Annotated in this window: 101 protein-coding genes (2 of these 101 only partly in view); 65 read left to right on the top strand and 36 right to left on the bottom strand. The window is 68.9% G+C overall.

Going from position 1 to position 115,343, the window contains the following annotated elements:
• Positions 1–53, top strand: the end of a protein-coding gene (locus ACW14X_RS09215) for a hypothetical protein (protein ID WP_160025139.1). It extends 238 nt beyond the left edge of the window; the window shows 53 of its 291 coding nt (coding positions 239–291); the start codon falls outside the window, past its left edge; the stop codon is at positions 51–53.
• Positions 54–62: 9 nt separating this feature from the next.
• Here ACW14X_RS09215 and helR read toward each other — a convergent pair whose 3' ends face one another.
• Together helR and pepN are read right to left on the bottom strand one after the other, a co-directional pair.
• Positions 63–2,291 (bottom strand): RNA polymerase recycling motor ATPase HelR, encoded by a 2,229-nt coding sequence (gene helR, locus ACW14X_RS09210; protein ID WP_457165403.1) that lies wholly within the window; start codon positions 2,289–2,291, stop codon positions 63–65.
• 198 nt (positions 2,292–2,489) lie between these two features.
• On the bottom strand, positions 2,490–5,033 hold the full coding sequence (gene pepN / locus ACW14X_RS09205; RefSeq protein ID WP_457165402.1) for an aminopeptidase N: 2,544 nt from the start codon (positions 5,031–5,033) through the stop codon (positions 2,490–2,492).
• 201 nt (positions 5,034–5,234) lie between these two features.
• Between pepN and ACW14X_RS09200 the strand changes: the two genes are divergently transcribed.
• Complete coding sequence (locus ACW14X_RS09200) at positions 5,235–6,893, top strand: CHAP domain-containing protein (RefSeq protein WP_457165401.1); 1,659 nt, start codon at positions 5,235–5,237, stop codon at positions 6,891–6,893.
• A gap of 62 nt (positions 6,894–6,955) precedes the next feature.
• Here the strand turns inward: ACW14X_RS09200 and ACW14X_RS09195 are convergent, their stop codons facing one another.
• A complete protein-coding gene (locus tag ACW14X_RS09195) occupies positions 6,956–7,687 on the bottom strand; it encodes a L,D-transpeptidase family protein (RefSeq protein WP_457165400.1) in 732 nt (243 codons plus the stop codon).
• 135 nt (positions 7,688–7,822) lie between these two features.
• Complete coding sequence (locus ACW14X_RS09190) at positions 7,823–8,077, bottom strand: LysR family transcriptional regulator (protein WP_457165399.1); 255 nt, start codon at positions 8,075–8,077, stop codon at positions 7,823–7,825.
• Positions 8,078–8,420: 343 nt separating this feature from the next.
• On the opposite strand from ACW14X_RS09190, the gene ACW14X_RS09185 reads away from it, so the two are divergent.
• The 12 genes from ACW14X_RS09185 to ACW14X_RS09130 all read left to right on the top strand — a co-directional run bounded on the left by ACW14X_RS09185 (position 8,421) and on the right by ACW14X_RS09130 (position 26,140).
• Positions 8,421–16,892 carry a DNRLRE domain-containing protein gene (locus ACW14X_RS09185; RefSeq protein ID WP_457165398.1) on the top strand — a complete coding sequence of 2,824 codons (8,472 nt, stop codon included), beginning with the start codon at positions 8,421–8,423 and terminating at the stop codon, positions 16,890–16,892.
• The gene (locus ACW14X_RS09180; protein ID WP_457165397.1) at positions 16,889–17,227 is read left to right on the top strand and encodes a hypothetical protein; all 339 of its coding nucleotides are present in this window, start codon (positions 16,889–16,891) and stop codon (positions 17,225–17,227) included. Before ACW14X_RS09185 ends, ACW14X_RS09180 begins: the two co-directional genes overlap by 4 nt.
• A 678-nt stretch (positions 17,228–17,905) precedes the next feature.
• Positions 17,906–18,094 (top strand): hypothetical protein, encoded by a 189-nt coding sequence (locus ACW14X_RS09175; protein WP_457165396.1) that lies wholly within the window; start codon positions 17,906–17,908, stop codon positions 18,092–18,094.
• A gap of 235 nt (positions 18,095–18,329) precedes the next feature.
• Complete coding sequence (locus tag ACW14X_RS09170) at positions 18,330–18,836, top strand: SMI1/KNR4 family protein (RefSeq protein WP_457165395.1); 507 nt, start codon at positions 18,330–18,332, stop codon at positions 18,834–18,836.
• Positions 18,837–18,941: 105 nt separating this feature from the next.
• The gene (locus ACW14X_RS09165) at positions 18,942–19,568 is read left to right on the top strand and encodes a mycothiol-dependent nitroreductase Rv2466c family protein (RefSeq protein WP_457165394.1); all 627 of its coding nucleotides are present in this window, start codon (positions 18,942–18,944) and stop codon (positions 19,566–19,568) included.
• 65 nt (positions 19,569–19,633) lie between these two features.
• Positions 19,634–20,368, top strand: a complete 735-nt coding sequence (locus ACW14X_RS09160) for a hypothetical protein (protein WP_457165393.1) — start codon at positions 19,634–19,636, stop codon at positions 20,366–20,368.
• A 49-nt stretch (positions 20,369–20,417) separates the two neighbouring features.
• Entirely contained in the window at positions 20,418–20,948 is a 531-nt protein-coding gene (locus tag ACW14X_RS09155) for a TIGR03086 family metal-binding protein (RefSeq protein ID WP_457165392.1), read from the top strand.
• A gap of 12 nt (positions 20,949–20,960) precedes the next feature.
• Positions 20,961–21,518 (top strand): maleylpyruvate isomerase family mycothiol-dependent enzyme, encoded by a 558-nt coding sequence (locus tag ACW14X_RS09150; RefSeq protein ID WP_457165391.1) that lies wholly within the window; start codon positions 20,961–20,963, stop codon positions 21,516–21,518.
• Between the two features lie 77 nt (positions 21,519–21,595).
• A complete protein-coding gene (locus ACW14X_RS09145; protein WP_457165390.1) occupies positions 21,596–22,810 on the top strand; it encodes a peptidoglycan recognition protein family protein in 1,215 nt (404 codons plus the stop codon).
• A 68-nt stretch (positions 22,811–22,878) separates the two neighbouring features.
• Positions 22,879–24,684, top strand: coding sequence for a methionine--tRNA ligase (metG, locus tag ACW14X_RS09140; protein ID WP_457165389.1), 1,806 nt, complete (start codon positions 22,879–22,881; stop codon positions 24,682–24,684).
• Positions 24,685–24,737: 53 nt separating this feature from the next.
• On the top strand, positions 24,738–25,400 hold the full coding sequence (locus ACW14X_RS09135; protein ID WP_457165388.1) for a glutamine amidotransferase-related protein: 663 nt from the start codon (positions 24,738–24,740) through the stop codon (positions 25,398–25,400).
• Complete coding sequence (locus tag ACW14X_RS09130; protein ID WP_457165387.1) at positions 25,397–26,140, top strand: DUF3626 domain-containing protein; 744 nt, start codon at positions 25,397–25,399, stop codon at positions 26,138–26,140. Before ACW14X_RS09135 ends, ACW14X_RS09130 begins: the two co-directional genes overlap by 4 nt.
• A gap of 115 nt (positions 26,141–26,255) precedes the next feature.
• Here ACW14X_RS09130 and ACW14X_RS09125 read toward each other — a convergent pair whose 3' ends face one another.
• Positions 26,256–26,954, bottom strand: a complete 699-nt coding sequence (locus ACW14X_RS09125; RefSeq protein ID WP_457165386.1) for a GOLPH3/VPS74 family protein — start codon at positions 26,952–26,954, stop codon at positions 26,256–26,258.
• Between the two features lie 7 nt (positions 26,955–26,961).
• The gene (locus ACW14X_RS09120) at positions 26,962–27,918 is read right to left on the bottom strand and encodes a helix-turn-helix transcriptional regulator (RefSeq protein ID WP_457165385.1); all 957 of its coding nucleotides are present in this window, start codon (positions 27,916–27,918) and stop codon (positions 26,962–26,964) included.
• Positions 27,919–28,031: 113 nt separating this feature from the next.
• Here ACW14X_RS09120 and ACW14X_RS09115 point away from each other — a divergent pair, with 113 nt between their 5' ends.
• The gene (locus ACW14X_RS09115) at positions 28,032–29,153 is read left to right on the top strand and encodes an epoxide hydrolase family protein (protein ID WP_457165384.1); all 1,122 of its coding nucleotides are present in this window, start codon (positions 28,032–28,034) and stop codon (positions 29,151–29,153) included.
• A gap of 58 nt (positions 29,154–29,211) precedes the next feature.
• On the opposite strand, the gene ACW14X_RS09110 is transcribed toward ACW14X_RS09115, so the two are convergent.
• From ACW14X_RS09110 to ACW14X_RS09100, 3 genes are all read right to left on the bottom strand, one after another.
• Complete coding sequence (locus tag ACW14X_RS09110; RefSeq protein ID WP_457165383.1) at positions 29,212–29,877, bottom strand: GOLPH3/VPS74 family protein; 666 nt, start codon at positions 29,875–29,877, stop codon at positions 29,212–29,214.
• A gap of 69 nt (positions 29,878–29,946) precedes the next feature.
• A complete protein-coding gene (locus tag ACW14X_RS09105; protein WP_350841756.1) occupies positions 29,947–30,396 on the bottom strand; it encodes a VOC family protein in 450 nt (149 codons plus the stop codon).
• Between the two features lie 110 nt (positions 30,397–30,506).
• Positions 30,507–31,598 carry a DNA glycosylase AlkZ-like family protein gene (locus tag ACW14X_RS09100; protein WP_457165382.1) on the bottom strand — a complete coding sequence of 364 codons (1,092 nt, stop codon included), beginning with the start codon at positions 31,596–31,598 and terminating at the stop codon, positions 30,507–30,509.
• A gap of 153 nt (positions 31,599–31,751) precedes the next feature.
• Here ACW14X_RS09100 and ACW14X_RS09095 point away from each other — a divergent pair, with 153 nt between their 5' ends.
• The 4 genes from ACW14X_RS09095 (at position 31,752) to yjfF (ending at position 36,501) form a co-directional block, all read left to right on the top strand.
• A complete protein-coding gene (locus ACW14X_RS09095; RefSeq protein WP_201451122.1) occupies positions 31,752–32,729 on the top strand; it encodes an ABC transporter substrate-binding protein in 978 nt (325 codons plus the stop codon).
• A gap of 133 nt (positions 32,730–32,862) precedes the next feature.
• Entirely contained in the window at positions 32,863–34,446 is a 1,584-nt protein-coding gene (locus tag ACW14X_RS09090; RefSeq protein ID WP_457165381.1) for a sugar ABC transporter ATP-binding protein, read from the top strand.
• Positions 34,439–35,500, top strand: a complete 1,062-nt coding sequence (locus tag ACW14X_RS09085) for an ABC transporter permease (RefSeq protein ID WP_160025121.1) — start codon at positions 34,439–34,441, stop codon at positions 35,498–35,500. Before ACW14X_RS09090 ends, ACW14X_RS09085 begins: the two co-directional genes overlap by 8 nt.
• Positions 35,497–36,501: a galactofuranose ABC transporter, permease protein YjfF gene (gene yjfF, locus ACW14X_RS09080; protein ID WP_350841763.1), complete on the top strand. Its 1,005-nt coding sequence runs from the start codon at positions 35,497–35,499 to the stop codon at positions 36,499–36,501. Before ACW14X_RS09085 ends, yjfF begins: the two co-directional genes overlap by 4 nt.
• Before the next feature lie 620 nt (positions 36,502–37,121).
• On the opposite strand, the gene ACW14X_RS09075 is transcribed toward yjfF, so the two are convergent.
• Genes ACW14X_RS09075 through ACW14X_RS09065 form a run of 3 tightly spaced genes read right to left on the bottom strand, consistent with a single transcriptional unit; the run spans position 37,122 to position 39,901 of the window.
• The gene (locus tag ACW14X_RS09075) at positions 37,122–38,186 is read right to left on the bottom strand and encodes a DUF885 domain-containing protein (protein WP_457165380.1); all 1,065 of its coding nucleotides are present in this window, start codon (positions 38,184–38,186) and stop codon (positions 37,122–37,124) included.
• Positions 38,107–39,072, bottom strand: coding sequence for an IS481 family transposase (locus ACW14X_RS09070; RefSeq protein ID WP_457162611.1), 966 nt, complete (start codon positions 39,070–39,072; stop codon positions 38,107–38,109). The genes ACW14X_RS09075 and ACW14X_RS09070 overlap by 80 nt, the downstream gene beginning before the upstream one ends.
• Positions 39,073–39,130: 58 nt before the next feature.
• Positions 39,131–39,901, bottom strand: a complete 771-nt coding sequence (locus ACW14X_RS09065) for a DUF885 family protein (protein ID WP_457165379.1) — start codon at positions 39,899–39,901, stop codon at positions 39,131–39,133.
• 111 nt (positions 39,902–40,012) lie between these two features.
• Between ACW14X_RS09065 and ACW14X_RS09060 the strand changes: the two genes are divergently transcribed.
• Together ACW14X_RS09060 and ACW14X_RS09055 are read left to right on the top strand one after the other, a co-directional pair.
• On the top strand, positions 40,013–40,552 hold the full coding sequence (locus ACW14X_RS09060; RefSeq protein WP_201451120.1) for a SigE family RNA polymerase sigma factor: 540 nt from the start codon (positions 40,013–40,015) through the stop codon (positions 40,550–40,552).
• Complete coding sequence (locus tag ACW14X_RS09055; RefSeq protein ID WP_457165378.1) at positions 40,545–41,846, top strand: hypothetical protein; 1,302 nt, start codon at positions 40,545–40,547, stop codon at positions 41,844–41,846. Before ACW14X_RS09060 ends, ACW14X_RS09055 begins: the two co-directional genes overlap by 8 nt.
• Here the strand turns inward: ACW14X_RS09055 and ACW14X_RS09050 are convergent.
• The 3 genes from ACW14X_RS09050 to ACW14X_RS09040 form a co-directional block, all read right to left on the bottom strand.
• Positions 41,813–43,159, bottom strand: coding sequence for a glycosyltransferase 87 family protein (locus ACW14X_RS09050; protein WP_457165377.1), 1,347 nt, complete (start codon positions 43,157–43,159; stop codon positions 41,813–41,815). The genes ACW14X_RS09055 and ACW14X_RS09050 overlap by 34 nt on opposite strands.
• Before the next feature lie 27 nt (positions 43,160–43,186).
• Positions 43,187–43,402 carry an acyl-CoA carboxylase subunit epsilon gene (locus tag ACW14X_RS09045; RefSeq protein ID WP_457165376.1) on the bottom strand — a complete coding sequence of 72 codons (216 nt, stop codon included), beginning with the start codon at positions 43,400–43,402 and terminating at the stop codon, positions 43,187–43,189.
• 168 nt (positions 43,403–43,570) lie between these two features.
• A complete protein-coding gene (locus tag ACW14X_RS09040) occupies positions 43,571–45,187 on the bottom strand; it encodes an acyl-CoA carboxylase subunit beta (protein ID WP_457165375.1) in 1,617 nt (538 codons plus the stop codon).
• 100 nt (positions 45,188–45,287) lie between these two features.
• On the opposite strand from ACW14X_RS09040, the gene ACW14X_RS09035 reads away from it, so the two are divergent.
• The 4 genes from ACW14X_RS09035 (at position 45,288) to ACW14X_RS09020 (ending at position 48,825) form a co-directional block, all read left to right on the top strand.
• On the top strand, positions 45,288–46,037 hold the full coding sequence (locus tag ACW14X_RS09035) for a biotin--[acetyl-CoA-carboxylase] ligase (protein ID WP_457165374.1): 750 nt from the start codon (positions 45,288–45,290) through the stop codon (positions 46,035–46,037).
• Positions 46,038–46,073: 36 nt separating this feature from the next.
• Positions 46,074–47,024, top strand: a complete 951-nt coding sequence (locus ACW14X_RS09030; RefSeq protein WP_160025114.1) for an adenylate/guanylate cyclase domain-containing protein — start codon at positions 46,074–46,076, stop codon at positions 47,022–47,024.
• Between the two features lie 249 nt (positions 47,025–47,273).
• Positions 47,274–47,573, top strand: coding sequence for a winged helix-turn-helix domain-containing protein (locus ACW14X_RS09025; RefSeq protein ID WP_229788189.1), 300 nt, complete (start codon positions 47,274–47,276; stop codon positions 47,571–47,573).
• Between the two features lie 94 nt (positions 47,574–47,667).
• On the top strand, positions 47,668–48,825 hold the full coding sequence (locus ACW14X_RS09020; RefSeq protein ID WP_457165373.1) for a 5-(carboxyamino)imidazole ribonucleotide synthase: 1,158 nt from the start codon (positions 47,668–47,670) through the stop codon (positions 48,823–48,825).
• Between the two features lie 164 nt (positions 48,826–48,989).
• Here the strand turns inward: ACW14X_RS09020 and ACW14X_RS09015 are convergent, their stop codons facing one another.
• The gene (locus ACW14X_RS09015; RefSeq protein ID WP_457165372.1) at positions 48,990–51,710 is read right to left on the bottom strand and encodes a DEAD/DEAH box helicase; all 2,721 of its coding nucleotides are present in this window, start codon (positions 51,708–51,710) and stop codon (positions 48,990–48,992) included.
• A gap of 132 nt (positions 51,711–51,842) precedes the next feature.
• Between ACW14X_RS09015 and purE the strand changes: the two genes are divergently transcribed.
• Positions 51,843–52,337, top strand: a complete 495-nt coding sequence (purE, locus tag ACW14X_RS09010) for a 5-(carboxyamino)imidazole ribonucleotide mutase (protein WP_141805921.1) — start codon at positions 51,843–51,845, stop codon at positions 52,335–52,337.
• 3 nt (positions 52,338–52,340) lie between these two features.
• Here purE and ACW14X_RS09005 read toward each other — a convergent pair whose 3' ends face one another.
• On the bottom strand, positions 52,341–52,823 hold the full coding sequence (locus tag ACW14X_RS09005; RefSeq protein WP_160025111.1) for a DUF2000 domain-containing protein: 483 nt from the start codon (positions 52,821–52,823) through the stop codon (positions 52,341–52,343).
• Between the two features lie 111 nt (positions 52,824–52,934).
• Between ACW14X_RS09005 and ACW14X_RS09000 the strand changes: the two genes are divergently transcribed.
• Positions 52,935–53,384: an Lrp/AsnC family transcriptional regulator gene (locus tag ACW14X_RS09000; RefSeq protein ID WP_160025110.1), complete on the top strand. Its 450-nt coding sequence runs from the start codon at positions 52,935–52,937 to the stop codon at positions 53,382–53,384.
• Positions 53,385–53,386: 2 nt separating this feature from the next.
• Here ACW14X_RS09000 and ACW14X_RS08995 read toward each other — a convergent pair whose 3' ends face one another.
• Complete coding sequence (locus ACW14X_RS08995) at positions 53,387–53,839, bottom strand: CoA-binding protein (RefSeq protein WP_160025109.1); 453 nt, start codon at positions 53,837–53,839, stop codon at positions 53,387–53,389.
• An 85-nt stretch (positions 53,840–53,924) separates the two neighbouring features.
• Here ACW14X_RS08995 and ACW14X_RS08990 point away from each other — a divergent pair, with 85 nt between their 5' ends.
• The gene (locus ACW14X_RS08990; RefSeq protein WP_160025108.1) at positions 53,925–55,097 is read left to right on the top strand and encodes an acyl-CoA dehydrogenase family protein; all 1,173 of its coding nucleotides are present in this window, start codon (positions 53,925–53,927) and stop codon (positions 55,095–55,097) included.
• The gene (locus ACW14X_RS08985) at positions 55,094–55,609 is read left to right on the top strand and encodes a GNAT family N-acetyltransferase (RefSeq protein ID WP_457165371.1); all 516 of its coding nucleotides are present in this window, start codon (positions 55,094–55,096) and stop codon (positions 55,607–55,609) included. The genes ACW14X_RS08990 and ACW14X_RS08985 overlap by 4 nt, the downstream gene beginning before the upstream one ends.
• Before the next feature lie 233 nt (positions 55,610–55,842).
• Here ACW14X_RS08985 and arfB read toward each other — a convergent pair whose 3' ends face one another.
• Together arfB and ACW14X_RS08975 are read right to left on the bottom strand one after the other, a co-directional pair.
• The gene (arfB, locus tag ACW14X_RS08980; protein ID WP_457165370.1) at positions 55,843–56,268 is read right to left on the bottom strand and encodes an alternative ribosome rescue aminoacyl-tRNA hydrolase ArfB; all 426 of its coding nucleotides are present in this window, start codon (positions 56,266–56,268) and stop codon (positions 55,843–55,845) included.
• A gap of 23 nt (positions 56,269–56,291) precedes the next feature.
• On the bottom strand, positions 56,292–57,323 hold the full coding sequence (locus ACW14X_RS08975) for a LacI family DNA-binding transcriptional regulator (protein WP_350843972.1): 1,032 nt from the start codon (positions 57,321–57,323) through the stop codon (positions 56,292–56,294).
• A 104-nt stretch (positions 57,324–57,427) separates the two neighbouring features.
• Here ACW14X_RS08975 and ACW14X_RS08970 point away from each other — a divergent pair, with 104 nt between their 5' ends.
• Genes ACW14X_RS08970 through ACW14X_RS08940 form a run of 7 tightly spaced genes read left to right on the top strand, consistent with a single transcriptional unit; the run spans position 57,428 to position 65,168 of the window.
• Positions 57,428–58,669, top strand: a complete 1,242-nt coding sequence (locus ACW14X_RS08970; RefSeq protein ID WP_350843974.1) for an amino acid ABC transporter substrate-binding protein — start codon at positions 57,428–57,430, stop codon at positions 58,667–58,669.
• Between the two features lie 4 nt (positions 58,670–58,673).
• On the top strand, positions 58,674–59,558 hold the full coding sequence (locus ACW14X_RS08965; RefSeq protein WP_160025104.1) for a branched-chain amino acid ABC transporter permease: 885 nt from the start codon (positions 58,674–58,676) through the stop codon (positions 59,556–59,558).
• Positions 59,559–59,598: 40 nt separating this feature from the next.
• The gene (locus tag ACW14X_RS08960; RefSeq protein WP_350719919.1) at positions 59,599–60,618 is read left to right on the top strand and encodes a branched-chain amino acid ABC transporter permease; all 1,020 of its coding nucleotides are present in this window, start codon (positions 59,599–59,601) and stop codon (positions 60,616–60,618) included.
• Positions 60,615–61,349, top strand: a complete 735-nt coding sequence (locus ACW14X_RS08955) for an ABC transporter ATP-binding protein (protein WP_457165369.1) — start codon at positions 60,615–60,617, stop codon at positions 61,347–61,349. Before ACW14X_RS08960 ends, ACW14X_RS08955 begins: the two co-directional genes overlap by 4 nt.
• Positions 61,342–62,100, top strand: coding sequence for an ABC transporter ATP-binding protein (locus ACW14X_RS08950; RefSeq protein ID WP_350843976.1), 759 nt, complete (start codon positions 61,342–61,344; stop codon positions 62,098–62,100). The genes ACW14X_RS08955 and ACW14X_RS08950 overlap by 8 nt, the downstream gene beginning before the upstream one ends.
• A gap of 16 nt (positions 62,101–62,116) precedes the next feature.
• Positions 62,117–62,827 carry a hypothetical protein gene (locus ACW14X_RS08945; RefSeq protein ID WP_457165368.1) on the top strand — a complete coding sequence of 237 codons (711 nt, stop codon included), beginning with the start codon at positions 62,117–62,119 and terminating at the stop codon, positions 62,825–62,827.
• Positions 62,828–62,852: 25 nt separating this feature from the next.
• Positions 62,853–65,168 carry a PQQ-dependent sugar dehydrogenase gene (locus ACW14X_RS08940; RefSeq protein ID WP_457165367.1) on the top strand — a complete coding sequence of 772 codons (2,316 nt, stop codon included), beginning with the start codon at positions 62,853–62,855 and terminating at the stop codon, positions 65,166–65,168.
• Positions 65,169–65,192: 24 nt separating this feature from the next.
• On the opposite strand, the gene ACW14X_RS08935 is transcribed toward ACW14X_RS08940, so the two are convergent.
• Complete coding sequence (locus ACW14X_RS08935; protein ID WP_160025099.1) at positions 65,193–65,864, bottom strand: GTP pyrophosphokinase; 672 nt, start codon at positions 65,862–65,864, stop codon at positions 65,193–65,195.
• A gap of 237 nt (positions 65,865–66,101) precedes the next feature.
• Here ACW14X_RS08935 and ACW14X_RS08930 point away from each other — a divergent pair, with 237 nt between their 5' ends.
• The 7 genes from ACW14X_RS08930 (at position 66,102) to ACW14X_RS08900 (ending at position 74,390) form a co-directional block, all read left to right on the top strand.
• Positions 66,102–67,757 carry an enoyl-CoA hydratase-related protein gene (locus ACW14X_RS08930; RefSeq protein ID WP_457165366.1) on the top strand — a complete coding sequence of 552 codons (1,656 nt, stop codon included), beginning with the start codon at positions 66,102–66,104 and terminating at the stop codon, positions 67,755–67,757.
• A gap of 75 nt (positions 67,758–67,832) precedes the next feature.
• Complete coding sequence (locus ACW14X_RS08925) at positions 67,833–68,996, top strand: phosphotransferase family protein (RefSeq protein ID WP_457165365.1); 1,164 nt, start codon at positions 67,833–67,835, stop codon at positions 68,994–68,996.
• Positions 68,993–70,141 (top strand): hypothetical protein, encoded by a 1,149-nt coding sequence (locus tag ACW14X_RS08920; protein ID WP_457165364.1) that lies wholly within the window; start codon positions 68,993–68,995, stop codon positions 70,139–70,141. The genes ACW14X_RS08925 and ACW14X_RS08920 overlap by 4 nt, the downstream gene beginning before the upstream one ends.
• Positions 70,142–70,343: 202 nt before the next feature.
• Positions 70,344–71,405, top strand: coding sequence for an ABC transporter substrate-binding protein (locus ACW14X_RS08915; RefSeq protein WP_160025095.1), 1,062 nt, complete (start codon positions 70,344–70,346; stop codon positions 71,403–71,405).
• Positions 71,405–72,256, top strand: a complete 852-nt coding sequence (locus tag ACW14X_RS08910) for an ABC transporter permease (protein ID WP_457165363.1) — start codon at positions 71,405–71,407, stop codon at positions 72,254–72,256. The genes ACW14X_RS08915 and ACW14X_RS08910 overlap by 1 nt, the downstream gene beginning before the upstream one ends.
• A complete protein-coding gene (locus tag ACW14X_RS08905) occupies positions 72,229–72,990 on the top strand; it encodes an ABC transporter ATP-binding protein (protein WP_160025093.1) in 762 nt (253 codons plus the stop codon). The genes ACW14X_RS08910 and ACW14X_RS08905 overlap by 28 nt, the downstream gene beginning before the upstream one ends.
• Positions 72,990–74,390, top strand: a complete 1,401-nt coding sequence (locus ACW14X_RS08900; protein WP_457165362.1) for an LLM class flavin-dependent oxidoreductase — start codon at positions 72,990–72,992, stop codon at positions 74,388–74,390. The genes ACW14X_RS08905 and ACW14X_RS08900 overlap by 1 nt, the downstream gene beginning before the upstream one ends.
• Before the next feature lie 20 nt (positions 74,391–74,410).
• Here the strand turns inward: ACW14X_RS08900 and ACW14X_RS08895 are convergent, their stop codons facing one another.
• Positions 74,411–75,475, bottom strand: coding sequence for an LCP family protein (locus ACW14X_RS08895; protein WP_457165361.1), 1,065 nt, complete (start codon positions 75,473–75,475; stop codon positions 74,411–74,413).
• Positions 75,476–75,751: 276 nt separating this feature from the next.
• Between ACW14X_RS08895 and ACW14X_RS08890 the strand changes: the two genes are divergently transcribed.
• A complete protein-coding gene (locus ACW14X_RS08890; RefSeq protein WP_457165360.1) occupies positions 75,752–76,501 on the top strand; it encodes a sensor histidine kinase in 750 nt (249 codons plus the stop codon).
• Positions 76,485–77,162 (top strand): LuxR C-terminal-related transcriptional regulator, encoded by a 678-nt coding sequence (locus tag ACW14X_RS08885; protein WP_457165359.1) that lies wholly within the window; start codon positions 76,485–76,487, stop codon positions 77,160–77,162. The genes ACW14X_RS08890 and ACW14X_RS08885 overlap by 17 nt, the downstream gene beginning before the upstream one ends.
• Before the next feature lie 19 nt (positions 77,163–77,181).
• Here ACW14X_RS08885 and ACW14X_RS08880 read toward each other — a convergent pair whose 3' ends face one another.
• Genes ACW14X_RS08880 through ACW14X_RS08865 form a run of 4 tightly spaced genes read right to left on the bottom strand, consistent with a single transcriptional unit; the run spans position 77,182 to position 80,799 of the window.
• The gene (locus ACW14X_RS08880) at positions 77,182–77,802 is read right to left on the bottom strand and encodes a DapH/DapD/GlmU-related protein (protein ID WP_457165358.1); all 621 of its coding nucleotides are present in this window, start codon (positions 77,800–77,802) and stop codon (positions 77,182–77,184) included.
• A 60-nt stretch (positions 77,803–77,862) separates the two neighbouring features.
• Positions 77,863–78,894: a hypothetical protein gene (locus ACW14X_RS08875; protein ID WP_457165357.1), complete on the bottom strand. Its 1,032-nt coding sequence runs from the start codon at positions 78,892–78,894 to the stop codon at positions 77,863–77,865.
• Positions 78,891–80,132, bottom strand: a complete 1,242-nt coding sequence (locus ACW14X_RS08870) for an MFS transporter (protein ID WP_457165356.1) — start codon at positions 80,130–80,132, stop codon at positions 78,891–78,893. Before ACW14X_RS08870 ends, ACW14X_RS08875 begins: the two co-directional genes overlap by 4 nt.
• Positions 80,133–80,136: 4 nt before the next feature.
• Positions 80,137–80,799, bottom strand: coding sequence for a hypothetical protein (locus ACW14X_RS08865; protein ID WP_457165355.1), 663 nt, complete (start codon positions 80,797–80,799; stop codon positions 80,137–80,139).
• A gap of 164 nt (positions 80,800–80,963) precedes the next feature.
• On the opposite strand from ACW14X_RS08865, the gene ACW14X_RS08860 reads away from it, so the two are divergent.
• From ACW14X_RS08860 to ACW14X_RS08840, 5 genes are all read left to right on the top strand, one after another.
• Positions 80,964–82,535: a class I adenylate-forming enzyme family protein gene (locus ACW14X_RS08860; protein ID WP_457165354.1), complete on the top strand. Its 1,572-nt coding sequence runs from the start codon at positions 80,964–80,966 to the stop codon at positions 82,533–82,535.
• 2 nt (positions 82,536–82,537) lie between these two features.
• Positions 82,538–83,413 carry an SGNH/GDSL hydrolase family protein gene (locus tag ACW14X_RS08855; RefSeq protein WP_457165353.1) on the top strand — a complete coding sequence of 292 codons (876 nt, stop codon included), beginning with the start codon at positions 82,538–82,540 and terminating at the stop codon, positions 83,411–83,413.
• A gap of 28 nt (positions 83,414–83,441) precedes the next feature.
• Entirely contained in the window at positions 83,442–83,849 is a 408-nt protein-coding gene (locus tag ACW14X_RS08850; RefSeq protein WP_350844008.1) for a holo-ACP synthase, read from the top strand.
• On the top strand, positions 83,842–84,243 hold the full coding sequence (locus ACW14X_RS08845; protein WP_350844010.1) for a VOC family protein: 402 nt from the start codon (positions 83,842–83,844) through the stop codon (positions 84,241–84,243). Before ACW14X_RS08850 ends, ACW14X_RS08845 begins: the two co-directional genes overlap by 8 nt.
• A gap of 369 nt (positions 84,244–84,612) precedes the next feature.
• Positions 84,613–85,887, top strand: a complete 1,275-nt coding sequence (locus tag ACW14X_RS08840; RefSeq protein WP_457165352.1) for an HNH endonuclease signature motif containing protein — start codon at positions 84,613–84,615, stop codon at positions 85,885–85,887.
• Positions 85,888–86,462: 575 nt separating this feature from the next.
• On the opposite strand, the gene ACW14X_RS08835 is transcribed toward ACW14X_RS08840, so the two are convergent.
• Genes ACW14X_RS08835 through asnB form a run of 4 tightly spaced genes read right to left on the bottom strand, consistent with a single transcriptional unit; the run spans position 86,463 to position 90,506 of the window.
• Positions 86,463–86,798: an ArsR/SmtB family transcription factor gene (locus ACW14X_RS08835; RefSeq protein WP_406023681.1), complete on the bottom strand. Its 336-nt coding sequence runs from the start codon at positions 86,796–86,798 to the stop codon at positions 86,463–86,465.
• 4 nt (positions 86,799–86,802) lie between these two features.
• Positions 86,803–87,444, bottom strand: a complete 642-nt coding sequence (locus ACW14X_RS08830) for an SRPBCC family protein (RefSeq protein WP_457165351.1) — start codon at positions 87,442–87,444, stop codon at positions 86,803–86,805.
• Positions 87,445–87,459: 15 nt separating this feature from the next.
• Positions 87,460–88,476 carry an NAD(+) synthase gene (gene nadE / locus ACW14X_RS08825; RefSeq protein ID WP_457165350.1) on the bottom strand — a complete coding sequence of 339 codons (1,017 nt, stop codon included), beginning with the start codon at positions 88,474–88,476 and terminating at the stop codon, positions 87,460–87,462.
• Complete coding sequence (gene asnB / locus ACW14X_RS08820) at positions 88,473–90,506, bottom strand: asparagine synthase (glutamine-hydrolyzing) (protein WP_457165349.1); 2,034 nt, start codon at positions 90,504–90,506, stop codon at positions 88,473–88,475. The genes nadE and asnB overlap by 4 nt, the downstream gene beginning before the upstream one ends.
• Positions 90,507–90,688: 182 nt before the next feature.
• Here asnB and ACW14X_RS08815 point away from each other — a divergent pair, with 182 nt between their 5' ends.
• The 11 genes from ACW14X_RS08815 (at position 90,689) to ACW14X_RS08765 (ending at position 104,569) form a co-directional block, all read left to right on the top strand.
• The gene (locus ACW14X_RS08815) at positions 90,689–90,964 is read left to right on the top strand and encodes an acyl carrier protein (RefSeq protein WP_160025076.1); all 276 of its coding nucleotides are present in this window, start codon (positions 90,689–90,691) and stop codon (positions 90,962–90,964) included.
• A gap of 10 nt (positions 90,965–90,974) precedes the next feature.
• Positions 90,975–91,583: a serine O-acetyltransferase gene (locus ACW14X_RS08810; protein ID WP_400460913.1), complete on the top strand. Its 609-nt coding sequence runs from the start codon at positions 90,975–90,977 to the stop codon at positions 91,581–91,583.
• The gene (locus ACW14X_RS08805) at positions 91,580–92,422 is read left to right on the top strand and encodes a glycosyltransferase (protein ID WP_457165348.1); all 843 of its coding nucleotides are present in this window, start codon (positions 91,580–91,582) and stop codon (positions 92,420–92,422) included. The genes ACW14X_RS08810 and ACW14X_RS08805 overlap by 4 nt, the downstream gene beginning before the upstream one ends.
• 19 nt (positions 92,423–92,441) lie before the next feature.
• Complete coding sequence (locus ACW14X_RS08800) at positions 92,442–97,196, top strand: DUF4082 domain-containing protein (protein ID WP_457165347.1); 4,755 nt, start codon at positions 92,442–92,444, stop codon at positions 97,194–97,196.
• Between the two features lie 81 nt (positions 97,197–97,277).
• Positions 97,278–98,348, top strand: a complete 1,071-nt coding sequence (locus ACW14X_RS08795; RefSeq protein ID WP_457165346.1) for a Gfo/Idh/MocA family protein — start codon at positions 97,278–97,280, stop codon at positions 98,346–98,348.
• Complete coding sequence (locus ACW14X_RS08790; protein ID WP_457165345.1) at positions 98,345–99,361, top strand: NAD-dependent epimerase/dehydratase family protein; 1,017 nt, start codon at positions 98,345–98,347, stop codon at positions 99,359–99,361. The genes ACW14X_RS08795 and ACW14X_RS08790 overlap by 4 nt, the downstream gene beginning before the upstream one ends.
• Positions 99,358–100,491 carry a DegT/DnrJ/EryC1/StrS family aminotransferase gene (locus tag ACW14X_RS08785; RefSeq protein WP_457165344.1) on the top strand — a complete coding sequence of 378 codons (1,134 nt, stop codon included), beginning with the start codon at positions 99,358–99,360 and terminating at the stop codon, positions 100,489–100,491. The genes ACW14X_RS08790 and ACW14X_RS08785 overlap by 4 nt, the downstream gene beginning before the upstream one ends.
• Complete coding sequence (locus ACW14X_RS08780; protein WP_457165343.1) at positions 100,488–101,141, top strand: acetyltransferase; 654 nt, start codon at positions 100,488–100,490, stop codon at positions 101,139–101,141. The genes ACW14X_RS08785 and ACW14X_RS08780 overlap by 4 nt, the downstream gene beginning before the upstream one ends.
• Positions 101,138–102,247, top strand: coding sequence for a DegT/DnrJ/EryC1/StrS family aminotransferase (locus ACW14X_RS08775; protein WP_457165342.1), 1,110 nt, complete (start codon positions 101,138–101,140; stop codon positions 102,245–102,247). The genes ACW14X_RS08780 and ACW14X_RS08775 overlap by 4 nt, the downstream gene beginning before the upstream one ends.
• The gene (locus ACW14X_RS08770) at positions 102,240–103,433 is read left to right on the top strand and encodes a glycosyltransferase (protein WP_457165341.1); all 1,194 of its coding nucleotides are present in this window, start codon (positions 102,240–102,242) and stop codon (positions 103,431–103,433) included. Before ACW14X_RS08775 ends, ACW14X_RS08770 begins: the two co-directional genes overlap by 8 nt.
• A gap of 74 nt (positions 103,434–103,507) precedes the next feature.
• Positions 103,508–104,569 (top strand): hypothetical protein, encoded by a 1,062-nt coding sequence (locus tag ACW14X_RS08765; RefSeq protein ID WP_457165340.1) that lies wholly within the window; start codon positions 103,508–103,510, stop codon positions 104,567–104,569.
• A 118-nt stretch (positions 104,570–104,687) separates the two neighbouring features.
• Here the strand turns inward: ACW14X_RS08765 and ACW14X_RS08760 are convergent, their stop codons facing one another.
• The 3 genes from ACW14X_RS08760 to ACW14X_RS08750 are packed head-to-tail and all read right to left on the bottom strand — an operon-like array spanning position 104,688 to position 108,379.
• Positions 104,688–106,250 carry a hypothetical protein gene (locus tag ACW14X_RS08760; RefSeq protein ID WP_457165339.1) on the bottom strand — a complete coding sequence of 521 codons (1,563 nt, stop codon included), beginning with the start codon at positions 106,248–106,250 and terminating at the stop codon, positions 104,688–104,690.
• Positions 106,243–107,712: an oligosaccharide flippase family protein gene (locus tag ACW14X_RS08755; RefSeq protein ID WP_457165338.1), complete on the bottom strand. Its 1,470-nt coding sequence runs from the start codon at positions 107,710–107,712 to the stop codon at positions 106,243–106,245. Before ACW14X_RS08755 ends, ACW14X_RS08760 begins: the two co-directional genes overlap by 8 nt.
• Entirely contained in the window at positions 107,705–108,379 is a 675-nt protein-coding gene (locus tag ACW14X_RS08750) for a hypothetical protein (RefSeq protein WP_160025065.1), read from the bottom strand. The genes ACW14X_RS08755 and ACW14X_RS08750 overlap by 8 nt, the downstream gene beginning before the upstream one ends.
• 120 nt (positions 108,380–108,499) lie before the next feature.
• Between ACW14X_RS08750 and ACW14X_RS08745 the strand changes: the two genes are divergently transcribed.
• On the top strand, positions 108,500–109,255 hold the full coding sequence (locus ACW14X_RS08745) for a hypothetical protein (RefSeq protein WP_160025064.1): 756 nt from the start codon (positions 108,500–108,502) through the stop codon (positions 109,253–109,255).
• 10 nt (positions 109,256–109,265) lie between these two features.
• Positions 109,266–110,591, top strand: coding sequence for an O-antigen ligase family protein (locus ACW14X_RS08740; RefSeq protein ID WP_457165337.1), 1,326 nt, complete (start codon positions 109,266–109,268; stop codon positions 110,589–110,591).
• Here the strand turns inward: ACW14X_RS08740 and ACW14X_RS08735 are convergent.
• The 3 genes from ACW14X_RS08735 to ACW14X_RS08725 form a co-directional block, all read right to left on the bottom strand.
• Entirely contained in the window at positions 110,526–112,103 is a 1,578-nt protein-coding gene (locus ACW14X_RS08735) for a DUF4082 domain-containing protein (RefSeq protein WP_457165336.1), read from the bottom strand. The genes ACW14X_RS08740 and ACW14X_RS08735 overlap by 66 nt on opposite strands.
• Before the next feature lie 113 nt (positions 112,104–112,216).
• Positions 112,217–113,275, bottom strand: coding sequence for a hypothetical protein (locus ACW14X_RS08730; RefSeq protein ID WP_457165335.1), 1,059 nt, complete (start codon positions 113,273–113,275; stop codon positions 112,217–112,219).
• A gap of 123 nt (positions 113,276–113,398) precedes the next feature.
• The gene (locus ACW14X_RS08725; protein WP_350844596.1) at positions 113,399–114,064 is read right to left on the bottom strand and encodes a polysaccharide deacetylase family protein; all 666 of its coding nucleotides are present in this window, start codon (positions 114,062–114,064) and stop codon (positions 113,399–113,401) included.
• A gap of 122 nt (positions 114,065–114,186) precedes the next feature.
• Between ACW14X_RS08725 and ACW14X_RS08720 the strand changes: the two genes are divergently transcribed.
• Entirely contained in the window at positions 114,187–115,125 is a 939-nt protein-coding gene (locus tag ACW14X_RS08720) for a glycosyltransferase family 2 protein (RefSeq protein ID WP_457165334.1), read from the top strand.
• Positions 115,122–115,343, top strand: partial view of an N-acetyltransferase family protein gene (locus ACW14X_RS08715; RefSeq protein ID WP_457165333.1) — the 5' portion only. Its footprint extends 630 nt past the window's final position; 222 of the gene's 852 nt are visible here — the first part of the coding sequence; its start codon is at positions 115,122–115,124; its stop codon lies off the right edge, out of view. Before ACW14X_RS08720 ends, ACW14X_RS08715 begins: the two co-directional genes overlap by 4 nt.

Genomic DNA, 115,343 nt, shown 5'->3' with positions numbered 1-115,343 from the left:
TGCCCAAGCCCCACAAGGCCGAGGACGACAACCTCCCCGCCGCGACGCACTGACCGGTTCGGTCAGCTGAGAATGGCCAGCTGCTGGGTCGCCCGCGTCATCGCGACGTAGCGGTCCACGGCACCCTCGATCCCGGTCCCGTACGTCTCGGGGTCGATGAGGACGACCAGGTCGAACTCGAGCCCCTTGGCGTGCTCGGGGCTCAGGCGGCGTACCCGGCCTTCGTTCAGGTCCTGTGAATCAGCCGCGATGACGCAGGCGATGCCCTCCTCGTGCTCGACCAGCCAGGTGTCCAGGATCACATCGAGCTCGTCGACCGTGCCGTGGTGCACCGGGATCCCGGAGGCACGGATCGACGTGGGCACGTTCGCGTCGGGAAGTGCGGCGCGGATGACCGGCTCGGCCTCGGTCATCACCTCCTCGGGCGTGCGGTAGTTGATGCTCAGGCCGGCCATCTCGATCCGGTCCAGGCCGACGCGCTCGAGCCGCTCCTGCCACGACTCGGTGAACCCGTGCCGCGCCTGGGCGCGGTCGCCGACGATCGTGAAGCTGCGTGAGGGGCAGCGGCTGATCAGCATCTGCCACTCGGCGTCGGTCAGCTCCTGCGCCTCGTCGACGACGATGTGCGCGAACGGCCCGGCGTACGGGTCGAGCTCCTCCGGCTCCCGCACCGAGTCGTCGAGGAGGGCGGTGCGCAGGTCCTGTCCGCGCAGCATCGACATCACCTTCATGTCGGAGTCGTCGTGGCTGATCAGGTCCGAGACGACCGCCGCCTTCGCCTTCCGGTCGGCGGCCGCCGCTGCCTTCTGCGCGCTCCGGCGCCGCGAGGCGTCGGGGTCGCCGAGTCGGCGGTGGGCGGCATCGAGCAGCGGCAGGTCAGCCTCGGTCCAGGCCTTCGGGTCCTCGCGCTGCAGCGTCTTCACCTCCTCCGGAGTGAGCCAGGGCGCGCACATCCGCAGGAACGCCGGCACCTCCCACAGATCCCCGACGATGTCGGCCGGCCGCAGCCGCGGCCAGACCTCGCCGAAGACGTCGAGCAGACCGGCGTTGGTCTCCAGCGATGCACGCAGGGCGTCGGTCGCGTCCTCGTCGACGAGGCCGTACGCGTCGAACTCGTCCTCCTCCTGGTCCGCGTCGCCCCAGTCGTCGAGATCGGCGTCATAGTCGCGGTCGGGGTCGGCTCCGGTGTTCTCCTGGATCCTCTCGGTCACGATCTTCAGCAGCGCCTCCCAGACCTGGTCGCGGGCGTCGTTGTGCGGCGTACCCTGCTCGGCCGCGGCGATCGCCTCGGCCCAGTCGCCGGTGCTGATCACCGCGTCGCCGTAAGGCGTCTCGACCAGCGTGGGCTTCGACGGTGGCTTCTCGTAGAGCGCCACCGCCGGCTCGATCGCCGCGACCATCCGGGCGTCGGCCTTGAGCCGGGCGACCTCCTTGTCCGTCTCCGGCGCCAGCGAGGCACCCTCGGGCACCATCCGGCGCAGCGTGGTGGTGCGTACGCCCTCCTCGCCCAGGCTTGGCAGCACGTCCGCGACATAGGAGAGGTAGGGCTCGTGCGGCCCCACGAACAGCACCCCACCCTTGCCCTCGCCCAGGCGCGGGTCGGAGTAGAGGAGGTACGCCGTGCGGTGCAGCGCCACGACGGTCTTGCCCGTCCCCGGACCGCCGTCGACCACCAGAGCGCCGCGCGAGGACGCTCGGACGATGGCGTCCTGGTCGGCCTGGATGGTGCCGAGCACATCGCGCATCCGCGGGGAGCGGCTGCTGCCGAGCGTGGCGATGAAGGCCGACTGGTCATCGAGGGCCGCGTGCCCCTCGAGCCCTTCGGCGGTGAAGACCTCGTCCCAGTAGTCGGTGATCCGCCCGTTGGTCCAGCGGTAGCGGCGCCGGCTCAGCAGCCCGCGGGGGTCGGCGTGCGTGGCTGCGAAGAACGGCTCCGCGGCCGGCGACCGCCAGTCGACCAGCAGCCTCTTCCCGTTGTTGGCCGTCAGACCGAGCCGCCCGATGTAGATCGTGGTGCCGGCGTCCGTGACGATCCGCCCCAGGCACAGGTCCAGGCTGAACCTGCGCAGCATCCGCAGCTGCCCACCGATCCGGTGCACCTCCAGGTCGCGATCCATCGCCTCCTGCCCGTGCCCGCCCGGGCGGCGGCGTACGTCATCCAGCCGTTCGTTCAGCTCGGAGATCTGCTCCTCGAGACTCTCCGCGATGGCAGCGAAGTGCTGCTCGTCCTCAGCGATCAATGCCGGGTCCGCCTTGGCGTCGTGACGGCCCGCGAGATCGAATGCTTGCAACGTTGAATCCCCTGTCTGATCAGGCCTTTTACCTGTTCGAGGAGGAGATTCTGCCCCAAGCCGGGGGCCTTGCGGCAAGCCCCTATGTGCGCTATAAAGTTGTTAGTGGAAGGGGGGATCTCCCTTCCATTCGTGGTTTTCGAGCAGATACCGAAGGGCCCCGGAAGCAGGTGCTTCCGGGGCCCTTCGGGTGTGGTGCTACTGAGCGTCGCGCTCCTGAGCGGCGAGGGCGCGGGCGACCTCGTCACGTCCCTCGCGGACGTACCGCTTCGCGGCCGGCTCGGCGGGGGAGGTCTCGAGCCACTTGTCGGCCTTCTCCAGAAGCTCCGGGGAGGCGGCCGGCTTCGGGAAGATGAACTCCAGCACCGTCGAGGCGCGGTGGGTGCCGAGGTGCTCCCAGAGAGTGTCGGCGGCCTCGAAGTAGCGGTCGACGAAGGGCGCCAGCACCTCGTCCTGCCCGCCACGCTGGAACGAGAGCACGATCGAGCGGGCGGTCTCGTTGGCTACGTCGGTGCGGACGACGACCGACTCCCAGGCAGCCTCCTTGGCCTCGGCGGTCGGCTGCGCGGCGCGGGCGGCGGCAGCCTTCTCCTGGCCGGAGATGGTGTTGTCGCGCTCGAGCTCGGCAGCGATCTCGGCCTCACCGAAGGTGCCCGAGGCGGCCAGGCCGGTGACGAGCGCCCAGCGCAGGTCCTGGTCGATGTCGAGACCGTCGAAGGCCAGGTCGCCGGAGAGCAGGCCCTTGAGGTCGGCGATCGCGGCCTCGGAGCGGGCGGCTGCGGCGTACGTCCGGGCGAAGGTCAGCTGGTGGTCGCTGCTCGGCGCGGCGGCCTCCAGCAGCTCCCTCAGGCCGGTCTCCCAGCGCGCCTTGAGGGCGTCGCGGTTGGCCGGAGCCGAGAAGGAGCCCACCGCCTGGGCGGCGAAGACCGGGATCCGGGTGACGCCCCAGGCGTCGGTCTCCTGGCCGATGTTGGCGAGCACGAGCTCGACGAAGTCGCTCGCCCGCATCTCCGCGTCGCGGGTCATGTCCCATGCCGCGCCCCAGATCAGCGCGCGCGAGAGCGAGTCGCCCAGCGCGGACAGCGACGACAGCGCGGTGGCCAGCGAGCGCTCGTCGAGCCGGATCTTGGCGTACGTCAGGTCGCCCTCGTTCAGCAGCAGCAGGTCGGGCTGCTTGACCCCGGCCAGCTGCGGAACCTCGGTCAGCTCGCCGGTGACGTCGATCTCGAACGCGTCGCGACGCACGAGCGCGCCGTCGACGAGGTCGTAGAGGCCGAGGCCGATGCGGTGACGGCGGAGCGTCGGGTAGTCGGCGGCGGCCGACTGGCGCACGGCGAAGGCGGCGTACGAGCCGTCCTCGGCGAGGGTGAACTCCGGTGCGAGGGTGTTGACGCCGGCGGTCTGCAGCCACTCCTGGGCCCAGCCCTGGAGCTCACGCCCGGAGGCGGCCTCGAGGTGGCGCAGCAGGTCCTTGAACTCGGAGTTCCCGTAGGCGAACTCCTTGAAGTAGGCCTTCAGGCCCTCCAGGAACGGCTCCAGCCCGACCCACGCCACGAGCTGCTTCAGGACGGAGGCGCCCTTGGCGTAGGTGATCATGTCGAAGTTGACCTCGACGGCCTGCAGGTCGTAGTTGTCCGCCGCGATCGGGTGCGTCGTGGGCAGCTGGTCCTGGCGGTAGCCGGTCTGCTTGCGGGCATTGGTGAAGCCGGTCCAGGCGTCGGTGAACTCGGTCGCGTTGGCCTGGGCGTGGTAGCAGGCCCACTCGGCGAAGGACTCGTTGAGCCAGAGGTCGTCCCACCACTTCATGGTGACCAGGTCGCCGAACCACATGTGAGCCATCTCGTGCAGGATCACCGAGGCGCGGAAGTCGTAGAAGGAGCGCGGCTGCTTGGAGCGCGGCAGGTACTCGTCGCGCAGCGTCACGGCGCCGGCGTTCTCCATCGCGCCCATGTTGTACTCCGGCACGTAGAGCTGGTCGTACTTCCCGAAGGGGTAGGGGAAGTCGAAGGCGTCCTCGAAGAACTCGAAGCCCTGCTTGGTGATCTTCACGACCTCGTCGCGGTCGAGGTGGGGGACCAGCGACTGGCGGCAGTAGTGACCCAGCGGGATGGTGCCGAACTTGCCCTCGTAGACGTCCTGGACCTCGTGGTACTCACCGGCGATCAGCGCGGTGATGTAGGTCGACATCTTCTTGGTGGGCTCGAAGTCCCAGGTCGCGCGGCCGTCGCCGAGCGGCTTCGGCTCGGGGGTGACGGCGTTGGAGACGACCTTCCAGCCCTCGGGAGCGGTCACGTGGAAGGTGAAGACGGACTTGAGGTCGGGCTGCTCGAAGGTGGTGTAGACGCGGCGGGCGTCGGGGACCTCGAACTGGGAGTAGAGGTAGACGCGGTCGTCGGCGGGGTCGACGAAGCGGTGCAGGCCCTCGCCGGTGTGGGAGTAGGTGCAGTCGGCCTTGACCACGAGCACGTTCTCGGCCGCCAGGCCGTCGAGGAGGATCCGGGAGTCCTGGTACGCCACCGCGGGGTCGAGCGCCACGCCGTTGAGCGTGATCTCGTGGACCGTCGCGCCGACCAGGTCGGCGAACGTCGAGGCTCCGGCCTCGGTGGAGGTGAAGGTGATCGTCGTCGTCGAACCGAAGGTCTCAGCACCCGTGGTGAGGTCGAGTTCGATGTCGTACGAGAGGACGTCGAGGAGTGCGGCCCTAGCGGTGGCTTCGGCGCGCGTCAGATTGGTTCCAGGCATGGCTGGATCCTCTCACTGCGCCCGGAATTCGAGACATTTATATCGCCGTTGTTGCCCGTTCTTGGGAGTCGCTGAGCGTGAAAAGTAAAAATACAGTGTTGTAATTCCGACACACCGGTATCAATGGTTGACAACTTTCTCTAGGGTGCTCATGTGCCCCTCAAGTCACAGAAACACCAGTATTCACAGGAGTCGCGCCAGGTGGGGAAGCCTGGCGGGGCGCTGCGCCGGGCCTTGGTCACCGGCGCGGTTCTGCTGCTCGTCGGCCTCGGTGTGCAAGTCATCCCCAAGTTGGCATCACCGGCGCACGCGGGCTCGATCACGCTCTGCTCCGGCTTCTCGGACTGCCGCAGCAAGGGCTACTCCACCGGCGGGTACGAGAGTGCGTGGGGGAGCATGTACTGGCGGATGTACGCCGGTCGGAACTGCACCAACTACGTCGCGTACAAGCTGATCCAGACCGGCTTGCCGAACGCTCGCCCCTGGTCGGGCGAGGGCAACGCCACCAACTGGGGCGTCGCGCTGAGCAGGCTGACGAACCGGACGCCGACCGTCGGCTCGGTCGCCTGGTGGCACTCCTCGCACCCGAGCGCGAGCCGCTTCGGGCACGTCGCGATCGTCGAGAAGGTCGGCGCGGACACGATCACGATCTCGGAGTCGAACTACGGCAGCGACATCAGCTGGCGCCGGATCGGCAAGGACTCGGTGAACTACCCGACCGGGTTCATCCACTTCAACGACCAGCGCCTCTCGGTCACCAAGCGGCCCACGGTCGAGGGCACGGCACAGGTCGGCAAGGCGGTCACCGTCAACACCGGCTCGTGGAGCCCGAACCCGAACAAGATCCGCTACCAGTGGATCGTGAACAAGAAGCCGATCCCGGGTGCGACCAACAAGACCTTCCGTATCCCCGGCCACCTCGCCGGCAAGCAGATCGCGGCAGTGCTCACCGGCACCCGCCGGGACTACAGCGAGGCCAGGACGATGAGCGAGATCCTGCCGCCGATCAAGCAGGGCACGTTCAAGGTGCTGGCACAGCCGAAGATCAGCGGCACCCAGAAGGTCGGCTCGACGATCTCCGTCGGCGGCGCCGACTACGAGCCGTCGGCCAAGATCGGCGAGGTCAGGTGGTACGCCGACAAGCAGCTGATCACGCGCACCAAGTCCCGTTTCCTGAAGGTGCCCGCAACGGCCTCCGGGAAGAGGATCGGCGCGGTCGTCGTCGGTGTCCAGGAGGGCTACCGTCCGAAGCACTCGTACGCCTTCGCCGACACGCTCGTCGGCGGTGGCAAGGCTCCGCAGCAGCCGGCAGAGCCGCCGAGCGGCGGCGAGCTGACGCAGACCGAGGCCGGCTTCGTGAAGGGCGGCACTCGTCTCGGCGGCCTGATGCAGGTCGACCCGGGCGGCTTCAGCGAGACGGTCGACGTCTCCTACCAGTGGACGCGTGAAGGCACGCCGATCTCCGGAGCGACGACCGAGAAGTACCGTCCGACCGAGGCCGACGTGAGCCACCGTCTCAGCGTCACCGTGGTCGCCCGTTCCAGCAGCGGCCAGACGCTGACCAAGACGTACGGCCCCAGCGGCCGGGTCCGCGTCAAGCCGAGCGTCAAGGTCACCGCGACCGGCGGCTCCCGGGAGGCGAAGGTGGCGGTCGAAGTCATCGCGCCGGGCTACCTGCCCACCGGGACGGTCAAGATCACGACCAACGGCGGACGTACGGTCACGAAGACGCTCAGCGGTGGGGAAGCCGGCGTCACCTTCGTCAAGCTCCCCGCGGGCGAGTACGCCGTCACCGCCGCCTACAGCGGCGACGAGGTCGCCTACTGGGCCAGCGGCGGTGACTTCACCACCGTCAACTGATCACATGGCTGTGGGCCGGAGCGATCCTCGCTCCGGCCCACGGTGCTGTCTTCACGGCTAGGTCAGGCGCCGATGGCGATGACGGGCTTCTTGGTGGGGTCGAGAAGGCTGAAGTACTCCTTCATCATCCAGCGCGGGACGCTCACGCATCCGCCGGTCGCACCCGAGCCGTTGACGTGCAGGAAGATCCCGGCGCCGCGGTAGCGAACCGGGTTGTCGTAGTTGTACTTGATGACGACCGCGTACTCGTACTGCGTCGGGTAGGCCGCGAGCCGCTCGGAGCTGTTCACGTCGCTGGCCGGGAGCGAGTAGCGGAAGCCGCCCTGGGACTTGAGGCGGTAGCGGTTGTAGTAGGCCGAGTTGTTGTCCTGGACCCAGTAGGACTCGCTGGTGATCTTGGTGTGAGCCAGCTTCTGCGTGGTCGCCTTGGCGTGGGTGCCGAAGGTGGACATCAGACTGAAGGTGCCCATCGGGGTCGTGCTGGTGCCCTGCTTGCGCTGGTCGCGCGCCACGAGCCCGCCGGAGCCGATCCGCCCGTTGGCCGTCATGAACTTCTGGGTCCACTTCCCGTCGGCCTTCACCCAGAATCGGACATTGGCGTACGTCCCTGAGGTCCGGTTCACGGTGACGACCTGCGTGCCACCGTAAGGAACGGCCACCGAGACGCCGTCGAGGACCACCGTCGTCGCGGCGCCGGCGTTGGAGGGCAGAAGGGAGAACATGGCAGCGGCGGTCGCAACGACAGCGACGACACCGCCGACCAGACCTGTTCTCCGGTCGATCGAGAGTCTCACGAGACTTTTTCCTTGCGCATGGGGGATGGTCCGATCCGAGCGATCGGACCGCGGAAGCCTACTGGGGTATGAAAGGGCTTACCTGTCGGTAGCGGTAACGAGTCCGGAACAAATCGCTCCGGCCGCCGTCGTGGGTCAGGCGGCCTGCTCGAGGTTGAGCACCTCATCCGTGGTGGCGAGGATCTGCCGGAATTTCTGGATTCGCTTCTCGCCGGCCCTGGTGAGCGTCCCGCGAGCATCGCTGGCGAGGAGCTTGACCCCGGTCGCGGTCTCGAGGTTGGAGATGCGCTTGCGCAGCCCCTGCCGGGTCATGTTCTGGGCTCGCGCGGCGGCTTCGACGCTACCGAGCTCGACTGCCGCGACGAGCGCCTTGATCCAGATGGTGTGCATTGGTGGTGGTCCTCCCTGAGTGGACGCCGAGATCCCCGCCGAGTGTGGGGCGGGGGTATCTAAGCCGATTCCGGAGACATTCGGAAGTTTGGTGCGATTGTCGGCCGGTAGGTGGCACGAAGCAGTCGCTGAGAAGGTCAAAGCGCAACAGTTTGTTGTCGAAAGTGGCGCCGTCGCGACCCGAACGTAAAGATCCGACTCTGCACATGTGCGTACCGGGACGGGCATAGGCATCCCCCACTTGTTGAGCCTGCAGGAGTGCGTCATGGGCCGTCTCGGTCGCCTTGGTCGTCTGTTCACTTCGTTTGATTTCGTACGCCGCGCTGTTCGACAAGCCGCGCTGGTGGCGGTCACGGCGGTGGCGCTGGTGCTGGGCGTGCTTGCGCCGATCTCGCCAGCCTCGGCGAAGGACAACGTCTCGGAGGCGGACGCCGCGGCGGCCCGTGAGGCAGCCTCCGCACCTGAGCAAGACGATGACGACGGTGGCTGGTTCGGCGGACTGTTCGGTGGCGACGATGACGAACCGGCGGACGAACGCGCCGATGACGACGACCTCGATCCGGCGCCGGTGACCAAGGGCTCGTCGGTCAAGGACCGCAAGCACAAGTCCACCTTTGGGCATGCGCCCAAGTACGACCCGAAGGCGAAGCGGGTCAAGGAGCTGACGTCGAAGCGCAGCGAGAGCGCCCGGTACTGGCGCCTCAGCGACGGCCGCACTCAGGCCGAGCTCTCGGCCGAGCCGACGTCGTACAAGGCGGGTTCCGGGAAGGACGCAGACTGGAAGGCCATCGACACGACGGTCGGCACCTCGGCTGACAAGGCGTTCGTGTTTGCGAACACGACCAACAGCGGTCGTTCGTGGTTCTCGGACCGGCCCGAGGACCTGGTGAAGTTCGCCGCCCCTGAAGGTCAGACCGCAACCCTGGGGCTCGACGGGATCGAGGCGAAGAGCCTGAAGCCAACGGCGAAGGGGTCGAAGGTCGCCTATGCGGATGCGTTCGGCGAGGGCACCGACCTGGAGTACGTCACCGGCCCAGGTCGTGTCCAGGAGTTCATCGTCCTGGACAAGGCCCCGGCCAAGGGCACCAAGCAGCTGGTCTACACCTTCACCCTGGACGTCTCGAAGGACCTCTACCCGGTCGAGCACAAGGATGGGTCGATCGGCATCTACGGCGAGCTCGCGCACTCCCCGGTGATGGTCATCCCGGCCGCGTACATGACCGACGAGAAGAAGGACGCTTCCTCGCCGTACGGCACTTCCTACTCGGGCAAGGTGAAGCAGCGTCTCCTGGACGAGGACGGCACGTGGAAGGTCGAGCTCAAGCCCGACATGGAGTGGCTGACCTCGGCGGAGCGTGAGGGCGAGATCCGAATCGACCCGACGATCACGATCACCCCGAATGCGTCGGCGTCCCAGGACGCGATGGTGATCTCGACGACGCCGGACACGAACTACAACACCACCTGGAAGCTGTCGGTCGGTGCCGGGTCAGGCGGGTTGAAGGCGCGGTCGCTGATCAAGTTCCCGCTGACGGAGATCCCGGCGAACACGACGATCACGTCGGCAACGATGGAGCTCTACTTCGACCAGGCGCACGAGACGAACAGCAATGCGGTCGATGTCCAGGTGCGTCGGGCGCTGAGCGCCTGGACCGAGTCGGCGGCGACCTGGAACAACACCATGAGTCTGGTCTCGACCTTCGTGAACGACACGGTGACCAAGCCGGTTAATCAGTTCAACACCTGGCACAAGTTCAACCTCAAGCAGCCGGTTCAGAACATTCTGAACGGGAGCGTCGAGAATCACGGGTTCGTGCTGCGGGCGGCCGACGAGTCGAGCACGGCGCCGTTGGGCGGTCCGCGGTATGAGGCGGGCGACGGCGACTACGGCGGGGAGACCTCGACGCTGCCGCGGTTGACGGTGACGTACGGCAAGGTCGGCACCGCACTCGACTCGCCGCAGGTAGTTCATGGCACGGGCCCAGAACTGACTTGGCCGGTGTATGTGAACAGCACGGGTTCGAGCAGTGACGACATCGTCGAGTACCAGTTGCACCGATCGACGAAGCAGGCGTTCAACCCGTCCGCGGCGACACTGGTCGCGCCGATCAGTGCGTCGGCGACGTCGTTCACGGACACGACCGCGACCCCGACAGCGGATTCTTCTGAGAGCGAGATCGGCCGCAGCTACTACTACCAGATCGTCGTCAAGACCAAGGCGAACGAGCTGATCGGTTCACCGACGCGTCTGGTCGGTGTGCCGAAGGCGGGTCGGACGATGCGTCTGATCCAGGGCCCGAGCCAGGTCACCGACACCACGTTGTCGTCAGCGAAGCCGACCACGAATCTGGACACGCTCAACCTGTACGGTCCCCAAGCGTGGCTTTCGGTCGGCAACTCGTCGCCGACCTATGGCGACGCGCGCGCCCTGATGAAGTTCAACACGACACCGATTCCGACCACGGCGACGGTGTTGGAGTCGCGGTTGTTCATGTGGGGCGCGGAGACGACCACTGGCACCGACGGCGCGACCTATCAGTTGCGTCGAATGACCGCAGGGGCGTGGACCGAGACCGGCGCGACCTGGAACACGACGAACGGCACGACGGCGTGGACGACGCCGGGCGGTGATTTCGGTCCGAACCCAGCCGACACCGTGGGCTCGGTGGCCGAGGTCGGCCGCCACTGGTGGGACGCCACGCTCATGACCCAGAACTGGGTGACCACCCCTTCCGGCAACCGGGGCGCATTGGTCAAGCTCGCCGACGAGACCAGCACCGGCCCGCAGGAGCGAACGCAGTGGCTCTCCGCGGAGGCCCCGGACTGGCAGCTCGGACCGCTCCTTCGGGTCATCTATGTCGACGCAACACCCGAGGACACCTACTACGCCCCGTCGACCCCGACCCGCGTCGCCGCCGGCACCACCGCCACGGTGCCGGTGACGGTCACGAACACGACCGCGGCCAGCTGGCCGGCTGGCACGGGCACGAGCGGCAAGGTGCTCACCTACTCGTGGCAACTGCCTGACGGGACCGATGTCACCGGAACCACGAAGCTGAAGACGACCCTGCCCGCCGCGCTGGCGCCGGGCCAGTCCCAGACCGTGTCGGCGAAGGTCAAGGCCCCCGCCGACTCCGACACCGACAACGTACGCACCGACTACACGCTGACCTGGAAGGCCGAAGACGCCGCCACGGGCGCTGTCGCGACGCCGGGGTTGAAGCAGGAGGTTGCGGTCGAGGAGCCGACCTCCGATCAGCTGGGTCTGGAGTCGTTCTACTCCTATGTCGGGAAGAACACCGGTGCTGGCGGCACCTTGATGGGCAACGTCGCCTCTGGCAACGCGGTCTGGTCCTATGACGCGTTCTCGAACCCGGGTCGTGGCCTGTCGACGTTTGCCCGGTTCGCGTACAACTCTCAGGACACCTCCGACACGGTCCTCGGTTTCGGCTGGTCCGGTCAGATTGCCGGGATCACGCGCCTGGGTGCTCCGTTGGACTTCCACCCGAATCCGAACCCGACCGAGATCCGTCTCCCGGACGGTGACGGTACTACGCATCTGTTCAAGAAGGACTCCACGACGGGTGCGTGGGTCGCGCCGAAAGGCGTGAACTACCGCCTCACTCCGAAGGCCGGCCTGGATTGCACCCCGGAGAAGGACCCGATACCGGACGCCTGGACGCTGCTGCGCCCCGACGGCACGCGCTTCATCTTCGGTTGTGACGGCTACATGACCAGCTCGGTGGACAAGAACGGGAACACGCAGACGTTCACCTACGCCGAGCGCAAGTCCAACAACCAGCCGCGGAAGTTCCTGACCTACATAACCGACCCCGCAGGCCGTCGCTCGCTGAATGTTGAGTACTGGGAGAAGGGTCAGACCGGTTACACCTACGTCGACGCCGCGACCGGCAACCTGGTCACCGACGCCGGGAAGCTGTCGAACTCGAAGATCTATGACCACGTCAAGGCGATCACCGACATCTCGGGTCGCCGGGTCGAGTTCTACTACACGACCCAGGGTCTGATGGGCCGGATGATCGACGGTGCCGGCGCGAAGGACGCCTCTGGGGCATCGATTGCGAAGACGTTCAAGTTCACCTACGACGCCGACCAGGGCAACAAGAACGTCAAGCTCACCAAGATCACCGACCCGCGCGGCAACTCCACATCGATGGACTACTACGCCCCGTCGCAGGGCGATGACCCGAAGGACCACTGGTCCCTGCAGACGATCACCGATCGTCTGAGTCACGCCACGACCTTCGACTACGTCACCAACGCGACCACCAACACCTGGGTCGACACCACGGTCACCGATTCCGAGACTCACGCGACGAAGTACGTCTCCGACGACCTCGGCCGACCCCGGAGCGTGACGAACGCGAAGGACCAGAAGGTCGAGCTGACCTGGGACGGCGACAACAACACCCGGACCCTGACGGAGGCCAACGGCGCGGTCACGGCCTACTGCTACGACCCGAAGACCGGCTACCCGATCTGGCAGCGTGACCCGGAGCAGAACAAGGCCCACGGCGGTGCCCCCGCCGCCTCCGAGTGTGCCGCGGGTCAGACCGCAGCGACCGCCCCCGCCGGCTCGAGCGTGTATGAGTACGCCACTCGTGCCGACGGCTACGCGGCCGACATCTTCCGCACCACCAGCCCCGCCGGCCGAAAGAACCAGTTCTCGTACGACTCCTACGGCAACCTGCTCACCGTCACCGATGGCAAGGGCTTGGCCACCACCACCGCTGGCGACTACACCTCGACCTACACGTACGACTCGTTCGGGCAGTTGCTGACGGCCACCGACGCGAACGAGCACGTCACGAAGTACCGCGACTACACCCCAGTGGGTTACCCCACGACGACCGAGGACGCCAAGAGCAACATCTCCACCACGACATACGACGTGCGCGGCCTGGTCACCAAGGTCCAAGACCCGCTCGACGGTGTCGTCACGCAGGCCTACGACGCGTTCGGTCGCCCGCTCGCCGGCACCACGAAGGTCTCCACCGAGCGCACGATCACCACCCCGGCGCCCGTCTTCGACGCGAACGACAACGTCACGGCCTCCACCGCGCCCAACGGTGCAGTCTCGACGGCGACCTACGACGCCGCTGACCAGGTGACCGAGTCCACCGCACCCAAAGACACCTCCTCGAGCGCGGCTCGTGTCTCGAAGTTCACCTACGACACGGTCGGGAACCTGCTCAAGGCCACCGAGCCGAAGGGCACCGCGACCACCGATGCCGGTGACTTCGTCACCAGCTACTTCTACGACGCGATCTATCAGCAGAGCGCTGTCGAGAACGCCAACGGTGACCGGATCGAGTACGACTACGACACCGTCGGCAACGTCGTCGAGGTCCGCGACCCGTCCAAGACGAAGTCAACCGACACGACCGACTACACGTCCAAGACGACCTATGACCTCAACCACCAGCCACTCACGGTCAAGGACGCGGAAGGGAACACGACCAGCACCGACTACGACGCCGATGGTCTGACCCTGTCGACGACCAACGCCGCAGGTCACACCGCCTACACGTCCTATGACGAGCGCGGTGCCCGGATCGAGACCAAGACCCCGTGGACCGGCACCGGCGACGCCACCGTCTACCGGACCACCCGGTATGCGTACGACGAGGTCGGCAACACGACCCGGATCACGACCCCGCGCGGTTCGCAGACCGCGAACGAGGACGACTTCGTCGCCCGCACGACCTACGACGAGCTCAACCGTCCGGTTCGCTCCTACCAGCCCTACGACCCCACTGACGCGCGTTACAACGACCCGAACGTCTACACCGAGACGACCTATGACGCCGTCGGCCGAGCGGTCAAGACCAGTCTGCCGTCCTCGGACGGCCAGACGGTCCGCAACGACACGACGGTCGACTACTACGCCAACGGTTGGATCAAGGCCTCGACCGACGCGTGGGGGATCAAGACCCGCTACGAGTACGACGACCTCGGCGCGCAGACTGCCCGCACTCTGACCTCGGCGGACGGCTCCGCCTCACGCACGATGACGTGGGCTTACTTCCCCGACGGGAAGCTCAAGGCGAAGTCGGACGACGGTGTCCCGGTCGGTTCGCACTCGGTGGTCACCGACGACGACACCAGCGGCCTGTTCGCTGCGACCGGCACGTGGACCAAGGCGTCTGCGACCGGTCAGCAGGGCACCAGTCACCGCACCCATGCTGCAGCCACGGGGTCGACGGACAAGTTCACCTGGACGCTTGATGTTCCCGCGGACGGCTCTTACACACTTGCAGCCGCCTGGCCGCAGGTCTCGGGCACGGCGACGGACGCCAAATTCACCCTGAACCACGGGGACGGCGCGGGTACGGACGTGAACTTCACGGCCAACCAGACCACCGGCGCGGCCGCGTGGAACACCCTCGGCAAGGTCACCCTCACCAAGGGTGAGAAGGTCACCGTCGCTCTCGCCCCCTCGGGCACCGGCACCGTGGTGGCTGACTCGGTCCGGCTCGTGCGTGACAACGCCGCTGACACGGATGCTGAGGACAAGGCATTCGCGTACGGCTATGACCTCAACGGCAACCTGACCGACATCACCGACACCTCGCGCGGCACCGCGAAGAACGCTGACGCCTACGCGATGGCCTATGACGGGCTGAACCAGATCAAGTCGGTCCGCGAGGACCTGGCGGGGTCGCCGGCGGCGACCACGTCCTACACGTACAACAACCTGGGCAAGCCGCTTACGGTCGCGCACCCGGACCAGGCCTCGGACTACGTCTACAACGACCCAAGGAACCTGCTCACCAAGGTCACCGTCGACGACCTCAACGACACCAAGGCCGCGAAGGTCACCAACTACACCTACGACAGCCTCGGTCGTCAGAAGACGATCACCAAGGGCAACGGCAACGTCACCACCAACGCCTTCCAGGCCGACGGCGCGCTCAAGAGCATGCTCGAGGAGACGTCTGCGGGTGCTCTGGTCGCCTCTCACGCCTACACCTACGACGCCAACGGCAACCAGCTCGAAGACGTCGCTTCCAAGCGCAACGCCGATGACGCCTCCGCGACCTTTGACTCGACCACGACGTACGTCTATGACCCGGTCGACCGGCTGTCGAAGAAGACCAAGACCGGTCACGGCGCCGCCACGGAGACCTATGTTCACGACGCGAACGCGAACGTGATCCAGCAGTCTGTGGGTGGCACGAGCACGTCGTTCAACTACGACCGCAACCGACTCCTCTCCTCGACCGTCGATGGTCAGACCGCGTCGTACCGGTATGACCCCTTCGGTCGCCAGACCAGTGTCGTGGGCGGCGGGAAGACGATCTCCCGAACCACCTATGACGGTTTCGACCACATCAAGGTCGCCGAGCAGGCGAACGACGCGGGTGTCCTCGAGGCCACCCGATACACCTACGACCCGCTGGACCGGACCGCATCCAAGACCACGTCCGGGACGGACGGGAAGACGACCGACTACACCTATCTCGGCCTGTCCCAGGAGGTCCTGGGCGAAGAGGTCGCCGGTGAGCTGACGAAGTCCTATCAGTATTCCCCGTGGGGTCAGCGGCTCTCTCAGGTCACCCACCAGGCCGACACCGAGGGGGGTGTCGAGGCAGGGGAGACCGGCTACTTCGGGTACAACGCCCACACCGACGTCGAGACGGTCACCGATGATGCCGGCAAGACGGTCGCGACCTACGGGTACACGGCTTACGGGGAGAACGACGAGGCCGAGTTCACTGGCATTGACAAGCCCGATGCGGCGAATCCGGAGCAGCCTGGCGATGAGTCGTTCAACGCCTACCGGTTCAACGGCAAGCGCTGGGACGCAGGTTCCGGGACCTACGACATGGGGTTCCGCGACTACAACCCCGGCCTGAACACCTTCACCACCCGTGACATGTACAACGGCGCCCTCGCCGACATGGGCCTGGGGACCGACCCATTCACGTCGAATCGGTACGCCTTCGCCGCGGGGAACCCGATCTCCGGAATCGAATATGACGGGCACATCCTCCTTGACTCGCCGGGCGGCGGAGGCGATGCACCCGCACCGACGAACTCGGCCGGATGCGGCACTTGGGGCCTCCCGGCCTGCAACGCAGACTCCGAGCCGAAGGTCAATCCTGCTGTCGAGGGAATGGTCTCAACCGGAGACGGAGGCGATGCTCTCGGTGGCGCGGCGAACTCAGCGATTGGGATCTCCGAACTGACTCCGTTCGCGGGCCTGGTGAACGCGCTTGGCCTCGACGACTTTGCCAGGGACACGGTCAATGAGGAGTTGGACGTTGACACCACCACCAACGCCTACGCCGCCGGCGGGATCACCTTCGACGTTGCCACTGCGTTCGTCGGTGGCGGCGGTGGGCTTGCGGCCAAGGGCACAAAGACGTTGGCAAGTGGGGCTTCGAAGGCGGGAGAAGGCGCCTCGAACGTTGTATATCGTGCACTGAACTCGTCTGATGCAACGTCCGTTGCGCGCGGTGAGGGTCTCACTGCGAAGAACCCGGGCGGGACTTGGTCACTCGCTGAACATCTAGTGGGTGGGTCGTCGCGAAAATCCTGGGCAAACGACCCCTGGATCTCGACGACTAAAGTGCGCGGGGTCGCCGAAGGGTTCAACGCGTCGGGGAGTAACCTCGGCGTCGTAGCGATTGACCTGGATAGGATCACATCGACGGTGGCGGAGGGTTGGAAGATTTATCCGCGGCTCAACGGTGTCGACGGACTGCCGTACCATTACTCGGTGTGGCAGCAGGAGGTTTCGGTGTTCCAGCACATTCCACAGGATGCAATTAGGGGCTTCGTTCAGTGAGTAACAACGCAGAAATTGAGAGTCGCCTTGATCATTTGACAACCGAGATTCTACTTCCCCTCCGGGCTTCCAAAGAGCTCAATGAAGCGCGAATCGAGGATCTATCTCGTCTGGTCGACGATCTCATTCTTGATCTCAACGGGGCGCCTCAAATATCGACGACTCTCGCCGGGAAGTTGTGGTTTGTATTCACTCAAATGCTAAGTGAAGCAGACCATTCTTCGGCGCGAGAGAGGATTCTGGATGCGGCGTGGCGCTATGAAGGCCAACTGGAGCGAATCTTTGGACCGTTCTATTCTTCAGCGCCGCCGACACCTGGTGTTCCCCGATACTGAGAAGGCCTTGGGCCTGTTGCTCGTACCCATGAATCGGATACAAGGATGCGACAAGAGTTCACGGATCAGGGGCGCGGTAATTCCGGATGGATGAATGGGTTTTGCATTTGTAGGAAGTGACTGGCGCTACGCCTGTGGCGGCGGCGATTCCTTGGGGGCGAGTTTGAAGCAAGCCTTGGGGTGACCCCTGCCTGACGACTTCAAGGAGTTGTGCGAGACCTTCGGGTAGGCGATTTTCTGAGTATGTCACGGTGTTATCGGTGAGGACTGCAAGGTACCCGACGTTTTCCGATTGGTGGGTGCGGTCGCTCGAGCGAATGGAATCAATGCCCAAAATTTGGCTAGTCTGTACGAGCCGTACTCCATGCTCGTTCGGATACAGGCGGGCTGCTGCGCTGGGCAACGTCTGATGAAGCCGAATTCTATTGGTTCATTCAGAGTGTGGAGGCGCCGAGGAGTTGGAAGATTGTTGTGCGGGACAGTCGGGTGGATCCGTGGCTCGAATACGACATGGGTGTTCCTGAATTCTTGTTTCGCCTCCTGAACGACGACTCATTCTTGCCGTTGTCGACAGCGTCACTGAGGCGCCCGACCTTTGTGTCTCTGGAAATTTGAACTATAGGCGCGACCCGCGGATATATCGTCGACGGGTCGTAGCACGTTCGAAAGGGAGACTTGGTGATCATCGTCGATCGCCTGATGAAGGGTGGCGCCGGCCGGAGCGAGGAAGAAGACAGTCGAGACCTTGCGGCTTTGAGAGCGAACGTCCCATACCCTGGTGTGTCTGATCTCATCTTCTACTGGGACGGCGCCGTCGACCACGAGCCGACTGCGGAAGAGGTCGTGGACGCCGCTCTGGCGTACTAGCCGATCGAACTATGACGTAGGTCATCGGCGGCAGGTGACTCGGGCACTGATGCGCCCGGCAGTCCTCGGTCTGGCTCCGGTCAGGCGTCCGTTGGTACTCGGTCAGGGACCTGCTGGCCGCGCCAGAGCCGGAGAGCGTCGGGACCACGCCGCCGATGTCCTTGCCAGGTTGGTCTGAGCTTCAGGTAACGCCGGAAGAGAAGGATAGGTACATGGCATCGCATCGTTGATTCGCGTGATCGATGCTCGGCCGCGAACCTTTGAGTGGGACGCGATTGCCGAGGGATGGGGGCGCACGCCCCCGGCAGACTACATCGACTTCATGCAAGCAGTGGGGCCAGGAAACCTCGGGGACTACATGTCGATCGAAGCTCCGACCGCCGATCTCGGCGACGACGGGGCATTCGCGATGGCAATTGCAACGCAAGGGGCCCAACTAGCGTGGGAGAACGGGACTTTTCCCAAGGTAGGGCGGCTTGCTGACGCTGAGCCGAGGCTCCTGTGCTGGGCGGTATCGGATGACGCCAACCAGTATTGCTGGGACTTGGCGGACGACTCGATGCCGATCATCGTCTTCGGCCGAGGATTGCTGGAGTGGACTGCGTACGACCTGTCGTTCACGGACTTCGTCGTGGGCATGATCCAGGACTCGATCCCTAACTACGCGGCGGATCGGATCGCGAGTGAGCTGGGACGGCAGATTCCGGTGACGTACAAGGTGCATAAGCGAGATCACTGGTAGGCCCGGCTCCGTCGCTGGCAGGACGACTTCGTCGCCCGCACGACCTACGGCGAGTTCAGGCAGCCAAGGTGGGAACAGATTCGCCGCAGGCGTCGTTGCCCGGGCATGACGCAGACCACCCCCGCTTCCGAGAAGACCGCCGCCGACTTCTGGTTCGACCCCGCCTGTCCGTTCGCCTGGATCACCTCGCGCTGGATCCTCGAGGTCGAGAAGGTGCGCGACGTCGAGGTGACCTGGCACATCATGAGCCTGGCGTACCTCAACCAGGACAAGGACATCCCCGAGGACTACCGGAAGATGCTCGCGACCGCGTGGGGCCCGGTACGGGTCTGCATGGCGGTGCAGAACGAGTACGGCCAGGAGAAGCTCGCCGAGATCTACACCGCGCTCGGCACCCGCCGCCACGTCGAGGGCCGTGACTTCGACCGGGCGCTGATCGAGGAGGCGCTGGCCTCGGTCGGCCTGCCCGTCGATCTGGCCGACGCGATGGACGACTCCTCGTTCGACGAGGACATCGCCAAGTCCCACCACGAGGGCATGGACCAGGTCGGCAACGACGTCGGCACCCCGACGATCGCGATGAACGGCTCCGCCTTCTTCGGCCCGGTCATCTCCAAGGCGCCCAAGGGCGAGGAGGCCGGCAAGCTCTGGGACGGCTTCCAGCTGATCACCGCCTACCCCTACGTCTACGAGCTCAAGCGCGCCCGGGTCCACGACCTCGACTTCAGCTGAGGACGCCGGATACAAGGCGCCGGATATGAGGTCGCCGGCCGGTCGGGGCGGTGGGACCATCGCATATGAGTCTGACCGAATTGCGCCGCCCGCTGGCGCTGAACCTGTCGCTGGCCGCTCTGCTGGCCGGCCTGACCGCCTGCGGCGGTACTGCATCCTCGGGCAAGGACGAGTCGTACGCTGACGAGTCCCCTAAGAAGATCCTTGCCGATGCGAAGGCGTCGATGAGCTCGCTCAAGTCCGTCCACATCTCGGGGTCAGGCATCGATGACGGAGATGAGATGAGTATCGACATGACCGTCTCGACGGCGGGCGACTGCACCGGCACCATCGGCACGCCGGACGGGGAGATGACGCTGCTCGTCGTCGGCGGCAAGGCCTGGTTCAAGGCCGACCGAGCGTTCTGGGAGGCCAACGCCGGTGGCGATGCGTCCGCGGTCCTCGCGATGGTGGGGAAGAAGTGGGTCGCCGGTGGTGACGACATCGGCGACCTCACCGCCCTGTGCGACTGGGACGAGCTCTCCGACGAGTTCCTCGAGCTCCTGGTCCCGAGCACCATCGAGGGCCTGACGATCAAGAAGTCGAAGGACCAGGTCGACGGGCAGCCCGTGATCAAGCTCGAGGACCGCAGCAGCGAGCAGGGCACGATCTATGTCCAGGCCGAGGAGCCCCACTACGTCGTCAAAGTGTCGAACACCGGCAAGGACGCGGCCGACGTGACCTTCAGCGCCTTCGATGAGCCCACCGAGATCGTCGCGCCGAAGCCCCGCCAGCAGATCGACTTCGAGAACATGGAGTAGCCGAGCATTTGGCGGTGACTGGTCGCACGCAAAGACGTACGTTGGCTGCGTGGCCACAACAGACCAAGCAGGAATTCTCTCGCGGGCGCTGGACCAGACCGGCGACCTGCTCGACCGGGTGCATGCCGAGACCGTCTCGCGGCCGACGCCGTGCCGGCAGTGGGACGTCGGCACCCTGGCCGACCACGTGATCGCGGACGGCGCCAACTTCGTCACCATGCTTCGGGGCGGAGAGCCCGACTGGGGCGCGCCGGCGCCGCACGTCAGCGAGAGCTGGGGGCCGACGTTCAGGGTCGGTGCCGACGACGTGCTCCACGCATGGGGACAGGGGCCCGAATCGGCGGTGCCGGTCGGCCTGCTCGTCGCCGAGTACGCCACCCATTCCTGGGACCTCGCGCAGGCGCTCGACGTCCCGACCTCCGAGCTCGACCCGGAGCTGGCCGAGGTCGGGCTGGCCTTCATGAAGGCGACCCTGAAGCCGGAGATGCGCACGGGCGCGTTCGAGGCCGAGGTGACGGCGCCCGAGGGTGCCGGGGCGTACGAGCGGCTGGCTGCTTTCGCGGGACGCAGGCTCGCCTGACACCATGGGCGTGTGGTTGATCAGATGGGAGTGTTCGCGCTGCAGCGGGCACTGACGCAGGCAGCAGAGCTTCTCGACACCGTCACGGCGGATGATCTGACCCGGCCGACGCCGTGCCCCGAGTGGGATCTGCGCAAGCTTGCCAACCACATGATCGCCCAGCCCCGCGTCTTTGTGACGATGCTCCAGGGCTCGCCGCCGGGATGGGACGGGCGCGAGGACTACGCGGTCAACCTGGGCGAGGAGCTCCGCACCAGGGGCAACGCGCTGATCAACCTGTGGCGCGAGGTCGGCCCTGCCGACATGGTGATGATCGACCCCGACTGGCAGTCCGCCGAGATCGCGGTCCACACCTGGGACCTGTGCGCGGCGCTTGGCCGCCCGACCGACGGCCTCGACGAGGCGGTCGCCCAGCGGGCGGTCGTCGCGATGGACCGCATCCTCGGGCCGGAGCGCAAGGGACGGGCCTTCGCCAACGCGCTCTCGGCGCCGGAGGGATCGGGCGCTTACGAGCACCTGGCTGCGTACGCCGGGAGGCCGGTGCCGTTCGTGCCGGCTCCGTCGCTTTAGTCACAGAAGTCCCAAACGACACACCGAACACATGCGTTTGCGGCATGTCGGGCGCTCGACTCTTCAAAATCAAGGGTATGGCCAGCTTCCCCCGCGTCATCACCATGACCCTGACCGCTGTCGTTGTCGGCGCGTCGATGCTCGTTCCGGCCATCGGCTCGGCGATCGATCCGGCGGCCGCCGAGGACGGTCAGCTGATCAAGTTGCCTCGTCTCGAGGACGGCATCGCCACCCGTGACGTGAAGCTGCCGCCGCGGTTGACCGAGCGCTCGGCCGCCGCGGCCTCGACCGAGAAGCTGCGTACGACGACCTTCTCGATGGTCGGGGTCTCGTGGAGCGGGGAGGAGACTCCCCAGGTCGAGGTGCGGGTGAGCAAGTCGGACCAGTGGCGCGAGTGGCAGGAGCTGCCGCTGCAGGAGGACCTGCCCGACGGCGGCGAAGGGGACGTCGCCGCGCGCGGCAAGGTCGAGCGCCGAGGCACCCAGCCGGTGTGGACCGGCCGGGCCAGCGGCGTACAGGTGCGGGTCGAGGGTGCGCAGCCCAAGGACCTGAAGCTGACCCTCATCAACACCGGGCCGCAGGAGGACGTCAAGGCTCCGAAGAGGGAGGCCGACGACCTCGGCTACGGCAGCGCCGGCGACGGCAGCGCCAACGGCCGGGTCGCGCGGTCGCGACCGCGGTGGGCGCCGAAGCCGGTGATCTTCACCCGGTCGCAGTGGGGTGCCAACAACTCCTGGCGCAACGGCCGCCCGGAGTACAACAGCACGCTCAAGCAGGTCCACATCCACCACACCGCCACGAGCAACAACTACTCCAAGGGCGACGTGCCGGGGATCATCCGCGGCATCTACAGCTATCACACCAGGTCACTGGGGTGGTTCGACATCGCCTACAACTTCCTCATCGACAAGTACGGCCGTGCCTGGGAGGGCCGCTCCGGCGGCATCGACCGGCTCGTCAAGGGCGCGCACACGCGTGGCTTCAACCACCAGTCGATGGGCATCGCCCTGATCGGCAACTTCGAGAACGTACGTCCCTCCGACGACGCCCTCATCAAGACCGAGCGGATGGCGGCCTGGAAGCTCGACATGGCCGGTCGCGACGAGCGCGGCACGCTCGAGACGATCTCCAAGGGCAGCGACCGGTTCCCGGCCGGCCGGAGGGTGCGGGTCTGGGTCATCGACGGCCACTTCCACACCAACGAGACCTCCTGCCCGGGCGCCCAGCTCGCCAAGTGGCTGCCGTGGATCCGGAAGTACGCCTACCAGCGGGACCAGATGTTCAACCCATGATCCGGGTTGCCGGTGTCGATGACTGTGTCGATGGAGGGCTGATGACGCCCGCTCCCTAGGATGGAGCCATGAGCAACGTTCTGTCCGCAGTCGCCTGGCCGTACGCCAACGGCCCGCGCCACATCGGCCATGTGGCCGGTTTCGGCGTGCCCTCCGACGTCTTCAGTCGGTACATGCGGATGGCGGGTCACGACGTGCTCATGGTCTCCGGCTCCGACGAGCACGGCACCCCGATCCTGATCGCCGCCGACGAGGCCGGCGTGACGCCCCAGGAGCTCGTCGACAAGAACCACCGGATCATCGTCGAGGACCTGACCTCGCTCGGCCTGACGTACGACCTCTACACCCGCACCACCTCGGCCAACCACCACTCCGTGGTGCAGGAGCTGTTCCTCGGGGTGTGGAACAACGGCTACTTCGTCGAGCAGACCTCCAAGGGCGCGATCTCGCCGTCGACCGGGCGGACCCTGCCCGACCGCTACATCGAGGGCACCTGCCCGATCTGCGGGGCCGATGGTGCGCGCGGTGACCAGTGCGACAACTGTGGCAACCAGCTCGACCCGGACCAGCTGATCAACCCCGTCTCGAAGATCAACGGCGAGACGCCGGAGTTCATCGAGACCCAGCACTTCTTCCTCGACCTGCCCGCCCTGGCCGATGCCCTGCACGCGTTCCTCGACGAGCGTGAGCAGACCGGCCTGTGGCGCCCGAACGTCATCCGGTTCAGCCAGAACATCCTCAAGGAGATCCGGCCGCGGGCGATGACCCGCGACATCGACTGGGGTATCAAGGTCCCCCTCGACGGCTGGCGCGACAACCCGACCAAGCGGATGTACGTCTGGTTCGACGCCGTCATCGGCTACCTGTCCGCCTCGATCGAGTGGGCCCGGCGCTCGGGCAACCCCGACGCGTGGCGAGCCTGGTGGAACTCGCCTGACGCGCCCTCGTACTACTTCATGGGCAAGGACAACATCGTCTTCCACTCCCAGATCTGGCCGGCCGAGCTGATCGCCTACAACGGCGGTGGTTCGAAGGGCGGCGAGCCTGGGGCGTACGGCACGCTCAATCTGCCGACCGAGGTCGTCTCCAGCGAGTACCTGACGATGGAGGGGAAGAAGTTCTCCTCCTCGAAGAAGATCGTGATCTACGTGCGCGACCTCCTCTCGCGCTACCAGCCAGACGCGTTCCGCTACTTCGTGGCCGCCGCCGGCCCCGAGTCGAACGACTCCGACTTCACCTGGGCGGAGTTCGTGCGGCGTACGAACGACGAGCTCGTCGCCGGCTGGGGCAACCTGGTCAACCGCACCGCCACCCTGATCGCGAAGAACTTCGGCGAGCTGCCCGCCGCCGGGACGCTGACCGAGGCGGACCAGGCGATTCTGTCCACCGTGGAGGCGGCCTTCGGCACCGTCGGCGACCTGATCGGTCGCCACCGGCAGAAGCAGGCGATCGGTGAGGCGATGCGTGCGGTCGGCGAGGTCAACAAGTACGTCACCGACCTCGAGCCGTGGAAGCTGGCCAAGGCCCCCGAGGACCGCGAGCGCCTCGGCACCGTGCTGCACGTGATGGCGCAGTGCGTCGCCGACCTCAACTTGATCCTCTCCCCGTTCCTGCCGTTCTCCGCCAACGAGATCGACAAGGCGTTGGGTGGCAAGGGTGAGGTCGCCCCGATGCCCCGCATCGAGGAGGTCGACGACCTCGACAACGGCAAGCCCTACCCGATCATCACCGGCGACTACTCCGGCGCGCCCTCGTGGGAGCGTCACCCGATCGTCGTCGGCACCCCGGTCGCCAAGCCCACGCCGGTCTTCCAGAAGCTGGACTCCGCGATCATCGACGAGGAGCTCGACCGGCTGGGCATCAAGCCGGAGTAGCGGCTGCGGTAATCGGTTGGATCGAACCCGGCGTGGCTGGGACGATTCTGCGCATGATCGCACTGCTCGGCGACGACCGGGGGCACCGCAGCCATCAGGAGCTCAATGCGCTTCGGCCGCAGCTGGCCGAGCTCGGGGCCGAGACGGAGTGGGTGCCGACCGACTCCGGGTTCGACATCGCAGCCTTTGACGGGGTCTGGCTCGTGCCCGGTTCGCCCTATGCCGATGACGCCGCGGTCCTCGCGGCGCTCACGGTCGTGCGGGAGCGGGGGATTCCGTTCCTCGGCGTGTGCGGCGGGATGCAGTACGCCGTGCTGGAGTGGACCCGCAACGTGCTCGGTTCCACAGCGACCCATGCCGAGTCCGACGGCGTGGACGAGGACAACGCGGTGGCTGCGCTGGCCTGTTCGCTCTACGGCGAGGAGCGGCTGGTGACCCCGGTCCCCGGCACCCGCTTCGAGGCCTGGCAGCCGGAGCCGTTCGTCGGCATGCACTTCTGCAACTACGCGCCCACAGCTGAGGCCGTGGCGACGCTGGAGAAGATCGGTGTCGTCGTCGGCGCCACCGCGGACGACGCCGGTGCGGAGGTCCTGGAGTTCCCGGACCACCCGTTCTACGTCACCAGCATGTTCCAGCCCCACGTCGGCGCCCTCGCCGGAGCCCCGGTCCACCCGCTCGTGCGAGCGTTCGTGAGCGCGGTCGCCGCGCGGCGATGAGTGTCACGCTCCAGTTCCACCCCCACTGGCCGTACGCGGGCGGGCTGGTGATCGAGTCGCTGGCGCGCGATGGGAGGTATCGGTCGCAGTTCGAGACCGGCATCTCGAATGGCGGCTTGACCGCGCATCTGGGCGGGGACCGCTGGCGCTGGGAGAGCCGGCTGTTCGGAGGGCGCTACGACGCAGGACCGGCCGGTGAGAGGCCGGTCTACGGAGCGTGGAACCGGCGTCGAGATCCGTACGGTGGCGCGATCCGGTTCGGATCGGCCCACCTCAGGCTCCGGCCGGAGCTGCTGGAGCGGTGCACGTTCTGCTTTCCCGACTCGGTCCTCGAGCCGACCGACTTCGGTGGCCCGGAGATGCTGCCGCAGTTGTGCGCGATGGCCGACGCCTCGGGTTTCGACGATCTCGACGAGTGCGTCGAGGCTCATGTGCATGGTGGCGTCGTGATCGAGCGCGACGTCGAAGCGGTCGTGCTCGACCCGTGCTTCCGTGGCACGAAGGTTGAGGCCGCGGCGCGCGAGCTCCGCTGCGCGGTGGAGTGGCACCCGGGATTCGGGCTCCCCACCGTTGCCCTCGATCCGGGCTACCGCGGGCAGGAGTACGTCGACCTGGCCCGGTCGCTCGGCGACGTACTCACGCCTGATCTTCTCGGTGAGGCCGCGCGGTCTGGCGCCCACGACCTGCAGTCGGTGAAGCGGGTCTGGCACTACCTGGCGAGGTATGGGCGAGCTCACTGACTCGGGTTCCGATGACTATGACGGAGGATCCGAGCTCGTGAAAGGGTTCACGAGCTCGGATCCTCCGTCATAGTCGACGACATGCCACATGGGCGCTGAACGTCTTCCGGTGTGCTCAGTCGCCGCCCCCACCACCGTCGCCGTCGCCTCCATCGCCGAAACCGCTGTCGAAGCTGAACTCGACACCTCGACGGGTGGCGACGACGGCGTTGCGTACGGCTTCGGCGGCCCAGCCCGCGCGAGCGATCTGTTTCGCGCGGCGCTTGACGACCCGTGGCCGCACCGAAGGCGAGACGAAGAGCCGATGGGCCTGGTCGACGGCGGAGAGCAGAGCGATCAGGGTGCCGGTGCGCTCGTCGGGAGGAACTCCGTGGAGCAGCACGGCGGCGATGTCGTCGCGTACGGCCTGCCTGGACCTCGGGTCGACGACCGGCGAGAACGTCGAGGTGACCAGGAACGTGGTGCGCTTCGCCCGGCGGAGCACGCCGCGCCCGGCGAGGATGCCGGCGAGGTAGTCGAACTGCCCGTAGCCGATCCGGCCGACCAGCGCGCGCGGAGGCCTCGGCTTCTCCTTGACGATCGTGAAAGCGCGCTGGAGGAGGGCATCCGCCGGAGGTCCCGCGGTCACTGGATACATCTTGGCGGAGAGCCAAGGAAACCGACTGCGTACGTCGACCGAGCCATTGAGGGCGAGCTCGGCGAGGAGCGCGCCGCCGATCAGGACGTCCCGCTTCCTGCGACGACGGAGCCCGCCGACGGGCCGTCCGGTGGCATCGCCCAAGGTCAGGAGTACGAGTTCCTCCGCGATCAGCACGACGTCGTCACTTCGGCTGATCGGTCGCGGCGGCGTAGCGCTTCGCGAGGACCTGGAGATGGTCACGGAGCTCGGGTGGTGACTCGACGGTGAAGTCGAGGCCGAGCATGCCGATCCAGACGGCCACGACCTCGAGGCTGTCGCCGCCGGTGACCAGGACGCTGCGGTCGGGGGCGATCGGCTCGACGGTGCCGACGGCGGGGTTGATCCGGGAGATGACCTCCTCGGCGGAGGCGGCGATGATCAGGCGGGCGTGGACGGCCCAGCCGGTGCGGGCGACCTCGCGTACGACGAACTCGGTGAGATCGAAGTCGGGATCAGCCGGACGGAACGGGCGCCCGCCGGGCACCTTCAGGCGCAGCCAGTCGACGCGGAGCGGCAGCCAGGCGTCGGCGCGCGGGTCGCGGGCGACGAGGTACCAGCGCCGCTGCCACGCGATCAGCCGGTAGGGCTCGACCTCGATCGGCTCGTCGCGGTAGTCGGCGCGTACGCCGGCGTGGTCCCGGATCGCGGTGGCCAGCGCCTGGAGGGTGCCGGCGTCGACGTCCGGGTCGGGGACGTTGCTGTCGGTGTTGACGGGGCCGGCTTCCATCGCGTCGACCACCGCGGCCAGCTTGCGACGCAGGTGGTCGGGCAGCACCTGCTCGAGCTTGCCCAGCGCCCGGGCACTGGTCTCCGCGACGCCGGTGATGCCCGTCGCGGCCCGCAGTCCGACGGCGACCGCGAGCGCCTCCTCGTCGTCGAGCAGCAGCGGCGGAAGATTCCCGCCGGAGCCGAGCCGGTAGCGCCCACCCGGGCCGCGGACCGACTCCACCGGATAGCCGAGCTCGCGCAGCTTGGTCATGTCGTTGCGCACGGTGCGCTCGGAGACGTCGAGCCGGGTGGCCAGGTCGGCGCCGGTCCAGCCGGCCGAGGACTGCAGCAGACCGAGGAGCGCGAGCAGTCGCGCAGAGGTTTCCAGCACGGGCTCAGCGTGCGGGAAAAAAGATTCACGGGCCACCGGAATTCCGGAATCAGGCTTGCCGGAACCCTTCATAACGTGGGTCTCACAAGGTCGGAAACCACCAAGGAGAAGTCATGAACACGCAGGTCAGCACCGGAATCAGCACCAAGTCCAACGGCGAGATCAGCACCGTCACCGTCGAGTTCCCGCAGGCGGATCTCGACGACCTCCGCTCCCGCCTCGAGCGCACCCGGTTCGCGCCCAGCGTGCCCGGCGACTCCTGGGTCTACGGCACCCCGACCGCCTACCTCGCCGACATGGTCGAGCGCTGGAAGAGCTTCGACTGGCGCGCGGTCGAGGCGCGGATCAACGCCGTGTCCAACCACCTGACCGAGATCGACGGCCAAGTCATCCACTTCGTCCACGTACCCTCCTCGAACCCGGACGCCAAGGCGCTCCTGCTCGCCCACACCTACCCGGGCTCGTTCCTGGAGTTCCTGCCGATGATCGAGCTGCTGACGGAAGAGTTCCACCTGGTGATCCCGGAGCTGCCGGGCTTCGGGCTCTCGACCCCGGTGGTCGACACCGGCTGGACGATGAAGCGGGCGGCCGAGGCGTACGACGTTCTCATGCGCCGACTCGGCTACGACTCCTACGGGGTGCACGGCAGCGACGGCGGCGCGATGATCGGTCGCGAGCTGGCCCTGCTGAACCCCGAGGGCTTCCTCGGCGCGCACGTGCTGCAGCTCTTCTCGTTCCCGTCGGGCGACCCGAGCGAGTTCGAGAACTTCGGGCCGAAGGAGTACGCCGCGCTCGAGCACATGCAGTGGTTCCAGTCCGTCGGCGGCTACAACGCCATGAACGGCTCCCGGCCGCAGACGATCGGTGCGGCGCTGGCCGACTCGCCGGTCGGGACGCTGGCCTACAGCGAGCTCTTCGAGTCCTTCGGCAACGGCACCTCGCTGGTCACTCCCGAGCAGGTCATCGAGCAGGCGACCTACTACTGGCTCACCAACTCCTACGCCTCGGCTGCGCGCTACCACTACGAGGAGGGGCACGCCGAGCGCGAGCCTGAGGTCTCCCAGGGCCGGATCGGGGTCGCCGTCTTCAAGGACGACTTCCAGACCATCAGGTCGCTGGCCGAGCGGGACAACGCCAACATCCAGCACTGGTCGGAGTTCTCCGTGGGCGGCCACTACGCGGCCATGGAGCGTCCCGAGGACGTCGCCGCCGACGTGCGGGCGTTCTTCGCCTGACGTCTCGCAAAGAACCCGAGGATCGCAGCCCCTCCGCGGCTGCGATCCTCGGGTTTTGTCAGGTGGCCGTCGTGGTGACGGTGGTGGCGACCATCACCGCGGTCATGACCGCGGTGACCTCGTCCATCGCGTCCTTCACGCCCTTGGCGGCCCAGTCGCCACGGGCGATCTCCTTCGCCCGCTTCTTGACCGCGCCGGCGCCGACGCCCCTCGTGTCGACCACCTTGTGGGCGAGGTCGATGGAGGAGAGGAGGGCGATGAGCGGTCCGGTCCGTGCGTCCGGTGCGGCGCCCTGGATGAGAACGGCGACCAGGCGGCCGCGTACGGCGTTCTCATGGGTCGAGTCCGCGGCCGGCCAGGTGGTGCGCGGGAAGAGGCCGAGGATCTTCTCGTCGCGGCGCTTGAGGATGTTGCGGTCGCACAGCCGCGCGGCGAGGGCCTCGTTCAGGCCCTTGCCGAGGTTGGTGACGGCGTTCTTGGCCGCCAGTGGCTTGGCCGCCAGCACGTCGTACGCAGCGGCCAGGACCGGCTCGTCCGGCCGTCGGTCCGGCACGGCCATGGCCTTGGCCGGGGTGAGCCCGGACTTGGGGACGACCTGGACCGAGCCCGCCATGACGAGCTCGGTCAGGATCGCTCCGCCCAGCGCCTGCTGGACCCAGGACGAGGTGAGCGTGCCCTTCTCGTCGTCGAGCACGAGCAGCAGCAGGTCTTCCGCGATCAGCATGCATCGACGGTAAAACGACTCGCGGCCCGGCGCCTCCTACGAAAGACGGATCTTTGCTCGGTCCTTCGTCTAGGCCTGTGCCGACTCCGGGCTGGCTACGTCGAACATCCAGCTCACGCCGAACTTGTCGTCGAACTGGCCGAAGTAGTCGCCCCACGGCGCCTGCGCGAACGGCATCCCAGGCGTGCCGCCCTCGGAGAGCTTGGCGTAGTAGTCGGCGAAGCGCGGCTGGTCGGCGGGGTCGGCGCTGGTCATCGCGATGGTGACGCCGGCGGTCGGGGCGACGTACTCCATGCCCATCCCCGGAGGCGTGTCGGCGGCCATCAGGACGAGGCCGTCGTCGAGGGTGAGCGAGCCGTGCATGACCAGGTCCTTCGCCTCCGGCGGCACCGGACCCATCGCGTCTCCCATGGAGTCGAACGTCATGGTCTCGACGGTGCCGCCGAGCACCGACCGGTAGAACTCGAGCGCCTCAGCGGCCTCGGACTTGAAGCTGATGTAGGGGTTGAGCGTTGCCATTCGGATCGTCTCCTTTGATCGATTTCCGACCCCGTTCGCTCACAGTAGGCGCCCCGAAGGAGGTGGAGAAGGGCAATTCGCTTCTGTTTGCCCTGTTTTCGGGTTCACCGTCAAGGGTGGACGATCTCGACGCCCAGCCACCCTGCCAGCGCCTCGATCTCCGCCTCGACCGCGTCACCGATCTCGGCGGTCCATCCGAAGTCCTCATGGACGGCGAAGACGTTCATCCGCGCCTTCTTGTGGTCCACCTTCGCGTCGAGCTTCCCGACGAGCCGCTCGCCGTACAGGATCGGGAGGGCGAAGTAGCCCCAGCGGCGCTTGACGGCCGGCTTGTACATCTCCAGGACGTACTCGAACCCGAACAGGTCCAGTGCCCGGTCGCGGTCGTAGACGAGGCGGTCGAAGGGGGAGAGCAGGGCAGCCCGCGGCGCGAACCCGTCCTCGAGGGCGGCCAGCGCCTCGGGATCGACCCGCCACTCGCCGTCGACGCCGGCCACGGTGCACGGGACGCCGGCATCCCCGGCTCCGAGCACCTCGCCGCCGGATGAGTCCTTCCGTCCGGGGCGGGCGATGCCGAGAGAGGCCAGGCGGCGCACGGTCTCGACCCTCAGCGCGTCCTCTGGGGATGGGAGTCGCAGATCGGACGGGTACACGCGCTCGGCGAGGTCCCAGGTGCGCAGCTTGCCGCGGCGGCCGGCGATCGCAACTTCGCCCATCCGGTTGAGCAGCTCGATCATCCGCAGAACGTTCTTGTCGTTGGTCCACCCGGTCGAAGCCCAGGGAACCTCGGCGGTGTCCTCGATCTCGCCGGCCACGAGCGGACCGTCGGCTCGCAGACGGTCCAGGACCTGCGTACGGAATCTCTTGTTGGCCTCCATCCACTCGACGGCCGTGGGGTGGATCCGGCCCGGGGACAGTGCGAGAACCGTCTCGATCTCGTCCATGGGGAAGATGAAGCTGGAGAACTCGACCAGGGAGCGCTCCTGCTCGAGGGCGAAGGTCAGATCCGAATGGTCGTACGCATCCCCCAACCGCGACCACGCCACCAGATCCGCGCTCGGGGCGATCGCCTTGGTCGGGTCGATCTGCAGGAGTGTCAGCTGATCGACGGTCTCCACCAGCGAAACGGGCCGGCGCGCGTCGAGCAACTGGGCACGTACGGCGATCCGGCGCGCCTGCTCCGGGGTCAGGGTGAGCGTCATGGTCGACACAGTATGGGGAGTTCCGGACGACCTGCTGCCGATTCGAACCGATCTTCCGATTCCGCTTGACCGCGCGAATGTTAGCGCTCACACTGGGTCGCATCGTGACGACGGTCACACCGGCCGCCGCAGTAAAAACACTGGAGGACGACAGTGAAGAAGACCCTCATCGGGCTGTGTGCGCTCGCCATGGGTGGGATGTCGCTCAGCGCGTGCGGCGGCAGCGAAGCAGCCGACGACGGCACCATCACCATGGGCTTCGCCCAGGTCGGTGCCGAGAGCGGCTGGCGCACCGCGAACACCACCTCGATCCAGGACTCGGCCAAGGAAGCTGGCATCGACCTGAAGTTCTCCGACGCTCAGCAGAAGCAGGAGAACCAGATCAAGTCGATCCGGTCCTACATCCAGCAGAAGGTGGACGTCATCGCGTTCAGCCCGGTCGTCGAGACCGGCTGGGACGCGGTGCTCCAGGAGGCCAAGCGCGCCAAGATCCCTGTCGTGCTGACCGACCGGGCGGTGGACACCGAGGACACCTCGCTCTATGTCACCTTCATCGGCTCCGACTTCGTCGAGGAGGGTGAGAAGGCGGGCCAGTGGCTGGTCGACAACGCCGACGCGTCCGATGTCGACAAGGACGGTGCGGTCAACGTCGTCGAGCTCCAGGGCACCACCGGATCGGCTCCGGCGATCGACCGCAAGAAGGGGTTCGAGGACAAGATCGCCGCGGACTCCAAGATCAAGATCACCGAGTCCCAGACCGGTGACTTCACCCGTGACGGCGGCAAGCAGGTCATGGAGGCCTTCTTGCAGTCCAACCCGAAGATCGACGTCGTCTACGCCCACAACGACGACATGGGCCTGGGTGCGATCGAGGCGATCAAGGCAGCCGGCAAGAAGCCCGGCACCGACATCAAGATCATCACCGTCGACGCGGTCAAGGACGGCATGACCGCGCTGGCTGCCGGCGAGATCAACTTCATCGTCGAGTGCAGCCCGCTGCTCGGGCCGCAGCTGATGGACGTCGCCGAGAAGGTCGTCGCCGGCGAGGAGGTCCCCGACCGCATCGTCACCGAGGAGACCACCTTCACCCCGGAGCAGGCCGCTGAGGCGCTGCCCGACCGCAAGTACTGACACCCGTTGACCGAGGTGCCTCGGTGAGGCGTCGCTTCCCTCGTGGAACTCCACGAGGGAAGCGCGCGTCCACCGAGCTACCTCGGTGAGCATCCGCCGCCGATCCCCCGACCCCGCCAGGAGCCAGTACGACATGAGCCAGGCAGAAATGACGCCACCCCGGCCGGTGGTGGAGATGTTCGACGTCTCCATCACGTTCGGAGCGGTCCGAGCGCTCGACGGCGTCTCGTTGCGACTCCTGCCGGGGGAGGTGCACGCGCTCATGGGCGAGAACGGGGCCGGGAAGTCGACGCTGATCAAGGCGTTGACCGGGGTCTACACGATCGACTCGGGGCGGGTGGAGATCGCCGGCGTCGAGACCCAGTTCGCCACCCCGGCCGCGGCGCAGCACGCCGGGATCAGCACGGTCTACCAGGAGGTCAACCTGGTGCCGAACCTCACCGTGGCCGAGAACATGCTCCTCGGCCGCGAGCCGCGCCGTCTCAACGGGGTCGGCCCGATCGACCGCCGGGCGATGAACCGCCGCGCGGCCGCCTCGCTGCAGGGCCTCGGCATCGACATCGACCCCGGGTCGGAGCTCGGCAGCCACCCGATCGCCGTCCAGCAGCTCGTCGCGATCGCGCGTGCCGTCGACACCGAGGCGCGGGTCCTGATCCTCGACGAGCCGACCTCCAGCCTCGACGCCGACGAGGTGGCCAGGCTCTTCGAGGTGATGCGCAGACTGCGTGACCAGGGCACCGCGATCGTCTTCGTCTCCCACTTCCTCGACCAGGTCTTCGAGATCTCCGACCGGATGACGATCCTGCGCAACGGCCGCGTGGTGGGTGAGCGGCTGGTCGAGGGGACCACCCAGCTGGAGCTGGTGCAGCTGATGATCGGCCGCGACCTCCAGGTCCTCGAACGTCTCGACCACGCCGTGCAGGAGGCATCCGAGGAGGCCGCGGCCGAGCAGCGCCTCCCGGTGCTGAGCGCCGTCGGGCTGGGCCGGAAGGGGAGCCTGGAGGCCACCGACCTGACCCTGTACCCCGGGGAGGTCGTCGGCATCGCCGGCCTGCTCGGCTCAGGGCGTACGGAGCTGGCCCGGCTGCTGTTCGGCGCCGACGCGCCGGACACCGGCGACCTCACGGTGCGCGGCTCGAGCCGGCGGAGGCTGCGCAGCCCTCGGCACGCGATCGACCGCAAGCTCGCCTTCTGCAGCGAGGACCGCAAGGCCGAGGGAGTCTTCGAGGAGCTCTCCGTCGCCGACAACATGCTGCTCGGCCTGCAGGCCACCCGTGGCTGGCTGCGGCCGATCCCGACGGCGACCCGCGAGAAGCTGGTCAAGGAGTTCATGACCGCTCTCGACGTACGGCCGGCCGACCCGAGCCTGCCGATGCGGAGTCTTTCCGGTGGCAACCAGCAGAAGGTCCTGCTGGCGCGCTGGCTGATCACGGAGCCGGACGTACTTCTGCTCGACGAGCCCACCCGCGGCATCGACATCGGTGCCAAGACCCAGATCCAGCAGCTCGTCGCCGATCTCGCCGAGAAGGGGATGAGCGTGGTGTTCATCTCCGCCGAGCTCGAGGAGGTGCTCCGGCTGAGCCACCGGCTGGTGGTCCTCAAGGACCGCCGCAAGATCGCCGAGCGGCCCAACCGAGGCATCGATGTCAACGACGTACTCGAGATCATCACCGGCGAACCCGGCGGCCTTGCCGAGAAGGAGAGAGCAGATGCCTGAGAACATCAGAGCGGGCAAGGGGCTCGGCGCTCGCGCGATGGCCCACCGCCTCTTCTGGCCGCTGGCGGCGCTCGGCGCGCTGCTGGTGGTCAACCTGATCGCGACGCCGACCTTCTTCAACGTACGCATCCAGGACGGTCACCTCTTCGGCAGCCTGGTCGACATCGTCCGCAACGGGGCCCCGGTGCTGCTGGTCGCGATCGGGATGACGCTGGTCATCGCGACCCGCGGGATCGACCTCTCGGTGGGCGCGGTGGCGGCGATCGCCGGCGCGGTCGCCTGCGTCTACATCGTCAAGAGTCCTGCCGACGGCGCCGCCGGCACGGCCGTCATCGCGATCTCGATGGCACTCGCCGTCAGTGTCGCGCTCGGGCTGTGGAACGGCTTCCTGGTCGCGGTCGTCGGCATCCAGCCGATCATCGCCACGCTGGTCCTCATGGTCGCCGGCCGCGGCATCGCGATGCTGGTGACCGGTGGCCAGATCACCACGGTCAACAACGACGCCTTCGCCGCACTGGCCTCGGGCCATCTGCTGACCCTCCCGGTCGCCGCCCTGATCGCGCTCGGCGTCTTCGCGGCCACCCAGATCGTCGTACGCCGCACCGCGCTCGGCCTGCTCATCGAGTCGGTGGGGATCAACCCCGAGGCGAGCCGGCTGGCCGGCGTACGCTCCCGCACGATCATCTGGACCGTCTACGTCTTCGCGGCACTGTGTGCCGGCACCGCCGGCCTGATCATCGCCGCCAACACCCACTCGGTGAACGCCAACAGCCTCGGACTGTGGATCGAGCTGGACGCCATCCTGGCCGTCGTCATCGGAGGTACGTCGCTGGCCGGCGGCCGCTTCTCGCTGACCGGCACCCTGGTCGGGGCGATGCTGATCGCCACCCTCACCCGGACCATCCCCAACATCGGCATCCCGGCCGAGGCCAACTATCTGTTCAAGGCGCTGGTGGTCGTGGTCGTGTGCCTGCTGCAGTCGCCGAAGGCGCGAGCGGTGCTGCAACGGCGCAGCGACCGTACGCCGACCAGCCGCGAGGAGGCTGTCGCATGAGTGTTCAGGTGCCCGCGATCGAGACCGGGCTCATCGCCCGGGTCGCACGCTACAGCCCGCCGCGCCGCTACCTGCCCGTGCTCGGCACGTTCGCGCTGTTCATCGGCATGTTCGGGATCGGCGGGATCCGCTATGAAGGGTTCGCCGACCCGCAGGTCTTCCTGACCCTGCTGCTCGACAACGCGTTCCTGATCGTGCTCGCGGTCGGCATGACGTTCGTGATCCTCACCGGCGGGATCGACCTCTCCGTCGGCTCCAACGTGGCCCTCTCGACGCTGATCGCGGCCCGGACGCTCGAGCTCGGCCTGCCGGTGGTCGCGGTGATCGTGATCGTGCTCCTATCCGGGACAATATTGGGCACAGCGATGGGGCTGCTGATCCACTACTTCGACATCCAGCCCTTCATCGCCACCCTGGCGGGCATGTTCCTGGCTCGCGGTCTCTGCTACCTGATCAGCGTCGACTCGATCCCGATCAAGGACGAGACCTTCTCCGCCATCGCGTTCGGCACGATCACGTTGCCCGGTGGCTACTACCTCGGGTGGACTGCTGTCTTCGCGCTGGTGATCGTCGCGGTCGCTGCGTACGTCCTCGCCTCGACCCGCTTCGGACGCACCGTCTACGCACTCGGCGGCAGCGAGCCGTCGGCCCTGCTGATGGGACTGCCGGTCGCGGCGACCAAGGTCGGGGTGTACGCGATCAGCGGGCTGTGTGCGGCGCTGGGCGGGCTGCTGTTCGCGCTCTACACGCTCTCGGGTTACTCGCTGCACGCGGTCGGGATGGAGCTCGACGCGATCGCTGCCGTGGTCATCGGCGGAACGTTGCTCACCGGTGGGCGTGGGTTCGTGATCGGGTCGCTGCTCGGGGTGCTCGTGCTCGGGACGATCCAGACCTTCATCTCCTTCGACGGCACGCTGTCGTCGTGGTGGACTCGGATCTCGATCGGGGTGTTGGTGCTTGTGTTTGTTGTTGCGCAGCGGGTGTTGACTCGGCGGGGGTAGGGCGGTCGTTCCTGCTCTGTCGGGGCTGTGTTTTGTGGTTGGGGTTTGCCGCCGACCCGTTCTTGGAGGGTGTTCTCAGCGGCGTCCGGAGTAAAGGACGGCCTTCGGCCGCCGGCTTCGCCGGTCGCCTTCGGCGATCCTTGACACCGGCCGTCGCTGAGAATTTTGGCTGGCTATCGGGTCGGCGGCAGGGGTTTGGTGCAGCGGCTTGAGTTGGGTAGGGGCTTGGGAGCTGGGGTGGGCCGATCGCCGGAAGGAATTTTCCTTCCGGCGAGGCGAACGAATTTTCGTTCGCCTCAGAGGGAGCCTGGTCTGGGGCGGGGTTGGCAGGTGAAAGAAAACTTTCTTTCACCCGGAGACCCCCTGTCTGATCTCGGAGCGGAGCGGTCACCCGCCGTGAGTGCCTGTGCCGTGGCCACACCCGGGCCGCCGCCCCGATAGCCAGCCAACTCTTTTTCTCGACATGGTCCGGTGTCAAGGACCGCGAAGCGGCCGGCGTAGCCGGCGGCCGCAGGCCGTCCTTGACTCCGGGCCAGGTCGAGAACACCCTCAAAGAACGGGTCGGCGGCCCAAGACCAGCCCCGTTGAACAGTCCGCAGACGACAATGACGCCAGTAAAGTTACAGCCGCCCAAGCGCCGCCCGAAGAGGATCGAGGCCCAGCGAGCCAAGGTCGAGCGCCGCCCGGTGGAACGCCTTCATGTCGAAGGCAGCGCCGGCACGAGCGCGCGCGTCCTCGCGAGCCTGGAGCCAGATTCGCTCACCGACCTTGTAGGACGGAGCCTGGCCCGGCCAGCCGAGGTAACGGGCGACCTCGAAGTCGAGGAAGGCGTCCTCCATCAGGCAGTGCTGCCCGATGAACTCTCGGCCGAGCTCGGGCGTCCACACCTCGCCGGGGTGGAAGCCGAACGGGTTGTCCTCCGGGATCGTCAGCTCCAGGTGCATGCCGATGTCGATGATCACTCGCGCGGCCCGGAACGACTGCCCGTCGAGCATGCCGAGACGGTCACCGGGGTCGTCGAGGTAGCCGAGATCGTCCATGAGGCGCTCGGCGTAGAGCGCCCACCCCTCGCCGTGGCCCGAGACCCAGCACATCAGCCGCTGCCAGCGGTTGAGCAGCTCGGCGCGGTAGGCGGTCTGGGCGACTTGGAGGTGATGGCCCGGTACGCCCTCGTGGTAGACGGTGGTCAGCTCGCGCCAGGTGCCGAACGAGGTGACCGACTCGGGCACCGACCACCACATCCGGCCGGGCCTGGAGAAGTCCTCGGAGGGACCGGTGTAGTAGATCCCGCCGTCGGTGGTCGGCGCGATCATGCACTCGATCCGCCGGACCGGCTCGGGGATGTCGAAGTGCACGTCGGCCAGCTCCGCGATGGCGCGGTCGGCGGCGGTCTGCATCCACTCCTTGAGCGCTGCGGTGGAGGTCAGCTGCCGCGCGGGGTCCTTGTCGAGATGGGCCGCCGCCTCGACGACGCTCGCGCCAGGCAGGATCCGGTCAGCGGTGGCCTCCATGTCGTCGGAGAGTCGCTTGAGCTCCTCCCAACCCCAGGCGTACGTCTCTTCGAGGTCGATCTCGGCGCCTAGGTGTACCCGGCCACCACGTTGGTCACAGGCGGCTGATCGGTGGCAGGCGTCCGAGTGAGCTGTGGTGGCGCACAGTGTTGTAGTGCTCGAGCCAGGGTGCAAGGGCGGCTGCTCGGGCGGCGTTGCTGGTGTAGGTCTGGCGGTAGGCCCACTCGGTGGCCAGCGTGCGGTTGAGGCGCTCCACCTTCCCGTTCTGCCATGGGCAGTGGGGCTTAATGAACTTCTGCTTCGCGCCCAGCGCAGCGCACACGCGCTTGACGTCGTTGGAGTACCGGTAGGCGAAGGCGTTGTCGGTCATCACCCGCTCGAGCCGGGTGATGCCCTTGGCGGCGAAGTAGGCCGCGGCCCGCTCCAGGAACGCCGCGCAGGTCTCGCCCTTCTCGTCGGGAAGGATCTCTGAATAGGCCAGCCGCGAGTGGTCGTCGACGAGTGAGTGCACGTAGTCGTAGCCGATGGGCTTCTTGTCGACGCGGGACTGGTGGTTCTCGCGTGTCTGTCCTTGGGCCCGCCAGCCCCCGCCGTCGGGGATCTTGCCGAGCTTCTTGACGTCCATGTGGACCAGCTCGCCGGGCCGTTCGCGCTCGTAGCGTTGTGCGGTCTGCTTCGAGGACCGGATCACTTCACCGGTCATCGGGTCGCACTCGCGCAGGTAGGGCACGCCGTGGCGCCGCAGGATCCGTGCCACGGTCCGGGGCGGAACCCCGACCCTGGGACCGAGCACGTCCTGGCCCTCGCGGTGCTCAGCTCGTGCTGCGAGGACCTTCTGCTCGACCTCGGGGCTGGTGCGCGTAGGCATACGGTGCGGCCGCGACGAACGTGTCTCCAGACCGGCCTCGCCTTCGGCGGCATAGCGCTCGATCCAGGTCCGCACACACTTGCGGGAGACCCCCATCGCGGCAGCGATGTGGGCCTGCTTCCAGCCGGCCTGATCGCGTTGAACGATCAGCATGCGGCCGTGGACGGTCAGACGGGCGTTACGGTGGGACACAGAGCCTCCCGGGTGGATGTGGGCCTTCGACAAGCCACACCCCACTCGGGGGCTCTACCTACGTCAACGACAACGCGCCTCTGCTACCAACCTCATGGCCGGGTACACCTAGGTAGCGCCGGGAGGAGAGCTGGTAGTGGTCGCGCCCAACGGCCTCCTTCGGGAGCCCGTTGGGCACCAGGTCGGCGGCCATGAAGCGCCCGAACTCGGCGAACGCCTCGTTGGCCTTCACCGCCGAGGCCTCCAGCTCGGCGCGCAGGGAGGCAGGAACGGCGTCGGGGGCACGTGAGACCAGACCGGTGAAGAAGTCGCCGGCCCCCTTCTGCCCGGTCCAGCTCAGGATCTGGTCGGCGACCTTCTCGTACTGAGCCGTCGCCGAGACCCGTCCGGCCGCGGCCTCGTCCCGGAGGGTCGCGGTGTAGCCCGAGACCGCGTCCGGCATCCCGGCCAGCCGGGCGCCGATCGCGGCCCAGTCGTCCTCGGTGCCGGTCGGCATCAGGTCGAAGACCTCGCGCAGGTTGTGGATGCCGCTGGTGATGACGGAGACGAACTTCCGGTCCAGCTGTGCATCGGCGAACTCGATGTCGAGCCCGACCCGCTCCAGGAACGCATCCTTGGCGACCTGCTCACGCTCGTCGACCGGCTTGATCGCGGCCACGTCGGCGTAGGCAGCACGGTTGAGCTCCTCCACCGCCTGCATCCCGTCGGGGGAGAGGTCGGGGAGCTCCGTGTCGTGGCCGGCGACACCGACGTACGTCGCGGTCAGCGGGTCGAGGGCGCAGAGCTCCTCGACATAGCGGTCGGTGCGGGCGTCTACTTCACGGGTCACCCGGCCAACCTTAGGACCGGGACGTCTTGGGGCAACTCAATTCCCCGCTACACGCAACGAACACGACAGACTTCGCGTAGGAGGGGTGTGAACGTGCCAGAGGAGGTGTCCGTGGATGCCGAAGAGCAGGAGAGGGATCCGGACTTCGGGGCCTGGGTGGCCTCGAGGGGGCCCGCGCTACAGCGGTTCGCCTATCTGGTGACCGGCAACAACTCCGACGCTCCTGACCTGGTGCAGGACGCCCTGGCCCGTGCGCTGCCGCGGTGGGAGTCGCTGGCGGCGTCCGGGACGGCGGAGGCGTACGTGAAGAGGAGCATCGTCAACGGGTCGATCAGCGGCTGGCGCAAGCGGCGCCGGCTGGTACTGGTCGAGGACGTCGAGCCGATGGCGACCAGCCATGAGCCCGGCCCCGAGGAGCGAGACGCGGACGAGGCGTGGGAGCTGGTGCAGACGCTCCCGTCCAACCAGCGAGCGGCGGTGGTCCTCCGGTTCTACGAGGACCTGTCGTTCGCGCAGATAGCGACGGTGCTCGACTGCGCCGAGGCGACCGCTCGCTCACATGTGCACCGGGCGCTGGCCAAGCTGAGGCAGCGGTTGAACGAGCAAGGCTCTGATGAGCGGAGAGGGAACGAGGGGGTTGACAATGAGTGACTTCGAGCGCGAGGAGCGGGCCTTCCGGGCCGCCCTGGCCCGTGCGGCCGACGGTTTCGAGCCGCGGAAGCTCGCGATCCCCGGGGCCTCTGATGCGTCGGGGCCGGCTGACGTCTCCGACAAGACGGACCAGACCACGACCGAGGAGAAGGCACCCGTACGCCGACGGACCACCTGGATCCTGGCCGCTGCCGCCGCGGTGCTGGCCGTCGTCGGTCTGGGTGGCGTGGTGGCCAACCTGCAGCCCACCGGCGGCGCTGGCGAGAGCACTGCCGCGAGCGACACCGCTGGCGACGAAGATGGTGCCGCTGACGCGCCCGAGGCGCTCGACGCGCAGAAGGGCGCCGCGCCGGAGGACACCTACATCGAGCGCCGTCGCGACGACCTGCCCGCGCCCGCGGACGGTAACCGCTGGGCGGTCCGCTACGACATCGCCTTCCAGGTGCCCCAGGAGTGGGCCGACGCCACGGCGCCGGCGCTGCCGGAGTGCATCGCGAAGCCCGGCGACCAGTGGGACACCGTGCCGCGGACTCCCTACGTCGCGAACATCACCAACCAGCCGGTGCCGGCCATCGCCTGCAACGAGACCAGCGACCGCGACTTCCCGCCGCAGTTCGGCAAGGTGCCGTTCGCGCTGTGGCAGCCGTACGTCCTGATCGAGAAGCCGGGCAAGGGCGCCAGCCTCCAGACCGGTTCCTGGGAGCACGAGGGCTGGCTGCTGACCCGGGTCCAGGTCGGGGACGACGCGTACGCCACGATTCTGACCGGGCCGGGTGACGAGCGGGTCAACCAGGAGATCAAGGGGTCCCTGAGGACCGTCGCGAAGGACCCCTACGGTTGCGAGACCGCCTCGCCGCTGGCCGAGGGTGACCCGGTGCGGCCGAAGACCGACCCCGCGACCTCGCCGCTGGAGGGCGATGCCCCGGAGTCGATCGCGATCTGCGAGTACGAGCCGTCCTCGGCATCGCTGACCGGTTCGCGAGAGATCACCGGCGCCGAGGCCGCCGGGCTCGTGGAGGCGATCCGCAGCGCGCCGGCCCGTTCCGGCCCCAACACGCCGCAGAACTGTGCCGCGGGGCAGCCGGTCACGGCGTACGTCATCCTGCGGATCTTCCGCGACGGAGGCGAGCCCGGGGAGGTCTTCGTGAACTACGAGAACTGCGAGGACCACGGGTTCTACGACGGGGTCACCGTGCACGAGCTCACCCCGGCGGCCTGCCGGCCGGTGTTCGCCGAGGAGCCGGTCACGATCTACTCGGCTCAGGGCGACGTCGCCAAGGTCTGCCTCTCCTGACCCTCGGTTGCTGGCCGCCCCCGCTCGGGGAGGGCGGCCAGCAACCGGGTCGTGCGCCACGCGGCGTAGAGGAAGAGAAGCACCAGCAGGCCGTTGCGCCAGGCCAGCACCTCGGTGATCCACGGTGAGCCGATGTCGTTGAAGGTGAGCATGTAGCCGTACATCCGCGGGAAGATCTCGTGGGTCAGCAGCGTCACCACGACCAGCACGACCGACCAGATCCCGAGCTGACGGCGAGCCCTGCCGCGGAGCAGGACCAGACCGGCGGAGGCGGCGGGGAGCAGCCAGAGCATGTACTGCGGGCTGAGCACCTTGTTGGTCACCAGGAACGCGGCCACGGTCGCGAGTACCAGCCACACGATCGTCTCCTCGGTCCGCTCACCGCGGGGGAGACGCCGCCAGGCCAGCACCCACCAGACGAAGACCAGCGCCCCGGCGACCACGGACGCGATCGTCGCCGCGAGGAGCAGCGGCTCGACCAGCGGCCCGCTGATGTCGTACGCCTTCCACTCGGTGTAGTCGATGGCGTAGCCGCGCTCCGGACCGCCGTGGCCCCACTCGTACATCGCCGGGGTCGCGAAGACCGACTCGATCTGCAGACCCCGCTCGCTCTGGTAGTTCAGCGGTGTCCAGAGCCGGTCCCAGCCCCCGAGGACAAGACTCAGCCCGGCCAGGGCGATGCCGGTGCCGGCCACGGTCAGGATGACCCCGCGGCGGGTGGTGCGATTCGCGGCGAGGGCCGGGATGACCAGGATCGGCCAGTACTTCGCGCCGGTCGCGAAGGCCGCGAACGCCGCGGCCACCTTCGGTCTCCTGGCCGCGTAGAGCACCGCCAGGCCCACCATGATCCCGGGGAAGAGATCGAAGCGGGCGTACGCCGTCGCCCCCAGTGCCGGGACGGCGACCAGCCACAACGCCTCCGCGGCGGAGATCCCGAACCTCGGGTGCGTCCCGCGGCGGTTGCGGACGAGCAGCACCATGAAGAGCAGATCGGTCAGCGCCGCCATCGCCAGCACGGCAATGATGTACGCCTCGCCGCCCAGGTTGAGCAGGCCGATCGCGGCGTACGGGATCCAGAGCAGCAGCAGCGCCGGCACCGGATACTCGACCAGCGTCCCCGCGACCCCGTCTGTGGCCAGTGCGTCGAGGCTGTCGCGGTAGTAGTTCACGTCGCCCACCACGCCCCACTCGGCGCCCCACCAGGAGAACGAGCCCTCCGCCGCGGCCGGGAAGCCGTAGAGGATCACCACCCATCCCCGGGTCACCAGCCATGCCAGGGTGACCAGGAGATATCGCCGAGAGAACGTGATCACGGAGCGATCATGACATTGCGGTCCTCGTCAGCGAGGCAGGCCGCTTGCGCGCCAGGCGCCGGGGCCGGGGTGTACGGGGGTACGCAGCTGCGGGGTGGCCCAGAGAGAGCGGGGCTTCTTCTTCGGGGCCTCGTCCGCTGATCCTAGGGCGGCGAAGACGGCCACGATCGCGGCGATCTCTTCGGGGGTGGCGTTGTGGTCGATGACCTTGAGCAGGGGCTTCTGCTCCTGGTTGTCGGTCATTCCGTGACCACCTTTCGGTTTCTTGATTCGGGTTGGGCGGGGTTCGGGTTGGGAGCCCGCCGAGTCGGCGCAATCCGGTCCTCGCTCGCTTCGCTTCGCTGCGGTCCGTTTGCGCCGACTCGGCTTTATCCGCTCTTCGCCGGCCCCTCGCTTCGCTTCGGGGCCGACTCAGAGCGGGATGTTGCCATGCTTCTTCGCGGGCAGGGTCTCGCGTTTGGTGCGGAGCAGACGTAGTGCGCGGGTGACTTCGGCGCGGGTTTCGTGGGGTGGGATGACGGCGTCGATGTAGCCGCGTTCGGCGGCGATGTAGGGGTTGGCCAGGGTGGTCTCGTACTCGTCGATGAGTTGGGCGCGTTTGGCTTCGACCTCGTCGGTGCTCACGCCGGAGGCTTCCAGGTCGGCCAGGGTGCGGCGGTGGATGATGTTGGCGGCGCCTTGGGCGCCCATGACCGCGATCTGGGCGGTGGGCCAGGCCAGGTTGATGTCGGCGCCGAGGTGTTTGGAGCCCATCACGTCATAGGCGCCGCCGTAGGCCTTGCGGGTGATGATGGTGACCAGGGGGACGGTGGCCTCGGCGTAGGCGTAGATCAGCTTCGCGCCGCGGCGGATGATGCCGTTGTGTTCCTGGTCGGTGCCGGGCAGGAACCCGGGCACGTCGACGAAAGTGATCACCGGGACGTTGAAGGCGTCGCAGGTACGCACGAACCGGGCGGCCTTCTCACTCGCGTCGATGTCGAGGCAGCCGGCGAACTGCATCGGCTGGTTGGCCACGATCCCGACCGGGCGGCCCTCGATGCGGGCGTAGCCGATGATGATGTTGGGTGCCCACAGCGGCTGGACCTCGAGGAACTCCTCATCATCGACAACATGGGAGATGACCTCGTGCATGTCGTAGGGCTGGTTCCCGCCATCGGGGATGAAGGTGTCCAGCTCCCGGTCCAGCCCGGTGATCTCCAGATCCGCGACCTCCTCGAACGCGGGCGGCTCTTCCATGTTGTTCGAGGGCAGGTAGGACAGCAACGCTTTGACGTAGTCGATGGCGTCGGCCTCATCAGCGCCCATGTAGTGGGCCACCCCGGACTTGGAGTTGTGCGCCAAGGCGCCGCCGAGCTCTTCCATGGTGATGTCCTCACCGGTGACGGTCTTGATCACGTCGGGGCCGGTGATGAACATGCCGGAGGTCTTGTCGACCATGATGGTGAAGTCGGTGACCGCGGGGGAGTAGACATGCCCGCCGGCACAGTTGCCCATGATCAGGCTGATCTGCGGGATCACCCCCGAAGCGTGGACGTTGCGTTTGAAGATCTCCCCATACAACCCCAGCGAGACCACGCCTTCTTGGATGCGGGCGCCGGCGCCCTCGTTGATCCCGATCAGCGGGGACCCGGTCTTGATGGCCAGGTCCATGATCTTGGTGATCTTCTCGCCATAGACCTCCCCCAGCGACCCACCGAAGACGGTGAAGTCCTGGGAGAAGACACACACCTGGCGGCCGTCGATGGTGCCGTACCCGGTCACCACCCCATCCCCGAACGGGCGGTTCTTCTCCAGCCCGAACGCGGTCGACCGGTGCCGGGCCAGCTCATCGACCTCCTGGAACGAGCCCTCATCGAGCAGCATCTCGATCCGCTCCCGGGCGGTCTGACGACCCTTCGCATGCTGCTTCTCCACCGCCTTGGCGGAACCAGCATGGACAGCCTCGTCAAGACGACGCTCCAGCTCGGCCAGCTTCCCGGCAGTCGTGTGCAGATCGATGACTGGCTCGTTGGTCGATTCGGCGCTCACGTTGCTCCTTTGGACTTCGTGCGGTGCGGGGGCCAATCTAATCCCCGTGCCTCCTTCCGCGATGCGACGCCCGTCACTAGACCGTTCCCGGCTCGATGAGTTGCCCGGGGGATGGCGCGTCGAGGTCCTCGACGAGACGCCCTCGACCAATGCCGTACTGGCCGAGCGCGCGCGCTCGGGCGAGGCGCCCGGCCTGGTGATCACCACCGAGCACCAGACCGCCGGCCGAGGACGCCTCGACCGGGGCTGGACCACCCCGGCGCGCTCGGCGCTGGCCGTCTCCGCGCTGCTGCGGCCCTCGCCCTCGATCCCGGTCGAGCGGTGGCCATGGCTCCCGCTGATGACCGGTGTCGCGGTCGCATCGGTGCTGCGGGAGAAGGGGTACGCAGCCGGGCTGAAGTGGCCCAACGACGTACTCATCGAGGGTCGCAAGGTCTGCGGGATCCTGATCGAGCGGATCGACGGGCCCGAGGGGGCGGCCGCCGTGATCGGGTTCGGGCTCAACACCTCGCTGACGCGCGAGGAGCTGCCGATCGAGACCGCCACCTCGCTGGAGCTGGAGAGCGGCGCGCCCGTCGACCGCACCGAGATGCTTGCCGCGCTGCTGGAGGAGCTGGGGGCTGCGTACGAGATCTGGGGCTCGGACCCCGCCGAGCTCGCCCGCCGCTATCGGGAGCTGTCGGTGACCGTCGGTGAGCAGGTACGCGCCGAGCTGCCGGGCGGGGAGGTCTGGGAGGGCGTGGCCACCGAGATCGACGACTTCGGCCGCCTGGTCATCGCGACCGACGACGGGTCGCGGGTGGTCGGTGCGGGCGACGTCATCCACGCCCGGCTCCGTCCGCGGTCGTGACGGCGGTCGTGACGAGCCGGATGGCATGATCTGTTCGTGGCGAAATCGAAGCAACCCGTCAACCTGACCTCGGCGGAGGTCGCCGAGAAGGTCGGCGTGAGCCTGGACCAGGCGAAGCGTCTGTGGCGTGCGCTCGGCTTCCCGGAGATCGGGGATGACGAGGCGTTCTTCGACGAGGCGGACGTGCAGGCCCTGGCCAAGGCCAACGAGATCGCCGGCAACGGGCTGGTCAGCTTCGACCTGGTCGTCAACCTGACCCGGGGCATCGGGCAGTCGATGGCGCGGCTGTCCGACTACGAGGTCTCCGCCCTGCTGCACCATGTCGAGACCCAGAACGAGGACAACCGGACGCCCGCCGAGCTGCTGAAGGCGGCGGTCTCGGTCTCGGAGCAGTTCGAGAGCGCGTTCGAGGAGATGATGATCTTCGCCTGGCGCCGGCACACCCGCGCCGCGCTCGCTCGGGCAGAGGCGTCGGTCGCCGGCCCTGAGGAGCAGCTGGGCACGGTCTGGCAGACGGTCGGGTTCGCCGACATCGTCTCGTTCACCGCGTTGTCGAACACGCTGACCGAGGAGAAGATCGGCGACCTGGTCGAGCTCTTCGAGTCGCGGTGTGCCGACGTGGTGGCGACCTGGGGCGGCCGGATCATCAAGTCGCTCGGTGACTCGGTGCTGTTCGTCAACGACGACCCGCTCCAGGCCTACGGCACCGCCGAGGGCATCATCAACGTGATCGGCCGGGACCCCCGGATGCCGGACGTACGTGTCGGGCTCGCCTCCGGCAATGTCGTCTCGCGTCTCGGGGATGTCTTCGGGCCGCCAGTGAACATGGCCGCGCGGCTGACCGCCGTCGCTCGGCGCAACCGGATCATCGTCGACGAGGCGACCGCCGGGACGATGCCCGAGGACGAGTTCGAGACCCGGCGACTGGCCGCTCGACCGGTGCGAGGCTTCGGAATCGTAGAGCCCGTCGCAGTCCGCCGTGTCTGAATCGTGACCTTCGAGGGTGTCGCTGACCTGCGACTTCGCGGATTTGTTCACATTCCGTTGTAGTTAACAGTCGATCAACGCCGGGCTCTGATTGCTTTACCCGGCAGGCCCTTCGTGGGCATGGTTGAGTGCGCCATTCGGGGGCGCACGTTTGTCATGCCCAATTCGTTGCACCCTGGCATGAAAATGTCAGTGGCAATATCGTGCAATCCTTTGCCAAGGGCTCTTTACCTCCCTAATGTCGGTCTCATGATCGAGGTACAGGAGATCAAGCTCGACCCGGAGACCCGGCGAGCATGGCGGAACGATGAGGAGCTGACGCTCTCTCGCAAGGAGTTCGACCTGGTTCACGCCCTGATCAAGAGGGCTGGCAACGTCGTCTCCCGTGACGAGTTGATGAGGGACGTGTGGAACGCGACCTTCTACACCTCGTCGAAGACCATCGACGTACACCTGGGATGGGTGCGTCGCAAGCTGGGCGACGACCCCCGGAAGCCCCATCTGATCACCACCTTGCGCGGCAAGGGACTGCGCTTCGAGAAGGCCTGACCTTCGTTCACCTGCCGGGGGTCGGGTTTCGCGGATTGCGTGAGGGGGATCCGCGAAATCGGCCCCGGCGGGGGAGTCTCATTACCCTGTCGTCGTGACCCTCGCACCGACACTTGCGATCATCGGCGGCGGCCAGCTGGCCCGCATGATGGCTCAGCCCGCAATCGCGCTCGGCCTCCCGCTCCGGCTTCTCGCCGAGGGCGAGGGTGTGTCGGCCGCTCAGGTGATCCCCGACCAGCTGGTCGGCGACTACCGCGACCTGGACACGTTGAAGAAGGCCACCGAGGGATGTGAGGTGGTCACGTTCGACCACGAGCACGTCCCGACCGAGCACCTGCACGCGCTCGCGGCCGCCGGGGTAGCGGTCCGCCCCGGCCCGGACGCTCTCGTGCACGCCCAGGACAAGGGCATCATGCGCGCGCGGCTGACCGAGCTCGGCATCCCGTGCCCGCGCAACGCCATCGTGTCGTCCGCGGCTGAGGTCGAGGCGTTCGGTTTCCCGTGCGTCCTCAAGACCACCCGTGGCGGCTACGACGGCAAGGGCGTCTGGGTCGTACGCCACGTCGCTGATGTCGCCGAGCCGCTCCGCGTCGCCGAGGAGGCAGGGGTCCAGGTCCTGGCCGAGGAGCTCGTCGACTTCCGCCGGGAGCTCTCCGCGATCGTCGCCCGTTCGCCGAGCGGCCAGGCCGCTGCGTACCCGGTAGTGCACACCTACCAGGAGAACGGCGTCTGCAAGGAGGTCATCGCTCCGGCGCCCGACCTCTCGCCCGAGCTCGCTGTCCAGGGCGAGCAGATCGCGCTGCGCATCGCGGGTGAGCTCGGCGTCGTCGGCATCCTGGCGGTCGAGATGTTCGAGACCGTCGACGGCCGGCTGCTCGTCAACGAGCTCGCCATGCGCCCCCACAACACCGGCCACTGGACCCAGGACGGCGCCGTCACCTCGCAGTTCGAGAACCATCTGCGCGCGGTCATGGACCTGCCCCTGGGATCTCCCGCTCCCCGCGCGAAGTGGTCGGTGATGGTCAACATCCTCGGCTCGACCCGGGAGAACGTCGGCCGCCTCTACGACGGCTACCCGCACGCCATGGCCCGCGACCCCCACCTCCGCGTCCACCTCTACGGCAAGGAGATGCGCCCGGGTCGCAAGGTCGGCCATGTCAACGTCTACGGCGACGACCTCGACGACTGCCTCGAGCGCGCCCGCCACGCCGCCGACTGGTTCCAGGGCGACCTCGGCAACGACTCCGACTGACCTTCACCCTCGCCGAATCTGCAGTTCTGGGCGCCGAAACCGCACTTCTGGACATCGAGTCGGTAGTTCTGCAAACGCCAGAACTACCGACTCGCTCGCCATAACTGACGATTCGGCGCCCAGAACTGAGGACTCGGCCTCCACAACTACGGATTCGGCTGGGGTCAGACGCCTAGACGCTGGCGTTCGGTCGCGACGACGTCACGGGCGATCTCGGCGTCGGAGGCTTCGGTGGCGAAGGCGGTGACGGCGTCGTCGGGATGCGAGGTCTCGTACGCTTCGGGGCTGCTGGCGGCGGTGGCGCTGACCCGGGCGAAGTCGTCGAAGAGCTCGGCCTTGGCGGCGAGGATGTCGTGGATGCGCTGGTCGACGCCGACCTCGGAGAGCAAGCGGTGGACCTGGACGGACTGGAGCTGGCCCATCCGGCGGGCGCGGGCGATGGCCTGCCACTCGATGGTCGGCTTGAGCTGCGGCTCGCAGATGACGACGACGCTGGCCGACTGGATGTTGAGGCCGACGCCGCCGGCCACGATCTGGGTGACCAGCACGGCACCATGCCCGGCGGCCGAGAACTCGTCGACCATCTGCTGGCGCTCCTCGGCGGGAACGGACCCGGTGAGCGGGCCGAAGACCTCGCCCGGCAGGAGCGTGACCAGGTCGTCGAGGACCTTCCTGAAGTGGGAGAACACGATCACGCGGCGGCCGTTCTCCTCGGCCTCGCCGACGATCTCGACCAGCCGCTCGACCTTCGCCGACGAGGTGCCTTGGAGCATGGCGGCCTGGCGCATGGCCATGAAGTTGCCGTCGCGGACACAATCGGCGTACGCCCTCTCGTCGGAGACGGAGAGGGGCAGCCAGTCCTCGACCTCGACGAGGTCGGGCAGCTCGGTGAGCACGTCCTCCTGGTTGCGGCGCAGGTAGACCGGGGCGACCTGCTTGCGGAACCGGTGGGGGTTGAACTCGTCGGCGGAGAGCAGCAGGTCGGGGCGGAGATAGGAGACCAGGTTGCGGAACTCGTCGATCCGGTTCTCCATCGGCGTACCGGTGAGCAGGATGGCGCGGTCGCAGGCGTCCAACACCCGGCGTACGCGTTCGGTGCGCTGGGTGCGCGGAGACTTGATCATGTGCGCCTCGTCGACCACGACGCAGGCGACCTTGACCTGGTCGAGGAACGGCTGGATCGCGTTGAGCGTCTCGTAGGTGGTCACCGCGACGCCGCCCTGCTCGACCCAGATCTTGGCGGCCTTCAGGCGGCGGTTGCCGTGGAGACGGTGGGGGACCAGGGTCGTCTTCGAGTCGGTCTCGCGCACCCAGTTGGTGACCACGGCGGCCGGACAGACGACCAGCGTGTGGGACGCGCCCATCGCGTGCAGATGAGCGAGCACGGCCAGCGACTGGAGCGTCTTGCCGAGCCCCATCTCGTCGCCGATGATCACCTTCATCTGCACCAGCGCGAAGCGGACGCCGAAGTGCTGGTAGCCGCGCAGCGACGCGGTCAGGTTGTTGGTGCGCAGCTCCTGGGCCCGCACCGCCTCGATGATCTCCGCCGACAGGTCACCGTGGATCTTGTCCTCGTCCTCGGTGAGGAAGCCGAGCTCGGAGAGCATCGCGTAGTAGTCGGCAGGCCGCTTCTCGAAGTCCTCCCACGGATCGGCCGGCCGGTTGCCCGGACGCACCCGGCGAGCCATCTCGGCCCGGTGAGCGATCGCCCGGAGCGCGCCCTGGAAGTCGTCGAGACTGGCCGCGTTGGCCAGGATCAGGTGGAACCTCGCGCCACTGTCGAGCGACCGGGTCAGCGGGCGCAGCGACTGGACCAGGGCGAGCTCCGCCCCCGCGTCCTTCGTACGCCGCCCGGCCTCCCACTCCGCCAGCCGCGCGAGCAGCCTGGTGGCCGCCGGGGTGCGACGCTCGTGGTCGATCGCGAGCGGCATCTCGTCGTAGGTGCGCTGCCACAGCGCCTGCGCCGCCTCCTGCATCCGCATCGCGGTGGCCGGCCCGACGCCGGGGAGCTGTCGCAGGTCAGAGGCGGGATGGATGACCTCGTGGACGGTAGTGATCCCAGCCTCGAGGAGGGGTTCGACACGTACGAGATCGGCGAGTTCGTCGACCGGCAGCGACCTGACCGCCGTGTCGGTGTCCGCGCTCCTGACCGCGTTGGCCGCGTCGGTCGCGGCTCGCCGCGCGGGCTCCTCGGAGCGCCTGGCCTCGTTGAGCGCCTCGCCCTCGTTGCGCAGCACGAGGACGCCCTTGCGCGGAGCCAGCACCGCCTCCGAGCCCAGGTCGGAGAGCGCCTCGAGGAGACCGACGCTCGGCAGCAGCGCCTCGCGGATGCGTACCCGGCGCCGGGCCGGGAGCCTGGTCAGCTGGTCGAGCCGCTCGGGCGCATGGATCTCGCTCGCGCGTTGGTGCAGCTCGAGCACCTGTCTGCCGGCCAGCTCGGCCTCCTCGCGGCGGCTCCCGCGCACCAGCAGGCGACGCGCACCGGAAGCCTTCTTGGCCTTCGCCACGTCGTCCGCGGCGGAGGCGAGCGAGTCGACGAGCTCCTGGGTGATCTCCTCGACCGGCTCGAGCGCGTGACGCCGCGCGATCGCGGCCAGGCGCGGCCCGTCGCTCCGGTCCAGGGCGATGCTGCGCCAGGCCACCTGCGCCGCGCGCTTCAGCTCGGCCGCGCTCGCCCGGTAGTGGTCGACCGCCTCCGCCGCCTCCTGCTCGATCTCGGCCCGAGCGCGGGTCGCCGACGACGCCTGCCGGGACCAGGACGCGACCTGCCGCACCCGGGACGGCAGCGCCTTGCGCTCCGCCTTGGTCAGCCCGGTGAACCGCTCGACCGCGGTCGGGTTCGGGCGCGCGGTGACGACGACGTCGGTGCTCGTAGCTGGATCCATCTGCCTTTGTGGGGTCGCGGGGGCGTACAGGACGGCGTCGGATGACCCTAGCGGGCAGCACCGACAGGTAGATGACGGACAGAGGTCGGCCCGGTGACACGAGGCAGGTCAGTCGGCGCATAGCCTGTCTCCATGAGTGCGCGCGTGGGGATCGTGATGGGGTCCGACTCCGACTGGCCGACGATGAAGGCCGCGGCCGAGCTGCTGGACGAGTTCGGGATCGAGTGGGAGGCCGATGTGAAGTCGGCCCACCGGATGCCGCAGGAGATGCTCGACTACGGCCGTGAGGCGGCCGGTCGCGGCCTCTCGGTGATCATCGCCGGGGCCGGCGGTGCCGCCGCGCTTCCGGGCATGCTCGCCTCGGTCACTCCGCTGCCCGTCATCGGCGTCCCGGTGCCGCTGAAGTACCTGGACGGCCTCGACTCGCTGATGTCGATCGTCCAGATGCCGGGTGGCATCCCGGTGGCCACGGTTGCCATCGGCAACGCCAAGAACGCCGGCATCCTCGCCGCCCGCATCCTCGGCGTCGCCGACCCCGAGCTGCAGCAGAAGCTGGTGGCGTACGAGAAGTCGCTCGCCGAGCTGGCGGCCGCCAAGGGCGAGGTCGTCCGCAACGCCACCTCCTGAGGCTCAGGGCAGGAGCGAGAGCCCCTTGACCAGCTTGTCGATGATCCGGCGAGGGCCGAAGAGGCTGACCGCGCAGTAGGACAGATCAGCGCCGCGACTGTTCCCGACGGCGAAGAGGTAGTCGTCGTACACCCTCGTGTGCTGCGCCTGGGTCGGCATGTCGATCACCGCGACCCCTGGCTGGGCGACCGCCTGACGCCGCAGATCGGTCAGCCGCTGGGCCGGGGCGCCCAGCACCGTACAACCGATCCAGGGCAGGCCCGGGTGCGTCGAGTCGTCGGCGTCGACCGCGTCCTCGCCGAGGAGGCCGACCGTACGCTGCGTGGTCGCGCCCGCGACGCAGACGGCCGCGTTCACCGCGCGGCCGGCGGGAAGGGCCTCGTCGACGACGACCACCCACTTGAAGGGCACGTCCCGCGTGCTGGCGGACTGGTCGATCTCGTCCGGTGCGAACCCGATCCTGGCTTCCTCGACACCTGTGCTCATCGCTCTGACTCCTTGTCATTCGCCAACTGATTCGAGGACAAGTCTTGAGAACGTCAGGGTCGATCGCAATCGAGCCGGTCATTGTCAGGAAGATTGGCTAGTCTGGCGTGCATGGATGAAGTCGACCGTCAGATTCTGGCCGCCTGGACGATGGATGCACGGCGGAGCCTCCGGGACATCGCCGCAGAAGTCGGCGTCTCGGCGACCACCGTGCACGACCGCGCGCGGGCGATGCAGCGCCGCGGGCTCATCCGCGGGGCGTACCTCGACCTCGACCTACGCCAGATCGACCGGGGCGTGCAGGCGCTCGTCGCCGTGCGGATCCGACCGCCCTCGCGCGCCAACATCGAGTCCTTCCGCGACTGGGTCGGCGCACTCCCGGAGGCCGTCGGTGTCTTCGTCACCTCAGGCCGGATGGACTTCATCGTCCATGTCGCGGTCGCCGACAACGACGCGCTCTACGCGTTCGTCATCGACCGGCTCACCTCGCGGGCCGAGATCGCCGACGTGGAGACCTCGGTGATCTACGAGCACCTGCGGACGATGACGTTCGAGCCCTAGCCCTACGCCCGCGCGCCGGCCCTGGCGCGCTCGAACCAGATCTTGCTCGGGCAGGTGTCCATGACCATCGGCACTCCGGCCGCGGTGGTGCGCTCGAAGGCGGACTCGTCGACCACGCCCATCTGGAACCACACCCCACCGGCGCCGATCGCCACGGCCTCGTCGGCGAACTGGCCGGCGGCTTCGGAGCGGCGGAAGACGTCGACGACATCGATCTTCCCGACGGCCGCAGCGGCGTCGGCCAGGGTCGCGTAGACCTTCTCGCCGAGCACCTCCTTGCCCTCGGCGGCTGCGCCGGGGTGGATCGGGATGATCCGCTTGCCGTGCTGCTGGAGCTCCTGGGCGATCGAGTAGGCCGTACGCCACGGATCGCCCGAGAGGCCGACCACCGCCCAGGTCTCGGAGTCGTCGAGGAGCTTGTCGATGGTGTCCTGGTCGAGCCACGCAACGGTCATGTAGCGCACAACAACAACGAGGGTCGGTGGATTCCGTGGCCCACCGACTTACTGGCGAGTAGCAAACAGGCATAGACTCCGGGACATGAGTGCCGAGTACCCGTTGTTCGCCCTCTCCGAGGAGCACCAGGAGATCCGCAAGGCCATCCGCGAGATCTGTGACGCGAAGATCGCGCCGGCCGCGGCTGCGGTCGACGAGGAGGCTCGCTACCCGCAGGAGGCGCACGACGCGTTGGTCGAGACCGAGTTCTTCGCGCCGCATGTGCCGGAGGCGTACGGCGGTGTCGGTGCCGACGCGCTCGCGACGGTCCTGGTGATCGAGGAGATCGCTCGTGCGGATGTCTCGGCCTCGCTGATTCCCGCCGTGAACAAGCTCGGCTCGCTGCCGGTGCAGATTGGTGGCTCGGAGGAGCTGAAGAAGAAGTACCTCGGCAAGCTCGCCGCGGGTGAGGGCAACTTCTCCTACTGTCTCTCCGAGCCCGACGCGGGCTCGGACGCGGCCAACCAGAAGACCCGGGCCGTACGCGACGGCGACTTCTGGGTGCTCAACGGAGTCAAGCGCTGGATCACCAACGCCGGCGTCTCGGAGTACTACACCGTGCTCGCGGTGACCGACCCGGAGAAGCGCTCGAAGGGGATCTCCGCGTTCGTCGTGGAGAAGTCGGATGAGGGGGTTTCCTTCGGTGCCCCGGAGAAGAAGCTCGGTATCAAGGGCTCTCCGACGCGCGAGGTCTACTTCGACAACGTACGCATCCCCGCAGACCGGCTGATCGGCGAGGAGGGTCTCGGGTTCACCTATGCGATGCAGACCCTCGACCACACCCGGATCACCATCGCGGCCCAGGCCGTCGGTGTGGCTCAGGGTGCGCTGGACTATGCGCTGGGCTACATCAAGGAGCGCAAGCAGTTCGGCAAGGCGATCGCGGAGTTCCAGGGTGTGGAGTTCATGGTCGCCGACATGGGCATGAAGATCGAGGCCGCCCGCCAGCTCACCTACGCCGCCGCGGGTCGTTCCGAGCGGGGCGACAAGGACCTGACCTTCTTCGGTGCCGCGGCCAAGGCGTTCGCGTCCGACGTCGCGATGCAGGTCACCACCGACGCCGTCCAGCTGCTGGGTGGCTACGGCTTCACCCGCGACTACCCGGTCGAGCGGATGATGCGCGACGCCAAGATCACCCAGATCTACGAGGGCACCAACCAGGTCCAGCGCATCGTCATGGCCCGCCAGCTCCTCGCCGGCATCCAGTCGACCCTGTGACCGGATTTCGGCTCCGCGAGTGGCAGGAGTCGGACGCGGAGGTCCTGCTCGCTGCGTACGCAGGCGCCGGGATGGAGACCGAGCGGCCGGCGGACGTGGTCACGGTCGAGGATGCCGAGCGACTGATCGCCGGGTGGGCTGAGGACGCGGTCGCGGACCGTGCGTACACCTTTGCGGTCGTTGACGGCGCCGACATCCTCGGGCAGATGCGGGTCACCACCCACATGCGGGTCCACAGCATCGGCTGGATCTCCTACTGGACCCTCGAGAAGCACCGTGGGCGAGGTGTCGGCAGCACCGGCCTGAAGCTGCTGGCCCGGCACTGCTTCGACGAGCTCGACCTCTTCCGCCTCGAGACCGGCCACCGCCTCGACAACCCCGGGTCGTGCCGTGTCGCCACCGCAGCCGGCTTCCTCGTCGAGGGGCGCGAACGCCAGAAGCTGCTCTACGACGGCGTCCGCTACGACACCGAGACCCACGCCCGGCTGGCCACCGACCCCGACCCCACCTGACGGGCGTCCGTCGGCGAGGCGTCACCCCGGTCGGGCGAGGCGTCACTCCGGTCGGGCGAGGCGTCACTCCGGCGAATCGAGATGTCCTCCTGGTGGCATCTCGGCCGACGTACGTGACATCTCGGTCGACGGGGCTGACGCCTCGACCGACGTACGTGACGTGTCGGTCGACGGGGCTGAGGTCTCGGCCGGCGGGGGTGACGTCTCGGCCGGCGGGGGTGACGCCTCGGCGGTCAGTCTTGGACGCGGCCGCGGAGCTGTTTGGTCTGGCCGCGCTGGCGCTTGGCGTCGAGGCGGCGCTCCTTGGAGCCGCGGGTGGGCTTGGTGGGGCGGCGGGTGGGTGGTGGCGGGGCGAGGAGCTCGCGGATGCGGTCGGCGAGGCGCTCGCGGGCGGCTACTCGGTTGCGGTGCTGGGAGCGCTGCTCGTGGGAGACGACGACGAGCGGCCCTGAGGAGCGGGCGAGGAGGCGGGCGAGCTGACGCTCGTCGAGAGAGGATGACGCGGCCGGGTCCCAGGAGAGCTCGACGCGGGAGTCGGTGGTGTTGACCGACTGCCCGCCGGGGCCGGGGGAGCGGGAGAAACGTTCGACCAGCTCGGTGTCGGGGATGACGAGACCCTCGGGCAGCCCAGGGCCCGGTGGTACCCGCAGATCCTTCACTGGAGAAACCCTAGACCGGGCGGCTATCGAGCGGCAGGCCCGGTCGAGTCGCGCACCACGAGCTCGGCGGGGACCCGCTGCCGCCGGGCGCGTGCGCCGGGCTCCTTCAGCGCCAGCGTCAGCGCGCGGGCGCCCATCTCGGCCATCGGCAGGCGCACGGTCGTGAGTCCAGGGGAGAGGTCCTGGGCGACGGCGACGTCGTCGAACCCGCTGACCGAGACCTGGCCCGGCACCGAGACCCCGGAGCTGCGCAGCTGGGAGAGACACCCGATGGCCATGTCGTCGTTGAGGGCGATGACAGCGGTCGTACGCGGGTGGTCGGCGAGCATCCGGCGGATGCACTCGCGTCCGCCCTCGCGGGTGAACGGCCCCTCGAGGACGGGTACGTCGTCGGCGTCGAGCCCCGCCGCCTCGAGCGCGTCGCGCACCCCCTCGAGCCGGTCGGCGACGGTGGTCAGCTCCAGGGTGCCCGAGACGACCACGATGCGCCGGTGGCCCAGGCCGAGGATGTGCTCGGCGACCGCTCGGCCGCCGGGGCGGTTGTCGGGCAGCACGCTGTCGACCCCGAGGTGGTGCCGGCCGACGACGGCGACCCGGCCGCCCGCCTCTGCGTAGCGCTGCACCTCGAACCGCATCGGCGCCTCGACAGAGGCGTCCACGAAGCCCGACCCCGCGATCAGGATCGCGCCGACGCGGTTGGCCACCAGGCTGCGTACCTGCTCGACCTCGGCCTCGGGGTCGCGGCCGGTGTGGCAGATCTGGACGGTGCGCCCGTGTTCGGCGGCGAGGCTGAGCACGCCGCTGGCGATCTCGGAGAAGTAGGGGTCGCCGATCTCGTGCACGACGAGCCCGATGGTGGCCGTCGATCCGCTGGCGAGCGAGCGGGCATGGAGATTGGCGACATAGCCGAGCTCGCGTGCCGCCTGGCGGACCTTCTCGGCCACCGAGTCGCTGACACCGGGGGTTCCGGAGAGCGCGCGGGAGGCGGTTGCGATCGAGACGCCGGATGCATGGGCGACGTCGATCAGGCGGGGGGAGCGGTTGGTTCGGACCATCGATGCCCCTTGTCGTCAGGAATGTGACTCTTGCCACACTAAGCGAGAGTCGGTAACGTCATCGTAAACGCTTACGTAAGCGCTTTCGTAGAGGAGACCCGCAGATGCGCTTCACGAAGACCCCCACCGCGATCAAGCGGTCCAGAGCAACCCTGGCCGCCGCGGCAGCCGTGACTCTCGCCTCCACCCTCGCCGCCTGTGGCGCCGCCGAGGAAGGAGGCGGCGACGACGAGATCGTGATCGGCATCTCGCTGCCCCTGACCGGCGACTTCAGCGAGCCCGGCAAGGGCATCCAGCGCGGATACGAGGCCTGGGCCGAATACGTCAACGCCAACGGCGGCCTGCTCGGCCGCGACGTACGACTGGAGATGCTCGATGACCAGTCCAGCGCCGAGCGTGTCGCCGCCGACTACGAGAAGCTGATCAACCAGGAGCAGGTCGACCTGGTCGTCGGTCCGTTCTCCACCCGGCTGGTGATCCCGGCCGCCCAGGTCGCCCAGGACTACGGCTACCTCTTCGTCGAGCCTGCCGGCGCGGCGCCCGAGGTCTTCGAGGAGGGCTTCGAGAACCTCTTCTACGCCGCGCCCGCGGTCGCCGACGACCACTACAAGCTCCTCGCCGAGCACATCCTGGCGATGCCGGAGGCCGAGCGACCCAAGACCGCGGCGTACGCCTCGATGGACGACCCGTTCGCCCAGGGCACCGCCTACGGCCTCAAGGAGGCCTTGGAGGAGGGCGGCGTCAAGACCGTCGTGGACGAGGTCTACCCGCCCAACACCACCGACTTCAGCAGCATCGCGGCCAAGATCGCCGACAGCAAGGCCGACATGGTCGTGGGCGGCAGCCAGTACCAGGACGGTGTCAACCTGATCGTCGCGCTGCAGCAGCTCAACTATCAGCCCAAGCTGGCCGCGTTCTCGACCGCGCCGACCGAGACCGAGTTCGCCGAGGCGATCGGCGACAAGACGCAGGGCATCATCGCCCCGACCGGCTACACCACGAAGGCGGACTACCCCGAGAACCAGGAGTTCGTGAAGTTCTACGAGGAGAAGCACGGTGAGGCGCCCGGTGAGGACGAGGCCAACGCCTGGACCACGGGCCAGGTCGTCGCGGCAGCGGTCGAGGCGGTCGAGTGTGCCGAGCCCGACCCCGACTGCCAGTCCAAGCTGATCGACTGGCTGCACGAGAACGAGGTCGAGACCGTCGTCGGGCCGCTGAGCTGGGACGACAAGGGCCGCCCGCAGAGCGCCCACATGATCCAGCAGTGGGTGGACGGCGAGATCAAGATCGTCCTGCCCGAGGACCAGGCCGAGGCCGAGTTCATCTACCCGAAGCCGGCGTGGTGAGCCGATGTCGGGACCACTCCTTCTGCAGAGCCTGATCCTGGGGCTGCTGCTCGGAGGCCTCTATGCCCTGCTCGCCGCCGGCCTGACGCTCTACTTCGGCGTCATGCGGGTCGTGATGATCGCCCACTCCGCGTTCCTGATCCTGGCTGCGTACCTGGCCTGGTTCTTCACGACGCAGACCGGGCTCGACCCGCTGCTCTCGCTGATCATCACCGTGCCGCTCTTCTTCGCGGCCGGCTATGGGATGCAGCGGGCGCTGCTCTCCCGGCTGCGGCCGGCGACACTGACGATGATGTCGGTGCTGCTGACCTTCGCGATCGCCCTGATCATCGAGGGCGGCCTCGGCTACCTCTTCTCCGGCACCCAGCGGCGGATCCAGCTCGGCTACTCCAGCGCGAGCCTGGAGTTGTGGGGAGCACGGATCGCGGTGGTCAAGCTGGTCGCCTTCGGGCTGGCCGCGGTCTCGCTCCTGGCGCTCTACCTGCTGCTCAAGAAGACCCGCTTCGGCCAGGCGCTGCGCGCCACGATCCAGCACCGTGAGGCCGCCCAGCTGCTTGGCATCGACACCGACCGGATCGCCGGCTTCGGCTTCGGGCTCGGCCTGGCGACCGCGGCGGTCGGTGGCACCGCGCTCGCGCTCGACGCCACCATCTATCCCTCGCTGCACTGGCACTGGATCGGACCGCTGATGGCGATCATCGTGATCGGCGGCCTCGGCAGTATCCCCGGCGCCGCGGTCGCGGCGATGGTCCTCGGCGTGACCCAGAGCCTGCTGCAGATCCCGATGGGCACCACGTGGGCGCAGACGGTCTTCTACCTCGCCCTCTTCGCCACCCTCATGTTCCGCCCCCAGGGATTCTTCGGAGGTCGTCTTGCTCAGCGCTTCTAGACACCGAGAAAGCCGTACGTCCTCGGGCCGCTCCGTCCTGGTGACGAAGCTCGTCGCGGCCGCCGTCGCACTGGGACTCGTGCTCGCCTTCCCGGCGCTCGCCCCGGACCCGTTCATCCTGTCGGTGGGCGTGGTGATCGCCAGCTACGCCGCGCTCGCGGTGGCGTGGAACTTCGTCGGCGGGCTGACCGGCTACATCTCGCTGGGACACGCCGCCTACTCCGGGCTGGGTGGCTACGGCACCGCGCTGCTGATCACCGAGGCCGGGGTGAACCCGTGGGTCTCGATGGTCGTCGCGGCCGTGCTCGTGGGCCTGGCGGCGGTGCCGATCGGGATCGCGTCGCTGCGGGTCCGCGGCGCCTCGTTCGTGATCGTCTCGATCGCCCTGGTGCTCATCCTGCTGCTGGTCGCGCAGAGCTGGTCCGACGTGACAGGCGGGTCCAACGGGCTGCGGGTGCCGCGGCCGTTCGGCACCGACGTACTCCGGCCCGAGCAGCACGAGCGGTTCTTCTACCTGTTCGTGGCGCTGACCCTGGTCGCCCTGGTGCTGTGGTGGGTGATCGACCGGTCGCGGCTCGGCACCGGGCTCAAGGCGATCCGGGAGGACGAGGACAAGGCCCAGGCGCTGGGCGTACCCACGTTCGCCTACAAGCTGGTCGTCTTCGTCGTCTCGGCGTTCATGACCGCGATGGCGGGCGGGATGTACGCCCTCTGGTTCGGCTCGCTCGACCCGATCTTCCAGTTCTCCATCCTGACCGGCTCCTATCTGGTGCTGATGTCCCTCCTCGGCGGCGTACGCAGCCTGCTCGGTCCGGTCGTCGGCGCGGTGATCGTGGGCTACGCGGTCGAGTTCTTCAAGAACCAGTACGGCGACACCCAGCTGCACCTGGTCGCGCTCGGGCTCCTGCTCGCCCTGGTCGTGCTCTTCATGCCCGACGGGGTCATCCCCTGGCTGACCGCGCAGTTCGACCGATTCCGCCCCGGCGGCACCTCGATCCGCGAGGTGGACGCAGCCCAGCTGGCCGAGGAGCGCAAGGCGCTCGAGGAGGCGAAGTCATGAACTCGTTCCTGGCGACGGAGAACCTGACCAAGGCGTTCGGCGGCGTACGCGCCGTGGACGATGCCACGGTCAGCTTCCAGGAGGGCAAGATCAACGCCCTGATCGGCCCGAACGGCTCGGGCAAGACCACCTTCTTCAACTGTGTGACCGGGATGATCCGGCCCGACTCGGGGACGGTGACCTATCAGGGCCGCGACGTGACGGGCCACGCACCTCACCGGATCGCGCGGGCCGGGCTCGGACGCAGCTTCCAGCTGTGCCGGATCTTCCCGCGGATGACGGTGCTCGACAACGTGCTCGCCGGGGTCCGCTCCACCGGGCTGGTCCACCGGCTGCGCGGGGCACACAACCCCGACGACATCGCCCGGGCGCGGGAGCTGCTGGCCCGGGTCGGCATCGAGCACCTCGAGCGCAGCGAGGCCCGCGACATCTCCTACGGGCAGCAGAAGCTGCTCGAGCTCGCCGGGGTGCTGATGGCCGAGCCCGACACGATCATGCTCGACGAGCCAGCCGGCGGTGTGAACCCGGCGCTGATCGGCCGGATCGCCACGCTGGTGCGCGAGCTCAACGCCGAGGGCCGCACCTTCGTCATCGTCGAGCACAACATGGAGCTGGTGATGAGCCTCTCCGACCACGTCGTGGTCTTCGACCGCGGCCGTCCGATCGCCTCCGGTGCGCCGGCTGACGTGCAGAACGACCCACGAGTCCTGGAGGCCTACCTTGGTGTCTGAACCTCTTCTCGAGCTGCGCGACATCGAGGCCGGCTACGGCCGTGCGGCGCTGGTGCTGCGCGGCCTCACCGTCACCGTTCCCGCAGGTCAGATAGTCTGTCTGGTCGGTCCGAACGGAGCCGGCAAGTCCACCGTGCTCAAGGTCGCCAGCGGCATGCTGACGCCACGCTCGGGCACCATCACCGTCGACGGCGTCGACGTCACCCGCAACGGGCCGCAGCAGATGCTCCGCGCGGGCATGGCCCACGTCCTCCAGGGTCACTCCGTCTTCAAGGAGATGACCGTGGCCGAGAACGTCGGACTGGGCGCCTACACGGTGCGTGACACGGCCGCGATCCAGGAGCGGACCGACTTCGTGAAGACCCTCTTCCCGGTCGTCGCCGAGCGGTGGAACACCCTCGCCGGCGCGCTCTCGGGCGGTCAGCAGAAGCAGGTCGAGTTCGCCCGCTCGCTGATGGTGAGCCCGAAGGTGGTGCTGCTCGACGAGCCCAGCATGGGCCTGGACCCGAAGACCACGGCCACTGTGTTCGAGCAGGTCGTACGCATGCGAGACGCCGGTCTGGCGGTCCTGCTCGTCGAGCAGAACGCCCGGCGGGCCCTGGAGTCGGCGGACCTGGGATGCGTACTCGATCTGGGGAAGGTGCACATCGCAGGGGCCGCTGCCGACCTGCTCGCCGATCCGCGCATGGCCGAGCTCTATCTCGGGGGAGCCGCAACAACCTCAGCAGGGACCACCGACGGTCCCGATTAGGGGAAGGGAAAGCACCATGAGATGGAAGCTGAACCGAATGGTCGGGCGAGGCGTACGCGCCGGTGTGGTCGCCCTTGCAGTGGCCGTGGCCGCTCCGCTCGCCGGAGCACAGGCCCATACGGCCGAAGGACCCGGTCTGAGCGTGGTCAAGCCCAGGGCGAGCCTCGCTGACTGGGATCCGGTGACCGAGGAGAAATGGGCGTTCGAGGACGGCCAGGTGATCCTGACCGAGCCAGGGACGGCACAGCCCGGTCCACGGCGTCCCTTCGAGTACGCCGTGGTGACCAAGGGTCCCGAGCTCGGCTCGCTGACCTACCGCGCCGAGGTCCGCATCGACGAGGCCGTCACGGTCACCAACCGCGACGTGATCCTGGTCTGGAACTACCAGTCCCCGACGCGCTTCTACTACGCCCACCTCTCGACCGACAACACCATCTACCCCCACAACGGCATCTTCGTGGTCAACGACGCCGACCGGCTGCGCATCGACCACCAGTGGAACGGCACCGTCGGCGCAGCGCCGTCGATCACCGACGCCGAGTGGCACGACGTACGTCTCGACTACAACGCCCGCACGGGCGCGATCGCGGTCTACCTCGACGGCGCCGACGAGCCCCGGATGACCGCCACCGACACCACCTTCACCGGAGGCCGGTTCGGCTTCGGTTCCTTCGACAACTTCGGGCGCATCCGCGACGTCACCGTCGCGGGGCTCCGTCATCGCTGAACCTCGGTAAGGAGAGAACACACCCATGGGAACCTCACGTCTATGGGGCGGTCTCGCGGTGGGCGCCATGCTCGCCGCGCTACTCACCCCCACGCTCTCTGCCAACGCCGCCATCCCCGGCAGCGAGCCCGTCCCCGACCCCATCCCCGAACAGCCCCTGCGCAGCAGCCTCGGCCTCGTGCTCCAGGAGGTCACTCAGCTTCCCAAGACCGAGCCCTACCCCGCCCCCACCGACCAGCGCCTGGTCCGCCACAACCGCATCAACTTCATCGGCGAGGTTCCTGACGGCTCGGGCCGGATGTACGTCCCCGACCTCAACGGGCCGATGTACCTGCTCGAGGGCGGGCAGCAGCACGAGTACCTGAACCTTCGTGACCACTTCGTCGACTTCTGGTCCGGTGCCGGGCTCGGCAGCGGCGCCGGGTTCATCACGTTCCACCCGGAGTTCGAGACGAACGGGCTCTTCTACACCACCCACACCGAGCGCTTCGGCGCCTTCGCCAAGACGCCCACCTTCCCGTCGCAGACCAACCCCGGCTCCGGGCGCACGGTCAGCGTCGTCACCGAGTGGGACGCCACCGACCCCGCGGCCGACACCTTCGAGGGCACCAGCCGTGAGGTGATGCGGATCGACTTCGCCGGCCAGATCCACGCCATCCAGCAGATCGACTTCAACCCGACCGCCAGGCCCGGCGACGAGGACTACGGGCTGCTCTACATCGCCTCGGGCGACGGCGGCAACGGCGTCCGGAGCGACGACCCGCAGAACCTCGGCAACCCGTTCGGCAAGATCCTGCGGATCGACCCGCTCGCCCGTGACGGCCGCAACGGGGCGTACGGGGTCCCGGACAGCAACCCGTTCGTCGATCGGGAGGGCGCCATCGGCGAGATCTGGGCGTACGGCATGCGCGACCCGCACCGGTTCTCGTGGGACGTCGAGAAGGGCACCTTCCTGCTCGGCCACATCGGCCAGCACGCGATCGAGGGCGTCTACGACGTGAAGGCCGGGGACAACCTGGGCTGGAGCGAGATCGAGGGCCGGCTCCTCTACGACAACACCGACGAGTGTGCCCTCTACACCGTCCCCGACGACTACGACATGTCCGGCTTCACCCTTCCGGTGGCCTCCTTCGACCACGACCCGCCGGCCAACTACTCCTGCACCTCCGACAGCGGCCACGCCGTCAGCGGCGGTGTCGTCTACCGCGGCCGGTTCGACGACCTGAAGGGCAAGTACGTCTTCGGCGACCTGGTCAACGGCGAGGTCTACTGGACCGACTCGCGGCAGATGCGGCGGGGGAGCAGCCGCGAGGCGACCCTGCACCAGATGCAGCTCTTCGACACCTCCGGCAAGCGGCTCTCGATGCAGGACTTCGTCGACCACCCGCGCGTCGACCTGCGCTTCGGCACCGACTCCCGCCGCAACCTCTACCTGCTGGCCAAGGCCAACGGGAAGATCTGGAAGGTCGTGAACACGGTGCAGCGGCCGTGGCCGAGCGAGGTCGTGCCGTCGCTGCGTGAGGACCTGGTCAGCTACTACGACTTCGAGCATCCCTTCGCCCCGGGATCGCGTGAGGAGGACCAGGGCTTCTCGCGGACGCTGCTCAACCAGGTCAACGGCGGCAACGCGATGCAGGTGACCGACTCGGCCTACCGGACCAGCAACAACGCCCTGCGGACCCAGCAGGTCGACCCGGAGGTCAACGGCAACGACGACTGGAAGGCGGGAACGTTCAACCAGAACGGGGTCGCGTCGCTGGCGCCGTTCGCGGGAGCCGAGCAGATCACCGTGGCCGGCTGGTTCAAGGTCGACATGGACGGGCCGGCACTCAACTCGGTGACCGCCGATCCGACGGACCGGTTCAACGCGATCGGGCTGGCCGGGGTGCTCTCGGGCAACTCCGACGGCCATGGCGTACGTGCCCTGCTGGAGCTCATCAACGTCGACGGCACCCTGCGCCTGGTCGCACTGGGACGCCGGCTCGACGAGGGGGCCTCGCAGACCTTCGCCGCCTCGGCGGACTGGCAGACCCTGCTGCCACGAGGTCAGTGGGTGCACCTGGCGGCGACGTTCGACTACACCACGGGGAAGATGGCGCTCTACCGCAACGGCAAGGCCGTCGAGGGGTTCTACACCTCCGCCGGTGACCCGTGGCAGGTCGACGGCACCGGCACCTCCGACACGTTGCCGCGAGGCATCAAGGTCGGCGGATCGTTCCCGCAGGACACCGTCGAGCGGAACCCGTGCAACTGCCGGATGGACTCGCTGATGTTCCTCGACCGGGCGATCACGCCGGACGAGGCGCGAGCCCAGTATCAGCGGTTCGTCAACGGCCGCTGAGCCGGTGAGGGTCCACGGCTCGGTTCAGCGAACCGGGCCGTGGACCTCGCTGCGTAGCCGGGCCATGGTGGCGTCGAGGTCGGCCGCGGTGCGGGCGGCGGCGCCGAGCTCGTCGCGCAGGGTCGTGGGGACGGTGCCGTCGTACTTGTAGTAGATCGAGTGCTCGACGCTGGCCCAGAAGTCCATCGCGATCGTGCGGATCTGCAGCTCTACCGGCACGTCGACGGCCCGGTCAGAGAGGTAGACCGGCACCTTGATGATCAGGTGGAGGCTGCGGTAGCCGTTGGCCTTCGGGTCGGCGATGTAGTCCTCGACCTCGACGACGTCGACATCGGACTGGCTGCCCAGCATCTCCATGATCCAGTAGACGTCGGAGACGAACGGGCACACGACCCTGATCCCGGCGATGTCGCGGATCTGCTGCTCGAGCGCCTCGAGGGTGAGCGGGCAGCCGATCTTGCGGGCCTTGGCGAGGAGGCTGTCGGGCGTCTTGAGCCGGGTGCGTACGTGCTCGATCGGACTGTGATCGTGGGTGTGCTCGAACTCCTCGCGCAGGATCGCGATCTTTGTCGAGACCTCGTCGATCGCGAACTTGTAGCGCATCCGGAACCTGGCCAGATCGCGCGCCATCTCGTCGCTGCTCGCCTCGACGAGATCGACCAACCCGTTGATCGGGTTGTCGTCGACTGTTGTCATTGTCCCCCCTCGTGAACGAGACCCATCTTTGCAGGCTTCGGCAAGGCGACGGCCCGGTGCCCGGCATGAGACCGGGGCGACCGGCCCGGTGCTCACCAGGTCTTCCGTCCCTCTCCTGGACACCCGAGGTGCACCTGGTCGGAGGCGCCCGATACAGTGACACCCCTCGGGGGATAAATACCCCTCGGGGGATACAGGTCTATTCGGGTTGCCTACGAGTAAGGACACTTCCCCCACATGCGCATTCTGCTGCTCGTCTCCGCGTTCAACGGCCTGACCCAGCGGGTCTGGTGCGATCTGAAAGAGGGTGGCCACGACGTCGGCGTCGTGCTCGCACCCGTTCATGACGACTCGTCCCTGGTGGCGGCCGTCGAGGCGATCGACCCCGAGCTGATCCTGTGCCCGTTCCTCAAGCACCGGGTGCCGGAGGCGGTCTGGGGTCGTTATCCAACGGTGGTGATCCACCCGGGCCCGGTCGGTGACCGGGGCCCGTCCTCGCTCGACCACGCCACGCTCGACGGGCGTTCGCGTTGGGGTGTCACGGCGCTGTCCGCCGTCGAGGAGATGGACGCCGGCCCGGTCTGGGCGACCAAGACCTTCGCGATGCCCGAGGTCCCGATCGCGAAGAGCGCGCTCTACAACGGCCCGGTCGCCGATGCCGCGATGGACTGCGTCGCGGAGGTCCTCCGGATGGTCGCCGCTGGAGAGGCTCCGAAGCCTGCCGAGGAGTGGGCCGCTGAGGTCGAGGGCACCGGCGAGCTGCCGCTGCTGCGCCGTACGGCCTTCGAGATCGACTGGTCGGCGCCGGCCACCGAGATCGCCCGGCGGATCGCGGCGGCCGACGGTGCCCCGGGTGCGCCGGCGACCGTCGACGGGAAGGCGTACTGCCTCTTCGACGCCGCCACGACGCCTGAGGACCATGGCGACGTGGAGCCGGGCACCGTGGTCGGGGTCGACACCGACGCGGTCGCGATCGCCACCGGCGAGGGCACCCTGTGGGTCGGCTACGCCGCCACGCTCGAGAAGAAGCGCGGTCCCAAGCTCCCGGCCGCCTGGGTGCTCGACGCCGGGCACGCGCCCTACCGGCGGATGCCGGACGCGCTGGCCGAGACGACCTACGAGCGCGACGGCGACGTCGGCTATCTCACCCTCCGCTCCTACAGCGGCGCGATGTACACCCAGCAGTGCCGCCGGATGACCGATGCCGTCCGCAAGGCGCTCATCGAGGACACCAGGGTCCTGGTCGTACGCGGCACCGAGCACGCCTTCTCCAACGGCATCCACCTCGGCGTGATCGAGGCGGCGCCGGACCCGGCGGCCGAGGCCTGGGACAACATCCGCGCCATCGACGAGCTCTGCCTGGCGATCGCCGAGGCCGAGCAGCTGACCATCGCCGCGTTCACGGCCAATGCCGGAGCCGGCGGGGTGATGGCCGGCCTCTGTGCCGACATCACGGTCGCGCGCGCCGGTGTGGTGCTGAACCCCTACTACGACATGGGCATCTTCGGCTCCGAGCTGCACACCTGGGGCCTGCCGAGCCGGGTCGGCGCGGAGAAGGCCGACGAGCTGCTCGGCGCGAAGCTGCCGATCTCGGCGGCCGAGGCCGCGCGGATCGACATGGTCAGCGATCTCGGCCCGCGCGACGCGGCGGAGTTCGACGACTGGCTGCGCAACCTGGCGCAGAGCGTCGCCGAGCCCGAGGCGTACGTCCCGGCCCTGGCGGCCCGCGAGGCCCGCCGCGCCTCTGCGATGCCGATGTCCTACTACCAGAGCATCGAGCTGGCCGAGATGGCTCGCGACATCTTCGACGACCGCTTCGGGTTCGCCGCGAAGCGGAAGGCGTTCGTCACCAAGGCCGCGCCCGCCGAGACGCCGTCGAAGATCCGGTTCTGACCGGTTGACAAACTAGAACGTGTTCCACCAACCTGGTGGTGTGTGACCTGACTCACACGCCACCAGGAGGAGCACGTGACCCAGGCGCCCCCGCCGCCCGAGATGACCTTCCAGCGATCGGGCCGCGATCCTGCGGCGATCGGCGCGAGGCTGGAGCAGTGGCTGGCCACGGCGCTACCGCCCGGTGCTCATCCCGAGGTCGCCATCATCGGGGGCATCGATGCCAACGGGCTCTCCAGCGAGACCGTCCTGCTCGACGTCACCTCGACCGTCGACGGAGAGAGGCAGACGAAGGCGTACGTCCTGAGGGTGGCGCCCCGCCCCGAGGACATCCCGGTCTTCGCGACCTATGACCTGCAGGCGCAGTACGACGCGATGCGCCTGGCCGGCTCGCTGTCTCCGGTGCCGGTGCCGGAGGTCGGCCTCGCCGAGATGAGCGGCTCGGTCCTGGGGACGCCGTTCTTCCTGATGGAGCGGGTCGAGGGGGTCGTCCCGCCGGACGTGATGCCCTACAACTTCGGCGACAGCTGGCTCTTCGACGCCTCGCCCTCGGACCGTGCGGCGCTGCAGAGGCGTTCGGTCGAGGTGCTCGCCGGGCTCCACTCGATCCCCGAGGCCGCCTCGCAGTTCGCCTTCCTCGATCCCGCCGCGGCCGGTCATTCCGGCGAGACGCTGATCGCCCGCAACCTCGCCAAGACCCGGGCCTGGTACGCCTTCGCCTCCACCGCGGAGGAATGGGGTGGCCGCTCGCCGCTGGTCGAGCGAGGTCTGGCCTGGCTCGAGGCTCACCTTCCCGACACTGGCCTCTCCGAAGATGGCGGCGAGCCCGTCCTGTCCTGGGGCGACGCGCGGATCGGCAACATCATCTACCGCGACTTCGCGCCGGTGGCGGTCCTCGACTGGGAGATGGTCAGTCTCGGGCCCCGCGAGATGGACGTGTCCTGGATGATCTTCGCCCACCGAATCTTCGAGGACCTGGCCTCGATGCTGGAGCTGTCCGGGATGCCGGACTTCCTCACCGCCGACGAGGTCCGGAAGACCTATACCGCGGCGAGCGGTGTCGAGCTCGGCGATCTGACCTGGCACGAGATCCACGCGGCGGTCATGTGGGGGATCATCTACCTGCGGATCGCGGCGCGACAGATCCACTTCGGTGAGATCGAGGCGCCCGAGGACCCGGAGTCGGTGCTCTACCACCGGGCGATGTTCGCAGCGATGCTGGACGAGGTCGGGGCATGAGCGGGGCTCATGGGGAGTATGTCGGCGTCGGCCCGCTCGATGAATATCCGATCCACCAGCTTCCGCGCCCGGTCGCCTGGGCAGGTAGCAGCGACCGCAACTTCTACGACCGCTGCTACCTCAACGCCCACGACCGCACCGGCGACCTCTTCCTCATCTCCGGGATGGGGTTCTATCCCAACCTCGGCACCAAGGATGCGTACGTCCTGCTCCGCCGTGGTGACGAGCAGACCGCTGTGCACCTGGGCGACGGCGCCGACCCGCGGGGCGGCGACCGGCTGGAGCAGCGGGTCGGGGCGTACCGGATCGAGGTGTCGGAGCCGCTGCGGAAGCTCCGGCTGGTGATGGAGGAGACCCACGGGATCGCCCTGGACCTGCGGTGGGAGGGCTCGTTCGAGGTGGTCCAGGAGCAGCCGCACGTGATGCGCCAGGGTGCGGGGACAGTGCTCGACGCGCAGCGGTTCGCGCAGGTCGGGACCTGGGAGGGGGTGATCGAGGTCGACGGCGAGTCGATCGCCGTCGACCGCGATCGCTGGGTCGGCACCCGCGACCGCTCCTGGGGGATCCGTCCCTCCGGGGAGGGGGTGCCACCGGGCAGGCCCGCGGAGCCGGCGTTCGAGGGGATGTGGTGGCTGTATGTGCCGCTGCGGTTCGAGGAGTTCGCCGTCGTCCTGATCATCCAGGAGACGCCGGACGGTCATCGCACCCTCAACGACTGCACTCGTACCTTCGCCGATGGCCGGGTCGAGCAGCTCGGCTGGCCGCACGTCCGGATCCGCTACCAGGACGGGACGCGCCTCCCGGAGGGCGCGACGATCACGTGCACGACTCCGGCGGGGGAGCCGCTGGTGCTCGAGGTCTCCTCGCTGCTGGGGGTGCCGATCCATGTCGGTGGCGGCTACGGCGGCGACTCCGACTGGTCCCACGGGGTCTGGAAGGGTGCCGGGTTCACCGAGCGCCTGGCCTATGACATGAAGTCGCCCGACGTCGCCGGCCGGGTGCCGTTCGGGGTGATCGACCATGTCGGGCGTGCGGTCGCGCGCGGTCCGGGTGCCGATGGGGTCGAGGGCTGGGGGCTCTTCGAGCACGGGGTCCTCGGTCGCCACGATCCTTCCGGGTTCACCGACTGGTTCGACCGCGTCTGACCCACCCCGCCGAGACGTCGCCCCCGTCGGCCGAGGCGTCGCTCCGGTCGGCCGAGATGGCACTCGATTGCCATCTCGGCCGACGCGCGTGACGTCTCGGCCGGCGTACCTGACGTCTCGGCGGTCTCAGGATCCGAACAAGCATTTATGGCTAAACTTTAGTGACTTACTCTGGTTTGGACGGACCAACCAGAGGAGAGCCATGATCCGCCCCACCCCACCGCGCCTGACCGCCATCGCCGCCGTTCTCTCGACCCTGCTCCTGGGGCTGACGGCGTGCGGCGGCGCCGATGCCTCCAGTGCCTCCAAGCTCGCCGCCGACGCGGCGCTCCCCGACCAGGTCCCGGAGGGGACCGTCCTGCGCCTCGGGCTCCCGCCGATCGAGGTCGCGCTGAAGACGTCCGGCCTGATCGACGAGGTCGAGGGCTACGAGATCGAGTGGGCCAACATCTCCGGTGGCCCGAAGAGCATCGAGGCGTTCCGCGCCGACGCGCTGGATGCGAGCTATGTCGCCGAGATCCCGCCGCTCTTCGCGACCTGGACCGACACCCCGGTCAAGATCGTCGCGGTCACCGAGAACCCGGACCCGCTCGACAACCCCATCTACGAGCTCGGCATCGCGCCGAAGTCGAAGGTCGAGACGGTCGAGGACCTGAAGGGGAAGAAGATCGCCTACTCGCCCGGCCAGGCCCAGGGTGCGCTGGTCCTCAAGACGCTCAGGGCTGCCGGGCTCACCCAGAAGGATGTCGAGCTGGTCGAGATCCAGAGCGTCGACGACACCTTCTCCAACGCGCTGGCCTCCAACCAGGTCGACGTCGCCCCGCTCGGCGGGCCGCAGCTGACCTCCTATCTGGCCAAGTACGGCCGTGACGGTGCCACCTCGATCCGCACCGGCATCCGCGACGACTCGACCCTCATCTACGGGCCGGAGAAGACCTTCGAGGACGCCGGCAAGGCGGCCGCGTTCAAGGACTTCCTCGGGCTGTGGGTCAAGGCCGAGAAGTGGGTCGACGAGCACCCGGACGAGTGGATCCAGGCCTACTACGTCGATCACGAGGGGCTGACCTTCGAGGACGGCAAGAAGGTCTTCGAGACCTCCGGGCAGAACGTCATCCCGGAGAACTGGGACGGCTTCATCGAGCGCCAGCAGGAGACCGCGGACATCCTCTCGGAGGAGCAGAACCATCCGAAGCTGGATGTCGCCGAGCTCTATGACCGCCGCTACGAGAAGGTCATCGCAGAGGCCGTGAAGGGCGGTCAGTGATGGCCACCACGGCAGTCGAGGCGCCGGTCGTCGGCGTCGTCTCCGAGAAGATCACCGACAAGAGGGTCGTACGCCGCCGGCTCGGCCCGGGGCCGCGGGTCCCCGGCACGCTGTGGATCGGACCGATCCTGCTCCTGGGGCTGTGGTGCCTCGCCTCGGCGACGGGCGTGCTCGATCCGCGTACGTTGTCCGAGCCGTGGGTGGTCGTCGAGACCGCTCAGCGGCTCATCGCCGACGGACGGCTTCCGGAGGCCCTTGCGACCTCGGCCTACCGAGCCGCCCTCGGGCTGGTGATCGGGGTCGGTGTCGGGCTGGCGCTGGCGCTGGTCTCCGGGCTCAGCCGGGTCGGGGAGGCGGTGATCGACGGTCCGGTGCAGGTCAAGCGGGCCATCCCGAGCCTGGCGCTGATGCCGCTGCTGATCCTGTGGCTGGGGATCGGGGAGCCGATGAAGGTGATCACGATCGCGCTCGGCGTACTCATCCCGATCTACATCCACACCCACAACGGGCTGCGTGGCATCGACAGCCGCTACGCGGAGCTCGCCGAGACCGTCGGTCTGCGGCGCGGGGCGTTCGTCCGGCACGTCGTGCTGCCGGGCGCGACTCCGGGCTTCCTGCTCGGGCTGCGGTTCGCGGTGCTCAACGCGCTGCTGGCGCTCGTGGTCGTCGAGCAGGTCAACGCGACCAGCGGCATCGGCCACATGATCACCCTCGCGTCCAGCTACGGCCAGACCGAGATCATCGTCGTCGGCCTGGTCGTCTACGCCCTGCTGGGCCTGGTCGCCGACGGCATCGTCCGCTTCACCGAGAGGAAGGCACTGGCATGGCGACGCACGCTGGAGAGTCACTGACGGCACCCGAAGGACCCGCCGTACGCGTCGAGGGGCTGCGCCGCAGCTTCTCCGAAGCCGGCGGGGTGCTCAACGGGCTCGACCTCACCATCGCCCGCGGCGAGTTCGTGGCGCTGATCGGGCGCTCGGGGTCGGGGAAGTCCACGCTGCTGCGAGCGCTGGCCGGCCTCGACCGCGCCGTGGCGGGCTCGGGTGTCGTGGAGGTGCCCGAGCGGGTCTCGGTCGTCTTCCAGGACTCCAGGCTGCTGCCGTGGCGGCGGGTGCTGGACAACGTGGTCCTGGGTCTGCCTGGTGCCGACGCCCGAGCCCGTGGTCTCGAGGCGCTCTCCGAGGTCGGCCTCGAGGGCCGCGACAAGGCCTGGCCCCACGAGCTCTCCGGTGGTGAGCAGCAGCGCGCGGCGCTGGCGCGGTCGCTGGTCCGCGACCCGCAGCTGCTGCTCGCCGACGAGCCGTTCGGCGCCCTGGACGCGCTGACCCGGATCAAGATGCACAAGCTCCTCAAGAAGCTGTACGCCGCCCACAACCCCGCGATCCTGCTGGTCACCCACGACGTCGACGAGGCGATCGCGCTCGCCGACCGGGTGATCGTGCTGGTCGACGGCGTCGTCGGCTCCGACCTCCGGATCGACCTGGGCGCCAAGCGGAGCCCGGGCGACCCGCGGTTCGCGTCGCTGCGGGCCCAGCTGCTGGCCGAGCTCGGCGTGGTCGAGTCGGCCGAGGAGGAGGTGGCCTGATGGGTGCCCGACAGCTCCACTTCAACCTGTTCCTGCTCGACACCGGTCACCACGAGGCGTCCTGGCGGCTGCCTGCCTCGGACCCGCATGCCAACCTCTCGCTCTCGGCGCACCAGCATCTGGCGCGGGTGGCGGAGGAGGCCAAGTTCGACTCGCTGTTCCTGGCCGACTCCCCGGCTCTGTTCGGCGAGCCGGGACGTCGGCCGTCGGGGCGGATCGAGCCGACCGTGCTGCTGTCCGCGCTGGCGGTCACCACGCAGCACATCGGCTTGATCGGCACCGCCTCGACGTCGTACAACGAGCCGTTCAATCTGGCCCGTCGGCTCGCCTCGGTGGACCACATCTCCGGCGGACGGGCCGGGTGGAACATCGTCACGACCGCCGGGGACGCCGCGGCGCGCAACTTCGGTCTGGAGGGGCAGCCGCTGCACAAGACCCGCTACGAGCGGGCCTCGGAGTTCCTGGAGGTGGCGACCAAGCTCTGGGACAGCTGGGCCGACGACGCGATCGTGGCGGACAAGGACGCCGGGGTGCATGCGCTCGGTGACCGGATCCGGCCGATCTCTCATGTGGGGCCTCACTTCTCGGTGGAGGGCCCGCTCAACCTGGCCCGTCCGCCGCAGGGTCACCCGCTGCTCGTCCAGGCCGGCTCCTCCGACGACGGCAAGGAGTTCGCGGCCCGCTGGGCCGAGGCGATCTTCACCGCCCAGCCGACGCTGGCCGAGAGCCAGGCGTTCTATGCCGACATCAAGCGCCGGGTCGTGGCGGCCGGTCGCAACCCCGACCACGTACTGGTCCTCCCCGGCATCGTCCCGATCCTCGGCGAGACCGAAGCCGAGGCGCGTGAGCTGGAGGCCGAGCTCGACCGGCTGATCGCTCCGGAGTACGCCCTCGCCCAGCTCGCTCAGCTGCTCCGGGTCGATCCTTCGCGGCTGGACCTGGATGCGGAGCTGCCCGACGATCTGCCTTCGGAGGACTCCATCGAGGGTGCCAAGAGCCGCTACACGCTCGTCGTCGACTGGGCTCGTCGTGATCGACTGACGGTCCGTGAGCTGATCGGGAAACTGGGTGGTGGGCGTGGCCATCGCACCTTCACCGGGACCCCTGTCCAGGTTGCCGACACGATCCAGCACTACTTCGAGAACGGTGCCGCTGACGGGTTCAACATCATGCCTGCCGTGCTGCCCTCGGGCATCGAGGCGTTCACCGCGAAGGTCGTGCCGATCCTCCAGGAGCGAGGCCTGTTCCGTACCGAATACACCGGGGAAACCCTCCGGGATCACTACGGCCTACCGCGCCCTGCCAACCGCCTCCTGAACCCGCCGAGTCGGCTCGTCCTGACCGACCTTCATGCCGAGTCGGCTCGTCATGACGCGCCGACTCGGCCTGTTCTGCGGTGAGGACGAGCCGACTCGGCGGGTCAGCGGACGACGTCGGGGGTGAGCAGGTCCTGGTTGTCCTCAGCCCACTCGCCCATCCGATCCTCACGGACGGCGCGCCACAGGTCGCGGTCGCGGGAGGGGTCGAGGCGTACGACCGACTGGTCGCCGACCATGCCGGTGCCGTCGGTGGGGACGGTCAGATAGCTGATGTCGTCGGTGCGGAGGTTGCGGAGGGAGGCGGCGAGCTTGGCCATCTGGGTGGTGGACCAGTCGTCGTCGACCGAGGCGTGCTTCGCGAAGAGTGAGAGGAGGTCGAGGACCTGGTCGGGGTTCTTGCGCAGCTCCTGCTCGAGGGTCTGCTTGAGAAGGGTGCGCAGGAAGGCCTGCTGGCGGGCGACGCGGTCGAGGTCACCGTCCTGGAGGCCGTAGCGCTGGCGTACGTAGAGGAGAGCCTGCTCGCCGTCCAGGTGGTGGCGGCCGGCCTCCCAGCGGACGTCGCGGGCGGAGTCGTAGACGGTCTTCGGGATGTCGATGTCGACGCCACCGATCGCATCGGTGAGGGCCTTGAAGCCGTCCCAGTCGATGACGGTGAGGTGGTCGATGCGTACGTCGGTCATCTTCTCGACAGTCTCGACCGTGAGGTTGGGGCCGCCGAAGGAGTAGGCCCAGTTGACCTTGCCCTTGCCGTGGCCGGGGATGTCGACCCAGGAGTCGCGCGGGATCGAGATCACCGAGGCGGAGTCGCGGTCGCCGTCGATGTGGACGAGCAGCATGGTGTCGGAGCGTGCCTGGCCCGGCTCCCAGCCGGGCGCCTCGGCTCCGGTGGTCGGCGCGTCGGATCGGGTGTCGGTGCCGAGGACCAGGATGTTCATCGCGTCGGCGGCCGACCCGGAGGTGGGCTTGGCGGGCCGGTCGGTGAGGCCGGTGAACGTGTCGGGCAGCCGCTGGATGTTGCCCTCCACCTTCGCCTGGAGCCACAGGATCCCGGTCAGGGCTGCGGCGCAGAGCAGGAGGAGGCACACCAGCAGTCCGATGAGCGGCTTGCGGGCCCGACGCCATCCGCGCGCGGGGGGCTCGTCCGCAGGCTCCGGCTGCGGCGGCACGGGTGGATGATCGAGGATGGCCACCCGAGTATGGGACCCGGGACTCCCTCCATATGGGGTCCAGATGCTCGCCATTCCTCAATTTGAGGCACCAGTCGGTAACGGCCGGTAACCAAAAATAGGTAGGCGATACGTCCCCCGGGCTGAGTGAGTAAAGTCCCTTTGCCGTACGGCGCTGTTCATGTCGGACCTTCGGGTCCACGCGTGTTTCATGCCGCCTGGCTGCGTCTTGGGAGGGCGTGGCACGACGAGGATGACCAGGGGAGAGCTGTGTCAATGTCAAGAGTCGGTCGGGACGAGCGTGCCCGGCTGCACGAGGCTGCCTCAGCGCTGGCCGGGATCCGGGCAGCGACCACGCTGCTCAACTCGCCCGGCGCGATCGGTGACGACCGGCGGGCCGCGATGACGGCGATGGTGCAGAGCGAGCTGGAGCGGCTCGAGCGGATGGTCCGCCGGCAACAGGATGCCGCGAGGGCCGAGGAGCCGGGGACCGATGAGACGCCGGCCGGTGAGATGCGGGCCGAGGTGATCGACCTCGACGCCGTGGTGGCCACGATGGTGCTCGCCCACGAGGCCAAGGGCACCGACGTGGTGTGGCGCCCCAGCCGGATGCTGGCGCTGGGCGACTCCGACCAGCTGACCGAGGCGCTCAACGTGCTCCTCGACAACGCTGCCGCCCATGGGAGCGGATCGGTCCGGATCGAGGTACGTGCCGCCGAGCCGACGAGCACCTCGGTGGAGATCGCGGTCACCGACGACGGGCCGGGGGTCGCGCCCGAGCTGCGCCGGCGGATCTTCGCCTGGGGCGTCAGCCGACCAGGGTCGACGGGCCAGGGCATCGGCCTGCACGCCGCGCGAGACCTGATGGAACGCCAGGGCGGCTACCTCGAGCTGGTCGAGGCGAGCGAGCGCACCACCTTCGTCCTCGGCATCCCGATGCTCGGCTGTGCCGACGGCGGGGCGAGCGACGGGGCCGACCAGCACGACACCCCGACCCGGGGAGGTCGCCGTGGTGTCGCCGCGTAAGAGGGTGAAGGTGGTCATCGTCGAGGACCACACCCTGTTCGCCGAGTCGCTCGAGCTCGCCCTCACCTTCGAGGGCTACGACGCCCACCGCGTCGACCTGCCCGAGGAGCCGCCCTCGGAGGCCAAGCTCACCTCGCTGATCATGCGCTCCCAGCCGCGGATCGTCCTGCTCGACCTCGACCTGGGCCAGCACGGCTCGGGCGTACGCCTCATCGCCCCGCTCGCCCGGGCGGGGGCCGACGTCGTCGTGGTGACGGGCTCGACCGACGAGACCCGCTGGGGGCACGCGCTCCACGTCGGGGCTCGTACGGTCCTGTCCAAGACGGTGCCGCTCGGCGAGATCCTGGGCACCGTACGCAAGCTCAACTACGGCCACAGCGTGCTCGACGTCGATGACCGCGAGCGTCTGATCCGGGCGTGGGTGGGGCAGGAGCAGGGCGTCATCGAGATCCGCCGCCGGCTCGCCCAGCTCTCCCCGCGGGAGTCGCAGGTGCTCGAGCACCTGATGGACGGCTTCACGGTCGGTGACATCGCCAAGCTCCGCGTCGTGTCAGAGGCGACGGTGCGCACCCAGGTGAAGTCGATCCTCGCCAAGCTCGGCGTCTCCTCGCAGATCGCGGCGGTCAGCATCGCCCACAAGGCCGAGTGGCGGGCCGCCTGACCCGCGGTCGGTCGGCTCGTCAGAGCGCGACCAGGCCGTCGTCCTCGCTCGTCCCACGCAGGCCGTAGAGCGTGCCCGTCTTCGGGCAGCGCCAGGCATCTCCCTGGGCGACCAGCGGCGCGCCCGCGTGCCCGACCCAGCCCATCCGCTGCGCCGGGACCCCGACCACCAGGGCATGGTCGGGTACGTCGCGGGTGACCACGGCGCCCGCCGCGACCATCGCCCACGCGCCGATGGTGACCGGCGCGATACAGACGGCCCGGGCGCCGATGCTGGCGCCGGTGCGTACGGTCACACCGACGGCTTCCCAGTCCTCGCCGTCCTTGAGGGTGCCGTCCGGGTTGACGGCGCGGGGGAGGTAGTCGTTGGTGAACACCACCGCGGGCCCGACGAACGCGCCGTCCTCGAGCACCGCCGGCTCGTAGACCAGCGCATGGTTCTGGATCTTGCAGCGGTCTCCCACCACGACGCCGGGACCGACGTACGCCCCGCGGCCGATGATGCACTCGCTGCCCACCCGGGCGTGCTCGCGGACCTGGGCCAGGTGCCACACGAGGGTCCCGGCGCCGATCGTGGCGCGGGCGTCGACGTCCGCGCTGGGCTCGATCCGGGCCTCGGCGCCGGTCTTCTCGAGGGTCATCCCGCTAGCAAACCGGGACTAGGACGGCGGGTGGGACAGACCCGGGGTGGAGTACCCGATTCAGCGTAGAACCGCGGGCGAGGCCGCCTCCGGGACGAGCACGCGCGGGGTCGCGGTGGCCGTGGTGTCGAGCGCCCAGACGTCGCTGACCGGCTCGCCCTCGCGCTCCAGGCCGTAGAGGACGGTGTCGTCGTCGAGCCACTCGATCTGGTCGTCGATGCTGTCGGTCTCACCGGCGAGCACGGTGCGCCGGCCGGTGTCGAGGTCGAGGACCGCGGGCGTCCACCGGGTGCCGTCCTTGTCGGCCTCCTTGAACGCGATCCGGGTGCCGTCGGGGGAGAGCGACGGGCACTCGACGTGGTCGGCGATGGTCGTCAGCGAGCGTTCGGTGAGGTCGCCGCGGGCGAGGTAGGTCCGTCCGCCCGTGGCGACCGTGGCGTAGAAGGTGCGGTCGTCGTCGGCGAAGGTGATGCCCCAGATGTTGCGGTCGACCGGGGAGACCTTGCGGCCGTCGACGACCAGGCTGAACTTCTCCAGGTCTCCGTAGCTCGCCCCGCCGATCCGGCGGATCAAGGTGCGCGTCGAGAAGCCGCTGACCATGTAGGAGTCGCCGTTGACGAACACCGTCGAGGAGACCAGCTGCCCGTCCGGCGAGATCCGGGTGCGGCTGGGCAGCCCCGGCAGGTCGGCCCCGTCGACCTCCTGCCAGGCCTTCCCCGGGGCCGAGGTCGCCAGGTCGGTCGCGCGGTAGCGGCTCACCACGCCCCGCTCGGTCGTCAGGCACGAGACCGAGCGCACCTGCGCGTAGACCCGGTCGCAGCTCAGGTCGGTGAGCGCTCGGGCGCCGCCGGGGTCGGCCAGCGCCACGGCGCCGACGTGGCCGTAGTCGGCGTCGCGTCCGGTGTGCCGGAAGAGGATCCTGGGCCCCTTCTCGATCTGCGTCAGGGAGGTCGTCGTCGCGTCGGTCGCCCGGGACGTACGCCGGTCGTTCTCCGCGATCGCGGAGAGGGCGTACGCCGTCACGCCGGCCGTGACGAGCACGACGATCACACCGAAGATCGCCGTGCGCTGCTTGACCCAGAACGTCGTCATCGCACCGCCCTGCGCATCACGGCGAGCCCGGCCGGGATCGCGGCGAGCAGCACCACGCAGACCGCGAGCATCGCGACCCGGGGGCCGACGGCGTACCAGAGCAGGCCGAAGCCGGTCGCCGCGACGAGGCGAGCCAGCGCGACGGCGGTCTGGGCCGTGGCGATGCCGCTGGCGCGTACGGTCTCGGGGACCAGCTGCCCGGCGACAGCGGCCAGGGTGCCGTCGGTCGCGGCGTAGAAGACGCCGAGGAGGAGCACCGCGGCGCACGTCGTCCAGAGCGCGCCGGACCCGGTCGCGGCGCACAGGTAGGCCGCTGCGAGCGGAAGGTGGCCGAGCACGAGGACCCTGACCCGCCCGACCCGGTCCGCGAGCCGGCCCAGCGGGACGGCCAGGGCGAGGTAGGCGAGGTTGGTGCCGACGTAGAGGACCGGGAACCACTGCGCCGCGAAGCCGCCGGTCTCGAGCAGCGCCAGGTAGACGAACCCGTCACCGATGGTGAGCAGGGCGAGCACTGCGGACACCCCGGTCACCCGCGCGAGACCGGGCGTGAGCACGGTGCGCCAACGCACCTTGGGGCGCGGCTCGCTGCGGCTAGGAGCGGTCCGGCGGACGGCACCGGTGCGGAACGGCACGAAGCACGCCATCGTCGCCACCCCGAGCACCGCGAAGCCGAGCGAGACGACCAGCACGGTGTCGTAGCCGTCGGCGATCCGCCACAGGATCACGAACGCCAGCAGCGGCCCGAGCGTGGCCCCGATCGTGTCCAGCGCCCGGTGGACGCCGAAGCTGCGGCCGAGGTGCGCCGGGTCGCTGGAGGCGGCGATCATCGCGTCGCGCGGAGCCGTGCGTACGCCCTTGCCGACCCGGTCCAGCGAGATCGCCGCCGAGATCGTCCCGAAGCCACCGGCGAAGATCAGGCCGAGCCGCGCGACCGCGCTCATCGCGTAGCCGGCCAGGGCCACAGGCTGCGGCCGGTCGGTGCGGTCGGCCGCCCACCCGGCCGCGATCCGCACCAGCGACGAGACGCCCTGGTAGAGCCCGTCGATGAGCCCGTACGCCACCGGAGAGAGCCCGACCACCGCGGTCAGGTAGAGAGGCAGGATCGCCGATACCGACTCCGAGGAGATGTCGGTCAGCAGGCTGACGATGCCGAGGGTGACGACGGTCCGGGAGACCCGCCCGCCGGTCTGCCGCGGCTCGGCACTCGAGGTGGGACGGTCGCTGAGAGACAGGTACACCGGCTCAGGTCTTCGTGTGGAGGACGGAGTAGAGGGTGAAGTCGACGTTGCGGCGGCCGCTGTGGGTGATCGTGACGCTCACCGTCTCGTCGCCCCGGTGCATCGACATCGCGGGAGTGTTCTCGACCGATGTGGTCGTGACCTCCTTGAAGCCGTGCTGCGCGAGGCGGGTCCGGAAGTGACGCAGTACGTCGCAGGGTTTCCGGCAGCTCGCGGTGAGCGCGACCTGGAGCGCGCCCTTGGTGGGCGAGACGCTGGAGACGTCGACCGTGGTGCGGGACGGGGGTTCGAGCGCTGCCGGGTAGCCGGCCACGAGCGTGTCCTTGCGGACCGCCTGCTTGGGCAGCGGCTCCGAGATCAGCGCCGCCGTCTTCGTACGCGGCTTCTCGGTGAGGCCGGGCAGGCCCGACTCGCTCGGCGTCGAGGCCGCCTCCGGCAGCGCCTCGGTCGCGGGCTCGGGATCCGACTCCGACTTCCGGCCGGACCCGGACCCGGCGCTCGAGTCCGAGCTGGGGTCCGCTCCCGGCGAGCCGGTCTGGGACGCCGAGGTCGAGCCGCCCCCGTCCTTGCCGGACGAGGAGTCGGCGAAGCGCCCCGGCATCCAGAAGATCGCGACGCCGACGAGCACGCCGAGCAGCACGAACATGAGGAGGCGCTTGAGGTTCACGGGACCAGTCGACGCGTAGCGGAGTCGAGTCGGGACCGATGGGTGGGTCGCGTACTCAATTTCAGGCAGCCTGCCGAGCGGCCCGCCGCCGGTCGAGGTGAGGCATGCGACGTTGCCGTAGCCGGGAACGGTCCCGGCCCAAGCATCCCGGGGGACGGGCCACGTTGAACACAGCCGACTTTCTTCTCGAGCACGCGCCCGAGGATTCGATCGCGCTCGCCGAAGCGGGTCGCGAGTACACCTTCGAAGAGCTGCGAGCCAGCGTGTCCGTGCTCATGGGACGGCTCTCCGTGCTCGGTCTGAATCCGGGCACCCCGGTCGGGATCATGGCGCCCAACGGGCTGTTCTGGACCTCGGCCTATCTCGCGGCGCTCCGGATGGGGCTGATCGTGGTGCCGCTGGCCGTCACGCTGCCGACCGAGGAGGTGGTGGCCCGGGCGCGCTGGGTCGGCGCCGACGCGCTGCTGGTGGGTCGCGCCCAGGCCGAGGCGCTGCGGCTGAGCCTGCCCCGGAGCCTGCCGGTCGTGGTGGAGCGGAAGGAGCGGCTGGTCCCGAAGCAGCGAGCGACGCCGGTGGAGCTGTCCGACGCGGTCGAGGTCGACCCGGACCAGGACGCGCTCTACATGTTCACCTCCGGCACCACCGGCGACCCCCGCGCGGTGCGGATCACCCACCGCAACATCCAGGCGAACACGACCTCGATCCTCGGCTACCTCGGCGTCACGTCCGAGGACCGGATGCTGGTCGTGCTGCCCTTCACCTACGTCTTCGGGCTCTCGCTCCTGCACACCCATCTGCGTGCCGGTGCCGCGATGATCATCCAGCCGACGTTCGTCTTCCCGCAGGCGGTGGTGGACCGGATGGCGTCCGCACGCTGCACCGGCTTCGCCGGTGTGCCGTCGACCTTCGGGATGCTGCTGCGCAACAGCACCTTCGGCAGCACGGCGCTGCCGTCGCTGCGGACGATCCAGCAGGCCGGCGGCCGACTGGCCCCCGCTCTGGTGGAGCAGATGGCGCGGGCCCAGCCGCAGGCGCGGGTCTTCGTGATGTACGGCGCGACCGAGGCCACCGCACGGCTCTCCTACCTCCCGCCCGAGCAGGTCTCCCTGCGGCCGGGATCGATCGGCCGGGGCATCCCGGGCGTGGACCTGCGGGTGCTCGACCGTGACGGGGTGCACGTCGCCCCCGGTGAGGTCGGTGAGATCTGGGCCAGCGGCGCGAACATCTCGCCCGGCTATCTCGACGACCCCGAGGCGACGGCCCGCAAGATGCCCGGTGGGATGCTGCGTACGGGAGATCTGGCGAAGGTCGACGAGGACGGCTACATCTACGTGGTCGACCGGGTCGAGGACTTCATCAAGTCGTGGGGGCACCGGATCGCGAGCCAGGACGTCGAGTCCGCGGCTCTCTATCTGCCGGACGTGGTGGCGGCGGCCGCGGTCGGGCTCCCGGACGATGCCGCCGGCGAGCGGGTCGAGCTGGTGGTGGTGCGGCGCCGCGGCTCGGGGCTGCGCGGCGCCGACGTGATCGCGCACTGTCGCGAGCGGCTCTCGAAGCACATGGTGCCCGAGGTCGTCCGCTTCGTCGACGCGCTGCCGATGAACGCGAACGGGAAGGTCATCAAGCGTGACGTACGCGCGATGTGTCTGCGGCTGGCCCAGGAGCCGGCCGAGGGACAGGACGACGACGTCGATGATGCGGATGATGCCGGCTTCGAAGGGGTCAAGGTGGGTTGAGGATGTCGAAGAGGAAGGTCTCCGGTCCGGTGAAGGTGCTGGCCGGAGTGTGCGCAGGATTGCTGGTGGTCGCGGTCGCGCTGGCCGCGGCATGGTTGCTGAGGAGTCCAGGGATGAACGAGCAGGTCGCGATCGCAGAGCCCAGCGAGTCCGAGCTGCAGGTGGTGGGGCAGACCACGGTGCTCTTCGGGCACAACTCCGTCGGGATGAACATCCTCGACGGGGTCTCGAAGGTGTACGCAGATGCCTCGATGCCGGCGCCGGCCATGGCCGATGTGACTGGTCCCGAGATCTCCGGCGCCAGCATGACTGATGCGGAGGCTGCGACGATGCGGCATGCCTACATCGGGGTGAACGAGGATCCGCTCAGCAAGTTCGCCGCGTTCACGAAGCTGGTGGACAGCCCTGCCGGGAAGGACGTCGACGTGGCGCTGATGAAGCTCTGCTACGTCGACATCACCGCCTCCACCGATGTGCAGGCCGTCTTCGACGCCTATGTGTCGATGATGGACGAGGTCGAGGCAGCCCATCCCGACGTACGTTTCCTCTACACGACCGTGCCGCTCACCGCCGACCGCAACTGGAAGTCCAAGGTCAAGGCGGCCCTGGGTCGCGACGACGAGATGGGGCCGGCCGACAACATCGCCCGGGAGCGCTACAACGCGATGATCCGGGAGAAGTACGGCTCCACCGGCCGCCTCGTCGACATCGCCGCCGCCGAGGCCGACGGCACCGGGGAGCGCAGCCAGGACGGCCGCACCTACTACGTGCTCAACAAGAACCTGACCTTCGACCGCGGTCATCTCAACGAGACCGGCTCGGAGGCCGTCGCCGCCGAGCTGCTCAAGATGGTGGCGACCCACAGTCCGGTCGCCTGAGGTGCTGACACAGGACGATGAGCGTGCGATGAGCCTGCAGGGGGTCGGGATCGACGTCGCCGACATCAGGCGCTTCGCTCGGCTCCTGGCGATGCGTGGCTCCGGGTTCGGGGCGCGCTGGTTCACCGACGCCGAGATCGCCCAGTGCATGGCCGCCACGACCCCCGCCACGGCCTTCGCGATGCGGTACGCCGCCAAGGAGGCCGTCTGGAAGGCCCTCGGCCCCGGCGAATGGTCCGGGCCGCTGCCGTGGCGCGGGATCACCGTGCTCGAGGATGCTCCTGGGTCTCTCTCGGTCTCTCTCGACGGCCCCGCGGCCGATCTCGCGGCTCTCGCCGGGGTCACCACGGTCCGCGTCGCCACCGTCCCCGGGCCTCGGATGGCCATCGCCACCGCCGTCGCCGAAGGTGCTCCTTCGGGAGGTGTGGATGCCTGACCTGCAACTCGACCACATCGGCATCCAGGTCCGCGACCTGCACCGCTCGGCCGAGGCCTTCGAGCGGCTCTTCGGCTACCGCCGCGTCACGGACCCGGTCGTCAACACTCGCCACGGGGTCTCTGGGGTGTTCCTGGAGAAGCCCGACTCCATCGCCATCAAGCTCATCACTCCGGTGACTCCTGGGCCGCATGCGTACGGTCTCCACCATCTGGCCTTCATGGCCCCTGACCTCGAGTCGACTCTGGTCGAGCTCGGGGTCGCTGGGGCTCGTACGCTCAGTCCGCCTCAGCCTGGGGAGATGTTCGACGACGAGCTCATCGCGTTCGTCCGGGCTGCTGGGATCAATGTCGAGCTCATCACTACTGATCGGCGTCGGGCTCGGATCCGCTGAGGTTCTTTCGGGGTTGGGGTGGGCCGCCGACCCGTTTTCGAGGGTTTTCTCGACGAACCCCGGAGTCAAGGACGGCCTTCGGCCGCCGGCTTCGCCGGCCGCTTCGCGGTCCTTGACACCGGCGCCCGTCGAGAAAAACTTGGCTGGCTATCGGGGCGGCGGCCCGGGTGTGGCGCAGCGGAATCTTGCTTGGGACAGGTGAGGTTGATGGGGTGGAAGGGTGGCCCTTCGGGCCACTTACCATCCACAGGATCGAGGTCGTTCGCTCACCGCGAAAACAGGGTTTGACCTAGGAAAATGATTGGCTCCAGAGCGCGTGAAAGCGTAGAATCGGATCCATCACAGCACACCTCTGAGAGAGGAACGGCGATGAGTCTCGGCCGCGACATCGACCACTGGGGCACCAACCCCGGCGATGCGATCGACGCTGCCTTGCAGGCCATCGAGACCGCCCTCCACGACCTCCTCGCGACCGATCCCGCCTACTGGCGCACGGAGCAGAAGAAGGACCTGCTGGCACGGTTGGAGAAGCTCCAGGCCCAACAAGCGGCATTGAAGCTGAGGGTGCTCGCGACGGCCGGCGATATCGCTGAAGAGACCGGTGCGAAAGACGCCTCCGGGTGGATGCGCACCGACCTCCTCGTTGACAAGTCCGTGGCTCGCTCCCAGGTGAAACTCGCGACCAGTGTCGCGAAGTACGACCTCGTGGCCGACGGTCTGGCCGAGGGTGTCGTGTCTCAGGACAAAGCCCGGGTGATCACCCAGGCGCTCGACAAGATCGAGGCCGACCCGGTCGCCAGCGGCGAGGACCTGGTGTTGGCTGAGAAGCTTCTCGTTGACTACGCCGGTCGGTTGACCGCCAACGAACTCCGCATCGTCGGACGACGGATCCTGCGTGAGATCGACCCGGCCCGGTTCGAGGACGCCGAAGCCAAAGCATTGCTGGCTGAGGAGGAGCGTGCTCAGCAGAAGACGGCGTTGCGGGTGTGGGACAACCACGACGGCACCGTCGGGTTCGACGGCGTGTTGCCGGTCTCGATGGGGATGCGGTTCAAGCGGCTGGTCGAGGCCTGGGCCCAACCCCGCAAACAACAGCTCGTCGCCAAGGGCGCTCCGCTGCCGCCGTGGGAACGCCTCATGGGTCAGGGCTTCGCCAGGCTCCTCGAGACCGTCGACCCGGCCGCGTTGCCGCGTCACGGTGGCGACGCCACCGTGGTCAACGTGGTCATCTCCCTCGAGGAGCTCCGCAAGGACCTCGGCATCGCCACCCTGGGCTATGACGAGACCAACGGCACCACCATCAGCGCAGCGGAGGCGAGGCGGATGGCGTGCAACGCCACCATCATCCCCTGGGTCCTCGGTGGTGACAGTGAGGTCCTCGACGCCGGCCGGGGCAGCAGGTTCTTCCAGCCCATCCAGCGCAAGGCGATGCGGTTGCAGCACAAGTGCTGCCAGGCCGAGGGCTGTGACATGCCACCGGAATGGTGCGATGCCCACCACCTCGAACCCTGGGCCGCCGGCGGCAAGACCGATCTCAAGGACGGCGCGCTGCTGTGCCCGCATCATCACCGCCTGGCGCACAACGCGGCGTACGTTCATGAGCGACTACCCGACGGCACCCTCAGGTTCACCCGCCGCCCATGACCGGCTGGGCGAGGAATCACACCACCGGGCCCTGCCCTCGGGCCCGACGACTACATCCGTCGACCGGTCTCAGCTCTCGCTGAAGGCGCCTGTCCCGGTGCCAAGATGAGCGTTCCGGCCACCTTTCTCGACTCGACGCCCGCCGCTCCCCACCGGCGAGGACACCTCCCCACCGCAGCGAACGTTCCCCACCCTCCGGAGCAGGGGGAACCTCCACGCCCATGGGGAACTCTCCCGATCAGTGGGGAACTCGCGACCCGACCGACACCAAACCCGACCCGGTCAAACAACGGCCCGCTTGTGAAGCATTCACAAGATCGCGCCCACTGCCATAGGCACCCACGAAGCACGATCCGCCGGCGCATGACCAGCCCACAGCCCCAAGCCCGTGCCCAACTGAATCAGCTGCGCCAAACCCCGCCGCCGACCCGATAGCCAGCCAAAATTCTCGACGGAGCCCGGTGTCAAGGACCGCAAAGCGGCCGGCGAAGCCGGCGGCCGAAGGCCGTCCTTGACTCCGGGATCTGGCGAGAACACCCTCCGTAACGGGTCGGCGGCCGGTCCCTCATGCGGCTTCAGTCCCCCGTAGAACCCTCCCGACGCCCACGTCGAATCTCGGTGTCGAGAGCGTCGAGGTGCTGGGTCCAGAAGCGGCGGAAGGGGGTGAGCCAGGCGTCGACCTCGGCCATGGGGCCGGTGTCGAGGGAGTAGATGCGGCGGGTGCCGTCGGGGCGTACGTTGGCGAAGCCGTGCTCGCGCAGGACCTTGAGCTGCATGGAGACGGCGGGCTGGCGGATGCCGAACTCGGCGGAGATGGTCTCGACGATCTCGCCGGAGGTGAGGTCGTCGTCGGCGAGGAGCTCGAGGATGCGGCGGCGTACGGGATCGCCGAGGACGTCGAAGGCGTGCAAGCGGCTAGTCCGGCATCGCGGTGTAGGCGGCGATGCAGCGCTCGCCGGCGGCGCGGGCCTGGTCGGGGGAGGTGCCGAAGGCGATGTCGGCCTCGACCCAGGCGGCGGCGGAGCCCTGGGTGTGCTCGATCATCGCGGGCAGTGCGTCGGGGGACATCGGGTCCATCTTCTCGGCCTCGGGGGCGGAGAGGTGGAGGGCCAGGCCGAGCAGCATCTGCTCCCAGCCGATGCCGACGGCACTGGGACCGAACTCCTTCCACTGCTCCGGCGGGACGGGGGCGGAGTGCTCGAGGCGGAGCAGCGTACGGCCGCCGGTGGCGGTCAGGGTCGCGTCGACCCAGGACATCATGTCGCCGTAGGCCCAGGTGATCGAGAGGAGCTTCGGGCGGTCGCAGGCGAGGATCTCGCCGCCGGCGTTGCCCTCGAGCTGGTAGCGGCCGCCGACCTCGAAGTCGCCGGTGACCGGCATCAGCCAGCGCGGGATGCGCTCCTTGGTGGTCAGCGCGTCCCAGACCTCGTCGGGCTCGGCGTCGTAGCTGCGCTCGACGACGAGCACGCGCAGCTCCTCGCCGCCGCGGGTCGTGGTGGTCAGGGCGCGGTTCACGGCGCCGAGGTGGTCGGCAGGGATGAAGGGTGGTGTGCTCATGCCTGCGACGTTATATCAAGAAGTCTTGATATTCAATGGAACCTCCTCGACGAGCACAGGCGCCGCGTGGAAGTAGGCGGTGGTACGCCGCTTCTGCTCGATGTCGCGGTAGACGCGCTCGACCTGCTCGACGGTGAGGCCGGTGGCCTCGGCGACCTCGGCGGTCGGGACGTCGTGGTTGAGCCCGTAGAGGCACAGGTCCATCCGCTGGTAGGGCAGCGAGAAGTAGAACTCCTCCTGCGACTGCTCCAACGAGTAGGTGTCGGTGGTCGAGGGGCGGGCCTGGATCTCCTCGGGTACGCCGAGGTGCGCGGCCATCGCGTAGACCTGCGACTTGTAGAGATGTGCGATCGGCTTCACGTCGGCGGCACCGTCGCCGAGCTTCACGAAGAAGCCCTGGTCGTACTCGAGCCGGTTCGGGGTGCCGGCGACGGCGTAGTTGAGCCGGTCGGCGTGGAAGTACTCCAGGGCCTTGCGGGCACGCTGCTTGAAGTTCGTCGCGGCCACGATCTCCAGGTAGGCCTCGGTGGTCAGACGGTGCGTGCTCTGCGCGCCGGACGGGTCCTCGACGACGACCGAGAAGAGCCGGAACGCGTCGGAGTCGACCACGCTGGGCAGCACGATCTTCGACTTCCACCCGGGTCCGTACGCCGGCACGACCCGACGGATCGCGTCGTCGCGCCGCTGGTAGGCGCCGAGGCCGACCAGGACCGGGGAGATGTCCTCGAGGACCGAGTCGATCCCCAGCGCATCGGTCAGCTTCGTGCTGAACCCGATCGTGTCGTCGGAGGACTCCTGCTCGGGCATGTGCAGCGCGAAGACCCGATCCGGGCCCAGCGCCTTGACCGCCAGCGCGGCGACCACGCTGGAGTCGATCCCGCCGGAGACGCCGAGCACGATGCCCTTGCGCTTGTTGGCCACCAGATAGCGGCGGATCGTCTCGCCGATCCGGTTCGCCTCCGCCTCCTCGTCGAAGCTGAGCGTCTCCAGTCCGTACGCTGCGGCTGTCGTTCTTGAGCTGGTCGTGGTCATGCTGAGGTCCTTCCGGTGGGCTCGAGGCTGGTGGTCCCGAGAGTGGTGTCGAAGACGGTGAGCGGGGCCGGCGGTGCGGCCGATGAGGTCGGTGCGGTGAGCAGCTCGCTGTGCAGCAGCTGGGTGGACAGGACGGCGACCAGGCGCATGTTGTCGGTGTTGCCCAGGCCCCGGCCGTCCGTCCGCCGGGCCTTCTCCAGCAGCCGCTGGACGAGCTCCGGCCGGAAGACCCCGGCGGCCTCCAGCGCGGAGCCGGAGGTGACGTCGAAGACCCAGTCCGGGGTGCCGCCGGCGAAGAACGCGGCTGCGTCGGGCGCCCGGTAGGGCTGCTTGGGGCGGCGCAGGATCTGCTCGGGCACCAGGTCGGCGAAGGCACGCTTGAGCAGGTGCTTCTCGTCCATGCCGTGGATCTTGTGCTCGGCCGGGACCCGACCGGCGAGCTCGGCGACGTGCGGGTCGAGGAACGGGAACCGGCCCTCGACCGAGTTGCCCATCAGCATGCGGTCGCCCTGGGAGGCCAGGATGTAGCCGGGCAGCAGGGTCGTCATCTCCAGCCACTGGGCGCGCGCGACCGGGTCCCATGAGGCGGCCGCGGCGGGCATCGCGTCGACCACGCCGGCCGCGCTGCCACCGACCGACCGGATCTCGGGCCGCAGCATCGAGGCCAGCACCGCCGTGGAGTCCCACCGCGGCCGGTGCGACATCGCCAGGTCATCGGCCGAGAGGTTGCGCGAGAAGAAGCTGCGGGCGAACGCCGGCGCCTGGTTGGGGGAGCGGTGCATCCACGGGTAGAGCTGCTCGACCGCCGCCTCGGCGGCCGCCGGGTCCCGTAGCCATAGGTCCCGGATCTTGGCCTCGCGGAAGATGTCGTAGCCACCGAGCACCTCGTCGGCGCCCTCGCCGGTGACGACCACCTTGAAGCCGGCCTCCCGGACGAGCCGAGACAGCAGGAACATCGGCGCCGGGGCGGTCCGCAGCAGCGGCGACTCGGCGTGGCGTACGACCTGGGGAAAGACGTCGGCGATGTCGCGCTCGCTGACCACGACGTCGTGGTGGACGGTGCCGAGCCGCTCGGCCATCAGCGCCTGGAAGCCGCCCTCGTCGAACTCGGCCTCGGCGAACCGAAGCGAGAACGTGTGCAGCGGCGCGCTGGTGCTGTGGTCGATCCTGCCGGCGGCGATCGCCCCGGCCGTGACCGCCGAGTCGATCCCGCCGGAGAGGTACGCGGCCACCGGCACGTCGCTGCGCTCGAACCGCAGCCGGGTGGCGGCCATCAGCGTCGTACGCAGCGCCTCGGCGTTGGCCTCCAGATCGGTGAGCTCCTCGGCTCCCGCCGGTGGGAACGAGGGCGCCCAGTAGCGGCGCTCGACCTCGACGCCGTCCCTGAAGGTCAGGTACGAGCCCGGCGGCACCTGCACGATGTCCCGGAAGACGGTGCGCGGGGCGACCGCGGACCACAGCGTCAGCACCTGGTCCAGCCCGGCCGGGTCCAGCTCGCGCGGGACGTCGGGGGAGGCGTACAGGGCCTTGACCTCGGAGGCGAAGAGCAGCTGGCCGGCGGCGCGCGTGTAGAAGAGCGGGCGGACGCCGAAGCGGTCCCGGGAGAGGACGAGCGTTCCCGTCCGGCGGTCCCAGATCGCCAGCGCCCACTGGCCGTTGAACCGATCGAAGCAGCCCGGCCCCCACTCCTCCCAGGCGTGCACGATGACCTCGGTGTCCGAGCGGGTGTCGAAGACGTGGCCGCGGGCCCGTAGCTGGGCGGCGAGCTCGACGTGGTTGAAGATCTCGCCGTTGAAGGTGACCCAGACCTGCTCGCTCTCACCGGAGGCTCGGCAGGACCTGCCGGTCATCGGCTGGGTGCCACCGACCGTGTCCACGATCGCCAGCCGGGTGTGGCCGAGCGCGACCCGCTCGTCGCGGTAGTAGCCGCTGCCGTCGGGGCCACGGTGGGCGAGAGCGCCCAGCATGTCCCGCACGAGGGCAGGGTCAGGCGCCTCGGTGCTGCTCAGCACCCCACAGATCCCGCACATGGCGCTCCTCGATCGATCCCGGACGGTGCCCGAAGGTTTGCTCGCGCAGGTATGCCAGGGCATCGGGATCACCCCGTTTATCACCCAATGTCGGCATCTCCGGGCCCGATTTCTGCTCCCGACCCGCTTCGGCTGACAGAACGGAGGGGCATTCGTAGACCGTTCACAAACAGGGAGATGTGATGGCGGACGTACAGCGCACGATCGAAGGCTTCATCCTGGACAGCCTGCTGCTGGGTGATGAGACCCGGTTGCCCGGGCCGTCGGAGTCGCTGGTCGAGTCGGGCGTGATCGATTCGACCGGGATCCTGGAGCTCATCGAGTTCCTCGAGGCGGAGTTCGAGATCTCCGTGGACGAGGCCGAGACCGTGCCCGAGAACCTCGACGGCGTCGCCAACCTGGTGGCGTACGTCGGCCGGAAGACAGCGGCCCAGGAACGAGAGCGCCTTGCTAGTTGACGGTGCCCGGGTGACAGGCGACTTCGAGGTCGACCTGGCCAAGATGTACGCGATCGTCCTCGACGGTCCGCGTACGTCTTGGCTGTCCAGGCTGCGGTTCTGGCTCTTCGACTACGAGCTGCACTGCGTCGCCTGCTACCGCTTCGGACGCTGGGCGACCCGGCTGCGCACCCGCAACCGCCTGCTCGGCGTGCTCGCGCTGGGGGTCTACTGGTTCTGGAACCGGCGCAACATCCGCGTCCACCACGCCGACATCTTCCGGCGCGCCGACATCGGACCCGGGCTGCTGCTCATGCACCGCTCGGGGATCATCGTCGGCCCGGCCGTGGTCGGCAGCAACTGCGTCCTCCACCAGAACGTCACCATCGGCCAGCGCATCGCCGACGGCGACCAGGGCCTGCCCACGATCGGCGACGACGTCTGGATCGGTCCCGGCGCGGTGATCACCGGCGCGATCACGGTCGGCGACGGCTGCACGATCTCAGCCGGGACGGTGCTCTCGAAGGACGTCCCACCCCACAGCCTCGTCTGCGGCAACCCCGGCCGGGTCATCGCCAAGGACTACGACAACAGCAACATGATCAACTTCGTCGTTCCCGGCGGGGTGCGACCGTCATGATCGCGAGCGTCGTGGTGCCGGCGCACAACGAGGCCAAGGGGCTGTCGGAGAATCTGATGGCCCTGCTCGACGGCATCCCCGAGGGGACCGTCGAGGTGGTGGTCGTGTGCAACGGCTGCACCGACGACACCGCCGCGGTGGCCCGGAAGGTCCCGGGCGTACGCGTCCTGGAGATCGCCGAGGCCTCGAAGGCGCGCGCGGTCGAGGTCGGCAACGCCTCGGCCACGACCTATCCGCGGCTTCACCTCGATGCCGACGTACGCCTCACCGGCACCGACCTGCTCCGGCTGGTCGACGCGCTCGACGAGGACGGGGTGCTGGCCGTCGCACCCGGGCGGAGCATCCCGACCGAGCGCTCCTCCTGGCCGGTCCGTGCCTACTACCGGGTGTGGCAGGCGCTCCCCGCCGTACGCAGCGGCCTGTTCGGTCGCGGGGCCTTCTGCCTCACCGCCGAGGGCCAGGCCCGGGTCGCCGGCACCACCGGTCCGGGGGCGAGCCTGATGAACGACGACCTGGTCGCCTCGGAGCTGTTCACGCCCGCCGAGCGCCGTGTGGTCACCGACGCGACCGTGGTCGTGCGGCCGCCGCGTACGGTGAAAGACCTGGTCAGACGCAGGATCCGCGTCGCGACCGGCAACGCTCAGGCCGACGCCCATGGGGCGCGGCACGGATCCACCTCGTTCTCGGATCTCCTCAAGCTCGGGCTGCGTCAGCCTGCGATCGGACTTCGGGTTCCGGTCTTCATGACAGTCACCCTCGTCGCCCGGCTGCTCTCCCGCAGAGCGGTCCGGACCGGCGACTACACCACCTGGTTACGCGACGAGAGCTCGCGAGCCTGATCCGAGAAGGAGCACGACTGTGAAGCTGCGAACGGGACTGGCCGCGTTGCTCGGAGTTGTTCTTGTCACCCCTGTCATCTCGCTCGTCACCGCCACGAGCGCCAGTGCTGACCCGTGTGGCCCTGAGGGCAATGCGATCGCCTGCGAGAACAGCAAACCAGGAAGTCCCTCGAGCGAATGGGGCATCACCGGCGCCGGTGACAGCTCGATCCAAGGGTTCGCGACCGACATCAGTGTCGATGTGGGCAACCGGATCGACTTCAAGGTCGACACCGATGCCTCGGCGTACACGGTCACGATCTATCGGATGGGCTACTACGGCGGTGACGGTGCCCGGCGGATCACCTCGGTGACCCCGTCGGCGAGCCTGCCGCAGAACCAGCCGAACTGCTATCGCGACACCGCCACCGAGATCACCGACTGCGGCAACTGGGCGGTCTCGGCCTCCTGGAACGTGCCGGCGACCGCGGTCTCGGGCGTCTATGTCGCCAAGCTGGATCGCGCCGACACCAACGAGTCGAGCCACATCACCTTCATCGTCCGCGACGACGACAGTCACTCCGACGTGGTCTTCCAGACCTCGGACACCACCTGGCAGGCCTACAACAACTACGGCGGGTCCAGCTTCTACACCGGCGGCGGGAACGGCCGGGCCTACAAGCTCAGCTACAACCGACCGTTCTCGACCCGCTCCGGCGGGACGTCCCACGACTTCTTCTTCGCCAACGAGTACCCGCTGGTGCGGTTCCTCGAGCGCAACGGCTACGACGTCAGCTACATCTCGGGCATCGACACCGACCGTCACGGCGGGCTGCTCACCAACCACGAGACCTTCCTCAGCGTCGGGCACGACGAATACTGGAGCGGGCAGCAGCGGGCCAACGTCGAGGCCGCCCGGGACGCGGGCGTGAACCTGCAGTTCCTCAGCGGCAACGAGGTCTACTGGCGGACCCGCTACGAGGCCTCGAAGGACGGCACCAACACGCCCTACCGGACCCTGGTCACCTATAAGGAGTCCTGGGCGCAGGCCAAGCTCGACCCGGCGCCGGAGTCGACCGGCACCTGGCGCGACCCGCGCTACACCCCCAAGAGCCTGGGCGGCGGGAAGCCGGAGAACTCCCTGACCGGCACCATCTTCATGTCCAACCTGACCGACCTGCCGGTGACGGTGAAGAAGTCCCAGGGCGGGCTGCGGCTGTGGCGCAACACCGGGCTGTCCTCGATGACCGCCGACCAGACCGAGCTGGCGCCACACACGGTCGGCTATGAGTCCGACGAGGACCAGGACAACGGGTTCCGACCACCCGGCCTGATCAGGATGTCGGAGACCACCGGGTTCATCGACAACCAGTACATGACCGACTTCGGCCGGACCACGGGCGACGGCACCACGACCCACGCACTCACGCTCTACCGTGCCGCCAGCGGCGCGCTCGTCTTCGGCGCGGGATCGGTGCAGTGGACCTGGGGCCTCGACTCCGAGCACGACAACCCGTACCACGACGAGACCGCCGACCGCCGGATGCAGCAGGCGCAGGTGAACCTGCTGGCCGACATGGACGCCCAGCCGACGACGCTGATGAGCGGCCTGGTCGCGGCGACCAAGACCACCGACACGACCGGTCCGTCGGTCGCCATCACGTCGCCGGCTGCCGGCTCGACACAGCCCAACGGCACCAAGGTGACGCTCACCGGCACCGCGACCGACACGGGCGGCGGCGTGGTCGCCGGGGTCGAGTACTCCCTCGACGACGGGACCTCGTGGCACCCGGCCACGGGGACGACCGCCTGGTCGGTGACGTACGTCCAGCCCGGGGTCGGCAGCACCCCGGTGCGGGTCCGCGCGGTCGACGACAGCGCCAACATCGGCACCGCCGTCAACCGGAGCTTCAACGTGACGTGCCCGTGCAGCATCCTCGGGCAGCGGGAGGTGCCGACGACCTGGAACGCCGTCACCAGCCCGGCGACACCGTCGGCCAACGACGGCGGCGCCGCCGAGCTCGGCCTGCGCTTCACCCCTCAGGCCGACGGGTACGTCGCGGGGGTCCGCTTCTTCAAGGGCGCCGGCAACACCGGCACCCATGTGGGCTCCCTGTGGAGCAGCAGCGGCGAGCGGCTGGCCCAGGTCACCTTCACCAACGAGTCGAGTGGTGGCTGGCAGTCGGCGACGTTCAGCCAGCCGGTCGCGGTCGCCGCGGGGGCGAGGTACACCGTCTCCTACACGGCTCCGGCCGGGCACTACGCGGTGGCGCCCTGGGCGTTCGCGGCGCAGGGGTTCGAGGCGTACCCGTTCGAGGTCGAGGGTGGCTACGGCGCCGCTCCGGCGGGGGTCTACGCGAATGCCGGGCAGTTCCCGGCGAGCTCTTACCAGAACCCCAACTACTTCGTGGACGTGCTGTTCACGACCACGGACAACTCGCCGCTGACCGCCACCAACCAGTGGCCGCTGGCCGACTCCTCCTCGGTCCCGCGCAACACGACGGTGAGCGCCCGGTTCACCAAGCCGGTCGTCGCCTCGTCGGTCGGGCTGCGCTTGACCGACTCCCTCGGCAACGTGGTGGCCGGGTCGACGGCCTATGACTCGACGACCAGGACGGTGACCTTCACCCCGTCGGCCAACCTCGCCGGGTTCGTCACCTACACCGCCACGCTCTCGGGGCAGGACAGCGGTGGGACGGCGGTCTCGACCGGGAAGACGTGGTCGTTCCGTACGGCCAAACCGCCGGCCACGGCAGGAGTCTGCCCGTGCTCGATCTATGACGAGGACGCCACACCGACGGTCCTCCAGGACCCGGAGAACGCGCAGCTGACGCTGGGCGTCAGGTTCCGCGCCGACGTGGCCGGCACCGTCACCGGGGTCAAGTTCTACAAGGGCGTCAACAACGCCGCCCCGCACACCGGCACCCTGTGGTCGGCCAACGGGGCGGTGCTCGCCCAGGGCACCTTCACCGGCGAGACGACCAGTGGCTGGCAGACGCTGACGTTCGCCGAGCCGGTGCAGATCCAGGCGAACACCGACTACATCGCCTCCTACCGCACCAACGGCTACTACTCGGCCACCCCGAACGCCTTCGCGTCGGCCGACCTGTCGAAGCCGCCGTTGCGGGTGACCTCGACGGCAGGGGCGTACGCCTATGGCACCGGCTTCCCGGCGGCGACCTCGCCCTCGAGCTACATGGTCGACGTCGTCTTCGAGAAGGGTGCGCCGACGCTGACGATGACCTCGCGCAGCCCGGTTCCCGGGGCGGTCGAGGTGCCGCGCTCGAGCAACGTGGTGGCGTCGTTCTCCTCGGCGATCAGCCCCGGCTACACGATGTCGGCGACCTCAGGTGGCCAGTCCATCCCGGGGACGACCACGCTGAGCAACTCCGGGACGACGCTCACCTTCGACCCGACCTCCTCGCTGCCCGCATCCGCGGACGTGACGGTCACGATCAGCGGGGTCACCTCGACCGAGGGGGCGAGTCTGCCCACGCAGACCTGGACGTTCCGGACCAGATCCGCGGAGACACCATCGAGCCAGACGCTCTTCGGTGACGTGGTGCCCGCGGTCGAGGCCCAGGACGACAGCTCTCCGGTCGAGGTCGGGACGGTGTTCAGTCCCACCCGAGACGGGCGGGTGACGGCGATCCGGTTCTACAAGGGAGCCGGCAACGGCGGCACGCACGTCGGGTCGCTGTGGAACATGGCCGGTCAGCGGCTCGCCCAGGTGACCTTCACCGGGGAGACCGCCTCCGGCTGGCAGCAGGCCACCTTGTCCAGTCCGGTCGAGGTGCAGGCAGGGGTGTCGTACCTTGTCTCCTACCTGGCTCCGCAGGGGCACTATGCGACCACGTCGCAGTTCTTCGCGACCGCCTACTCCTCGGGTGACCTGACCGCTCCGGCGGGCAACAACGGTCGCTATCTCTACGGTGCCGCGGGCGGGTTCCCGCAGTACTCGTTCGGGTCGACGAACTACTTCGCCGACGTCGTCTTCGAGCGGGCGGGCCCGACCATCTCGGTCACCGAGCAGGATCCGGACCCGGGCACGACCGAGGTGGCGACCTCAGTGAACCCGTCGATCACGTTCTCGGCAGGGATCGCGACCGGCTGGAACATGTCGGTCACGGCCAACGGCTCCGCGGTGGCGGGTTCGGCGGCGCTGAGCAGCGACGGACGTACGCTGCGCTTCACCCCGTCGGCGGCGCTGCCGTCCGGGGCGACGGTGTCGGTGACGGTCTCGGGCGTGGTCTCGACCGACGGGGCGAACCTGCCCACGCAGACGTGGTCGTTCACGACTGTCCCAGCCGCGGTGACCGAGGTGTCGCTGTTCACCGGAGTGACTCCGCAGAACACCTCGACACTCGACATCATGCCGATCGAGCTCGGCACGGCCTTCAGGACGTCGGTGGCCGGCTCGGTGACCGCGATCCGGTTCTACAAGGGCACCGGCAACACCGGCACCCACACCGGCTCGCTGTGGAACTCGGCAGGCACCCGGATCGCCCAGGTGACCTTCACCAACGAGACCGCGACCGGCTGGCAGACGGCCACGTTGCCGACACCGGTCGCGCTCACGCCGGGGGCGACGTACGTCGTGTCCTACTACGCGCCCAACGGGCGTTACGCCTCGACGCCCGCCGCCCTCACCCAGTCTCGGACGGTCGGCCCGCTGACTGCCCCGGGCGGAGCCAACGGCAGGTATCGGTACGGGTCCGGAGGGGGGCTCCCGAACCGATCCTGGAACTCCACGAACTACTTCGTGGACGTGAGGTTCCGTCCGGCGTCGCCGTAGGCCGGCTGAACGGTCCCTAATTGAAGGGATAGGTGGGGCGAGGCTCTTCGGAGCCTCGCCCGCGCCGATTTCATGGGCGACATGACTGATGTGGATCCGCTCGGCGTGGCAGTGGTCGGGGCCGGTTACTGGGGGCCCAACCTGGTCCGCAACTTCCGGAACGCACGAGACTGGACGCTGGTCGCGGTGGTCGACCTGGACCTCGCGCGGGCCCAGGAGGTGATCGGCGGCGGCACGGATGTGCTGGCCACGACCGACCTCGACGAGGTCCTCGCGCGCGAGGACGTGGACGCGATCGCGATCGCGACGCCCGCGGGCACGCATCGGCAGCTGGTCGAGCGGGCGCTGCGGGCCGGGAAGCACGTGCTCGTCGAGAAGCCGCTGGCCGACGACGTGGAGTCCGGGCGGAGCATGGTCGAGGCCGCGCGCGCCAACGATCTCGTGCTGATGGCCGACCACACCTACTGCTACACGCCGGTCGTGCAGAAGATCCGCGAGCTGATCGAGGACGGGTCGCTCGGCGAGATCCTGTTCGTCGACTCGGTACGGATCAACCTCGGGCTGGTGCAGCCCGACGTCGACGTCTTCTGGGACCTGGCTCCGCACGACCTCTCCATCCTCGACTTCATCCTGCCCGGCGGGCTGCGCCCCACCGGGGTCGCCGCGCACGGCGCGGACCCGCTCCGGGCGGGCAAGTCCTGCGTCGGCTACCTGACGCTGCCGCTGGAGGGCGGGGCGATGGCCCACGTCCACGTCAACTGGCTCAGCCCCACCAAGATCAGGCAGATGGTGATCGGCGGGAGCCGGCGTACGTTGGTCTGGGACGACCTCAACCCGCAACAGCGGCTCAGCGTCTTCGACCGCGGCGTCGACCTGGTCCAGCAGAGCGTGGACATCGCCGACCGCGCCGCCGCGACGATCTCCTACCGGCTGGGCGACACCTGGGCGCCCGCGCTGCCCGAGTACGAGGCGCTCTCCCGGATGGTCGGCGAGTTCGCCGAGGCGATCCGGCAGGGCCGTACGCCGCGTACCGACGGGGCCGCCGGGCTCCGTGTCCTCTCCGTCCTGGAGGCGGCCCAGACCAGCCTCCGAGCCCGTGGCGCCCTCGTCGAGGTGGCCGCCGAGACCCCGACCCTGGAGCTGATCCGATGACCTCTCCCGACCTCACGAAACTGAACGGTGCGAACGTCCTGGTCACCGGAGGTGCGGGCACGATCGCCTCCACCATCGTGGACCAGCTCCTCGACGCCGGGGTCGCGCACGTCGACGTGCTCGACAGCCTGATCCGGGGCCGCAAGGCCAACCTCGACGACGCCCTCGCCACCGGTCGGGTACGGCTAGTGGAGGGCGACATCCGTGACCGGGACCTGGTCGGCGACCTCACCGCCGGCAAGGACCTCGTCTTCCACCAGGCCGCCATCCGGATCACGCTGTGCGCCGAGGAGCCTCGGCTGGCCAACGAGGTGCTCGTCGACGGCACCTTCAACGTGGTCGAGGCCGCCGTGCAGGCACGGGTGGACAAGCTGATCTACGCCTCCTCGGCCTCGGTCTTCGGGCTCGCCGAGGAGTTCCCGACGCCGGAGGGGCACCACCACAACAACAACGACACCCTCTACGGGGCCGCGAAGTCCTACAACGAGGGGCTGGTGCGGTCCTTCCGGGCGATGCACGGGCTCGACTACGTCGGGCTGCGCTACTTCAACGTCTACGGACCCCGGATGGACGTCCACGGCGCCTACACCGAGGTGCTGGTGCGGTGGATGGAACGGATCGCCGACGGCAAGCCGCCGCTGATCTTCGGCGACGGGCGCCAGACGATGGACTTCGTCTGCGTCCCCGACATCGCCCGCGCCAACATCCTGGCGGCGGCCTCGGACGTGAAGGAGGGCGTCTACAACATCGCCTCCGGCACCGAGACCTCGCTGCTGGAGCTGGCCGAGGCGCTGTTGCGGGCGATGGACTCGCCGCTCGGCGTCGAGCACGGTCCGGAGCGAGCGGTCAACGGCGTCACCCGACGGCTCGCCTCCATCTCCGCGGCCCGCGAGGACCTGGGCTGGTCCCCGACGATCGGGCTCGAAGAGGGGCTGCGCCAGCTCGTCGAGTGGTGGGCGCCGCTGCGCTCCGAGATCGCCGCCGGGCGGGCTCTCCAGGGTGGCGTGTCATGAACCGGATCAACGTCATGCAGCCCTGGCTGGGCGAGGAGGAGGTCGAGGCGGTCGCCGAGGTGCTCCGCTCCGGCTGGGTCGCCCAGGGGCCGCGCGTGGCCGAGTTCGAGCGCCGCTTCGCCTCCTCGCAGCAGGCTGCTCACGCGGTCGCCACCTCGAGCTGCACCACGGCGCTCCATCTGGCGCTGGTCGTGGCGGGGGTGAGCCCCGGTGATGACGTCGTCGTCCCGTCCTTCTCGTTCATCGCGACCGCCAACGCGGCGGTCTACGTCGGTGCCCGCCCGGTCTTCGCGGACGTCTCGCCGGTCACCGGGAACCTCACCGCCGAGACGGTCCGGGAGGCCCTCACGCCGCGGACCACCGCCGTGATCGTGGTCGACCAGGGCGGGGTGCCGGTCGACCTGGACGCGATCCGGGAGGTCTGCGACCCGCTCGACATCATGGTCGTCGAGGACGCCGCCTGCGGTGCCGGGTCGACCTACCGAGGTCGTCCCGTGGGCGCGGGAGCGGAGATCGCTGCCTGGTCCTTCCACCCGCGCAAGATCCTCACCACCGGCGAGGGCGGGATGCTCACCACCTCGCGCGCCGACTTGGCCGAGCGGGCGCGCAGGCTGCGCGAGCACGCGATGAGCGTCTCCGCCGCCGACCGGCACGCCAGCCTGGTCTCGCCGCCGGAGTCCTACGACGAGGTCGGCTTCAACTTCCGGATGACGGACCTGCAGGCCGCTGTCGGCCTGGTGCAGCTCGACCGGCTGCCCGAGGTCGTCGCCCGGCGCCGCGAGCTGGCCGCGGTCTACGCGAAGTCGGTCGCCGAGATCGGCGGGCTGCGCGCCGTCGCCGACCCGGCCTGGGGCACCAGCAACTTCCAGTCGTTCTGGATCGAGGTGGGGTACCCCTACGGGCTGGACCGGGAGGGGCTGCTGAGCGCCCTGGCCGAGGCCGGGATCTCGGCGCGACGCGGGATCATGGCGTCGCACCGGCAGCCTGCGTACGCCTCGTCGTCCCTCAGCCTCCCGGCCACCGAGCACCTCACCGACAACACGCTCATCCTGCCGCTCTTCCACCAGATCTCGGACTCGGAGCAGGCGCGGGTCATCGACGTACTCCGGCAGGGGGGAGGGCGTCGATGACCACGCTGGTTCTCGTCGCGGCCAGCGGGCTCGCCGGGGAGGTCGCGGCGGCGGCGGAGTACGACGAGATCGTCGCCGTCGACGACGACCGCGAGCGCTGGGGTCAGATGATCGGCTCGGTCGACGGAACCGGCGGGGTCAAGGTCATCGGACCGATCGAGGTCGCCACCGACTGCGGTGACGACCTGGTCATCTGCGCCGGGGCCGGGTCGACGCGCCGACGCCTCTACAACCGTCTGATCGGCTACGGGGTGGCGCCGGAGCGCTACGCGACCATCGTCCATCCCACCGCGTCGGTGCCGGCCGGCTGCGAGGTCGGTGCCGGGACCGTGCTGCTCGCCGGGGTCGTGCTGACCGCCGGCGTACGCGTCGGGCGCCATGTCGTCGCGATGCCCAATGCGGTCCTCACCCACGACGACATCGTCGGCGACTACGCGACCATCTGCGCCGGGGTGACCCTCGGCGGCGAGGTCGTGATCGGTGAGGCCGCCTACCTCGGGATGAGCTCCTCGGTGCGTCAGCGCACCACCATCGGAGCCGACTCCGTCCTCGGCATGGGAGCGGTCCTGCTCCACGACCTGCCCGCCGGGGAGACCTGGGCCGGAGTGCCCGCCCGCCGTCTCAATTCACGTCAGGAGCTGATCTGGTGAAGGTGCCGTTCGTCGACCTCGGGTCGCAGCAGTCGGAGATCGAGGACGAGGTACGCCTCGGGCTGGACCACGTCTTCTCGCGAACTGCATTCGTGGGAGGACCGGAGGTGACCGCCTTCGAGAAGGAGTACGCGGCCTACGTAAGAGCCGGCCATTGCGTCGGCGTCGGCAACGGGACCGACGCGCTCGAGCTCGCGATGCGAGCCGTCGGGGTGCGGCCCGGTGGCGAGGTGATCGTGCCCGCCAACACCTTCATCGCGACCGCCGAGGCGGCCAGCCGGATCGGGGCCGTACCGGTGCCCGTCGACGTCGACGAGTCGCACCTGTTGATCGACCCCGTCGCGGTGGAGCGGGCGCTCACGTCGCGTACGCAGGCGATCGTGCCGGTGCATCTGTTCGGGCAGACCGCGTTCGTGGAGCAGCTGTTGCCGCTCGCGGAGGCCGCCGGGATCCCGGTGATCGAGGATGCCGCGCAGGCGCAGGGCGCCCGCCGGAACGGTCGAGCGAGCGGCTCGCTCGCCACCGTCGCGGCGACCAGCTTCTACCCCGGCAAGAACCTCGGCGCCGCCGGCGACGCCGGTGCGGTGACGACCTCCGACCCGGAGATCGCGCGGATGGTCCGGCTGCTCGCGGCCCATGGCTCGGAGACCAAGTACGTCCACGAGGTCGTCGGGATGAACTCCCGCCTCGACACGATCCAGGCCGTCGTGCTCGCCGCGAAGCTGGCCCGTCTGGAGAAGTGGAACGAGCTGCGCCGGCAGGCCGCCGACCGCTACCACCGTCTTCTCTCGGGCGTTCCTGGGCTACGGGTGCCCGAGTCGGCGCCGGGCAACCTCGACGTCTGGCATCTCTATGTCGTCCGGGTCGGTGACCGTGACCGGGTGCTGGCTGCGCTGCTGGAGGCCGGGATCGGCACCGGGATCCACTACCCGTTCCCGGTGCATCTGACTGCGGCGTACGCCTCGCTGGGGTTCGGCGAGGGCTCCTTCCCGGTCGCGGAGCGGGCGGCGGGCGAGATCCTGTCGCTGCCGATGTTCCCGCACCTGAGCCCGGAGCAGCAGGAGTACGTCGCCGACGTGCTCATCGCGGCGGTGAGGCATGGGTGAGGTGCGTACACCGGTCTCGATCGTCTGTGTCTACAACGACCCGGCGGTGCTGGAGTCGTGCCTGGCGGCCTCGATCAAGGCCGCTCCGGGAGCATCGCGGCAGACCGAGGTGATCCCCGTCGACAACGTCTCGGGTGCGTTCGCGAGCGCCGGCGCGGCGCTGAACCACGGTGCCCGGATGGCACGCAACGAGGTCGTCGTCTTCGTCCACCAGGACGTCTACCTGCACTCGCTGCCCGCGCTCGAGGCCGCCGCCGCGACCCTCCTCGCCGACCCCTCGCTCGGGGTGCTGGGGGCGGTCGGGGTCGACCACCGCGGCGAGGTCGTCGGCGCGGTGCGCGACCGGGTCGTCCCACTTGGCCGCTCCACCTCGGTCCCGGTCGACGTCGACTCCCTCGACGAGGTGCTCTTCATGGTCACCCGCTCACAGGTGCTGCGCGAGCCGCTCTCGGAGTCGCCCGACCTGGCCTGGCACGCGTACGCCGTGGAGTACTGCCTCCGCATGCGCGCCTCCGGACGCCGCGCCGCCGCCGTCGACATCCCGCTGACCCACAACAGCATGACCACCAACCTCGCCCGCCTCGACGTCGCGCATCGCAGCGTCGGCCGCACCTACGCCGGCCTCGTGCCCATCCGCACCACCTGCGGGATCGTGGCCGGTGAACACGGCGCCGGGACCACCTCCTGGACCGTCCGGCGCGCCCGGGGCGCCCGAACGTTCTGGGGCGAGTCCGTCCGGGCCCGCCGGGTGAGGCGCTCGCTGCGCGGGGTCCCGCAGGATCGGGGCCACGCGCGTGGGCGTCAGGTGGTGCTCGCCGACATCCGGCTGCTCGTCGACGACGTCGCCCGGCTCGCCGGCAGCTCCTCGATCCGCGTCGTCGACCCCACCCGCGACGGCACCGTCGGCGAGGCCGACGGCCTCGAACGCAACGGCATCGCCTTCTCCGCCGCCACCCTCCGCTGGCCCGGCGTCGTCGCCGCCGTCGCCGCGACCGCCCCCTCCGAGCTGCTCCTCGTCTCCGGCCTGCGGCCCGAGGAGATCGCCCCCCTCGCCGCCACCGCGACCGGCCCCTACCTCGTCGGCCTCGCCCGCGACACCGGCCTCTGGCTCCTCCTCGGCGCCGACCCGGCTGCTCTCGCGCCGCTGTGGAGCCGGCCGCGCAACCGGCCGTTCTTCGTGGGGTGAGGGGTGCAGGGATACCCGGTTAACCGGGTATCCCTGCACTTCTCAGGCAATGCAATGCCAGAGAAGTGCAGGAAATGCCAGAGAAGTCCGCCCACTTCAGCCGTGCGCAGGGCAATGGGCGGAAACATGGGCGACTGAAAATGTCGGTGGCCGTCGGCAGGATGCAGAGCATGACACTCTCATTCGACGATTCTCGGCTCACTCCGATCGCCCTTCGCAAGGAGCTGCTCGACAACGGGCACAGCGACAGATCTCTGGCGCAGGCATTACGTACGGGTGCGCTCGCGAGGCCGCGGCGCGGCGCCTACGTGGATGGGAGTCTCTGGGAGGGGCTTTCGGAGCAGGATCGGTACGCGGTCCGCTGCCGTGCGGCGTACCGGCAGTCGAAGACCGATGTGGTCCTGTCACACGTCTCGGCCGTTCCTTTCCGTGATGGACCGCTGTGGGGTCTGGATCTCGAAGAGGTGCATCTGAGTCGTTCGGACCATCGCACCGGCCGGCGCGAAGCCGGCGTACGTCAACACAGCGGGAAGCTGCTCGAAGCGGATGTCGTGACGGAGAACGGCCTTCTGCTGACCTCGCCGGAGCGAACGGCCGTGGAGGTGACCACCGTGGCTCCCATGATCGCGGCTCTCGGCGTCGTCAACGATCTCCTGCATCGGAAGATCACGACCCTCGAGCGCGTCAAGGCACGCTATGAGCTCTCGATGGACCATTGGCCGAACTCGCTGTCAACACAGGTCGTACTGCGACTTGCGGACCCACGCATCGAGTCGCTCGCCGAGTCATTGTTCGTCGGAGTCGCGTGGCTGCAGAGCCTGCCGATGCCGATCCCGCAGTACGAGGTGACGGACTCCGAGGGGAAGACTCGGCGACTCGACTTCGCGCTTCCGGAGTTCGGCGTTTGGTTCGAGATCGACGGCAAGGTCAAGTACGAGCGGCCTTATCGGATCGGGGAGACAGCGACTGACGTGGTTCTCCGGGAGAAGCGCCGCCAAGAGCGGATCGCCGAGGCGACAGGGTGGCGCTGCATGCGGATCTCGTGGGCCGACCTGCAGGATCCCGTGCGCCTGGCGGCTCGGATCCGCGCCTTCCTAGAGTCCGCCATGACCGCCCAGGTGCGGAGGAGCGCCTGAGGTCTCCGCCGCCGAACTGAACGGCGGGGCAGCGTCCGCAGTCACACGTGTCACAGCGCTCAGGCAATCCCTGCACTTCTCCGGTGTTGCATTGCCAGAGAAGTGCAGGAATACCCTGTTAACCGGGTATCCCTGCAGGCCGGCGGCGCAACCGCGCCCGAACCGCAGCGGCGGCCCACTCGGGGGCGAGGTCGCGGACGCGGCCGGCGCCGCCGCGGCGGGTCTGGCGCCACATTGAGATTCGGTCGGTGAGGGGCATCGCGCCGAGGAGGCCGGCGGTGATGTCGGCGCCGGTACGGCTGAACGGGTTGGTCGCCTGGACGGAGACGGTGAGCAGGTCGAGGTGGCCGCGGCCGCGGACGGGGGCGAGCAGGTCGTCGCCGAGGCGCTGAGGTGTCAGGTAGAGCGACTCGGCGTCCGCGACCCAGCCAGGGCCGGTGTGACACTCGAGAATCGCCTGGGCGGTCGCGGTGCCGCGCGAGACCCGTTCACGCGGGCGGCGGACCAGGTCGAGGAGGGTGTCGCGCAGCTGGTCGGCGCTCTTCGGGCGCAGCATCAGGTGGTCGATCCCGGGAGAGTCCGAGCCCCAGACCGCACACTCTGGCCGGTGCCCGCGGAAGGTGACGACGGGGTTGCCGAGGCCGCCGGACTCGAGCAGCGAGGTGAGCCCGGCGAACGGGAACGAGTCGAGGTAGACGTCGGCGGCATGGTGGAGCGGGGCGACGTCGGGGAGCATGCCGACGGCCTGGATCCGGCCGGACGTACGCCGCGCCAGCCCGGCCCACGGCTCCGACTCCGGGTTGGGGCCGGCGACCCGCCACTGCAGGCGGGGTTCGGCGGCCACGGCTGCCTCGACGGCCGCCAGGTAGGTGTCGCCGCCCTGGAACTTGCTCGAGTCGGCCGCGGTGACGACCAGCACGTCCGAGGCGCGCACGTTCCACTGCGGCTTCGCGGTCTCGCGACGCTTGGTCCGGCCGCGGACGGACAGCGGCCGGTTGCGTACGATCGACCGCTCCATCGGCAGGCCGCGACGGTGCTGGGCGAGGTCCTGGCCGCTGCGCCGCAGGTGGACGACCCGGTCATAGGCCCGCACCCCGACCCAGAAGACGTGGTCGGTGTTGTCGATGTAGACGACGGGCGGCAGGTCGCGTCGGTCGGCGAAGGCGAGCGCGGGGACCACGTCGAAGGGGTGGCAGTGCGAGACCACCAGGTCGGCGGTCGAGGCGAGCGCACGCAGCCGGGCGGCACGGTGGAGCAGGCTCCCAGGTGTGGTGTCGAGCATGGTCAGGCCGACCCGGTCCCCGAGCCGGGAGGCGATCTTGGCCGGCACCGGCGAGGTCATCTGCCGGGTGGCGACGATCTCGTGGGACCGGTCGGCGAGCTGGTCGGTCCAGCCGGCGATGATCTGGGTGTGCCCGCCGCTCTGGTACATCTGCGTGACCACGTGCAGCGTGCGCCGCGGCCGGGTCGGCACGGCCACGGACGGGAGCGAGCGGCCCAGCTCGGTGAGAAGCAGCTCGAGGGGCTCGTACGCGAACCAGCCGGTGTGGTTGCCCCAGGCGAACTCGGCCGCGGCCTGGGCCAGGGCGGCCGCGCGCTGCGGACGTCGTCGCGCGGCTGCTGCCGCGGCGGCGTACATCTCCTCCAGGGTGTCGTGGTTGTCGTCGAGACGGTCAGACATGGACGTCCTCGTTCAGTGTCGTGGGGGGCTCACTGGGGGTGGGGGAGCCGGCTCCTGAGCGGAACCAGCGGACGTCCTCGCGTCGGCGTCGCAACAGCACCGCCCACACGGCGGCGAGCACCAGGCCGGTGACCGCGCAGGTCACCCAGACCGACGGCTGCGCGACGCGCATCCCGACGGCCGCGGCCCATACGCAGAGCGCACCGAGAGCCGGCAGGGCGGAGCCGGCGGCGAGGCCACCGAGCCCGACCCCGGCCCGCGCGAGGTAGAAGAGATGCAGCGGCAGGATGACGACGAGGCCGACCGCGAACGTGGCCAGGCCGACCCCGCCGACGCCGTCCCACGCCGCCCCCGCCAGCAACGCCGGCACCAGGGCGATCAGCCAGACGATCTGGATCGTCATCAGGCTGCGCGTCGAGCCGGCGATGACCAGGAAGTCGTAGGCGAGCTCGAAGGAGATCCGCAGCACGGCGAGCGCGCCGAGCCAGAGGAGCGGTGCCGCGGCCGCCTGCCAGACGTTGCCGTAGACGAGCCCGATCACCTCCGGTGCCAGCGCGGCCAGCGCCGAGCAGCCCGGCAGCGTCACGGTCAGCACCAGCGCGGAGAGCCGCGAGAAGGCCCGCCTCATACCAACGGGATCGTGCTGCAGCCGAGCGAAGATCACCGGCGTGACCTGCCGCAACGGCTTCGACAGCATCGTGACCGGCCAGCTGGAGAGGTTGAAGGCGACCACGTAGAACCCGAGTGCGGTCGCACCCAGCATGCCGCCGATGACGATCTGGTCGGCGAACCCCACCGCGAAGACCAGGATGCTGGTCACCGCCAGCGGGGCGCCGAAGCGGAGCAGCGTGACCGCATGGGGTCGGGAGAGCCCCAGACGCCACGGCAGCGGCGACATCCGCAGGAACATCACCGTGGTGACGGATACGCCGAGAAGATGACCGATGACCAGGGAGTACGGACCGGCGCCGGCCAGCGCGAGCCCGAGCATGACCGGGACCGCCACGAGCGTGGCCATCTGGTCGATGAGCATCCGCTTGCCCTGCATCAGGTTGCGCTGCAGCAGCGCCGCGGGCGTGGCGCTGATCCCGCTGAGCACCACTGGGACCGCGAAGAGAGCAACCAGCGCCGCCGCGTCAGGCTCGCCCATCGCCCGCGCATAGGGGCCGGCGCCGATCACCATCCCCGCGGCGATGAGCAGGCTGGCCGCGACCGAGATCGTGGTCACCGTCGGCGCGATCTCGCGCGGGTCGTCCTTCCAGCGCACCACCGCGAGGCTCACGCCGAGCTCGTTGAAGCTCAGCACCGCCATCAGGGCGAGGAAGGCGACGGCGTACGTCCCGTAGCTCTCCGGCCCGAGCAGCCGCGCGACGAGGATGCCGACGACCATCGTGCCGAGCTTGGTCACCGCCGTGTTGGCGATGCTCCAGGCGAGGGCGGTGTGGGGGCGGGTCTCAGCCAAGGTCGGTCTCCGGCGGCGTCTCGGCGCGGCGCGCCTTGCGCCGCAGCAGGATCGGGTCGATGCGTACGACCAGGTAGAGGGTGGCAGCGGCGCCGAGCATCCCGGAGACGGCGAACGCCCGCTTCGAGCTCCCGCCGACGGGGTAGACGACGGTCGAGCCGGGCGCTTCCTTGGTGGTCATCCGGAACGCCTTGGCCACCTGGTACTCGTCCTGCACCCGGTCGAGCGCGGCCGTCATCTCCTCGACCAGCTGCTCCTTGCGGGTGCGCACGGTCTCCGGGTCGGAGCCGACGACCTCGATGATCAACCACTGGTCGGTGTAGTTGGGCGCCCACTGGCCGCCCGTGTCGGGCAGCCGGACGGTCCAGCCATCGCGTACGCCCATCCCGATCAGCCCCGCGTCGGTGGCGGTGAACTTCGGGATCTGCCGGGTGCCGACGACGAGCTTGCCGACCACGCCGGCGGTGATCACCAGGTCCTCGGAGGTCGCCCGCAGCGCGTTGGGATACTGCGCGTTCTTCGGAGCCAGGAAGACCAGGTCCGTACGTGTCCAGTACACGCTGCGGTCCTGGCTCGCGTAGTTCGCGGCGGCGAGGGTGAGGATCGCGCCGACCACCACGATCGGCCATCGTCGGACCATCGCCCGCAGCAGGTCCCACAGCGCCATGGTCGGAACGCTAGGTCCGCCGAGGCCGAGTCAGCCCAGGTCAGCGGGGTCATCGCCCAAATCGGGTAGGACGTCGGCGAGGTCGGCTCGCACCGATCCTGGATGGGTACGTTCGGCCGCATGGTGTTGTCGGAGTTCGTCGGTGCGATCCGTCGACGGTGGTATCTCGCGGTGGTCGGCATCCTGCTGACCGGCGTGCTCGGCTGGAGCGCGTCGGCCTTCGTGGCGCCGAGCTACACCGCCCGGGGCCTGGTCCTGATGCTCCCCTCGAAGAACGCGGTCGGCCCGGGTGGCAACCCGTTCCTGGGGCTCGGTGGGCTCGACCTGCCGGCCCGGGTCGTGGTCGCCTACTACACCAGTGCGCCCGCGCAGGAGGCGATCGCGGAGGTCACCCCGGGCGCTGCGGTCACGGTCTCGATGGAGGAGTCGACGCGCGGTCCGGTGATCGCGATCGACGTCAGCGCGGACAGTGAGGCCAGCGCCATCGAGGCGTTGAACTTCGTCGCCGACTCGATTCCCGACACTCTCGGCAGGCTGCAGGACGAGGTCAACGCGAAGGGCAACGCCCGGCTGCGCTCCCGTCCGCTCGCGCTGGACGAGACCGCCGCCATCGACGGCAGCGGGCCGCTGCGGGCGCGGATCATGGCCGTCGTGCTCGGTCTCGCGATGACCGCGGTGCTGGTCTACGCGATCGACGGGATCGTGCTGCGCCGCCGCTTGGCTCGCGAGGAGCGGGCTGCGTCGCTGGCCGCCCAGGACGCCGCCTACGACGACGAGCCCGACCAGGACGACGAGTACGACCGGTACGACCAGGACAACCGGAACGACCGGGACGACCGCGGCGACGACCACGTCGTCCAGCGCCTCCACGGCTGAGGCAGGAACGATGGCCGTACGCCGTGGTGTCGATGCGGTGACGTGGCTGAGCCTCTACACGTTCGCCGTCTTCGTGATCCCGTCCTGGCTGGTCTTCCGGCCGCTGGGCAGCGCCGGCTCGGTCTCGATGCTGATGGGCCTGGGCAGCTTCGCGCTCTGGGTGCTGCTGAGCATCGGCCGCCCGCTGCCGGTCGACCGGCCCCCGCAGCCGATGCGGGTGGTCCTGGCGCTGTTCCTGTTCAGCATCGGGGTCACCTATGTCATCGCGATGTCGCGTCCGATCAGCCGCGACGAGGTGAGCCCGGCCGACGTCGCGATCCTCGCGATGGTCTCCTGGGTGGGCACGCTGCTGCTCGCCGGCGACGCCATCCCGAGCATGGCCAGGGTCCATGTGCTGGTGTGGCGGCTGGTCGTGGGCGGCAGCTTCCTCGCGGTCCTCGGCCTGGCCCAGTTCTTCGCCCGGCAGATCTTCGTCGACCGGATCTCGGTCCCCGTCCTGACCCCGATGACGACGGTCGAGCTGGCGATGCGCAACGGCCTCGTACGTCCCGCCGGGACCGCTCTGAGCCCGATCGAGTACGGCACGCTGATGGGGATGCTGGTGCCGATCGCGCTCCACGTCGGCTTCCAGCATCGCAACCTCAACCCGATCGTCCGCTGGACCCCGGTGGTGCTGATCTGCATGATCATCGCCGCCTCCTCGAGCCGGTCGGCCTACCTCGGCGCCGCCATCGCGGTCGCGGTCTGCATGATCGGCTGGTCGCGCAAGCAGCGCGCGATGGTGCTGGGGCTCGCGGTCGGCGGGCTGGGGCTGGTGTTCCTGGTGGCGCCCCGGATCATCAACTCGGTGACCGGAATGTTCGTCGGCGCCGAGGAGGACCCGAGCGTCACCTCGCGCACCGACAGCTACGGGGTGGCCTGGTTCTTCGTCGACCGCAACCCGTTCTTCGGGCGCGGGCTGGGGACGTTCCTGCCGAAGTACCGCATCTTCGACAACCAGTACCTCCAGATGATGGTGAGCATCGGGATCATCGGCCTGCTTCTCTTCGTGGCCTTCGTCGTCGCGACGTTCATCCAGCTCGCCCGGGTCTATCGCGCCTGCGAGGACCCGAAGACGCGCGATCTCGTCGTCGCGCTCATCGGCGCCGCCGCCGCCGGCTTCGCCGGACTGGCCTTCTTCGACGCGTTCGCCTTCCCGATGACGATGGGCACGATCTTCCTGGTGCTCGGGCTGGCGAGCGCGGTCACACGTCTGGAACGTACGGATCGATCAGGTCGTGCAGGGGAGGTTGCGCACCACGACGGGCTGGCCGGCGGAGTTCAGCGTCGCGGTTGACGCCTGCCACTGGGTGACCAGGCTGCACCTGACGTCGAGCGGTCCGAAGACCCAGCTCCGGTCGACCACGTACAGGTTCCTCACCGTGCCCGGCGTGCCAAGCCGGAACGGGTAGCCGCCGCCGCTCACGATCAGGCCGTCGATGTCGACGGAGGTGTTGTCCTGGTCGGGGTAGAAGAACGGCGCGGTGCCGCCACAGCCGTTGGTGTCGACGAAGTCGATGACCGTCTTCCGGACGGTGAGCGCCCCGCCGCCGTACCCCTGGATGCCGTCACCGTGCCAGTCGGTGCAGACGTCGGGGGAGACGACACGTACGTAGGAGTCGTGGATGGCGACGCCGCCGCACGCCGTCCTCCCCTGGGCCCGGAAGCCCTCGGGGACCCCGTCGATGAGTACGTTGCGGGCCGTATAGCCGCCCGAGGTGACGGCGGGCCAGGCGTCGTCCGTCGTCGGGGCCGTGCCACGGACGATCTCGGAGTCCTCGATGACGAGACCGGTCGCACACGTGCCGCTGGTGAAGTTGGCGATCACCGAGCCGACCGCCTGCACCCGGCGCAGGGTCACGTTCCTGGCGTTGACGGCGATCGTCCCGTTCGTGACACGCAGGTCCTCGACGACGGCGCCCGGTGTGTTGATCGTGTACGTCCCGGTCACCGACCGCTTCGGCTGCCAGCCGTCCGGCAGCCCGGCGGAGGCGCGGGTCGGGAAGCCACCGGCGGGAGGGGCGGAGGTGGGCGCGGGGGCGGACGTCGTCGGAGTGCCGCTCGGGGAGCTCGGCGACGTCGACGGAGCCGTCGAGGAGCTCGCCGGCGCGCTCGGGCTGACGCTCGTCGTGGGGCTGGGGCTCTCGGACGGAGGCGCGCTGGAGGGTGGCGCACTCGCGGACGGCGTCGGTGAGGTCGTCGGCTCCTCGCCAGAGCCGGTCGGTCGTACGACGACGTCGACCTGGTAGTTGGTGGCCCGGTACGTCGAGCGGGGGAACTCGCCCGGCTGGTAGCTGTAGACACCCGCGTTCTCGCCGGCCGAGAGCGGACCGTTACTGATCGGGCGGTCGAAGAAGTGCTCGTCGGTCGAGTAGTGACCACCGGGCGCGGTGTACGAGACGACGTAGGAGCGGCCTGGCTCGAGACGTACCGTCCGGTCGAGCTTGGCGACCTTCAAGCCGTCTCCGGCCCTGCCGTCGAGCTGGACGCGGGCGAGCGGGCGGCCCCGTCCCGACCACAGGGTCGCCAGGTGCGGGCCGTGGTTGTCCGGGCCCAGGTACACCTGGACCGCGACCGCCTCGACCGGCTCCGAGGTCCGGAACCGCAGCCCGAGCTCGACCGGCCGGGAGTCGGGGTCCGTCAGGACCGCGGGGACCGCGTCGTCGGGGAGAAGGCTGATCGTCTCCGGGTGCGCGGTCGCCGTCCCGAACGCCCAGAGGGCGCTGCCTGCGATGAGGGTGACGAGGACGCTGGCGAAGGCGGTGCGCCGCCACCGGGTAGACCTGCTGGGCGTGCGGTGGGAGGGCATGAATGCACCTGTTCGTGGGGGATACCTGGGCAACGGCATCGACCCTAGGCACGGTCCTTAGGATCCCGGCACCTCAAAACTCGGTATAAATGGCGGGTTTTCCAGCCCGGAAGTCACTCGCAGGGTAGGTCGCGGATCGGCCGGGGCTGCCCGGCTGAGTCCATGGTGACCACGGCCGCGCTCCACTCGGTGACCACCGAGCAGTCCACGTCGAGCGGGCTGTAGACCCAGCTCTGGTCGACCACGTAGAGGTTGTTGACCGGGCCGGGCATGCCGTTGCGGAAGGGGTAACCGCCGCCCGCCACGACCAGGCCGTCGATGTCGACCGATTCGTTGCCCTGACCTTCGGGGTTGAAGAACGGGGCGGTGCCGTGGCACTCGTTCTTGACGTCCAGGATCATCACCGTCCGGCGTACCTTGACCTTGCCGCCGCCGTAGCCCTGCAGGCCGTCGCCGTGCCAGTCGCTGCATACATCCGGCGAGGTGACCCGGATGAAGGAGTCCTGGATGCCGATGCCGCCGCAGCGCTCCTTGTTGGAGGCGCGGAGGCCCTCGGGTACGCCGTCGATGACGACGTTGTCCACCGTGTAGCCGCCTGCCGAGACCGCCGGCCAGGCCTCCTCTGTCGTCGGGGCGCTGCTCCGGATGAAGTCGGAGTCCTCGATCCGCAACCCGGTGTTGCACTGGTCGTTGTAGTCGTTGACCACGACCGAGGCGATCGCCTCGACGCGGCGCAGGGTGACGCCGGGCGCGGTGACGTAGATGACGCCGTTGGTGATCCGCAGGTCCTCCACGACGGCTCCGCGGTGCCGGATCCAGAAGTCTCCGGTCGCGGTGCGCTTCGGCTTCCAGCCGGCGGGCAGGCCGGCCGACTCACGGGTGGGGAACCCCTTGGCCGGCGGCGCGGCGGTCGAGGACTGCGTACGCTCCGGGGTCGCGGACGGCGCGGGGGTCGGTGTCGGCGGGGCCGAGGAGACCAACGGGCTCGGGTCGGCCGAAGGGCTGGGGGAGGGGGACACGCTCGCGGGTGGCTTGACCGTCGGCAGCGAGTCGGAGCCGACGTTGCGTACCGGGCTGGAGTTGGGCCACAGGAACCAGGTCACGGCGACCAGCAGCAGAGCCAGCCCTCCCACGACCGCGATCCGACGGCGCCGGCCTGGCTTGGTTGGCATGTGTTCGCACCCGTTCGCGTCTCGATGGCCATTGTCTTGTCGGCACTGTCGTGTCGACACTGCCCGACCTCGTGGTCGGGGGCATCCTTCATACTGGTTACTTCTCTAGGGCGGCGCAGAGGTTCAGCGCAGCCTCTTGACCAGGCCCGCGGCCTGGCGTTCCACCCTTCTGGCGATGCCCTGTCCGGTCAGGATGTGGCTGCGTACGCTCGCCCCGTCGTCCTCCGCGGTGATGCTGAACCTCGGCTGCAGCCAGGCTCCGGCCACCGCTTGGGCGCGGTCGCTGGTGTAGACGTGCTGGTAGCTCAGCCGGCGCAGGTGACGCAGGGTGGCGCGGTCGTAGCGGCCCAGCGGGAGCGCCGCCTCGTCGATGGTCTCCCCGGCCGCCATGGTGATCTGCTCGCGTGCCTGGATCAGCTCGCGGCGTACGCCCGCAGCGTCGAGGCCGCGCCAGCTGACGTGGTCCATGCCGTGGGTGCCGATCCGCATGCCCGCCACCCGGAGGAGCCGGACGTCGAGGCGGTCGACGCTCCCCGGCTTCCCCAGCCGTCCCGCCAGCACGAAGAACGTCGCGGTCAGGCCGCGGGCCTGCAGGCCCGGCAGCCCGATCGCTACGTCGGAGTGGTTGCCGTCGTCGAAGCTGATGCGTACCTCGGGGCGGCCGGCGACGGCATCGAGGATGTCCTCGTAGGCGTCCTGGCTGATCCAGTAACGGTCCTCGCCCGGCTCCAGCTCGCGCTCGGGCTCGCCGATGCCGTGGAAGCAGATGTTGGTCACGTGGGCGGGCATGTCCTCCACGCTAAGGATCCGGAGGCCTCGTCCGGCCGACCTGCGCGAAGGCCTACCTCATACGGGGGATCTGCGGTCGGGAGGGGGCTCCGACGGGGGTGGACCCCGTTGAGACTCGTGACGTGTCGCTCCCCATCCGCACCGTCGCCGTCGTGGTGGTGACCTACAACAGCGCTCACCTGCTGGCCGATCTCATCGGCTCTCTGCCGGGTGGGCTCGCCGGGCTCGGGTGGCGGCTGGTGGTCGCCGACAACGCCTCCGCCGACGACACCGTGGCGACCGCGCGCCGCCTCGCGCCGGACGCGACCGTCGTCGAGACCGGCCGCAACGGCGGCTACGCCGCCGGGATCAATGCGGGTGTCGCGGCCGCCTTCGCCGCGGATCCGGACGTCGACGCGGTGCTCGTGCTCAACCCGGACGTACGTCTCGAGCCGGACTGTGTCGCGGCGCTCGCGCGCGAGCTCGTGCCCGGGGTCGGCGTGGCCGTGCCCCGGCTGGTCGACGCCGAGGGCCGGCTGATCGAGTCGATGCGTGGCGCGCCGAGCCTGGTGCGGGCCTTCGCCGACGCCGTGGTGGGCGCCAACCGGGCCGGCCGGGTCCGGTGGGCGGGGGAGATCGTGGCCGACCCGGCGGAGTACGAGCGCGGCCAGGACACCGACTGGGCCGAGGGGTCGACGCAGCTGATCAGCGCCGAGTGCTGGCGCGCGTGCGGCCCCTGGGACGAGTCCTACTTCCTCTACTCCGAGGAGACCGAGTTCCACCTGCGCGCCCGCGACCGGGGCTTCCGGGTGCGGTTCGCGCCCGCGGCCCGTGCCGTGCACCTCGGCGGAGAGTCCACCACCTCACCGGGACTGTGGGCACTCCTGGTCGCCAACCGGGTGCGGCTCTTCACGGTCCGCCGCGGGCGGGTCCAAGGGGCTGCGTACTGGCTGATGGTGCTGGCCCGCGAGTGCAGCCGGGCGCTGCTGGGGAAGCAGACGTCGCGGCGTGCCGTACGCACCCTGGTCAGCCCCCGCCGGATGAGCGCCCCGCGTGGGCCGGAGTGGGTGGCGAGCGCATGAAGGCCGTGCTCGCCCCGATCACCGCCGAGGACCTCCCGGCCGTCTCGGCGTTCCTGCACGAGCAGCTGAACCCGCGGGTGCAGGAGCTGGAGTGGACCCAGGCGCTGCGGGTGCCGTGGGACGTACCCCAGCCCAACCACGGGTTCTTCCTCGCCGAGGGGGAGCGGGTGGTCGGCGCCTACCTCGCCTACTACTCCGAGCGTCGGGTCGGCGCGGAG

The sequence above is a fragment of the Nocardioides sp. YJ-D4 genome (assembly GCF_054031495.1).
This window is presented reverse-complemented; position numbering and strand designations above follow the sequence as displayed.

Coding starts and splice junctions, on each gene's coding strand:
- ACW14X_RS08805 (WP_457165348.1), top strand. CDS start 91,580: ATGATCGCGAGCGTCGTGGTGCCGGCGCACAACGAGGCCAAGGGGCTG.
- yjfF (WP_350841763.1), top strand. CDS start 35,497: ATGAGTGTTCAGGTGCCCGCGATCGAGACCGGGCTCATCGCCCGGGTC.
- metG (WP_457165389.1), top strand. CDS start 22,879: ATGAGCAACGTTCTGTCCGCAGTCGCCTGGCCGTACGCCAACGGCCCG.
- ACW14X_RS09100 (WP_457165382.1), bottom strand. CDS start 31,598: ATGACGCTCACCCTGACCCCGGAGCAGGCGCGCCGGATCGCCGTACGT.
- pepN (WP_457165402.1), bottom strand. CDS start 5,033: ATGCCTGGAACCAATCTGACGCGCGCCGAAGCCACCGCTAGGGCCGCA.
- ACW14X_RS08830 (WP_457165351.1), bottom strand. CDS start 87,444: ATGAGCACACCACCCTTCATCCCTGCCGACCACCTCGGCGCCGTGAAC.
- ACW14X_RS08920 (WP_457165364.1), top strand. CDS start 68,993: ATGAGCGGGGCTCATGGGGAGTATGTCGGCGTCGGCCCGCTCGATGAA.
- ACW14X_RS08975 (WP_350843972.1), bottom strand. CDS start 57,323: ATGGTCCGAACCAACCGCTCCCCCCGCCTGATCGACGTCGCCCATGCA.
- ACW14X_RS08910 (WP_457165363.1), top strand. CDS start 71,405: ATGGCCACCACGGCAGTCGAGGCGCCGGTCGTCGGCGTCGTCTCCGAG.
- ACW14X_RS08735 (WP_457165336.1), bottom strand. CDS start 112,103: ATGCCCTCCCACCGCACGCCCAGCAGGTCTACCCGGTGGCGGCGCACC.
- ACW14X_RS08945 (WP_457165368.1), top strand. CDS start 62,117: ATGAGATGGAAGCTGAACCGAATGGTCGGGCGAGGCGTACGCGCCGGT.
- ACW14X_RS08875 (WP_457165357.1), bottom strand. CDS start 78,894: ATGACGACGTTCTGGGTCAAGCAGCGCACGGCGATCTTCGGTGTGATC.
- ACW14X_RS08740 (WP_457165337.1), top strand. CDS start 109,266: ATGGCCGTACGCCGTGGTGTCGATGCGGTGACGTGGCTGAGCCTCTAC.
- ACW14X_RS09165 (WP_457165394.1), top strand. CDS start 18,942: ATGACGCAGACCACCCCCGCTTCCGAGAAGACCGCCGCCGACTTCTGG.
- ACW14X_RS08745 (WP_160025064.1), top strand. CDS start 108,500: ATGGTGTTGTCGGAGTTCGTCGGTGCGATCCGTCGACGGTGGTATCTC.
- purE (WP_141805921.1), top strand. CDS start 51,843: ATGAGTGCGCGCGTGGGGATCGTGATGGGGTCCGACTCCGACTGGCCG.
- ACW14X_RS09015 (WP_457165372.1), bottom strand. CDS start 51,710: ATGGATCCAGCTACGAGCACCGACGTCGTCGTCACCGCGCGCCCGAAC.
- ACW14X_RS08760 (WP_457165339.1), bottom strand. CDS start 106,250: ATGTCTGACCGTCTCGACGACAACCACGACACCCTGGAGGAGATGTAC.
- ACW14X_RS08730 (WP_457165335.1), bottom strand. CDS start 113,275: ATGCCAACCAAGCCAGGCCGGCGCCGTCGGATCGCGGTCGTGGGAGGG.
- asnB (WP_457165349.1), bottom strand. CDS start 90,506: ATGTGCGGGATCTGTGGGGTGCTGAGCAGCACCGAGGCGCCTGACCCT.
- ACW14X_RS09055 (WP_457165378.1), top strand. CDS start 40,545: ATGAGTGACTTCGAGCGCGAGGAGCGGGCCTTCCGGGCCGCCCTGGCC.
- ACW14X_RS09145 (WP_457165390.1), top strand. CDS start 21,596: ATGGCCAGCTTCCCCCGCGTCATCACCATGACCCTGACCGCTGTCGTT.
- nadE (WP_457165350.1), bottom strand. CDS start 88,476: ATGACCACGACCAGCTCAAGAACGACAGCCGCAGCGTACGGACTGGAG.
- ACW14X_RS08935 (WP_160025099.1), bottom strand. CDS start 65,864: ATGACAACAGTCGACGACAACCCGATCAACGGGTTGGTCGATCTCGTC.
- ACW14X_RS08900 (WP_457165362.1), top strand. CDS start 72,990: ATGGGTGCCCGACAGCTCCACTTCAACCTGTTCCTGCTCGACACCGGT.
- ACW14X_RS08725 (WP_350844596.1), bottom strand. CDS start 114,064: ATGCCCGCCCACGTGACCAACATCTGCTTCCACGGCATCGGCGAGCCC.
- ACW14X_RS09090 (WP_457165381.1), top strand. CDS start 32,863: ATGAGCCAGGCAGAAATGACGCCACCCCGGCCGGTGGTGGAGATGTTC.
- ACW14X_RS08845 (WP_350844010.1), top strand. CDS start 83,842: ATGCCTGACCTGCAACTCGACCACATCGGCATCCAGGTCCGCGACCTG.
- ACW14X_RS08840 (WP_457165352.1), top strand. CDS start 84,613: ATGAGTCTCGGCCGCGACATCGACCACTGGGGCACCAACCCCGGCGAT.
- ACW14X_RS08850 (WP_350844008.1), top strand. CDS start 83,442: ATGAGCCTGCAGGGGGTCGGGATCGACGTCGCCGACATCAGGCGCTTC.
- ACW14X_RS09000 (WP_160025110.1), top strand. CDS start 52,935: ATGGATGAAGTCGACCGTCAGATTCTGGCCGCCTGGACGATGGATGCA.
- ACW14X_RS09085 (WP_160025121.1), top strand. CDS start 34,439: ATGCCTGAGAACATCAGAGCGGGCAAGGGGCTCGGCGCTCGCGCGATG.
- ACW14X_RS08955 (WP_457165369.1), top strand. CDS start 60,615: ATGAACTCGTTCCTGGCGACGGAGAACCTGACCAAGGCGTTCGGCGGC.
- ACW14X_RS08915 (WP_160025095.1), top strand. CDS start 70,344: ATGATCCGCCCCACCCCACCGCGCCTGACCGCCATCGCCGCCGTTCTC.
- ACW14X_RS09105 (WP_350841756.1), bottom strand. CDS start 30,396: ATGGCAACGCTCAACCCCTACATCAGCTTCAAGTCCGAGGCCGCTGAG.
- ACW14X_RS08765 (WP_457165340.1), top strand. CDS start 103,508: ATGCCAGAGAAGTCCGCCCACTTCAGCCGTGCGCAGGGCAATGGGCGG.
- ACW14X_RS08770 (WP_457165341.1), top strand. CDS start 102,240: ATGGGTGAGGTGCGTACACCGGTCTCGATCGTCTGTGTCTACAACGAC.
- ACW14X_RS08795 (WP_457165346.1), top strand. CDS start 97,278: ATGACTGATGTGGATCCGCTCGGCGTGGCAGTGGTCGGGGCCGGTTAC.
- ACW14X_RS08855 (WP_457165353.1), top strand. CDS start 82,538: ATGTCGAAGAGGAAGGTCTCCGGTCCGGTGAAGGTGCTGGCCGGAGTG.
- ACW14X_RS09130 (WP_457165387.1), top strand. CDS start 25,397: ATGAGTGTCACGCTCCAGTTCCACCCCCACTGGCCGTACGCGGGCGGG.
- ACW14X_RS09110 (WP_457165383.1), bottom strand. CDS start 29,877: ATGCTGATCGCGGAAGACCTGCTGCTGCTCGTGCTCGACGACGAGAAG.
- ACW14X_RS08995 (WP_160025109.1), bottom strand. CDS start 53,839: ATGACCGTTGCGTGGCTCGACCAGGACACCATCGACAAGCTCCTCGAC.
- ACW14X_RS08790 (WP_457165345.1), top strand. CDS start 98,345: ATGACCTCTCCCGACCTCACGAAACTGAACGGTGCGAACGTCCTGGTC.
- ACW14X_RS08780 (WP_457165343.1), top strand. CDS start 100,488: ATGACCACGCTGGTTCTCGTCGCGGCCAGCGGGCTCGCCGGGGAGGTC.
- ACW14X_RS08815 (WP_160025076.1), top strand. CDS start 90,689: ATGGCGGACGTACAGCGCACGATCGAAGGCTTCATCCTGGACAGCCTG.
- ACW14X_RS09135 (WP_457165388.1), top strand. CDS start 24,738: ATGATCGCACTGCTCGGCGACGACCGGGGGCACCGCAGCCATCAGGAG.
- ACW14X_RS08890 (WP_457165360.1), top strand. CDS start 75,752: ATGTCAAGAGTCGGTCGGGACGAGCGTGCCCGGCTGCACGAGGCTGCC.
- ACW14X_RS08905 (WP_160025093.1), top strand. CDS start 72,229: ATGGCGACGCACGCTGGAGAGTCACTGACGGCACCCGAAGGACCCGCC.
- ACW14X_RS09115 (WP_457165384.1), top strand. CDS start 28,032: ATGAACACGCAGGTCAGCACCGGAATCAGCACCAAGTCCAACGGCGAG.
- ACW14X_RS08965 (WP_160025104.1), top strand. CDS start 58,674: ATGTCGGGACCACTCCTTCTGCAGAGCCTGATCCTGGGGCTGCTGCTC.
- ACW14X_RS09190 (WP_457165399.1), bottom strand. CDS start 8,077: ATGCACACCATCTGGATCAAGGCGCTCGTCGCGGCAGTCGAGCTCGGT.
- ACW14X_RS08880 (WP_457165358.1), bottom strand. CDS start 77,802: ATGACCCTCGAGAAGACCGGCGCCGAGGCCCGGATCGAGCCCAGCGCG.
- ACW14X_RS09160 (WP_457165393.1), top strand. CDS start 19,634: ATGAGTCTGACCGAATTGCGCCGCCCGCTGGCGCTGAACCTGTCGCTG.
- ACW14X_RS08940 (WP_457165367.1), top strand. CDS start 62,853: ATGGGAACCTCACGTCTATGGGGCGGTCTCGCGGTGGGCGCCATGCTC.
- ACW14X_RS09045 (WP_457165376.1), bottom strand. CDS start 43,402: ATGACCGACAACCAGGAGCAGAAGCCCCTGCTCAAGGTCATCGACCAC.
- ACW14X_RS09025 (WP_229788189.1), top strand. CDS start 47,274: ATGATCGAGGTACAGGAGATCAAGCTCGACCCGGAGACCCGGCGAGCA.
- ACW14X_RS08990 (WP_160025108.1), top strand. CDS start 53,925: ATGAGTGCCGAGTACCCGTTGTTCGCCCTCTCCGAGGAGCACCAGGAG.
- ACW14X_RS08785 (WP_457165344.1), top strand. CDS start 99,358: ATGAACCGGATCAACGTCATGCAGCCCTGGCTGGGCGAGGAGGAGGTC.
- ACW14X_RS08750 (WP_160025065.1), bottom strand. CDS start 108,379: ATGGCGCTGTGGGACCTGCTGCGGGCGATGGTCCGACGATGGCCGATC.
- ACW14X_RS08970 (WP_350843974.1), top strand. CDS start 57,428: ATGCGCTTCACGAAGACCCCCACCGCGATCAAGCGGTCCAGAGCAACC.
- ACW14X_RS09005 (WP_160025111.1), bottom strand. CDS start 52,823: ATGAGCACAGGTGTCGAGGAAGCCAGGATCGGGTTCGCACCGGACGAG.
- ACW14X_RS08930 (WP_457165366.1), top strand. CDS start 66,102: ATGCGCATTCTGCTGCTCGTCTCCGCGTTCAACGGCCTGACCCAGCGG.